Source organism: Silvibacterium bohemicum (assembly GCF_001006305.1).
GTDB lineage: Bacteria > Acidobacteriota > Terriglobia > Terriglobales > Acidobacteriaceae > Silvibacterium > Silvibacterium bohemicum.
The window spans coordinates 609,709-725,051 of record NZ_LBHJ01000003.1 but is presented as its reverse complement, the minus strand read 5'-3'; the positions used below and the strand labels follow the sequence as shown (position 1 = coordinate 725,051).

At 54.8% G+C, this 115,343-nt stretch carries 108 protein-coding genes, 1 other RNA gene and 6 pseudogenes (1 of these 115 running past the window's edge); 50 read left to right on the top strand and 65 right to left on the bottom strand.

The genetic code is table 11. The features are described 5' to 3' along the window. The 3 genes from XX99_RS08600 to XX99_RS08585 all read left to right on the top strand — a co-directional run. Window positions 1-552, top strand: the end of a protein-coding gene (locus XX99_RS08600; protein WP_197081856.1) for an FAD-dependent oxidoreductase. The gene continues 981 nt to the left of window position 1, outside the view; 552 of the gene's 1,533 nt are visible here — the last part of the coding sequence; its start codon lies off the left edge, out of view; it ends in the stop codon at window positions 550-552. Window positions 553-1,024: 472 nt separating this feature from the next. Next, window positions 1,025-1,504, top strand: a complete 480-nt coding sequence (locus tag XX99_RS08590) for a nuclear transport factor 2 family protein (protein ID WP_050058937.1) — start codon at window positions 1,025-1,027, stop codon at window positions 1,502-1,504. Between the two features lie 78 nt (window positions 1,505-1,582). Then, a complete protein-coding gene (locus tag XX99_RS08585; RefSeq protein ID WP_050058936.1) occupies window positions 1,583-2,440 on the top strand; it encodes an alpha/beta fold hydrolase in 858 nt (285 codons plus the stop codon). 459 nt (window positions 2,441-2,899) lie between these two features. Here XX99_RS08585 and XX99_RS08575 read toward each other — a convergent pair whose 3' ends face one another. Beyond that, window positions 2,900-3,706, bottom strand: a complete 807-nt coding sequence (locus tag XX99_RS08575; RefSeq protein WP_197081855.1) for a cysteine hydrolase — start codon at window positions 3,704-3,706, stop codon at window positions 2,900-2,902. A 653-nt stretch (window positions 3,707-4,359) separates the two neighbouring features. On the opposite strand from XX99_RS08575, the gene XX99_RS08570 reads away from it, so the two are divergent. The 4 genes from XX99_RS08570 to tal all read left to right on the top strand — a co-directional run bounded on the left by XX99_RS08570 (window position 4,360) and on the right by tal (window position 9,823). Next, window positions 4,360-4,959, top strand: a complete 600-nt coding sequence (locus tag XX99_RS08570; RefSeq protein WP_050058934.1) for a protoglobin domain-containing protein — start codon at window positions 4,360-4,362, stop codon at window positions 4,957-4,959. A gap of 117 nt (window positions 4,960-5,076) precedes the next feature. Then, window positions 5,077-8,148, top strand: coding sequence for a formate dehydrogenase subunit alpha (fdhF, locus tag XX99_RS08565; RefSeq protein ID WP_082125389.1), 3,072 nt, complete (start codon window positions 5,077-5,079; stop codon window positions 8,146-8,148). A gap of 23 nt (window positions 8,149-8,171) precedes the next feature. After that, window positions 8,172-8,633 carry a DUF1641 domain-containing protein gene (locus XX99_RS08560; RefSeq protein WP_050058933.1) on the top strand — a complete coding sequence of 154 codons (462 nt, stop codon included), beginning with the start codon at window positions 8,172-8,174 and terminating at the stop codon, window positions 8,631-8,633. A 104-nt stretch (window positions 8,634-8,737) separates the two neighbouring features. Continuing rightward, a complete protein-coding gene (gene tal / locus XX99_RS08555) occupies window positions 8,738-9,823 on the top strand; it encodes a transaldolase (protein WP_050058932.1) in 1,086 nt (361 codons plus the stop codon). A gap of 113 nt (window positions 9,824-9,936) precedes the next feature. Here the strand turns inward: tal and XX99_RS28330 are convergent, their stop codons facing one another. From XX99_RS28330 to XX99_RS08525, 6 genes and pseudogenes are all read right to left on the bottom strand, one after another. Beyond that, a complete protein-coding gene (locus XX99_RS28330) occupies window positions 9,937-10,137 on the bottom strand; it encodes a YceI family protein (protein ID WP_269430967.1) in 201 nt (66 codons plus the stop codon). Window positions 10,138-10,165: 28 nt separating this feature from the next. Further along, window positions 10,166-10,393 (bottom strand): YceI family protein, encoded by a 228-nt coding sequence (locus XX99_RS28020; protein ID WP_231581206.1) that lies wholly within the window; start codon window positions 10,391-10,393, stop codon window positions 10,166-10,168. A gap of 609 nt (window positions 10,394-11,002) precedes the next feature. Further along, window positions 11,003-12,508 (bottom strand): DHA2 family efflux MFS transporter permease subunit, encoded by a 1,506-nt coding sequence (locus XX99_RS08540; protein ID WP_050058930.1) that lies wholly within the window; start codon window positions 12,506-12,508, stop codon window positions 11,003-11,005. Between the two features lie 218 nt (window positions 12,509-12,726). Further along, window positions 12,727-14,037 (bottom strand): NAD(P)/FAD-dependent oxidoreductase, encoded by a 1,311-nt coding sequence (locus XX99_RS08530; protein ID WP_231581240.1) that lies wholly within the window; start codon window positions 14,035-14,037, stop codon window positions 12,727-12,729. A gap of 45 nt (window positions 14,038-14,082) precedes the next feature. After that, window positions 14,083-14,415: pseudogene (locus tag XX99_RS28325) on the bottom strand (cyclic nucleotide-binding domain-containing protein); the annotation flags it as partial. Between the two features lie 87 nt (window positions 14,416-14,502). Continuing rightward, a complete protein-coding gene (locus XX99_RS08525; protein WP_197081873.1) occupies window positions 14,503-15,324 on the bottom strand; it encodes an alpha/beta fold hydrolase in 822 nt (273 codons plus the stop codon). 899 nt (window positions 15,325-16,223) lie between these two features. Between XX99_RS08525 and XX99_RS08520 the strand changes: the two genes are divergently transcribed. After that, complete coding sequence (locus XX99_RS08520) at window positions 16,224-17,198, top strand: quinone oxidoreductase family protein (RefSeq protein ID WP_050058927.1); 975 nt, start codon at window positions 16,224-16,226, stop codon at window positions 17,196-17,198. 93 nt (window positions 17,199-17,291) lie between these two features. On the opposite strand, the gene XX99_RS08515 is transcribed toward XX99_RS08520, so the two are convergent. Then, a complete protein-coding gene (locus tag XX99_RS08515; protein WP_050058926.1) occupies window positions 17,292-17,675 on the bottom strand; it encodes a DUF7009 family protein in 384 nt (127 codons plus the stop codon). 10 nt (window positions 17,676-17,685) lie between these two features. Beyond that, window positions 17,686-18,615, bottom strand: a complete 930-nt coding sequence (gene fdhD, locus XX99_RS08510) for a formate dehydrogenase accessory sulfurtransferase FdhD (protein ID WP_082125463.1) — start codon at window positions 18,613-18,615, stop codon at window positions 17,686-17,688. A 611-nt stretch (window positions 18,616-19,226) separates the two neighbouring features. On the opposite strand from fdhD, the gene XX99_RS08505 reads away from it, so the two are divergent. Together XX99_RS08505 and cydB are read left to right on the top strand one after the other, a co-directional pair. Beyond that, window positions 19,227-20,591: a cytochrome ubiquinol oxidase subunit I gene (locus tag XX99_RS08505; protein ID WP_050058924.1), complete on the top strand. Its 1,365-nt coding sequence runs from the start codon at window positions 19,227-19,229 to the stop codon at window positions 20,589-20,591. A gap of 12 nt (window positions 20,592-20,603) precedes the next feature. After that, window positions 20,604-21,650, top strand: a complete 1,047-nt coding sequence (gene cydB, locus XX99_RS08500; RefSeq protein ID WP_050058923.1) for a cytochrome d ubiquinol oxidase subunit II — start codon at window positions 20,604-20,606, stop codon at window positions 21,648-21,650. 342 nt (window positions 21,651-21,992) lie between these two features. Here the strand turns inward: cydB and XX99_RS08495 are convergent, their stop codons facing one another. Together XX99_RS08495 and XX99_RS08490 are read right to left on the bottom strand one after the other, a co-directional pair. Beyond that, the gene (locus XX99_RS08495) at window positions 21,993-23,144 is read right to left on the bottom strand and encodes a cupin domain-containing protein (protein WP_050058922.1); all 1,152 of its coding nucleotides are present in this window, start codon (window positions 23,142-23,144) and stop codon (window positions 21,993-21,995) included. Between the two features lie 248 nt (window positions 23,145-23,392). Continuing rightward, a complete protein-coding gene (locus XX99_RS08490; RefSeq protein WP_050058921.1) occupies window positions 23,393-23,905 on the bottom strand; it encodes a cupin domain-containing protein in 513 nt (170 codons plus the stop codon). A gap of 119 nt (window positions 23,906-24,024) precedes the next feature. Between XX99_RS08490 and XX99_RS08485 the strand changes: the two genes are divergently transcribed. Beyond that, window positions 24,025-24,831, top strand: coding sequence for a helix-turn-helix domain-containing protein (locus XX99_RS08485; protein ID WP_050058920.1), 807 nt, complete (start codon window positions 24,025-24,027; stop codon window positions 24,829-24,831). A gap of 94 nt (window positions 24,832-24,925) precedes the next feature. Here the strand turns inward: XX99_RS08485 and XX99_RS08480 are convergent, their stop codons facing one another. Then, entirely contained in the window at window positions 24,926-25,804 is an 879-nt protein-coding gene (locus XX99_RS08480) for a hypothetical protein (RefSeq protein WP_156185867.1), read from the bottom strand. Window positions 25,805-26,049: 245 nt separating this feature from the next. Here XX99_RS08480 and XX99_RS08475 point away from each other — a divergent pair, with 245 nt between their 5' ends. Together XX99_RS08475 and XX99_RS08470 are read left to right on the top strand one after the other, a co-directional pair. Further along, complete coding sequence (locus XX99_RS08475; RefSeq protein ID WP_050058918.1) at window positions 26,050-26,448, top strand: DUF302 domain-containing protein; 399 nt, start codon at window positions 26,050-26,052, stop codon at window positions 26,446-26,448. Window positions 26,449-26,573: 125 nt separating this feature from the next. Continuing rightward, a complete protein-coding gene (locus XX99_RS08470; RefSeq protein ID WP_050058917.1) occupies window positions 26,574-27,014 on the top strand; it encodes a DsrE family protein in 441 nt (146 codons plus the stop codon). A gap of 189 nt (window positions 27,015-27,203) precedes the next feature. Here the strand turns inward: XX99_RS08470 and XX99_RS08465 are convergent, their stop codons facing one another. After that, complete coding sequence (locus tag XX99_RS08465; RefSeq protein WP_050058916.1) at window positions 27,204-28,724, bottom strand: hypothetical protein; 1,521 nt, start codon at window positions 28,722-28,724, stop codon at window positions 27,204-27,206. 276 nt (window positions 28,725-29,000) lie between these two features. Between XX99_RS08465 and ssrA the strand changes: the two genes are divergently transcribed. Then, window positions 29,001-29,355, top strand: a transfer-messenger RNA (tmRNA) gene (ssrA, locus tag XX99_RS26650). A gap of 74 nt (window positions 29,356-29,429) precedes the next feature. Here the strand turns inward: ssrA and XX99_RS08460 are convergent. Both XX99_RS08460 and XX99_RS08455 read right to left on the bottom strand, forming a co-directional pair. After that, on the bottom strand, window positions 29,430-31,175 hold the full coding sequence (locus tag XX99_RS08460) for an ATP-dependent helicase (protein WP_050058915.1): 1,746 nt from the start codon (window positions 31,173-31,175) through the stop codon (window positions 29,430-29,432). After that, entirely contained in the window at window positions 31,172-33,136 is a 1,965-nt protein-coding gene (locus tag XX99_RS08455; protein ID WP_050058914.1) for an ATP-dependent nuclease, read from the bottom strand. Before XX99_RS08455 ends, XX99_RS08460 begins: the two co-directional genes overlap by 4 nt. Before the next feature lie 549 nt (window positions 33,137-33,685). On the opposite strand from XX99_RS08455, the gene XX99_RS08450 reads away from it, so the two are divergent. Both XX99_RS08450 and XX99_RS27685 read left to right on the top strand, forming a co-directional pair. Further along, window positions 33,686-34,945, top strand: coding sequence for a tyrosine-type recombinase/integrase (locus tag XX99_RS08450; protein ID WP_082125388.1), 1,260 nt, complete (start codon window positions 33,686-33,688; stop codon window positions 34,943-34,945). Between the two features lie 528 nt (window positions 34,946-35,473). Next, window positions 35,474-36,160, top strand: a pseudogene (locus XX99_RS27685) (transposase); the annotation flags it as partial. A gap of 125 nt (window positions 36,161-36,285) precedes the next feature. On the opposite strand, the gene XX99_RS27160 reads toward XX99_RS27685, so the two are convergent. The 10 genes from XX99_RS27160 to XX99_RS08400 all read right to left on the bottom strand — a co-directional run bounded on the left by XX99_RS27160 (window position 36,286) and on the right by XX99_RS08400 (window position 43,235). After that, entirely contained in the window at window positions 36,286-36,453 is a 168-nt protein-coding gene (locus XX99_RS27160) for an aldo/keto reductase (protein ID WP_197081853.1), read from the bottom strand. A 217-nt stretch (window positions 36,454-36,670) separates the two neighbouring features. Then, a complete protein-coding gene (locus tag XX99_RS08435) occupies window positions 36,671-37,540 on the bottom strand; it encodes an SDR family NAD(P)-dependent oxidoreductase (RefSeq protein ID WP_050058911.1) in 870 nt (289 codons plus the stop codon). A 48-nt stretch (window positions 37,541-37,588) separates the two neighbouring features. Beyond that, on the bottom strand, window positions 37,589-38,368 hold the full coding sequence (locus XX99_RS08430) for an SDR family NAD(P)-dependent oxidoreductase (protein ID WP_184084832.1): 780 nt from the start codon (window positions 38,366-38,368) through the stop codon (window positions 37,589-37,591). Window positions 38,369-38,431: 63 nt separating this feature from the next. Next, window positions 38,432-38,995 (bottom strand): TetR/AcrR family transcriptional regulator, encoded by a 564-nt coding sequence (locus tag XX99_RS08425; protein ID WP_050058910.1) that lies wholly within the window; start codon window positions 38,993-38,995, stop codon window positions 38,432-38,434. Between the two features lie 64 nt (window positions 38,996-39,059). Then, window positions 39,060-39,383 (bottom strand): hypothetical protein, encoded by a 324-nt coding sequence (locus tag XX99_RS28010; RefSeq protein ID WP_231581205.1) that lies wholly within the window; start codon window positions 39,381-39,383, stop codon window positions 39,060-39,062. Window positions 39,384-39,643: 260 nt separating this feature from the next. Next, a complete protein-coding gene (locus tag XX99_RS28005) occupies window positions 39,644-40,093 on the bottom strand; it encodes an NAD-dependent epimerase/dehydratase family protein (RefSeq protein WP_231581204.1) in 450 nt (149 codons plus the stop codon). Between the two features lie 40 nt (window positions 40,094-40,133). After that, complete coding sequence (locus XX99_RS08415; protein ID WP_050058909.1) at window positions 40,134-40,700, bottom strand: TetR/AcrR family transcriptional regulator; 567 nt, start codon at window positions 40,698-40,700, stop codon at window positions 40,134-40,136. 544 nt (window positions 40,701-41,244) lie between these two features. Then, window positions 41,245-41,628 (bottom strand): hypothetical protein, encoded by a 384-nt coding sequence (locus tag XX99_RS08410; RefSeq protein WP_050058908.1) that lies wholly within the window; start codon window positions 41,626-41,628, stop codon window positions 41,245-41,247. Between the two features lie 465 nt (window positions 41,629-42,093). Beyond that, window positions 42,094-42,438 (bottom strand): EthD domain-containing protein, encoded by a 345-nt coding sequence (locus XX99_RS08405; protein WP_050058907.1) that lies wholly within the window; start codon window positions 42,436-42,438, stop codon window positions 42,094-42,096. 158 nt (window positions 42,439-42,596) lie between these two features. Beyond that, window positions 42,597-43,235, bottom strand: a complete 639-nt coding sequence (locus tag XX99_RS08400) for an isochorismatase family cysteine hydrolase (RefSeq protein WP_050058906.1) — start codon at window positions 43,233-43,235, stop codon at window positions 42,597-42,599. A 482-nt stretch (window positions 43,236-43,717) separates the two neighbouring features. Here XX99_RS08400 and XX99_RS08395 point away from each other — a divergent pair, with 482 nt between their 5' ends. Beyond that, entirely contained in the window at window positions 43,718-45,109 is a 1,392-nt protein-coding gene (locus tag XX99_RS08395) for a dihydrolipoyl dehydrogenase family protein (RefSeq protein WP_050058905.1), read from the top strand. Between the two features lie 142 nt (window positions 45,110-45,251). On the opposite strand, the gene XX99_RS08390 is transcribed toward XX99_RS08395, so the two are convergent. The 5 genes from XX99_RS08390 to XX99_RS08370 form a co-directional block, all read right to left on the bottom strand. After that, on the bottom strand, window positions 45,252-46,259 hold the full coding sequence (locus XX99_RS08390) for a LysR family transcriptional regulator (protein ID WP_050058904.1): 1,008 nt from the start codon (window positions 46,257-46,259) through the stop codon (window positions 45,252-45,254). A 42-nt stretch (window positions 46,260-46,301) separates the two neighbouring features. Next, on the bottom strand, window positions 46,302-46,934 hold the full coding sequence (locus tag XX99_RS08385) for an RNA polymerase sigma factor (RefSeq protein ID WP_050058903.1): 633 nt from the start codon (window positions 46,932-46,934) through the stop codon (window positions 46,302-46,304). Between the two features lie 4 nt (window positions 46,935-46,938). Then, window positions 46,939-47,319 carry a response regulator gene (locus XX99_RS08380; RefSeq protein ID WP_082125385.1) on the bottom strand — a complete coding sequence of 127 codons (381 nt, stop codon included), beginning with the start codon at window positions 47,317-47,319 and terminating at the stop codon, window positions 46,939-46,941. A gap of 66 nt (window positions 47,320-47,385) precedes the next feature. Further along, window positions 47,386-48,015 carry a response regulator transcription factor gene (locus tag XX99_RS08375; protein WP_050058902.1) on the bottom strand — a complete coding sequence of 210 codons (630 nt, stop codon included), beginning with the start codon at window positions 48,013-48,015 and terminating at the stop codon, window positions 47,386-47,388. Then, window positions 48,012-50,957: a PAS domain-containing protein gene (locus tag XX99_RS08370; protein WP_050058901.1), complete on the bottom strand. Its 2,946-nt coding sequence runs from the start codon at window positions 50,955-50,957 to the stop codon at window positions 48,012-48,014. The genes XX99_RS08375 and XX99_RS08370 overlap by 4 nt, the downstream gene beginning before the upstream one ends. Window positions 50,958-51,279: 322 nt before the next feature. Here XX99_RS08370 and XX99_RS08365 point away from each other — a divergent pair, with 322 nt between their 5' ends. Both XX99_RS08365 and XX99_RS08360 read left to right on the top strand, forming a co-directional pair. Further along, on the top strand, window positions 51,280-51,777 hold the full coding sequence (locus XX99_RS08365) for a tautomerase family protein (protein WP_197081852.1): 498 nt from the start codon (window positions 51,280-51,282) through the stop codon (window positions 51,775-51,777). A 123-nt stretch (window positions 51,778-51,900) separates the two neighbouring features. Then, complete coding sequence (locus XX99_RS08360) at window positions 51,901-52,503, top strand: DUF417 family protein (RefSeq protein WP_050058900.1); 603 nt, start codon at window positions 51,901-51,903, stop codon at window positions 52,501-52,503. Here the strand turns inward: XX99_RS08360 and XX99_RS08355 are convergent. Further along, window positions 52,490-53,362, bottom strand: a complete 873-nt coding sequence (locus XX99_RS08355; RefSeq protein ID WP_082125383.1) for an SDR family NAD(P)-dependent oxidoreductase — start codon at window positions 53,360-53,362, stop codon at window positions 52,490-52,492. The genes XX99_RS08360 and XX99_RS08355 overlap by 14 nt on opposite strands. A 126-nt stretch (window positions 53,363-53,488) precedes the next feature. On the opposite strand from XX99_RS08355, the gene XX99_RS08350 reads away from it, so the two are divergent. From XX99_RS08350 to XX99_RS08340, 3 genes are all read left to right on the top strand, one after another. Next, a complete protein-coding gene (locus XX99_RS08350; protein ID WP_050058899.1) occupies window positions 53,489-53,860 on the top strand; it encodes a winged helix-turn-helix transcriptional regulator in 372 nt (123 codons plus the stop codon). A gap of 166 nt (window positions 53,861-54,026) precedes the next feature. Then, the gene (locus XX99_RS08345) at window positions 54,027-54,407 is read left to right on the top strand and encodes a YybH family protein (protein WP_050058898.1); all 381 of its coding nucleotides are present in this window, start codon (window positions 54,027-54,029) and stop codon (window positions 54,405-54,407) included. A gap of 265 nt (window positions 54,408-54,672) precedes the next feature. Then, on the top strand, window positions 54,673-55,305 hold the full coding sequence (locus XX99_RS08340) for a cysteine hydrolase family protein (RefSeq protein ID WP_050058897.1): 633 nt from the start codon (window positions 54,673-54,675) through the stop codon (window positions 55,303-55,305). 272 nt (window positions 55,306-55,577) lie between these two features. Here the strand turns inward: XX99_RS08340 and XX99_RS08335 are convergent, their stop codons facing one another. Further along, a complete protein-coding gene (locus XX99_RS08335) occupies window positions 55,578-56,402 on the bottom strand; it encodes a fumarylacetoacetate hydrolase family protein (protein ID WP_050058896.1) in 825 nt (274 codons plus the stop codon). Between the two features lie 87 nt (window positions 56,403-56,489). After that, the gene (locus tag XX99_RS08330) at window positions 56,490-57,356 is read right to left on the bottom strand and encodes a LysR substrate-binding domain-containing protein (RefSeq protein WP_050058895.1); all 867 of its coding nucleotides are present in this window, start codon (window positions 57,354-57,356) and stop codon (window positions 56,490-56,492) included. Between the two features lie 646 nt (window positions 57,357-58,002). On the opposite strand from XX99_RS08330, the gene XX99_RS08325 reads away from it, so the two are divergent. From XX99_RS08325 to XX99_RS08275, 11 genes are all read left to right on the top strand, one after another. Further along, the gene (locus XX99_RS08325) at window positions 58,003-58,326 is read left to right on the top strand and encodes a GlcG/HbpS family heme-binding protein (protein WP_269430959.1); all 324 of its coding nucleotides are present in this window, start codon (window positions 58,003-58,005) and stop codon (window positions 58,324-58,326) included. 155 nt (window positions 58,327-58,481) lie between these two features. Further along, the gene (locus XX99_RS08320; protein WP_221302419.1) at window positions 58,482-59,579 is read left to right on the top strand and encodes an L-dopachrome tautomerase-related protein; all 1,098 of its coding nucleotides are present in this window, start codon (window positions 58,482-58,484) and stop codon (window positions 59,577-59,579) included. A 185-nt stretch (window positions 59,580-59,764) separates the two neighbouring features. Then, on the top strand, window positions 59,765-60,859 hold the full coding sequence (locus XX99_RS08315) for an enolase C-terminal domain-like protein (protein ID WP_050058894.1): 1,095 nt from the start codon (window positions 59,765-59,767) through the stop codon (window positions 60,857-60,859). A gap of 79 nt (window positions 60,860-60,938) precedes the next feature. Continuing rightward, on the top strand, window positions 60,939-62,609 hold the full coding sequence (gene mdlC, locus XX99_RS08310) for a benzoylformate decarboxylase (protein ID WP_082125380.1): 1,671 nt from the start codon (window positions 60,939-60,941) through the stop codon (window positions 62,607-62,609). An 18-nt stretch (window positions 62,610-62,627) separates the two neighbouring features. After that, window positions 62,628-64,289, top strand: coding sequence for an FAD-dependent oxidoreductase (locus XX99_RS08305; protein WP_050058893.1), 1,662 nt, complete (start codon window positions 62,628-62,630; stop codon window positions 64,287-64,289). A gap of 120 nt (window positions 64,290-64,409) precedes the next feature. Then, window positions 64,410-65,813, top strand: coding sequence for a glucose-6-phosphate dehydrogenase (gene zwf, locus XX99_RS08300; RefSeq protein WP_050058892.1), 1,404 nt, complete (start codon window positions 64,410-64,412; stop codon window positions 65,811-65,813). A 52-nt stretch (window positions 65,814-65,865) separates the two neighbouring features. Beyond that, window positions 65,866-66,573: a hypothetical protein gene (locus XX99_RS08295; protein ID WP_050058891.1), complete on the top strand. Its 708-nt coding sequence runs from the start codon at window positions 65,866-65,868 to the stop codon at window positions 66,571-66,573. Window positions 66,574-66,693: 120 nt separating this feature from the next. Further along, entirely contained in the window at window positions 66,694-67,152 is a 459-nt protein-coding gene (locus tag XX99_RS27155; RefSeq protein ID WP_156185866.1) for a MarR family winged helix-turn-helix transcriptional regulator, read from the top strand. Between the two features lie 170 nt (window positions 67,153-67,322). Continuing rightward, a complete protein-coding gene (locus tag XX99_RS08285) occupies window positions 67,323-68,105 on the top strand; it encodes an SDR family oxidoreductase (RefSeq protein ID WP_050059344.1) in 783 nt (260 codons plus the stop codon). A gap of 21 nt (window positions 68,106-68,126) precedes the next feature. Beyond that, on the top strand, window positions 68,127-68,474 hold the full coding sequence (locus XX99_RS08280) for a hypothetical protein (RefSeq protein ID WP_050058889.1): 348 nt from the start codon (window positions 68,127-68,129) through the stop codon (window positions 68,472-68,474). Window positions 68,475-68,575: 101 nt separating this feature from the next. Further along, on the top strand, window positions 68,576-69,199 hold the full coding sequence (locus XX99_RS08275; RefSeq protein ID WP_197081849.1) for an FMN-dependent NADH-azoreductase: 624 nt from the start codon (window positions 68,576-68,578) through the stop codon (window positions 69,197-69,199). Between the two features lie 92 nt (window positions 69,200-69,291). On the opposite strand, the gene XX99_RS08270 is transcribed toward XX99_RS08275, so the two are convergent. Together XX99_RS08270 and XX99_RS08265 are read right to left on the bottom strand one after the other, a co-directional pair. Further along, entirely contained in the window at window positions 69,292-70,035 is a 744-nt protein-coding gene (locus tag XX99_RS08270; RefSeq protein ID WP_184084839.1) for an RNA polymerase sigma factor, read from the bottom strand. A 149-nt stretch (window positions 70,036-70,184) separates the two neighbouring features. Then, on the bottom strand, window positions 70,185-71,051 hold the full coding sequence (locus XX99_RS08265; RefSeq protein ID WP_082125379.1) for a LysR family transcriptional regulator: 867 nt from the start codon (window positions 71,049-71,051) through the stop codon (window positions 70,185-70,187). A gap of 182 nt (window positions 71,052-71,233) precedes the next feature. Here XX99_RS08265 and XX99_RS08260 point away from each other — a divergent pair, with 182 nt between their 5' ends. From XX99_RS08260 to XX99_RS08250, 4 genes are all read left to right on the top strand, one after another. Then, window positions 71,234-71,626, top strand: a complete 393-nt coding sequence (locus XX99_RS08260) for a tautomerase family protein (protein WP_050058886.1) — start codon at window positions 71,234-71,236, stop codon at window positions 71,624-71,626. 236 nt (window positions 71,627-71,862) lie between these two features. Continuing rightward, entirely contained in the window at window positions 71,863-72,540 is a 678-nt protein-coding gene (locus XX99_RS08255; RefSeq protein ID WP_197081848.1) for an enoyl-CoA hydratase-related protein, read from the top strand. Between the two features lie 21 nt (window positions 72,541-72,561). Continuing rightward, on the top strand, window positions 72,562-72,822 hold the full coding sequence (locus XX99_RS27680) for a Clp protease/crotonase-like domain-containing protein (RefSeq protein ID WP_197081847.1): 261 nt from the start codon (window positions 72,562-72,564) through the stop codon (window positions 72,820-72,822). A gap of 66 nt (window positions 72,823-72,888) precedes the next feature. Beyond that, window positions 72,889-73,875: a zinc-dependent alcohol dehydrogenase family protein gene (locus XX99_RS08250; RefSeq protein ID WP_050058885.1), complete on the top strand. Its 987-nt coding sequence runs from the start codon at window positions 72,889-72,891 to the stop codon at window positions 73,873-73,875. Window positions 73,876-73,893: 18 nt separating this feature from the next. On the opposite strand, the gene XX99_RS08245 is transcribed toward XX99_RS08250, so the two are convergent. Next, a complete protein-coding gene (locus tag XX99_RS08245) occupies window positions 73,894-74,526 on the bottom strand; it encodes a chorismate mutase (protein WP_269430958.1) in 633 nt (210 codons plus the stop codon). A gap of 121 nt (window positions 74,527-74,647) precedes the next feature. Here XX99_RS08245 and XX99_RS28615 point away from each other — a divergent pair, with 121 nt between their 5' ends. Both XX99_RS28615 and XX99_RS08235 read left to right on the top strand, forming a co-directional pair. Then, window positions 74,648-75,658, top strand: a complete 1,011-nt coding sequence (locus tag XX99_RS28615) for a tyrosine-type recombinase/integrase (protein ID WP_050058883.1) — start codon at window positions 74,648-74,650, stop codon at window positions 75,656-75,658. Then, the gene (locus tag XX99_RS08235) at window positions 75,583-75,900 is read left to right on the top strand and encodes a tyrosine-type recombinase/integrase (RefSeq protein WP_082125378.1); all 318 of its coding nucleotides are present in this window, start codon (window positions 75,583-75,585) and stop codon (window positions 75,898-75,900) included. Before XX99_RS28615 ends, XX99_RS08235 begins: the two co-directional genes overlap by 76 nt. A gap of 574 nt (window positions 75,901-76,474) precedes the next feature. Here the strand turns inward: XX99_RS08235 and XX99_RS08230 are convergent. Both XX99_RS08230 and XX99_RS08225 read right to left on the bottom strand, forming a co-directional pair. After that, window positions 76,475-77,455 carry an alpha/beta fold hydrolase gene (locus tag XX99_RS08230; RefSeq protein WP_050058881.1) on the bottom strand — a complete coding sequence of 327 codons (981 nt, stop codon included), beginning with the start codon at window positions 77,453-77,455 and terminating at the stop codon, window positions 76,475-76,477. A 99-nt stretch (window positions 77,456-77,554) separates the two neighbouring features. Beyond that, on the bottom strand, window positions 77,555-78,115 hold the full coding sequence (locus tag XX99_RS08225) for a hypothetical protein (RefSeq protein WP_156185864.1): 561 nt from the start codon (window positions 78,113-78,115) through the stop codon (window positions 77,555-77,557). 40 nt (window positions 78,116-78,155) lie between these two features. Here XX99_RS08225 and XX99_RS08220 point away from each other — a divergent pair, with 40 nt between their 5' ends. Continuing rightward, the gene (locus XX99_RS08220) at window positions 78,156-79,178 is read left to right on the top strand and encodes a LysR family transcriptional regulator (RefSeq protein WP_082125376.1); all 1,023 of its coding nucleotides are present in this window, start codon (window positions 78,156-78,158) and stop codon (window positions 79,176-79,178) included. Between the two features lie 641 nt (window positions 79,179-79,819). Here XX99_RS08220 and XX99_RS08210 read toward each other — a convergent pair. The 4 genes from XX99_RS08210 to coxB all read right to left on the bottom strand — a co-directional run bounded on the left by XX99_RS08210 (window position 79,820) and on the right by coxB (window position 82,174). Continuing rightward, window positions 79,820-80,455, bottom strand: a complete 636-nt coding sequence (locus XX99_RS08210) for an IS110 family transposase (RefSeq protein ID WP_050058877.1) — start codon at window positions 80,453-80,455, stop codon at window positions 79,820-79,822. Window positions 80,456-80,532: 77 nt separating this feature from the next. Then, on the bottom strand, window positions 80,533-80,691 hold the full coding sequence (locus XX99_RS28610) for an IS110 family transposase (RefSeq protein WP_184084844.1): 159 nt from the start codon (window positions 80,689-80,691) through the stop codon (window positions 80,533-80,535). Continuing rightward, window positions 80,664-81,230, bottom strand: a complete 567-nt coding sequence (locus XX99_RS08205; RefSeq protein WP_050058876.1) for a cbb3-type cytochrome c oxidase subunit I — start codon at window positions 81,228-81,230, stop codon at window positions 80,664-80,666. The genes XX99_RS28610 and XX99_RS08205 overlap by 28 nt, the downstream gene beginning before the upstream one ends. Then, window positions 81,227-82,174: a cytochrome c oxidase subunit II gene (gene coxB, locus XX99_RS08200; protein WP_050058875.1), complete on the bottom strand. Its 948-nt coding sequence runs from the start codon at window positions 82,172-82,174 to the stop codon at window positions 81,227-81,229. Before coxB ends, XX99_RS08205 begins: the two co-directional genes overlap by 4 nt. Window positions 82,175-82,221: 47 nt before the next feature. On the opposite strand from coxB, the pseudogene XX99_RS27145 reads away from it, so the two are divergent. Both XX99_RS27145 and XX99_RS28000 read left to right on the top strand, forming a co-directional pair. Beyond that, a pseudogene (locus XX99_RS27145) lies at window positions 82,222-82,607 on the top strand (integrase core domain-containing protein); the annotation flags it as partial. Window positions 82,608-82,974: 367 nt separating this feature from the next. After that, window positions 82,975-83,082 (top strand): annotated as a pseudogene (locus tag XX99_RS28000) (IS481 family transposase); the annotation flags it as partial. 14 nt (window positions 83,083-83,096) lie between these two features. Here XX99_RS28000 and XX99_RS08190 read toward each other — a convergent pair. From XX99_RS08190 to XX99_RS08160, 7 genes are all read right to left on the bottom strand, one after another. Then, a complete protein-coding gene (locus tag XX99_RS08190; RefSeq protein WP_197081845.1) occupies window positions 83,097-84,347 on the bottom strand; it encodes a TCR/Tet family MFS transporter in 1,251 nt (416 codons plus the stop codon). Then, the gene (locus XX99_RS08185; protein WP_050058873.1) at window positions 84,344-85,552 is read right to left on the bottom strand and encodes a glycosyltransferase; all 1,209 of its coding nucleotides are present in this window, start codon (window positions 85,550-85,552) and stop codon (window positions 84,344-84,346) included. The genes XX99_RS08190 and XX99_RS08185 overlap by 4 nt, the downstream gene beginning before the upstream one ends. After that, a complete protein-coding gene (locus XX99_RS08180; RefSeq protein ID WP_050058872.1) occupies window positions 85,552-86,415 on the bottom strand; it encodes an alpha/beta fold hydrolase in 864 nt (287 codons plus the stop codon). The genes XX99_RS08185 and XX99_RS08180 overlap by 1 nt, the downstream gene beginning before the upstream one ends. Next, on the bottom strand, window positions 86,415-86,699 hold the full coding sequence (locus tag XX99_RS08175; RefSeq protein WP_082125460.1) for an acyl carrier protein: 285 nt from the start codon (window positions 86,697-86,699) through the stop codon (window positions 86,415-86,417). Before XX99_RS08175 ends, XX99_RS08180 begins: the two co-directional genes overlap by 1 nt. A 124-nt stretch (window positions 86,700-86,823) precedes the next feature. After that, window positions 86,824-88,035 carry an acyltransferase domain-containing protein gene (locus tag XX99_RS08170; protein WP_050058871.1) on the bottom strand — a complete coding sequence of 404 codons (1,212 nt, stop codon included), beginning with the start codon at window positions 88,033-88,035 and terminating at the stop codon, window positions 86,824-86,826. Between the two features lie 500 nt (window positions 88,036-88,535). Further along, window positions 88,536-88,733, bottom strand: coding sequence for a hypothetical protein (locus tag XX99_RS27675; RefSeq protein WP_050058870.1), 198 nt, complete (start codon window positions 88,731-88,733; stop codon window positions 88,536-88,538). A 261-nt stretch (window positions 88,734-88,994) separates the two neighbouring features. Continuing rightward, complete coding sequence (locus tag XX99_RS08160) at window positions 88,995-89,672, bottom strand: response regulator transcription factor (RefSeq protein ID WP_050059341.1); 678 nt, start codon at window positions 89,670-89,672, stop codon at window positions 88,995-88,997. Between the two features lie 286 nt (window positions 89,673-89,958). Here XX99_RS08160 and XX99_RS08155 point away from each other — a divergent pair, with 286 nt between their 5' ends. Further along, window positions 89,959-90,588 (top strand): response regulator, encoded by a 630-nt coding sequence (locus XX99_RS08155; RefSeq protein ID WP_050058869.1) that lies wholly within the window; start codon window positions 89,959-89,961, stop codon window positions 90,586-90,588. Window positions 90,589-90,739: 151 nt separating this feature from the next. Beyond that, on the top strand, window positions 90,740-93,874 hold the full coding sequence (locus tag XX99_RS08150; RefSeq protein ID WP_050058868.1) for a sensor histidine kinase: 3,135 nt from the start codon (window positions 90,740-90,742) through the stop codon (window positions 93,872-93,874). Window positions 93,875-93,988: 114 nt separating this feature from the next. Here XX99_RS08150 and XX99_RS08145 read toward each other — a convergent pair whose 3' ends face one another. From XX99_RS08145 to XX99_RS08125, 5 genes are all read right to left on the bottom strand, one after another. Then, window positions 93,989-94,852: an alpha/beta fold hydrolase gene (locus XX99_RS08145; protein WP_050058867.1), complete on the bottom strand. Its 864-nt coding sequence runs from the start codon at window positions 94,850-94,852 to the stop codon at window positions 93,989-93,991. Window positions 94,853-95,122: 270 nt separating this feature from the next. Further along, window positions 95,123-95,845 carry an SDR family NAD(P)-dependent oxidoreductase gene (locus tag XX99_RS08140; RefSeq protein ID WP_050058866.1) on the bottom strand — a complete coding sequence of 241 codons (723 nt, stop codon included), beginning with the start codon at window positions 95,843-95,845 and terminating at the stop codon, window positions 95,123-95,125. A gap of 95 nt (window positions 95,846-95,940) precedes the next feature. Continuing rightward, on the bottom strand, window positions 95,941-96,999 hold the full coding sequence (locus XX99_RS08135; RefSeq protein ID WP_050058865.1) for an alpha/beta fold hydrolase: 1,059 nt from the start codon (window positions 96,997-96,999) through the stop codon (window positions 95,941-95,943). A 324-nt stretch (window positions 97,000-97,323) separates the two neighbouring features. Beyond that, the gene (locus XX99_RS08130) at window positions 97,324-97,899 is read right to left on the bottom strand and encodes a YceI family protein (protein ID WP_050058864.1); all 576 of its coding nucleotides are present in this window, start codon (window positions 97,897-97,899) and stop codon (window positions 97,324-97,326) included. Between the two features lie 55 nt (window positions 97,900-97,954). Further along, on the bottom strand, window positions 97,955-99,328 hold the full coding sequence (locus XX99_RS08125; RefSeq protein ID WP_050058863.1) for an epoxide hydrolase family protein: 1,374 nt from the start codon (window positions 99,326-99,328) through the stop codon (window positions 97,955-97,957). 263 nt (window positions 99,329-99,591) lie between these two features. On the opposite strand from XX99_RS08125, the gene XX99_RS26640 reads away from it, so the two are divergent. Then, entirely contained in the window at window positions 99,592-99,840 is a 249-nt protein-coding gene (locus tag XX99_RS26640) for a tyrosine-type recombinase/integrase (protein ID WP_260315349.1), read from the top strand. Window positions 99,841-100,031: 191 nt separating this feature from the next. Here XX99_RS26640 and XX99_RS08120 read toward each other — a convergent pair whose 3' ends face one another. After that, window positions 100,032-100,619 carry a YciE/YciF ferroxidase family protein gene (locus XX99_RS08120; protein WP_050058862.1) on the bottom strand — a complete coding sequence of 196 codons (588 nt, stop codon included), beginning with the start codon at window positions 100,617-100,619 and terminating at the stop codon, window positions 100,032-100,034. A gap of 394 nt (window positions 100,620-101,013) precedes the next feature. On the opposite strand from XX99_RS08120, the gene XX99_RS08115 reads away from it, so the two are divergent. The 3 genes from XX99_RS08115 to XX99_RS08105 are packed head-to-tail and all read left to right on the top strand — an operon-like array spanning window position 101,014 to window position 104,653. Beyond that, window positions 101,014-102,192: a glycosyltransferase family 1 protein gene (locus tag XX99_RS08115; RefSeq protein WP_050058861.1), complete on the top strand. Its 1,179-nt coding sequence runs from the start codon at window positions 101,014-101,016 to the stop codon at window positions 102,190-102,192. Next, on the top strand, window positions 102,185-103,351 hold the full coding sequence (gene glf, locus XX99_RS08110; protein ID WP_050058860.1) for a UDP-galactopyranose mutase: 1,167 nt from the start codon (window positions 102,185-102,187) through the stop codon (window positions 103,349-103,351). The genes XX99_RS08115 and glf overlap by 8 nt, the downstream gene beginning before the upstream one ends. 3 nt (window positions 103,352-103,354) lie before the next feature. Further along, a complete protein-coding gene (locus XX99_RS08105) occupies window positions 103,355-104,653 on the top strand; it encodes a glycoside hydrolase family 1 protein (protein ID WP_050058859.1) in 1,299 nt (432 codons plus the stop codon). Here XX99_RS08105 and XX99_RS08100 read toward each other — a convergent pair. The 6 genes from XX99_RS08100 to XX99_RS08075 form a co-directional block, all read right to left on the bottom strand. Then, a complete protein-coding gene (locus tag XX99_RS08100; RefSeq protein ID WP_050059340.1) occupies window positions 104,650-106,473 on the bottom strand; it encodes a glycoside hydrolase family 2 protein in 1,824 nt (607 codons plus the stop codon). The two genes, XX99_RS08105 and XX99_RS08100, sit on opposite strands and share 4 nt — an antisense overlap. Window positions 106,474-106,579: 106 nt before the next feature. Beyond that, window positions 106,580-107,614: a VWA domain-containing protein gene (locus XX99_RS08095; protein WP_050058858.1), complete on the bottom strand. Its 1,035-nt coding sequence runs from the start codon at window positions 107,612-107,614 to the stop codon at window positions 106,580-106,582. A gap of 1,133 nt (window positions 107,615-108,747) precedes the next feature. Continuing rightward, window positions 108,748-108,945, bottom strand: a complete 198-nt coding sequence (locus tag XX99_RS28605; protein ID WP_082125372.1) for a YetF domain-containing protein — start codon at window positions 108,943-108,945, stop codon at window positions 108,748-108,750. Window positions 108,946-108,966: 21 nt separating this feature from the next. Continuing rightward, entirely contained in the window at window positions 108,967-109,188 is a 222-nt protein-coding gene (locus XX99_RS08085; RefSeq protein ID WP_050058856.1) for a DUF421 domain-containing protein, read from the bottom strand. An 11-nt stretch (window positions 109,189-109,199) separates the two neighbouring features. Continuing rightward, on the bottom strand, window positions 109,200-109,739 hold the full coding sequence (locus XX99_RS08080) for a hypothetical protein (RefSeq protein WP_050058855.1): 540 nt from the start codon (window positions 109,737-109,739) through the stop codon (window positions 109,200-109,202). A 41-nt stretch (window positions 109,740-109,780) separates the two neighbouring features. Then, complete coding sequence (locus XX99_RS08075; RefSeq protein WP_050058854.1) at window positions 109,781-110,230, bottom strand: DUF421 domain-containing protein; 450 nt, start codon at window positions 110,228-110,230, stop codon at window positions 109,781-109,783. Between the two features lie 143 nt (window positions 110,231-110,373). Here XX99_RS08075 and XX99_RS27995 point away from each other — a divergent pair, with 143 nt between their 5' ends. Next, window positions 110,374-110,514 (top strand): hypothetical protein, encoded by a 141-nt coding sequence (locus XX99_RS27995; protein WP_231581202.1) that lies wholly within the window; start codon window positions 110,374-110,376, stop codon window positions 110,512-110,514. 78 nt (window positions 110,515-110,592) lie between these two features. Here the strand turns inward: XX99_RS27995 and XX99_RS28600 are convergent. The 3 genes and pseudogenes from XX99_RS28600 to XX99_RS08060 all read right to left on the bottom strand — a co-directional run. Next, window positions 110,593-110,712 (bottom strand): annotated as a pseudogene (locus tag XX99_RS28600) (integrase core domain-containing protein); the annotation flags it as partial. 655 nt (window positions 110,713-111,367) lie between these two features. Continuing rightward, window positions 111,368-111,580 (bottom strand): annotated as a pseudogene (locus tag XX99_RS08065) (efflux RND transporter permease subunit); the annotation flags it as partial. Between the two features lie 226 nt (window positions 111,581-111,806). After that, window positions 111,807-113,216, bottom strand: coding sequence for a glutamate decarboxylase (locus XX99_RS08060; protein ID WP_050058851.1), 1,410 nt, complete (start codon window positions 113,214-113,216; stop codon window positions 111,807-111,809). Window positions 113,217-113,863: 647 nt separating this feature from the next. Between XX99_RS08060 and XX99_RS08050 the strand changes: the two genes are divergently transcribed. Further along, window positions 113,864-114,532, top strand: a complete 669-nt coding sequence (locus XX99_RS08050) for a MarC family protein (protein ID WP_050058849.1) — start codon at window positions 113,864-113,866, stop codon at window positions 114,530-114,532. 106 nt (window positions 114,533-114,638) lie between these two features. Here XX99_RS08050 and XX99_RS08045 read toward each other — a convergent pair. Further along, window positions 114,639-115,343 (bottom strand): bestrophin family protein (locus XX99_RS08045; RefSeq protein WP_082125371.1); only part of this gene is annotated, 705 nt, incomplete at its 5' end.

Below are 115,343 nucleotides of genomic sequence, written 5' to 3'. Positions count from 1 at the left end.
CTTCTGAGCCGGGCAGACGGCCGGGTCATCACGCTTAGTGATAACTCCCAGATCGATGACGTCGATCTGATCGTGGCAGGAATTGGAGTGCGTCCATCGCTGGAACTGGCTACACAGGCCGGCCTTCAGGTGGATCGTGGTGTTATCGTTGATCCCTATCTTGCCACCAATGACCCGAACATCTATGCTGCCGGCGATATCGCCCGGTGGCCCGATCCGCACTCCGGCCAATCGATCCGGGTAGAGCACTTCGCTGTGGCACAACGACAGGGACAGACGGCCGCTAAGAACATCCTGGGAATGAAGGTGCCGTTCGATGCCGCCCCGTTCTTTTGGAGCCAGCATTACGACGTCACGGTCAACTACGTTGGTCACGCAGAACCTTATGACGAGATCGTGATCGATGGCTCTCTATCGGGTCGAAACTGCGAGATCCGATTCAGCGCAAATGGCGTGCTCAGAGCCATCGCTACCATCGGCCGAGATAGGGAGAACCTGCTCGCGGAGCTTCAATTTGAGCGCAGAAGAGAGGTCGGTGCCAGCAGAACGTGACGAGAGCTATACGAAGTCGTGTGCGTACTGGTTATGCGAAGGCGGTCGTAGCGCCTCGGGTTCATTGGTCACAGCAGACTGTACGAATTGTGCAGTGGAGCTCATGACATGAGTGATTTTGAAACAGCGAATGAGCTTCGGGAATTGATTCGATCTGACGAGGAGATCCTCGCTCGGATCAGAAAGGAAGAGGCCGAGATTCTCGATCACATTTCCAGCGTTGGTTTTCCCTCGGCGAGCTCGAGGGCCCATCTGCTTTCAGAGATGCGAGAGGTCGAGGAACGGTTACACAAAAACCGTATCAGGCTGGGAAGCACATAACACTCGCATAGATCGTTTCTCTGAGCACTCGGAAGAGGCTGAGACCACGCCCGTTTTTTGATCGTTAGACGATCACACAGTTTATCGACGTCGCGGGATTCATGAACTCGCCGTCATATTTCACCCAAGCATGACATAAAGGAGAAGAAGCATGGAATCGACTCAGGAAATAATTCCACCAGTCCCCCCATTCACTCGTGAAACAGCGCTATTAAAGGTCCGTAAGGCCGAAGATGGCTGGAACTCTCGTGACCCTAAGCGGGTTTGCCTCTCTTACTCTATCGACTGCCATTGGCGTAACCGCGCTGAGTTCCCGGTCGGGCGCGAGCAGATCATCGAGTTCCTCACCCGGAAGTGGGATCGGGAGCTTGACTACAGACTCATCAAGGAGCTCTGGGCGTTTACCGATAACCGCATTGCAGTTCGTTTCGCCTATGAATATCGCGACGACTCTAACCAGTGGTATCGGTCCTACGGCAATGAAAACTGGGACTTCAATCCCCAGGGAATCATGGTCTACCGTTACGCCTCAATCAATGACAAGCGAATTACGCCAGAAGAACGACTCTTTCACTGGCCTCTGGGACGACGCCCAGATGATCACCCCGGATTGAGCGACCTCGGCCTCTAGCTTCAGGCCTGGGCGGGGGCACAATGCCCCCGCCTTATGTTTCATTGCAATTCCCCAAAGAAAGATAGTGTCCGCATTATGAAGATTGAACACCATCGCATTACTGCAAACGGCCTGAACCAGCACTACGTCGATGCCGGTTCGGGGCCAGCGGTCATCCTGCTGCACGGCTTTCCTGAAACGAGCTATGCGTGGCGCCACCAGATTCCCGTTCTCGGTCAGTCATACCGTCTGATCATCCCTGACTTGCGGGGCTATGGTGCAACGGAAAAGCCAGATACAGGTTATGACAAACGCACCATGGCGAATGACATCGTAGCGTTGATGTCAAAGCTTGGGATTGAGAAGGCTGCGATCATCGGGCATGATCGAGGGGTTCGCGTAGCAACCCGCCTTGTGAAGGACCATCCCGAGGTTGTGGCTCGTTTTGGTGCACTCGATAACATCCCCACTCGGGTCATCTTCGAAAACGTGAACGCGAACCTGGCGCAGGGAGCTTGGTTCTTCTTCTTCAATTCCGTTCCTGATCTCCCCGAGGCCCTGATCCATGGGAGAGAAGAGATGTGGCTCCGCTACACCATAAACTCTTGGGCATACCGTCTCGATGCGTTTAACGACGCGGATATTGCCGAGTACGTGAAGGCATATTCCCAGCCAGGGGGGCTTCGCGGCCCATTCGCAGATTATCGCGCATGGCGCCAGGACCTCGAACAAGATCAGGTTGATCGCGACGTCAAAATCACCTGTCCGACACTTGCTCTGTGGGGGAGAGATTTCGTAGGCGCCAAGGTTGTCGATATGGCCGCCGTTTGGAAAGGTATGGCGGATGACCTGTCGACATGTGAGATCCCCTTCTCCGGTCATTTCCCACAGGCGGAGCAGCCGGAGGCCACAAATGCGGCCTTGTTGGATTTCTTAAATCCCTGGCAAGGGTAACCGTAAGCCCGCTCGGATGAGCGGGCTTAACTTTTGCGTTCAACACTGGAGTGTAAACACGGACCCCGCAGATCAAAGGAGAACAAATGGCAGTCGCACAAGTCTCACCGATACCTGCACAGTCCGCAGCGAAGCTTAAATAAGGGGGGCTTCGACGGCCAATTCATTGATGGAGCATGGCGCCCCGGTAAGCATGGATCGAAGCTTTCCGACATCGATCCTTACTCCGGCGAAGTCCTGGCAGAGATCGTTCAGGCCAACAAGGACGGCCTCGATCAAGCCTACCGCGATGCTGCATCTGCCCAAATTGCCTGGGCTGCTGCAACACCGCGGTGACAGCCTCCGCTATCTTGACGGTCGATAGATGCAATGCCGCGGAGCCTGGACCAGGCTCCGCGGCATTACTCCGGAAAGCTGCATAAGGCATTTAATCGCCAGATGGCCGGAACTTGCTGACTACTATGTATTACGCCCCATGATTTCTACTGCTTCGGTCGTCGTTAGAACGGCGTGGGCAAGAAAAGCATAGTTGATCAACGCTGCCGTGTAGCCATACCCCCATTCCGGATGCTTCGGCGCCGCGGTGGCATCTTTCACTACGGCAACTTCAAATCCCTGTTCAAGCAATTCGCGAAGATGAGATTCAACGCACATGTTGGCAAGCATTCCCCCCAGTATGACTTTGCTGATCCGATATTTCCGCAATTGCAGGACAAGATCGTTGGTTTCCGGCCCCCAGACACGGTGTGGCGAAACCACGACGGTTTTTCCGTCCTCGATGTAGGGCTTATACCGCTCCAGCCAGTCCGCGCCGGAACCCTTGAGCCCCTCGAGACTCAATCTGCCCTTCCTTGCGAACATGTTCTCGGTCGCTTCGACCGTTTCAAGCGGTCCATTAAACTTCCAGCCTTTATCCTCGGGGAAAAAGTAGTGCGGAGAGATGAATACCTCGTAGCCATGCGCCTTAGCCGCTTTGAAGATCCTCTCAATGTTTTCGACGGTATTGTTTTCCTTAAGACTTTCGTGAAGCAAAGGCCACGCAAGACCTTTCTCGCTGAGCACATCATTCTGTGGGTCGATGATCACGACTGCCGTATCTGATCTATTGAGGGTCAAGCCGTGGGAAGTTCCCTCATGCTGAGTTTTATCGGCCTGGATCCCAGCGCCTTGCGCGGTGAGAGTCGATGTGAGGAGTGTGGCAGCGGATGCGCTTGCAGTGGTCAAGAAGCGGCGCCGGGTCGTGTTCAACAGATCAATAGATTCCATGTGTTCTCCTTGCATAGTGAGGCCGGTTATGTATCCATAATCTTGTTTGTCTCGCGTTTCGATTTACCAGCCAGCTCTCGCCGTAACTTCTCGTGTTCGGCGTCGAAAGCGGGGACTGTTCCTCGATCGCATACAGGGCCGCGTGAGTCTCTTCAGCGGCGAGCGGGGGATGATGCGCTGCTGACAGTTCCAGCCAAATGCCTCGACCTGGACACGGGAAAACCCGCGTCGACGTGCAATCTGCCGTCCTCACCGATCAGTACGACGGTATTGCCGTCAACCATCGTGAGAATGATGTTTGCTTTGCTTGCTCGTTGCGTGGACATAATCTCTCCCATCTGATTTGTTCCGATCTGCGGTTATCTCGACCGGCGATTTCGATGAGCGCATACGCCGGATAGGTTTCCGAACCAGACGTGTCCGTCAGAATCGTTGATGCATGGAGCTAGGAGACGCCATCCTTCGGATGCGCGTCCATGCTCAATGCTCTAAATGACGTGCTCGTTTCTGCAAAAGATATCTGCTCGAGCGCATTACCTCGATCCGACTGCAATACTTGTACGATTGGTAGCCTATTTTTGCGTGCCGCTATTGCATCCAGAGGCGACCCGTTCTTCCAGAATTAACCGCTCCACGAGGAGAGGCGAAGACACGTGAGCAATGACATTGCAGGATACAGCTACGGAGATCGAGAGATCGGCCATTCCTCTCTCTCCGAAGAAGAGCTTGAAGATTTGAAAGTCGGTGCCCGCTTTACGGAGGAAGATGTTCGCTACCTCCGGATGGCTGGCGAGGTTCTGCAGGGTCAAACGACTGAGATAGTGCATCTGTGGAGATCCGAGATTATTGCCCACATCCCCCACCTGGCGAAGCATTCTCGCTCTCTTGACGGAGGTTCACTTCCAGACTATCTGGCAAGATCAAATCGCCGGTTCGAGCAATGGATCCTCGACACCTGCCTTCGCCCATACGACCGCACGTGGCTTGATTATCAGCATGAGATTGGGTTGAGGCACACCGCCCCCAAGAAGAACCAGGTTGACCACGTATCGTCGACCTCGCATATTCCATTCCGAGATGTGCTTTCATTCATCCCTGTCATCAATGAAACGATGAAGCCATTTCTGGGAAGGAAGGGGCACACTCAGGATGAAGTCGAATGTATGCATCGGGCCTGGTCGAAGTCGATGCTGATTCAAATGGCGATCTGGACAGAGGCATACGAAGAGAGTCAAAAAAACAAAGCGGGTTGAACTCTTCGATGGATGTTTTGGCGTATGGCATGGAATGTAACGGTTCGATTTGTAGCGACACCGGCATGATCCCGAGGGCTAGCGATCGGGTAATGCGGGCTGACTGGGAGGAACATTATGAGCATTCAAGAAACTGAGACGAGCGTCGTACATGATCGGCTAGGACCGAGTCATCACCGGTTTCCGGAGCAAAAATTTTCAGCATTCCGTCCCGCCCCTGCTACTCCTCCGACCGAAGTTAGCATTTCGATTGATGGCAAGCCAGTTCAAGCCCACGAGGGCGAATTGCTGATCGATGCCGTCCTGCGCCTGCAGGATATCCCGCACGTCTGTTACCACTCCCCGCTCATGGGACCTATCCAGACCTGCGACACATGTTTAGTCGAGGTCGATGGGCAACTGGCGCGGTCCTGCGGCACAAAGATTAATGCTGGCATGAAGGTTGTCACGGACTCCGAACGTGCCAAAAGTGCGCGGACAGAGGGCTTCGATAGAATCCTCGGCAATCACATGTTGTATTGCACGGTGTGCGACAACAACAACGAAAACTGCCGTGTCCACAATACGACGAGGATGCTCGGCATCGAGCATCAAACGATACCCTTTACACCCAAGCCTTATGAAGTGGACATGTCCAACCCCTTCTATCGCTACGACCCGAGCCAGTGCATTCTGTGTGGTCAATGTGTCCAGGCCTGCCAGACCGTTCAGGTCAATGAAACGCTCTCGATAGGCTGGGAGCTCGATCGTCCGCGTGTCCTGTGGGATGGTGGTATGCAGATCGGTGGATCGAGCTGTGTCTCCTGTGGGCAATGTGTAACCGTCTGTCCCTGCAATGCTCTCATGGAGAAGTCCATGCTCGGCGAGGCTGGTTTTATGTCGGATCTCCCTCATCAGGCCCTTGAAAAGTTAATCGATGTAGTGAAAGATGTCGAGCCAGAGATGGGCTACGGCGCGATCATGAAGGTCTCTGAAGTCGAGGCGCACATGCGCGAATCACGTACTAAGAAGACTAAGACGGTCTGTACCTATTGCTCGGTGGGCTGCAGCTACGATGTCTGGACGAAGGATCGTAAGATCCTCAAAGTTGTCCCTGGACATGGCGATGCAAACCAGATCTCCACCTGCGTGAAAGGTAAATTCGGTTGGGATTTCGTGAATCACGAAGACCGCCTCCAGAAACCACTCATTCGTGAGGGTAACGGCTTCCGAGAAGCCAGCATGGAGGAAGCTCTCAATCTGATTGCATCCAGGCTGTCTCAGATCAAAGCCGAGTCCGGACCCGACTCCATCGCGGTGATTGCTTCATCGAAGACAACAAACGAAGACGTTTACCTGATGCAAAAGTTTGGGCGCCAAGTCATTGGTACGCAAAACATCGATAACTGTTCCCGTTACTGTCAGTCGCCTGCCACCACGGGCCTCTTCCGTACCGTTGGCTACGGCGGAGATTCGGGCTCTTTTGAAGACCTTGTATTTTCTAAGCTCATCCTCATTGTTGGAGCAAACTCCGCAGAGGCGCACCCGGTACTTGCAGCACGAATGAAGCGGGCACACAAATTCTTTGGGACGAGGTTGGTTGTAGCTGACCCACGCGTGAATGAGTTGGCCCATCGCGCCGATCTTCACTTCCGGCCGCGCCCTGGCACCGACATTGTCTGGCTTTGCGCGATGAGTCGTTACATGTTCGATCAGGGCCACGCAAAGCTCGACTTTATCGATAAGTGGGTGAACAATCTCGACGAATTCAAGAAGAGTCTTGAGCCTTTCACCATGGAGTACGCGTCGAAAGTCTGCGGGATACCGCTTGCGACGCTTGAAAAACTTGCCCAGGAACTTGTGGCAGCCGAAACCATCGCGATCTGCTGGGCCATGGGGGTGACGCAACACATCCGCGGCTCCGACATATCCACCGCGATCTCGAACTTTCTCCTGACGACCGGTAACTACGGTCGCAGAGGAGGTGGCGCGTATCCCCTGCGCGGGCACAACAATGTGCAGGGTGCTGGAGACATGGGAGCTGCGCCGAACTATTATCCCGGCTATCAGCTCGTTAATGATCCCGAAGTGCGAGCCAAGTTCGAGAAGGGCTGGGGAGTAAAACTACCTCCCGAACGAGGCATGGACAATCATCAAATGGTGGAGGCTGCGATCGAAGGCAAACTCCGCGCAATGTACATCGCCGGTGAAGACATGATCGGAGCCGATTCAAACTCCAACCATGTCGCCGCCGCCTTTGAGAAACTTGACTTCATGGTACTGCAGGACATCTTCTTCACGGAGACCTGCCGTTATGCCGATGTTGTTTTGCCTGCCTCCCCTGCTCTCGAGAAGGATGGCACCTTCACCAATACCGAACGCCGTATCCAACGGACATATCAAAGCCTGCCCGAACTTGGTGACTCCATGGCAGACTGGAAGATCACGCAGGAGATCGCCAAACGAATGGGCACGGATTGGAACTACTCGCATCCTTCGGAGATCATGGACGAGATCGCCACCCTAAGTCCGATCCACGCAGGGGCCAGCTATACGCGTCTTGAAGGCTATAGCACCCAGCAGTGGCCGATTTCCGAGGAGGGTGTCGATCAGGCCGTCCTCTACCTCGACGGTTTTCCCTTCCCCGATGGGAAGGCGCGATTCTACCCCGTCTCCTTCACTGAGCCCCTCGAGCCGCTAGACGCCGAGTTCGATCTGTTTCTGAACAACGGCCGCCAACTGGAGCACTTTCACGAAGGCAACATGACGCTTCGCGTCCATGGTATCCAGGAAGAGACTCCGGAGCGTTACATCGAAGTATCACCGGAACTCGCGAAAGAGCGGGGTGTCGAATCGGGTAGCTGGGTGAGAATCACAAGCCGCCACGGCTCAATCAGGATCAAGGTGCTCGTCACCTCCCGCGTTGAAGGCCACCAGGTTTACCTTCCTCTCCTTTCGCAGGAGGGACCGCTCAATGTCCTCACTGGTTCACATGTTGACGATGCCACGAATACGCCGGCATATAAAGAGACCGCTGTAAAGATGATTGTCCTCAACGAAAAAGGCGATAATCCGCTGAAGCCTTTGAACTTCCGCTATAACGCAAAGCCGACTCCGCAAATGGGCGTCGAGGTCGAACGCAAGTGGAAGCGAAAAGACTACTATCTGCCCGGCACGGCAAAGCTAGTCGAGATTGAGACGAGGAAATAGTCGCGATAAAGGAGTCTGGTTCCATGGCTAAAGCTGTAGAGTTTCGTCATTTCAAACCCGCGAATTCACGGGAAGATCTCGTCCGGCGAATTGAAGATTCGCCACAGACGCACGCGGACGCAGTGCTTGAGGCCTTTGATCTCCTCGACAATCTTCACAAGAAGGGGCTTCTCTCTGCTCTGAACGGTGCATTGGGTGCCAGCGAAACACTCATCAACCAAGCTGTCGACATCGTGAGTTCTAAGGAGGCCGTGAGCGCGACTCGTATAGCACTGATGCTCGGCGGCCTGCTCAGTTCGGTGGACGCCAATCAGGTCAGCGCGGCCCTCAAGGGTTCGGAAGAAGAAAAACCACCCTCACTGCTCGCCATCGCCAGACTTGCCACAAGCAAAGATGTTCGACGTGGAATGGCAACTGGCCTGGCTTTATTGGCAGTCTTCGGCTCCGCATTGGCGGGCCAAAAAAAGCCCGATCAAAAGGACTGAGGCAACTTTATTGTCTTATAGACAAGTACTCCAACAGTCAGCCAGCATGGATTACTGAGTATTGGAACAGACCGCCGAGGGAAGAGACATACAGGGAGGAAGCTATGAGAGCAACCCAGGAACTTCACGATCTAGGTCAAAGCCTGTGGCTCGACAACATTACTAGAGATCTGCTCGACAGCGGAACATTAAAGCGCTACATCGACGAGTTTTCGATCACGGGTCTCACGTCGAATCCGACCATCTTTGAGCACGCAATCTCGCGGAGTAGCTCCTACGACGCTGAGATCCTGCGTTTGACAGGAGCGGGCCTCTCAGGTGAGGATCTCTTCTTCAAACTTGCAATAGAAGACCTGAGGAGAGCCGCTGACCTGTTCGCTCCGGTTTATAAGCGCACAGCCACTGTCGATGGTTTTGTGTCGCTCGAGGTATCGCCGTTATTGGCTTATGACACCCAAAGTACGGTTCGCGAGGCTGCAGCTCTACATGGCGGAGCCGAGCGTCCAAATCTGTTCATCAAGATTCCAGGCACGAAGGAGGGAGTGCCTGCGATCGAGGAGTCGATTGCAGTGGGCATTCCAGTGAATGTAACCCTGCTCTTTTCCAGGGAACAGTATTTGGCCTCCGCGGAGGCTTATATGCGGGGTTTGGAGCGGCGTGTCTCCAAAGGCCTGTCTCCAGATGTCCGCTCGGTAGCTTCCTTGTTCGTCAGCCGTTGGGACAAAGCTACACTTGACGACGTACCGGAGCCGCTGCACGACAAACTTGGCATCGCTGTCGGACGGCAGGTCTATAAAGCATACCGGGACCTTCTGGAGTCCGGGCGCTGGCAACGGCTGGCAAATCTCGGTGCCCACCCCCAGCGATTACTGTTCGCCAGTACCGGCACAAAGGACCCCAAGGCGTCGGACGTCCTTTATGTCAGCGCGCTTGCCGCACCAAACACAGTCGATACGATGCCGGAGGAGACCCTCGTCGCTTTTGAGAAACACGGAACGTTGAGTGGGGCAATTCCCCGCAACGGCGGAGATTGCGAGGAGGTCCTGGTTGATTTTGAAAAGGTAGGGATTGACCTAACCAAACTCGCCGCCGACCTCCAAAGTGAAGGCGCTAAGGCATTCAGCGACTCTTGGGCAAAGCTGCTGAATGCTATTCAGCAGAAAAGCAAGGCACTCCAACAGCCAGGGTAGCTCGAATCCAGATGCGGCCACTGGACAGTTACATTCAACGATACGCAACGGAACACAGTGCCGAATTGGCCGTGCTCCGCTGCGCGTCGATTGACTCAACTAGCTCTGATGAACTAAACATCGAGAACGAGTTGTACGTCCTCTCCGATCAAAACGCCCCCTGTTTCCAGCGCAGCATTCCAGGCCAAGCCAAAGTGCCTCCGATTGATCTTCGTCGTAGCCGGTAGGCCGATGCGGGTGTTGCCGAATGGGTCTTTCCCGGGCGCACTGGGACCCTCAACCGCAAAGGTGACTGGCTTCGTGACGCCGTGGATGGTGAGGTCACCGGTGACCGAGTATGCTTCAACGCCCCTTTTTCTCGACCATTGTCGACTTGAAAGTCATCTTCGGATGCTGCTCCTGATGAAAGAAGTCAGCGCTCTTGAGATGAGCATCGCGTTTTCCGTCGCCGGTATCCAACTTATCGATATCTACAGAAGCCTCGATACTGCTCAGGGTCTCATCGGCGGTGTTTACGATGAGCCTGCCGCTCAGGCCGCTGAAACTATCTTTTACGTTCGAGATCATCATGGGTCTGATCTTGAACTCTGCTTGTGAGTGCGCAGGATCAATGGTTCATGTGATCGTTGAGGCTGTTTGCGTTGTTGCGTTCGTGATGCTTATCTTTCCCCTTGATTCTTATGAATTGTCTGCTGCCGCGGCGACTACGTTCAACGCGGTCCAAAGAGAACGCTATCTGTTCCGATACACGGCCTTCATGACTTAAGGCCCTATTTACAGGCCTCGCATTTTGCCCTACAAAGCCTCGAGCGTTTGTCGTAGCTACCGATACGTGAAGATAGAAGACGTTATCCATTGGATAGTCGTCTATGCGCGATGCTCCAAATCGTTTGCATATTGCTACAAAAGATTCCCATGCCACAGTCACCACATGCCTAGTTGAAGCATTTGCAAAATTTGAGATTTAGAGAATCAATAACTTCATTGGAATAGAGGACGAAGTCCGCTCAATCGCCGTCAACATCTCGTCACCTTCCGTCCTAATGACAACTATGAACAACGAGGACCGGGTAAGATCCCGGCTGCATCCCTCGATAGGCTGTTGAACCAAATATCGCGAGATCCACGTTCCCGCGGTCGCGCACTGCGCGTGCGACTGACGCGTGAGCAGTCTGCATCTCAGAGATGCAGGCCATCAGTCTCAAGGGCCGGCTTCCGCAATAGGACAAGCACTGCAAACGCCCCGACCCATGCCCCGGCAGCACAGGCAAACATGACCGAACGAAACCCCGACAGGAAGGCAGCGTCAAGCAGCGATTCAGCCTCGTTCCGTTGGTTCGGTGTGAGGCCTAAAGGTATGGGAGCTGCATGCAGACGAGATCGGTTTGTGAGCATCTCTGCGCGTGCCTCTAGCGGCAATCCGGAATACCCAAGACGGACACTTAGATTCGTAGCGAATCCGTGCGCTAGAACGAGCGAGAGCAAGGACACGGATATCAGTCCTGCGAGTCGAGAGAATGCGTTGTTTACTGCCGACGCGATTCCTGTAGAATTCTCGGGAACCGAAGACATGACGGCGGTCGTGAGAGGCGCGACTACGCAAGTCATTCCAGCGCCAAGAAGCAGCACTCCGGGTAAAATCGCCCGGACGTATCCGTTCTGTCGATCTGATAGTGCGAAAGCGACGAAGCCTGCCCCCGCGAGTGTTGCCCCGACAGATAGCAATACCGATTCGCCTATTCTGGGAATGAGTGCCCCAACGCGGGTCGAAAAGATAAACATGAGAGCGATCAGCGGGAGAAAGACTGCGCCGGCCTTAGCCGGAGCATAATGTCGTATCTGGATCAGATAGAACGGTGTGACATAAAGGGCTCCGACCAGTGCTCCGTATAGCAGGAACGTAAGAAGGTTGGCTGCGAGAAAGCGCGGAATTCGAAAGAGCGACAGCGGCATCATAGCGCTCGCCCGCCCTGACTGAGATCTGAGAAACGCTGCCAAAAGTGCCAAGCCGGTGACGAAAAGCCATAAGACCCTTGGGTCTCTCCAACCGAACTCGGGCGCGAACGATAGCGCATAAATAATGGCGGCAAACGCTGAAGTAGCGAGAGTAGCTCCCAGACGATCTAGTGGCTGCGCCGGTTTACCTTCATAAACCGCGCGACTCTCTGGAATCCGAGGCGCCAGGAGGATCACTATAAGAGCGAGCGGTAGATTCAACAGGAAGATAAGCCGCCAGGACCACGCCTGCATAAGCCAACCCCCAGCGACTGGGCCAAGCGCGGCAAAGACACTCGTCCATGCAGACCAGGTGCCGATGGCCCTACCGCGGCGGTCGGGCTCGAAAGACGCGGATAGGATCGAGAGCCCTTGCGGGATCAACAGTGCTGCGCCAATCCCCTGCACCGCCCGGGCCGTTATGAGTTGGGCAATCGAAATCGAAGCTGCGCAGGCCGCTGAAGCCAGTGCAAAGAGCATCACTCCCCAGAGAAATGCTCGCCGCCGTCCGTATCGGTCACCGATCGCGCCGCCGAGTAGTAGTAACGCTGCACTGAACAAGGCATAGCTCTGGACGACCCACTGGATACCAGCGGAGGTTGCCTTGAAGTTCGCTTGCAAAGTCGGAAGCGCAACATTGACCACCGACCCGTCCATAAAAGCAAGAGAAGACCCCAGAATCGTGGCCACCAGTATCCATTTACGATCAGTGGGCGAACACGGCGAAGTTGCGGTGGAGAAGCCTACCTGCGTACAGGGTGGCGCGACATGCGATTTGGGAACTAATAATGTCTTCACAAGAGTTGGGGCGTTCGCGAACGTGAAAGGGACGGGCCAATCCAATGCTGGCCCTGATCCTCATTTTGGCCTTCACCTGTTTCGTGCGCGGGAGATCGACCGCCATCCGGTCAATTTCCCGTTTGCATGTCACAGGCCGATTCCAAGGCAGGGGTGTGATTGGAAAGGGACAGATACTGGTGGACGAATGAGATCACCATACTCCCTTCGCCGACACCGGAGGCAACGCGCTTGATGGATCCGTGGCGGATATCGCCGACGCAAAATACTCCGGGAACGCTGGTCTCCAACGGATAGGCTAAACGCGAGAGCCGCCACATATCATCGATATCGCGACCGGTGCAGAGATAGCCGTGTTCGTCGTGATGGATCTCGTGAGGCAGCCAGGAGGTATTGGCGGTTGCGCCAATCATGATAAAGAGAGCGCCTGCTGCGCGGGGACTGATTACGCCTGTCTGGCGATTCCGTGTCTGGATCGTTTCAAGGTTGTTGGCGCCATCCACGGAGACGACCTCGGTGTGGGCCTCTACGGCGATATTGGCTTTGTTGCCGATCTCGGTGATAAGGTACTGCGACATGCTTAGCGAGAGACTTTCCCCGCGGACGAGAACAGTAACACGAGCCGCATAGCCCGAAAAGAAGAGAGCCGCCTGCCCTGCCGAGTTTCCTCCACCTACGATGAAGATGTGTTTTCCTACGACTGCCATGGCCTCGGTTCGAGAAGCACCGTAGAGAACACCACGTCCGCTGAGCCTGTCGATTCCTGCTGCATCGAGCAATCGCCACTCGACCCCTATGGCGAGAATGATGGAGCGTGCATCGATCCTTGTTCCGCCGTTCAGCGTCAAAGTCTTTTTTTCGCCGGAGAACACGATCTGCTCTACCTTTCTCGAGACCACGATCTCCGAGCCGAAGCGGCTTGCCTGCTGGAGCGCTCGCTGGCTGAGTTCTTCTCCAGAGATGCCTCCTGGAAAGCCCAGATAATTCTCGATTCGTGAAGAGGTTCCTGCCTGGCCACCGGGCGTGGCTTGTTCGATCATCAGCACTTTAAGTCCTTCGGAGGCTCCGCAGACTGCGGCGGCTAAACCGGCTGGGCCGCCCCCAACGATGACGACATCATAGGCAGGTAAACGTGGTTTGGTTTGTATGCCGAGAGCTTCGGCCAGCTCACGCTCGGTTGGCTCATGGAGTACAGTTTGCCCGTCGATGATAGCGGTCAACCCTGCTAGGGGGATGGACAAATCGCTGGGAAGGCGGTCTCTGTCGAAGATCCTATCGACCCAGGAGTAAGGAATTCGGCTGCGCGAGAGGAAGCTTAAAATGTCCCGGCAACGTGAATGGTTCTCGTCCCCGACGACGACAACGCGGGTAGTTTTTGTTTTGCAGACCATCTCCTGGACACCGCCTACGCGAGTGGCCATAATCTCTAAAATGCGCTCGCTCCACCTCTTCGATTCCGAGATGAGCTCGTAGAAGAGAGGCCCGTCCATCCTCAGGATTCGGGAGTCGACCCTGGCTCGAAGACCGACGAGTACCCTGGCACCGAGCAGGAGAGGGACTTCTCCGAAGCACTCTTCTGACTCATATACGCCTAGTGGGCGCGCTACCCCACCGATCTCTTTTAGGAACTCGACGCCCCCTTCGATGACGACAAAGAAGCAAGGCATATCTCCTTCGCGAGTAAGCCAGTCTCCGGCGCGCACGTGAAGATCGGCCGCCGTGCGACCCACTCTTTCTCGCTGAATTTTTGAAAGGAGAGAGAAAAGCGGCACCTTCGCAAGTTCATCTGCTGTGATCATCTTTGTTCCTTCTTGCAAAGCTTGCCGCGTCGGCCATTCATCGATCACTTTGAGATGCTGGGCGAGCTTCCCCGCCCAGCATCTCGACTACGCCTTCAAGAAAGTCAGAAGTTCCTGATTGACTTGATCTGGAATAGTTGTACACATGCCGTGAGGCGCGCCGGGGATCACCTTCAGCGTCGCGTTCTTGATGATCTTGACGGAGAGCATCCCTGAATCGGAGATCGGAACGATCTGATCCGCGTCACCTTGCAGAATCAAGGTTGGGACCTCGATCTTCTTGAGATCCTCTGTCTGGTCTGTCTCCGAGAATGCTTTGATGCAGTCGTAAGAGGCGATGACAGAAGACTGCATGCCCTGACTGACGAACTGCTGCCGTGCACCCTCGGAGACCTTGGCGTCAGGTTTGTTGTATCCGTAGAAGGGGAGACTTAGATCGAGGAAGAACTGCGCGCGATTTTCGGCGACGCCACTCCGGAGACCGTCGAATACGGATATCGGCAGGCCACCCGGATTCTTGTCGCTTTTGACCATGATCGGAGGAATAGCGCCGATCAGGACAGCTTTCTTCACACGCTTGTTCCCGTGCCGGGCGATGTATCGAACGACCTCACCACCACCCGTCGAGTGACCGACCATCGTAGCTTCCTTGACATTGAGATGATCAAAGAGTTCCGCGAGATCGTCCGCGTACGTGTCGAGGTCATTCCCGCCCCAGGTCTGGGACGAGCGACCATGGCCGCGGCGATCGTGGGCAATCACTCGATATCCTTGCTTGCCGAGGAAGAGCATCTGGGCATCCCAGGCATCCGCCTGCAGAGGCCAGCCGTGTGAGAATGTGACAATCGGACCAGTGCCCCAGTCTTTGAAATAGATGGATACGCCGTCTTTGGTCTTAAAGGTATTCATATCGGAATCTCCGTGATCGTTGTTGGTGGAAGCTGGACTGCTTCCGGGTGCTTCGTACGGCGTCGCCGCGTTTGCCATCGCCGGCAAACTTGCCGCCAAGGCAAACGCTGTACCTCCGAGGATCGCGTGACGGCGGGTAATTTCAAGAGTTGCTTCCTTCATCTTGTCTCCGTGGGGTGTTCCTGGTTAATGGGGTGTGGGCTGTCACTCCACGGCTGTTTAGCCCGGCGAAGACACACCGAGTTGAGCATCACTGTTGCTACGCGCTGATTTCGACGTTTCCTTTGCGCCCATACGGGCACAGGGAATATCGTGAGCAGGCGCGCGACGCGGTGGTACGTGGCGACCCGACTGGTACATCCAGCTTTCATCGGCGAAACTCGCGTTCCTCATGCATGCGAAGTCGAATCGATCGGACTCCCAGAAAACATATGAAACTGCAGAAAACTTCAACTGCTGTACCCAATATTCGATATTTTCGAAGCTCCCTCATCGCAGTTCCTCGCAGTTCGCTAAGAAGTAGAGCCTGTATCTGGACTAGTCAGATGAAGACGCTATCTCAAAAAAGACGAGACATAAGCAATCCAAATAGCAAAGTAACTCCTACCGAACTTGCTAAAACCAGGGTGATGCAGATAGCGCCCCAGCCCCTTTGGTCAGGCGTTGGCAGAGTGATGCCAACCAACGCGATAAACAGTCGGCTAGACCCATCTGAAATGAATCTTGGAAGGAAGCGCCATGCCAACTCGTCTAAAACTCTTGCTCGTTTCTGCATTTCGGCGGACTCATACGCTTCGCGTTGATTCCGGCAACGAAGAACGTAGTTCAATTTATTCTGGCGCTGTTTGACAATCGCGGCAGACGAAACTTTATCTGCAGGCGAATACAAGGAGATTGTTATGAAAGCAGCAGTGATCGCGGCAGCCGGCGAGACACCAGTATTCAGTCATTTCCCTGAGCCCACCGGTACGGAGCGTCTGGAGGTCGTCACGGTCAGCGCATCGGCACTCAGCCCATTCAGCAAGTCGCGCTCCTCAGGTTCCCACTATAGTGCGCAAGGCATCTTCCCGTCCGTAGCTGGTGCCGATGGAGTAGGCCGCACTACAGACGGACGTCGCGTGTACTTCGTCCTCCCGGAAGCTCCTTATGGAGCGCTGGCCGAGAAATCCCTCGTTCGTAAGGAACTGTGCGTTCCGGTACCGGATGGACTCGATGATGTCACAGCGGCCGCTATAGCGAATCCCGGAATGTCAGCCTGGGCGGCGTTAGTGGAACGAGCACAGCTGAGGTCGGGAGAAACAGTACTGATCAACGGCGCGACAGGATCGGCGGGGACTCTGGCAGTACAACTCGCCAAGTACCTCGGAGCGAGCAAAGTAATTGCAACGGGCCGCAGTGAAGCCGACCTTAAAGCTTTGCAGTCTGTGGGTGCGGACGTGGTGATCCCGTTCTCGCTGGACACGTCCAACCCGCAGGGGGCGGATGAATATGAACAGGCGCTCAAAAAAGAGTTCGGTGGCGGAATCGATGTGGTGATCGACTACCTGTGGGGTGAGAGCGCCACAGTGATAATCACCGCCATCGCGAAGTCGGTGGAGGATGCGACGCCCGTCCGTTTCGTCCACGTAGGAGCATCAAGTGGCGAGGATAAGATTGATCTCACCGGGTCTGCTCTCCGGTCTTCCGCCATTCAGCTAATGGGCAGCGGCGTAAAGAGTGTTCCAATGATGAAGCTACTCGACGCCATCAGGCACGTATTCGATGCAGTCGTACCTGCCGGACTGCAGATTGTGACGAGGGTTCTGCCGCTCCAGGAGATTGAAGTGGCTTGGAATGCTCCAGGAAGACCACGCATTGTGGTCACCATACCGTAGGCTTTCCCACGCGTGCAGTGCAGCTCTGGTCGTAGAGAGTCGCGCGGTTTTATGCGCTGCGCCCAGAGTTGCCCCTCATTCAGGGGGCTACGGTCAGCAGACAGCTCCAATTTGAGGGTTAGGAAATGTGTCATGATTGTCTGCGTCACTCAGGTCCAAGCAGGCGAAGTCCTTCTCGACGATGACGTCCAGAGTTCCATGTCCGCCAAGATCGACCGCGGAATAAATGCCGATCTGATTGGTCTCAGCCCATGCGACGGTCTGCTGCGTCGGAAGAATGATTGTGACCTCTGACTGTTCATGGCGAACTTCAACATTCGCCAAACCGGCCTCATGTTCCAATCGGTATATCAAGAAAGCGTCCTCGGCTGAACCGAAATGGATCTTCTCTTCGAGACGACCGGTTTCAATGAGCGTATTCACTTCAGAACGCAACAACCTTAGGCGCACTGAATTCCCTTTGATACGCAGCTTCATGTTGTTCCTCCTATTTTGCGATGGCCCCAGAGATGCGTTCTGTTCCGTTATAGACGTTGAAATGATCGCCTCTCAGGAAGCCGATCAGAGTGATGTCAAACTCCTTCGCTACCTGAACCGCGAGACTCGAAGGTGCTCCAACCGAGACAACCATTGGAATGCCGCCCATGAGTGCTTTTTGCAGCAGTTCGAAACTGGCCCTGCCAGATAGCAAAAGTATGCGGTCGCGAAGTGGGGTCCGGTCGGCAAGGAACTCCGCTCCAATGAGCTTGTCCACCGCGTTATGACGCCCAACATCCTCCCGAATGGCGTGAAGGTCTCCGTCAGAATCAAACAGCCCCGAAGCATGGAGACCGCCCGTTCTTTCGAATACATCCTGGCCCGCTCTAAGTCTGTCAGGGAGCGAATAGAGCAGATTGGCTGCAACCTTGAGACTATTCGCTGCGCGCGGCGGGCAGACCGTACGCAAAGCCAACAGGGATGCTTTTCCGCAAATACCGCAACTGGAGGTTGTGTAGAAGTTGCGTTCGAGGTTCGCCATGCTGACCGCTACATCCGCGGCAAGCTCGACGCGAACGACATTGCGCTCCGGTTGGTAAGGCAACACTATCGCATTCGGAGCCGGCGGAGTGAGGCGGACTTCATTCGCAGAGCCTACGACATAGCTGATCTCGCTTATGTCGGCAGAATCGCCGACGATACCCTCGGTCAGGAGAAATCCCGCGGCCAGCTCGAAGTCGTGGCCGGGAGTCCGCATCGTGACAGAGATCGACTTCACTCGACGTGAGCTGGAGGGCCCGTAAGCAAGCTGCAATTCAAGCGGTTCTTCGACCGCCAGAGTGTCTGTTACCGGATGGACTTGATCCCCAATAAACCGGTTCACCACAGTTTGAGAGGTAGACCTTGCCCCTTGCTCCGTCGATCGATTACTCAATGTCATCAGTTCTTCATTCATTGCCAACTTGCACTCCGCATTCAGTGATGTAACGTTTCTGAACTTGCGGCAACCCACTGCTCGACATAAGCCGACGTTCCATGATCTATAAGAATACTCGGAGCTAATGAGACATAAAGATAGAGGACGCCATCCATCGGATCGTCGTATATACGCAATACTCCAAATCTCTTGCCCGTTTCTGCGAAAGTCATCTGCGGCTCAGTCGACACAAGCCAAAGTGTCGTATCTATAGATAGCTGGTCAGATTAAATTCAGTGCATGCCAGCCGTTTGAGGGGTGCATAATACGGAACGCCTTTGGCGAGGCGGAGCAGCCGTGACATCTCGGTTTCTCAAGGCGAATTGGAAAAATATGGGACCTCCTTGGACCACGTGATCAATCCGCTGCCCCTGCGGCTGGGTGAGGGATTCCGATACGAACGGAGTTCGCTTTTCGGGTTTGTCCCCTAAAAGATTGTTCGTTTATTCCAATGCGCCACAACCGCTTGCCGAATGTCATGCGTGCCTATTGGATAGGCCCTTCGCTTACACCTCGGTTGGAGCGATTGACTAACTGCAGGGCTGGCCTTTGCGCAGGCTAGAAGGAGTAGTGTCATGGACGCCCTCACGCTTCACCGTCTTCACTTCGCGTTCACTATCACGTATCACTATCTATTTCCGCAGCTCACGATGGGATTGTCTCTGCTTATCGTCGTCCTCAAGACACTGGCTTTGCGCACGGCAGATCACGACGATTCGGTTAACTACGACATCTCCTCCCGTTTCTGGGCGAAGATCTTCGCAATCAACTTCCTTCTCGGAGTTGTCACCGGTATCCCGATGGAGTTCCAGTTCGGAACCAACTGGTCAGAGTTCTCGCGCCGGACCGGCGCCGTGATCGGCATGCCCCTCGCCATGGAAGGCATCTTCTCTTTCTTTCTTGAGTCGGCCTTTCTCGGCCTCTTTCTCTTCGGTGAGAAACGCCTATCCCGACGCATGCACTGGCTTTCTGCCGTACTGGTCTTCGTCGGTTCCTGGATCTCCGGCTTCTTCATCATCGTTACCAACGCGTGGATGCAACACCCGGTGGGTTACAAACTTTTGCCGAATGGTGTTTACGAAGTTGGCAGTTTTCGTGAACTCATCTTCAACCCATGGGCTTGGATCGAGTACTCGCACAACATGTGTGCTGCGGTCGTTACAGCCTCCTTCGTTATGGCTGCAGTCGGGGCTCTCTACCTGCTCCAGCGGCGGGATGGCCCCTATGGACGCATCTTCCTCAAACTTGGTGTCATTGCGGGGATCATCTCCTGTGTTCTCCAGGTCTTCCCGACAGGCGACCTGCATGGCAAATACACGGCGAAGCATCAGCCCACCGCTATAGCAGGCATGGAGGGCCTCTTCCATTCGGAGAAGGGTGCGGGGATGATCCTTCTGGGCCAACCCAACTACAAAACGCAAACGATCGACAATCCTCTGATAGTCAACAAAGTCCTGAGCTTCCTTATCTATGGGACGACCGCCGCTGAAGTCGAAGGCCTCGACCACTTCCCCAAGGATCAATGGCCCTCCACGCTCCCGCTCCTGTTCTACAGCTACCACATCATGGCTGGACTCGGAACCTGGTTTGGCGCGCTCATGGCAGTTGCCGCGTTCTTGCTTTGGCGCGGCAAGCTATATTCCGCCCGCTGGATTCTCTGGCCCATTCTCTTAAGTTGGCCTTTGCCATACATTGCCACAGCCGCCGGTTGGATGACCGCGGAAATCGGCCGCCAACCCTGGCTTGTCTACGGACTCATCCGCACCGCGGAAGGTTCTTCGATGCATGTTTCGGCCAGCAACAGCCTCTTCTCCCTGCTTGGCTTCCTTGGTATGTATACCGTCCTTTCACTCCTATGGATCATCATCGTCTACAACCACATCCAGGCCGGACCATCGGCTCCCAAGCATGCCTTGCATACTCAGTCCATCACTGTCTAAGGAGAGGCTCACATGGGAACGCTTTGGTTCTGGATCGTCGCGCTGATGCTCGCCGCCTATATCGTCCTGGATGGCTTTGACCTCGGCGTAGGCGCCATTTATCTCTTTGTTGCCCGAAACGAATCCGAGCGCGTCCAGACCCTTCGTTCGATCGGCCCCGTGTGGGACGGCAACGAAGTATGGCTGCTCGCCGCGGGAGGCACGCTCTTCTTCGCCTTCCCTCTTCTCTATGCCTCGGCCTTCAGTGGCTTCTATCTGCCGCTGATGATGGTCCTCTGGCTCCTTATCCTGCGCGGCATCAGCGTAGAGCTCCGCGGCCACTCCGACGATCCTCTCTGGCGCACCTTCTTTGACGGTCTCTTTAGCTTCTCGAGCATCCTGCTCATCGTCTTCTTCGGCGCAGCTCTCGGCAACGTCGTTCGTGGTGTCCCAATTGGTCCAGACGACTACTTCTTCCTACCGCTCTGGACCAACTGGCGCACTGGTCCAAATCCCGGCATCCTCGACTGGTACACGATCCTCGGCAGCATCTTGGCCCTGGCCGCCCTGTCGCTGCACGGAGCTCTCTACCTGGCTCTCAAGACCGAAGGCCATCTCGAGCGTCGCGCACTCTATTTCTCTCGCCGCATCTGGATCGCCAGCGTTGCCCTTACCGCCATCGGAATCCCCGCCACAGTTTTCGCTCGGCCCGCTTCACTCGATAACTATCGCGGTCACCCGATTGCATTCCTTGTTCCGCTCGCTGTCATCGCCTGCGTGATCACGATGCGTCTCACCATGGCCATCAAGTCTCGTCTCCCATCCTTCCTCGCCTCCTGCGGCTACCTGCTTGCTATGCTCGTCGGGGCCGCCACCGGACTCTTCCCTGTACTGCTTCCTGCCGTAGGAACACGAGGCCGCGATCTTACAGTCGCGCGGGCCATCGCCGGACCCCATACTCTTCGTGTCGGTCTGGCATGGTGGTCTATAGGGGTCTGCCTTGCGCTTCTTTATTTTGGGATTGTGTACTGGCTGTTCCGAGGCAAGGTCCCTACGGATGCCGAAGGATACGGCCACTAGGGCGCAAGCGATATTGGATTTTCACTTTAGCTCGCTTATGTTGTGCGCACTCGCTGATGTGAAGTTCTTTTTGCCGCGGCTTCCATGGCACGAATTCTCACAGAGAAGATGGGCTGGGCTCAGGGATCTCCCCGCTCGCGCCCTTATCTAATCCACAACGATCCGTCTCACTCATTAAGCCTGTGCTGGCCGAATACTATGAATATATCGAGTTGCTTACTATGCGCACAAAACTGCGGACAGACGTCAGAGGAATCTGATGCCTATCCACCGTGAGTCATCAGAGTAACGACCATAACCTGCGCTTGATGAGCACCCGAATTTATCGCACACACCGTTCACTCAGCGAGACGGCCTGCTTAGCACGACCGCGTCACGATCACGCCGCAGCCCTTCGATCACGTCATCATCGAGATTGAGGTGGCCGCGCACAAGTTCTTTCGGTGTTAGAGCCATCCAGTTGGCCAGCGATATGTCTTTGTACACGGGAGTATTGAACACATTGATGATGCGAAGCATCGAATCGCCTGTGTTCTCGATGTAGTGCCCCAGTGTGCGTGGCACAAAGCCAACATCTCCCGCCGTGTAGTTGAAGGTCCGCGCCTTTGATGTAGCGTCGAAGACAGTCATTCTGGCGCTGCCCTCCATGTAGTACTGCCACTCGTCTGCACCCGGATGCCAATGAATCTCACGCATGCCGCCTGGCTCTATTTCCATCACCAGTGCCGAGAGGTTCGTCACCGGAAAATTCTCGGAGTCGATTACCTTGATTGCCCCACCGGAGTAACTTGTAGAGGGCTGCTCCGAAGCGTGGTACACGTAGGAAAACTTGGGAGGACTGTCAGGCAGCTGCTTACGGACAACGTCCAGCGGCGGAGGTACAGGCAGGGTGAAGATGTACTTCTCCGACTTCGGAATGCCTGCGAATTTTTCTGCACTCACGCCGAAGTTTTTAGCAAGAACCTCAGGCGGCAGATGCGCCATGAACTCGGTGATCAACAGAGTCTGGTTCTCGGAAAAATTGCCGTCATCGAATACGAGCAGGAACTCAGTGCCGCCCTCAAGTCCCTGTATGGAGTGCGGTACGCCAGCCGGAACCAGCCAGATGTCGCCAGGTTTCAAATCCTCGATGCAGACATTGCGATCCTGATCGACTACCGTCAGTCGGACGTTCCCCTGAAGGATATAGGCCCATTCCGCCTCTTTGTGCCAGTGGAGCTCGCGTACGACACCGGAGTCGAGACGCATGTCCACACCGGCCATCGACGTGGCAACGGGCAGTTCCCGCACCGTAACCTCTCTGGCCCAGCCGCCATCTTCAAGACGATTGTGCGCCATGGCAAAGGAGAACTTGAGATTGGGAATGGACCCGCTGTCGGTTGCCGGAGGGATGAGGACATCGGGGTTCTGCTCATCAAGCAGCACATTACGGGGACCAGGGTCCGTTGCTCCCTTGTCGCCGCGAATCGGTTGCCTTACTTCTTTCTCGGACATCTGGATCTCCTGAGCCTTGCGAGGTTTCATAATCATAACGTCGCTGATGCAGATCAGTGGTGACCGTGATCACAAGTCCGTTGCGTGAAGCTTGAGTGTTAGTCCGCGATATTGCAGTATTGAGCAAGAGATTTGCAGGAACTAACATAGACGGCTATTCGTTGCATGAGGTCTCCATCTGTGGAGATGGAGACCTCATGTGCTTCGATCCGAGATGATAGCGATGAAGTCCCTAAGAGAAAAGCAACCTACTGAAGATGTATACCGATGGCTGCGTTCTCGTCTGGTGATCCAAGCCAGTAGGAGTATTCCGCTGCGACTGCGAACAGGTGCAACATGTCCTCTGGTGTCGGTGGCGACGGTGGTCCCTGTTTCGCAGGGTTCGCTATCTGCCTGAAGAAATCGTAGAGGCCTTGCTGTGTCACGGCAACCGTCGTGGACGGCGACGATGAGCTGTTGCGCAACGCGTGCTTCACGTGAGGCTTTACTGCCACGGCCTTACCTGAAGGAACAGTCTGCCAGCCTTTGTGTTCGCCACTCTCCTGGTAGAGTTCGAGCGCTCCCTCGAGCACATAGAAGACCTCCGAGTCTGGGTGGCTGTGGAGAGGGATCACGATTCCAGGTGGAAGGGTGCCCTTGTAGATGCTTGCCTGTACGCCTGTCTCCTCGGGAGAGACAAGAAACTCGATTTGAACACCCAACACGTCGAATATCTGATCTGCGGTTTGGGAAGGAATGGGATTTGCGTTGCTGATGGTCATTGTTTCTCCAGAGACGAATCCTCTTCTGATGAAACTCGCATGCCAGGCAAGCTGCGTGTCCGATCCTTTGATTTCGTTCCCAAACCTCCGGAAATATCTTCAGTGACTAAAATATTTCTATGAACGATGTGCTGAGACTTGACCGAGTAATTGCGACGCCTCTTGTTGGAGTTATGTCTCAGACGCTCAGCAAGCAGTGTCTCTTCAAGGTCATCAAGGCGGGGACATTCGACCACGGACTCAAGCCGGACTCCATGACTCGATATCAGTACGGTCCTGGAGATCTAATCCTCGCTCGCAAAGGGACGGAAGAGTGGGTTCATTGGATCAGCGACTCGGACATGTTAATGCTTGAGTTGCCGGACAGTGCATTCCGAGATGTCGCGGACTCTACTGGGACGAGCGAGCTCGAGATCCAGGGAACGGCCAATCTCAGAGACCAGCGCATCTCGGCTCTTGTCGAGGCCCTGGAGGCCGAACAGGTAAGTGGATTCCCTGCTGGCAGGATCTTTCTTGACGGGATTGGAAGGGCTTTGGCGGCAACGCTCATGCAGACACGAGGTGTCCTGCAGCGATCGCTCAGGTCTTACACAACAGCATTATCGACTGCTCAGTTACGAAGGGTCATAGAACAGATCCATGTTCATATCGAGCGAGATTTAACAGTAGCGGAGCTTGCAGAGACGGCGGGACTCAGTGCCGCATACTTCTCAGAAGCGTTTCGAGGCGCTACAGGATATCCTCCTCACCAGTTTGTTGTGCGGGCACGTGTTGAGCGAGCAAAGGAATTGCTGCGAACGACCGATTGGACAATCATCGAGGTGGCAATGGCGTGCGGCTTTCAAAGTCCTCAACAACTCGCAAAGGTCTTTCAAAGACTTCTGAAGGCCACACCGACGGGCTACCGGCGCGAGTTCGCCCGCTGAGGCCATTCGGCTCGGCTGTCGGTGAAGATCACACCTCTAATGCCCGCAGCAGACCAGCCGCGCGAGAGTTTCGGCATCGTGAGTCGGTTTCGCGTCAGCCAGAGAGCTTTTCATCATGGAACTGGGAGAAAACACTGGCCCGATTCCAAACACCTTGCAGCATTGCAGGAATCCAGAGATTAGCGGGGCATCGACTCCAGCTATCCTCCATAAAGACAAGAGACCGCCCTTCGGCGTGTCGTGCCGCCTCTCCGATCGAGAGCACAAACAAAGAATGCCGAGAGTATGGGCAGTCTCCAAGCTGCCCCGCCGCAGTCGCCTGGCGGTAAACGCTGGCAGGTGCAAACAGACATTGCTCCGCAGCCGCCTCAGCCGACAAGCCCGACCTCGTCTGAACGTTCGCGTAAAGAACCCTCATTTGACGAAGACTCTTAACGACATTGTGCACGGCAATGCCGATGGCGTTGACGGCAGAAAGATCCTCATTCACCATGCCGGCAAGAAGACGCTTCGCGCGTCTGACTTTGCCGCTGACGAACCACCACATCATTAGAGGTAAGTTATTCAACCGGGGAGCCGCTACAAGGACCTTCGCAGCATCCCAACTTGCCTCGGTTGCCATGAACTTGCTGGAGAACAATTGGCCCAGCAGCTGCTGTACGAGGATACCCAGTTGAACATCCGGCCCAATGCCTCGAACCCAGTCCGCTAGAGGTTCCAGTTCGTCGGAGCCAGTCTTTATCGAGGCTACTTTCTCACCCAACAGGTTCCATAGGTCTTGCTGGTTGGATGTCCGTTGTGCATCGTCCCGCGGCATCATCGTCGGGAAACGGTGACCGCGGAAAGAAAGCACCTTAAGGGACCGTTTCAGAAGAAGCCAGTTGACAGGGCATGTCGGTGTCTCAAATCTGCGATCGAGATTCGGATCGCGAGCCAGGGCCGCAATCTCATTCGGATCGCTGACTTCAATCAAATCGACAAGCCCTGCAACTTTCCGTCTCTTCATGAACCCCTCCGCGTTTATTTTAGGTCGGGCGCAAGCCGGCTTGGAGCGGAGCTCACCAACCGCGACCATAATTCAAACGCATCGATGTTCCCATGCCATCGCCCATTGAATTGCAGAAATGAGCAAGATATTTAGAGCATCCCTCGTCGACAGATATCCGGACAATGAGGTCTCCTATCTTAGGATGCGCAAGAGGCATAGGAGATACAAAGATGACGCTTGATGCAAGCCAAGGTTTAGTACATCTCAAGAGTCCTCGCTCCGTTCCCGACACGATCTTGCGCCTTGCAGATTTAGTCAGAGCGAAGGGGTTAACGTTGCTGGCGAAAATCGACCACAGCGGCGATGCAGCGAAGGTAGGCCTCCGAATGAATCCAACGGAGTTGCTTATCTTTGGGAGTCCGAAGGCAGGTACTCCCCTCATGATGGCAGCACCAACACTCGCCATAGACCTGCCTCTAAAAGCTCTGGCTTGGCAAGACTCCGACGGCAGTGTCTGGCTCACCTACAACTCCACCAGCTACTTGGCCGAGCGCCACGGTATTCCAGACGAACTTCTTTCCAATATCGCGGGAATACAGGCTCTCTGCGAGAGCGCTGTCCAATCCTAAACACTCCACCAAGACGACGCAGTTTTTGAGTTGAGATCAGGATCGAGACACGGATAGCTTTTCATCTGCCACCGGTCATGGCTTCATAAGCTTCAACCGCTACACCCACACAAAGGATCGAATCAATGTCTACTCAAGCTAAGCCTCTCCATATCGATATTCCTGTCAAACTGAAGGACGTAAAGATTCTGTTCAGCGTCGCTTCTCTTTCCTTCGAGGGAGACCTCCCCGCAGCCGCATTTCATATGGGCTTGATCGTCAAGGACGCAGCAGATTCGAACGCCTCTCTTAAGGCCATTGCAGTTTTTCACACAAATGCGGGACACGTAACTCTTCATGACGAGGCCTACAACAAGGATCGCAATATCAATACTGGGAATCCGTACCGAAAGCTCGTTACCGACCTCATGGATAAGGGCGTCGCGGTGGAACTGTGCGGCGCTACCGCTGCTGCTCACGGATGGGGCAATGAAGACACCATCCCGGGCATCAAGGTAAATACAGATGCCATGGCGAGAGTCACCGAACTCGTACAGCAGGGCTTTGTCCAAATCTCGGAAGTCTAAAACACAGCATTCAGCCTATGTTGTGAAATCAGGTCCCGTTACTTAGCGTGAAGAGATCATTGAGCGCTCTAGCACTCAATGATCTCTTCACGCTTCGGTGTAAATTGAACTCGCAGGAGAGCGTTTCAACATAGAGGCTCTGTCCGGCCAATACGGTTCGAACCCATCTCGCTGATACGTGTGAGCGAGTTATTGGTCGGCCAGGTATTTTGCCAAAGCGTCAGGCAACGCGATTTCCGAGAAGTATTGAAAATGGTTGCATTGCTGCAGAGGCGATGAGCCATCGAGGATAGACGACTCGGCAGCCACGATTAGATCATTTGGCTGGTTCTCAAAAAAATTCTGCGCAGCAGTTGCCAACAACCCTTGGCCAAACGATCCGCTACTGACGGGATCGCAAATCCCGCCCCATGTTCTCGGGGAGATTGGCTCGATTTGGAAGCTATGCATGTCAATGAAGGGTGAGTCTGGGGCCATAGCGGAGATACCAGGCGGCAGAGCATCAAAAGAGTACAGATATGAGGCGGCGCCCTCCGCGGTTGTCACACCAAGGGCATTTCCGTCTTTGCGAGCGCACGTTCGATAGTAGGCGTTCATACCGACCTGAGCAGCGCCTGCAATAAAAGCCGCCCCGGCTCCGAAACCGGCTATGGGCGTCCCCTGATGCGGCGTCCCTGCACTCCAGACTGTTACTTCCAGATCTGGGCACACGAGCTTTAACCGGAGCGCCGCCTGAGACGCGACGAGCCCACCTCGCGAATGGGAGACGAGCAACGCCCGACGCAATCCCTTGCTATGTAGACGCTGAAGTTCAGAAGCGAGAGCATTCACGTTCTCCGAAATCCGGCGGAACGTGTCGTGTTCAAAGCGGACGATGGTAGCGATTGGTGAGGCCACTTTCAGGCGCGAAGCAAGCTCCACGGAACATGAGAATGAGCCATGTACTGCCACAACAAGCGGTACAGCGGGATTCACATCACTAGTCTTGAAGTTAGAAAGTTCTTTGCAACTAGCTCCCAGGGAGTCCCGTGCTTCTTCAGCTCTGAGTCGAGGAATGTACCCGGGGTCGCGAAGAAGGGGTCGTGGACGATCTACGGCTCGGCGAGCGATCTTGCCCACAAACAATCCACTTAGATTTCGTACTCCAATCTTCCATGAATGTGCCCACTCACGAGCTATTGAACCGGCACGGTTCATCCAGGTGTGGGCGGGTGGCTCGTTGACCTCAAGGATGACGCTCTCTGCTCCGCCATAGAGCCTTCCGTCTAAGACAGGCAGAAGTTCACCTACAGCATCGACTCCATAGTCTACAAATGTCGGCTGAAAGCCGGGCAGATTCCAGCGATATTGGAGTATCAGCTCGACAGCCCCCTCTGGAATAACCGTCAAAACGACCGTCGGATGTTGCCACACCAGGTGGCCGGACTCTCGAAGAGACAGAGCAACTGCTCCTTCCGGACCACGCTCGATCCGGATGCTATCAGTCTCAAGGCTCCCCTCTGTTGCCCACAGAGGGATAGGGTCGGACCATGGTGCCGGACCATTCTCGGCGGTAGCTTCCAGCACATGCCAGGGAATGCCTTTGGTTGCTCCCCAGCGCTCACGTGCTATCGGAACAAGATCAGAAAACAGTTGATGCTGATCTTCAAATTGCGTGAAATCGATATATTCCGGGCGGCGATCTTCAAAGACCGCAGTTACTTGCCACATTCGAACTCTCCGATCAAATCATTCTAAGTTGGAGTTCGCGTCGTGCCAGTTAAATTGCCAAATCTTCGACGAAACCTGGATGCGGCCACTGCAAAATGAGGACTCATCGGAAATGATCAACTGCAACGTTTCTGCAGATGAGTTGCTCATTTCTCGCCCCGCGTCCTATTCCTAGTTTTGACTGGTGCGTGAGCATAAGAGTTCAGTAGGCCTTACAATGGAGGAAGTTCTTTGACAGCGCTGCATTGTGCAACGCTCGAAGCTGCTCCATCAAGTGGGGGCGTCACGGTTTCGACGGGGTTGCTTGTGGCAGAGAGGCATGCCGGGGTGTGGACACCCGTAATCGCTCACAAAACTATAAGTGCCGAACCTCAATTCGCGCTTGCTGCTTAATTAATTAGGTAGCCGATTGCTTCCGCTTCGCCTACGGGCGGATACCAATCGTCGCACAGTAGGCTGGTCAAAGCTGTTCCGTCTGGACGGCAATGACGAGATCAATCAGGCTGGTCGGTGTCGCGTCTTCGCCCGTTCTAAGCGCCATTGACGAGACAAAGATGAACCTGGGAAAAGCATGAATGCTCTCTGTTGGAAGTTTCTTCGGACGGGAGTTCAACTCTCCCCGCCTCCACCAATTCCTTTACTTTCAATTACATACGCCTCACGCAAGCCGATTCAGGCTTGGGCCGGCACCACAGGTTCAGAGTCTCAGGTCAGTAACGTCTCCGTCACTGCGGCTCCGGTTTTCCTGATATGTTGAGCTAGCCGATTCCCCTGACTCTTGGGCAACGCAATTACAAGCAAACGTTCTGCCCGTGAGGCAGCTACGTATAGCTTCCTTGCCGCTTCCGCACTGCCTTCGGGCTGCCCACTCAAGAGGTAGTCGACGATATCCTTACAGGTCGTTTTGGTCATGACGACGCAGACGGCCGGAAACTCCATACCTTTTACTGAGTGAATTGTTCGCGCGTTGAGACCGGACATTGGTTTGCAGGTCAGAATTGAGCCAAGCAAAGCGTTGTTCCTAAGTTTCTGTGCGATCGTCACGCCATTGACCGCGAGGTAAGGCAACAGGAGTGTTCTCGCCGTGTTTAGCCATTCGTCTGCACTAGCGTAGCGGCCCCCGTCATACGAAAGCGATTGGCATAATTCCAGCATCAAGGGGCGCCATTCTTCCACCTTGGCTCCGATCGCCACGACGTGTTGATGATAGGTCTTCTCTCCCATTGCACCGCCGAGCTCAAGCGTAATACTGTGCAAAGCCTCGAGTGCCGTCTTTCTGGCGTTGACTTCTGCAGCTGCATAAAAACCAGTGATGGCATACGCCAGACGCAGTGTTCGGTCCTGCGCTTTAGCATCCGCCGATTGTCCAATTGCCTTGCAAGCAGCATCTCTTGTGGAGGAGAGCACTGGGCAATCAAGTAGCGAGAGGCCGAGGCCTTCAACAAGCGCTTTGAACTTCCGTCCGATGGTCGCCGGAGTAGAATTCCCGCCATAGTGCAGGATATGGATCTTGGTGGCATCGCTCGCCAAAGAGCCGAGCGATTGATCTGTGGGCTGTTGTTCCCCTTGTGCTCGAAACGCCGCGATCGCTTTGCATATGTTCGGAGTTGAACGAAAGTTACCAGTCATCACGAGCCTGTCGCTCGCTTCGAATGAATCGCGAAGAGCAAATAGCTCCTCTGAGACGCCGCCACGAAACCCATAGATGGATTGATGAGGATCGCAGATAACCTTGGTGGCAATGCCAGCGGAACGAAACCAGTTGATGATGTCAATGTCAGCTGGGTTGCAGTCTTGAGCTTCATCTACAACTATTTCGCAAAACCGCGCAGCCAGAGCTTTGGAAAGGTTTGCCGACAGAGAAATATTCGCGAGATGGCCCTTTACGAGCGCTCGCACGTCGCTGAAACCAAGTTCTCCTCTCGCAATGAAGCGCCCGCGGCACTCCTTGGCACTTGCCTCGTATTTGGCTGTCCTTCCCGGATTAGCAGCGGGGTCGAAGCCCTCGAGTTTTGATTTGTCCGGAATCATCTTCCCTGTATCACGGTCAAAGCACGAGAGAGAAATTGACTGCGCCCCATCGTAGGGCGCTATCAAACGATCATCCATGTCGAGAATTAGCTGCGGAGCTTTCGCGTGGCCGGGAATACCCAGCGGAGCGATGAAGAACTGCCAGAGGAATGCGTCAAAGGTGCCAACGTAGTGCGGGAAGACAGGATTCGAAAGTACCCCTTCGAATTGCAGCCGGCTCCTCAGCTCTCCAACGGCAGCATTCGTGAAGGAGAGGAATGCCAACCCTTGACCGGTGCGATTAGTTCTGAGTTCCCTCCGAGCACGTTCGATAAGGACCTGCGTTTTGCCGGCTCCAGGGCACGCTGATATAAAGGCGCTGCGCGGGTGGCGCACCACATCCTTTTGCTCATTGGTCGGCAGGAATGGTTTGCGGCTCATTGCACCACGTTCTCTATGGCTGTTTTGAGATATGGCGGGACACTGAAGCTGTCACCTTCCTGGATTGCTTCCGCGAGCAGTTGAGCGAAGTCCCCTTTGGGGGTGTTATCAAAGAGCCCCTGTACGGCCGCTGCCCTCTCGTCCCCACTCAGTGCCACAGCCGCGTCCCACTTTGCTTCTGACCTTGGATGAAGCTCCAGGTAGACGCCTTTCAGCAACGCGCCGTTTCCCGCATTGACCAACTCCGTCTCAAGCGAATACGTGTTGATGGATACATGCAACACGCCCGATGCAAGGAGTGCTTTGGCGATGTTTTCGTAAGCGACTTTTCTTATTTCGCCAGGCGTGGCCACACCGGGAGCATGATCGACTCTGTCGCCGTCGGTGATCACAACCACGCGGTCAGCTATCCGAATATCGTTGTAAGCGGTAAGCAAGAGTCGCAAGTAGCATTCGAAATCAACGCCATCAATCGGCACAAAGACTGCGCTCCGGAATATGCGGAACTTCTCCTGATCTTGGTTCAGGACATACTTTTTCGCGATGACAGGAAGAAGCAAGGCCTCTGCAATTCCTTCCACCAAAAGCACCCTCCCACCGAACAAGAGTGCGGACTTTGTCACGTCAAGATAACGGTCAATCTTTCGGCGCTCAGGGTCTGACAAAGCGAGTTCCTTGAGCGGAATGCAACGCGTCGAACGCCGCGGCACAGGTAAGGGCGAAGTCGCTGCGTTGGCTGTTTCGGCCGGTTCGGCACTTGAATCCTTGAACTCATCGATCGCTGGTTCTGTTTCAGGAGGCATCTCGACGGTAGTCGCCTCCGTCGTCGTCATCATCGGATTGTCACTATTGGAGTCAGCAATGGCCGATGCAACAGCGACTAATTCAGTCTCGCTTGGGGGTTCGATCGGCTCCGCCTTGCCGTCTGAAGCGTGGACGGATCGGAAGAACACGAGATTCTTGCTTGAGACCCAAGCGGACAAGTTTGGCGAGTGCGTTGCCACAACCACCTGCAGTTGTCCTGCCGGTCCCTGGTACCCAGGGCGGATGATCTTCGACTTCTCGGCATGCTCTTCCAGAAAGCACAACACAGCCGCCTGCAGTTGGGGATGAAGATGAGCTTCCGGCTCCTCGACCAGAAACAAAGTTAGGTCGCTGTTCGTTGCTTTTTCGAGTTCAACTGCGATCGTTGCCATATAGAGGAGATTTGCGTAGCCGTGGCCGGTGTACCGCAAGTCTTCCGGCTCAATTCCGTGGTCAGCCAGCTTAAAGCGGAGGTCACGCGCGATGTCGATCAAGGCCTCTTCGCTGTTGAACCCAAGGGAGGATCCCTGGCGCCGCACCCCAGCGGTAAGAGCGGTCAGACCCGCATCTACAGCGATACCGATATCCTTCAGAATTCGCTCATCGGTGTCGCGCTTCAATCGGCCAGCCAACTCTTTGGGGTCTTCCTCCCCCAGGAAATGGCGCAACAGCGTGTAGATACGGGTCGGATTCCCGGACGCAAGCGCGCGCTTAGCGTCACGCAATGGCGGGAGGTATACGTGGCGGATGGTCTCCTGACATCCCGGTTCCGGAGAGGACTTGAGATGGCCGGCCCAGATCGTTGGGCGAGCAGGAAGACGCTTCTTGCTCTCGTCATAGCTGAGCCCGAAGATCGCCTTCTGAAGGGTATGATCGGTTACCGCAGAGATAAGTCTTCCCTGTTGTGGAACGCTGAGATCCGCAAATGTGGCCTCGAGTTCGAACTTTGGTTCGGTGCTCCCGAATCGGATGTCTGCCGTTTCGCAGTAGATTTCGCGCCGGCCGCTCAACGGGGTGGTGATGAGCCTGAGGGCGTCAATGGCGTTACTCTTCCCGCCGTTGTTTTCTCCAACCAGTATCGTGAGATCTTTTTCAAAACAGATTCGCTCGTCTTCAAACGACCGGAACTTCTTCAGGCACAGTGCTTCAAGAAACATGGAGACTCCGCAACAAACTCTGCACGTTAGCAGTTGCGTTCCGCAATCGCCACTGCGGATTAGCCGACGAAAATTGTCCTGTTAAGTTGCTGTACCAGCTTACGGTGTGTTCCCTATCCAGGGACAGATGGATCGTGCGGGGGTGGCTCTACTTCGTAACATTGCGAATGGAATATCGCACCAAGACGTCGAAGGTCCTGGCTCGGCACCTCCCAAAGAAGCTAACGTGTCACGCTGGATTCGTCATGTATAAAGGTTCAAGTGCACTTCAGCGTACTCGGATGGAAAATTCCGGTTGCGAGGTGTGGGAATGCTTCTGGAAGCAGGCAGGTTCCGAGTGCAAGACCATTTTGTGACCGGATTGTGCCAAGATCTGAGAATGATGCGAATCATGACAGATTTGAGCTTCGCAGAATCAATAAGTTGCTTAGAATGATGGGGTGATGTCGGACCGACTCCCGCCGCCTCCACCATATGTAAATAGTTTAATTTGTTTAATTTACAAATTAGCGGCATTTCCGTGTACGATACGCGTACGATAGCTACACTATGTTGACGCTGTATCGACGCCACCTTAAGCGTTGCTCGAAGGGCAATGACCGCTACTGGAAACGCTGCTCCTGCCCCATGTGGGTGGAGGGTACGGTCAACGACACCTATATCCGGCGCAGCCTTCAGACCGCGAGTTGGGAACGAGCACAGGGACTCGCTCAAGAGATCGAATCCGCCGACGATCCCAAAGCTCCTCCCCCAAAGAAAGAGGATCCGGTCACGCTGGAGAAGGCCGTCAAGGAATACCTTGCCGACGCCAAGGCCCGCGACTTGGCCGAATCGACCCTCAGTAAGCTCACCACCATCTTCGAGAAGCAGTTTTTGACTTGGGCGAAAGCCGAGGGCTATACCCTGCTGCGCGAAATGGACCTTCGTGCTGTCCAGTCGTTCCGTACGACCTGGAAAGACGGCGGGATGGCAAAGAAGAAAAAGCAGGAACGTGTGACGGGCTTCTTCTGGTTCTGTATCCGGGCTGGATGGATTGCCACCACTCCGACCCTCAATCTCAAGCGGATTACCGTTCGCCAAAAGCCGACAGACTATTTTCCCCGCGACGAATACGCAAGGATAATCGAGGCGACTTACCAGCTTGATGAAGGAATGGAACGGGCCTATGACATTGAGAAACGCGGACAGCGCCTACGAGCATTGGTGGGGCTACTGCGCTGGAGTGGCCTGCGAATCCGCGATGCCGTTACGCTTGAAAAGGTCAGGCTGCTGGATAACGACGACCTCTTTCTCTATCAGGCAAAGACTGGAGTGCCGGTGTACGTTCCTCTGCCCCACAGTGTCTCTGAGGATCTTCGCAACGTGCCGCCCGGCCCCAAACCGAATCCTCGTTATTTCTTCTGGAGCGGCAATGGAGAGCCAAAATCCGCCGTGGCAGATTGGCAACGCGGCCTGCGGAGGCTGTTTGAAGTTGCTGCGCTGAAGAATGGAGACGAGACGCTGAAACGCTGTTTTCCGCACATGTTCCGCGATACCTTTGCCGTCGAAAATCTGCTGGCCGGAGTTCCTATCGACCAGGTTTCGCTCTTGCTAGGCCATAAGAGCGTAAAGATCACGGAAAAGCACTATGCGCCTTTCGTGAAGGCAAGGCAGGAACAACTGACTGCGAGCGTTCGCAAGGCTTGGGGAGACTTGGCTCCGAAGCCAGAAACGCCGGAACCAGACGAACCGGCGACAGAGAATCGCCTAGTGCGGTCAACTGGCCCGACGCTGGTGTACTCGAATCAGCACGCTCTCAGGAATGCGTAGATTGCAATACCCGCGCTTCCTAAGAGTTTCGGGCGTGCCCCATCTGAGGACGCCGCTTTCTTCCGCAAAGAGCCTACGAACTGACTTCTCGCTCATCCCCCAAAGCTCCGCAACCTCCGGCACGGTGTAGTGACGCTCCAAAGCGATGGATTGCAGCGTTTCCCGCTGCGGCGGCTTTCTCTCGAATCCATTCAGTCCCATACGCTGAATTCCTAAAGCTATCTCGTTTGGTCTTGCTTATCAGCGAGAGTCGCGCTTAAAAGCAGAATCGTCCAATGAAATATAGGGAGAGCGTCATTCCAAATTGGAATGACGACGGATTACCGCCGTATACGTCGTGATCCGAATCGTTGCCATTCCGGATTACAATTACGTGCATTCGGCGTATGGTCGCTCTCATATTGATGTATTTGCTGTCCTTCCCAGAATCGTCATCTCGGAGGATGGTCATGGTCTTACTGGTTGATCGGCCCTGGTATTTTCTGAGCCAGTTGAAATGTTAGTCTTCGGCAAAATCTGAAGGAGATTTTGCATGAAGAGAAGCGCTTTTCTGTAGAACAGATTGTGGCGGTGCTGAAGCAAGCGGAGCTCGGTGTACCAGTGGCGGAGGTGATCCGGAAGGTTGGGATCAGTGAACAGACCTTCTACCGCTGCGAAGGAGCAGTATGTCGGGATGGAGACGGATCAGGCTCGTCAGCTGAAGCAACTCCAGGACGAGAACAGCCGGTTGAAGCAGTTGGTCGCCGATCTGAGCTTGGACAAGACGATGCTCCAGGATGTGCTGAGAAAAAAGTTCTGAGGCCTTCGGGGCGGCATCCGATGGTCGATCATTTACGCGCCAAGTATTGGGCCAGCGAGCGGCATGCCTGCCGGGTTCTGCTGATGGTGCGGGGCACGTATCGCTATCATTGTCATCCAGAACCATGGACGGAGTTACGGATGCGGATGCGCGAGATCGCACAGAGCCGAGTGCGCTACGGTTATCGCAAGATCCGCGTGCTGCTAAACCGCGAAGGCTGGAATGTTGGGAAATATCTGGTGTATCGGCTGTACAAGGAAGAGGGCCTGGCCTTGAAGAAGAGGCCACAGCGCAAGAGGAAAGCAGTACGGCACCGGGAGGAACGCTTCATCGCGACAGCACCGAACCAGGCATGGAGTATCGATTTCGTCGCCGATCAGTTGCAGGATGGGACACGCTTCCGGGCGTTGACGATCGGTAGCCAACTCTTCCGAGACTGCAATCAGCACGTCGAGCACCGTGTCATTGTCAGCATCTGCGTGAGGCACACTCGCCTTGAAGTCCGTGGCTCGTCCCTTCTCGCCCTTCCGATATTTCGCCGTCAGAATGCCGCTGCAAGCGTGGAATAGCCCAAAACGCCGAGCCCGAAGGCATCGGCCATAGGAAGAATCTCTCGCTCTGTGGTGCGTTGCAGGAGGCTGTATTCCACCTCAATCGCTGAGATCGGAACCCAGCCCCGCAGGTCAGCAGTCTTTGCGGCCTTAGCCACGCGCGCAACTCATCGTGGCCAGGAGAGCTGATCTCCACCAAAGGCCGAATACATTTGCGCAGACTTGTCTTCTCGCCCAAACTAACCCTTGCAGTCGCGCGGCGGATCATACATATCGGTACCGATCCGATCGTAGCGCTTCTGCATCCTTCCCCGAGCGGGCATCTCCAATATGCGTCGCAGATGCGGCGGATTTAGCGGGCGTTAGTGTTTCCCCTTAAGCTTGTTCGGGCAGACCAAGCATCTGCGCACTTTCCACCCACAGCCCCCGCATTGCTGTGTCGCTTTGCGCCAGTTCCGAAGGATCCGGCCACGTCAGTTTGCCCTTCACCAGTGAGGCGTATATGCGGCCAGACGGCGGCACAGTCGTTCCGAGCCCCAGATCGGCAATCGCATTCCCTGCCTGCTCGAGCGTATTTGCCGGGCGAAGTTTAGAAGCGACCCCCATCATCAACTTTGCCCACCAGGGCCACGCGCGAAACAACGATGTGCCGGGCGTGAGTCCGGGATTGTAGGCTACGACCCGTATGCCATTCATCTGGGCATCGGTTGAGGCCTCAAAGGCACGTGCAGTAAGGAGATTACAGAGTTTCGAGCTTGCATAAGCCTTGATTCCCGGAATGAAGCCTTTGCCCTTAGCTTTGGGATGAGCCAGCGACTCGGAATCGAGTTCCTTCGGTCCGAATGGAACCATCTTGGGATCGTGGACATCGCTCGTGGTGATGACTATGGTGGCATTCTTCGAGAGGCAGGATAGCAGAAGCCTGAGGAGAAGATAGTGCGCGAGGTGGTTGATTGCGAATGTGGATTCGAATCCGTCACCTGTCCGCTGCTTAGTGTTTCCGAACTGAGCCCCGGCATTCATGATGAGGCTGTCGATCTTTGTGCCGTCCAACTTCTTCACGAGTGACTGAACGAAAGACCGAACATTCGAAAGACGCGCCAGATCCAATGGCAGGGTCTCGATCGGCGAATTCCTACTGTTGCGTGCACCCAGTATCAGTCTCGTGTTTGGAGTGTCGAAGATTCTCATGGCGGCAACTGCTCCGAAACCGGCAGTTCCGCCTGTCATAACAATTGTTTTCATTGAAGCAATCCTCTCTGTGGAACTAAATCGCTAACGTGTATCGACCGCCTAAACGTAGCCGCCCGTTACCTCGATACGCTCCGCATTGATCCAGCGATTGTCTTCAGAAAGCAGAGACGCAATCATCCGACCGACGTCCTCGGGAATACCGGCTCGCCCCAGTGCTGTCCCCTCGGCCACTCTCTTGTTCACGGCAGGATTGTCGCGGACGATCCCACCACTGAAATCTGTCTCTGTTGCGCCCGGCGCCACGACATTGACAGCAATCCTCCGCGGGCCGAGCTCCTTTGCCATGTGCTTCGATAGCACCTCGACCGCGCCCTTCATCGATGCGTAAACGGAACCACCTGGACCGATCATGCGAGTTCGAGCTGTCGATACGTTGACGATCCGGCCACCATCGTTGATGAGAGGAAGAAGCGTCTGTGTGAGGAAGAATACGCCTTTGAAGTGGACGTTGTAGATGCGGTCGAGTTCTTCCTCCGTCGCCGTCTCAAACGGCATGTTGCGATGGCTGTTCCCGGCGTTGTTCACCAGGAAATCAAAGCGCGTCGCTCCGAGCTTAGCGAGAGCGTCTTTCACGTTTTCTACGAAGGCACCCAACGATGCAATGTTGCCGGCGTCCAGTTGCACGGCGATGGCTTCCGCTCCTGCGTCTTTCGCTGCGGCAACGACCGCCTCCGCATCTGTGCCATGCGTGTGATACGTGAAAATCGTTCTGACGCCGCGTCTCGCGAGGCTTTCAACCGTACTGCGGCCAATTCCACGACTGCCACCAGTCACAATCGCAATCTTCGGTGGGATAACTGCATCCGTTGCTATCGACATTTTCTCTCCATTCTGATTCTATGTTGTCTGTCTAGACAGTTGTTCTTAGGGGGCCAAAAAAAATCAACTCAGCATTCGCCATAAAGCATCGAAGCCCTCTTTGCTGTGCTTCTTTGCATTGGCCGGATCCTGCGTCATGAAATCCATCGTTGCCTCCGCCACAGAGTTCATGAGCGCAACCAGGAAACCTTTTGACACTTTCTGCATAGATCCGTGGGCGCGAGCACGCTCCAGCAAGTCGGCGACAGGAGCCATCATCTCGTGTCCCGATGCACGCGTATCCGGAGTGATCTCGTCCGATACGCTGAGCTGTGCGAGCGCTCGCCGCTTATCCGGGTTCGAGATTGCCCAGTTCATCCATTTCCTCCACAGGTGGAAGAACTGCTCACGAACTTCGGCGTTCACCGGAAAGTTCATCGCACCGGCCGCCATTTCCATTTTTATTTCAAGATAGAGCTGATTGAAGAGGTCCGTTTTGGTCGCGAAGTAGGTGAAGAGCGATCCATTCGCGACACCAGCTTCTTTAGCGATGACCATGGTGGGCGCGCTCAGGCCCTGCATCACGATGATGCGAGTCGCCGCCTCCAGAATCGCGGCCCTCTTCTCGTCGCTCTTCGGCCTTGGCATATACCCAGCCTATAGGTAAACGTCTAGCCAGTCAACAACGACTCCGCTGTCTGTACCACTTGTGCTAGGCCTTCAGAAGACCGAGGCGCTGGAGGCTTTCCGCTGTCGCCACGATGCAGTCTTCGTTGGAGCGTGGTGCCCAGTTGAGGATGCGCTTTGCCTTGGCGTTCGTGAGGTTTCGGACGTTGCCGAGTTCGAGTGCGATGAGCCGCAGGTCGGGCATGAATCTGGCCAGAAGACGGACGAGCCAGTCTGGCATCTCGCGGGTCGGTACGCGACGGGCGATGGGGCCGAGGCGCTGCTTCAGAATCATCGCCACGTCGATAAGCTTGATGACATCTCCGGCGACGGCGAGGAAGCGCTCTCCCTTGGCGGCGGGGCTTATCATCGCACGCAGATGAAGGTCAGCTACGTCGCGGACGTCTACCCCACCGAAGGAGATGCGTGGACAGACTGGGACGGCCCCATCGAGAAAACGCTGCACTATCTCAACGGAGGTTGCGTAGTCGGGACCGAGGGCTGGGCCGAAGATCCCAACAGGGTTGATGACAGAGAGTTCGAGGCCGTTGCCCTCGTTTGCGATGAAGTCCCAGGCCGCGCGCTCAGCGATGGTCTTCGACTTTGCGTAAGCCGTGAGGCCTGGACCGTTCAGATCGGTCCAGTCGCGCTCGTCGAAGGGAGCCGTGCGCGGCTTCTGACCGTAGCCGATAGCGACGAAGGAGGAGGTGAGAACGACTCGCTCAACGCGGCGGCGCGGGCGGCACGAAGAACGCGGAGGGTGCCATCGCGCGCGGGAACGATGAGCTCGTCTTCGTGCTTTGGGGCTTTGCCGGGGAAGGGTGACGCGACATGGAGGACGAAGCGGCAGCTTTGGACCGCTTCAGTCCATCCGGCGTCAGCGGAGAGATCGGCTGCGACGAAGGAGAGAGCATCCAGCCGGGGAGAGCCAGCAACGTTCAGCATGGCCCGGACATCGGCTTCACGCTTCAAGGACCGGACGGTGGTGCGTACACGATAGCCTGCGCGGAGAAGCTGGTCGATACAGTGGGCCCCCACAAATCCGGAGCCGCCAGTGACGAGTACGAGATCTTCGTTCATAGGAACGAGCATACACTACAGACCGAACGTTCACTCTGTTTTATTCTGCTTTGACCTGCGCCCACAGACTTTCGGCGATCTCACGCAGAACGGCGGAGGATAGCTTACGGGGCAGTCGGGCGAGGCGCTCGATAAGGCCGATGGTAATTTCCTGGAGGACGTCAGCGGGCCACTCGTTGAGGACGCCGCCTTTGGAGCGGCTGGAGAAACGTTGGAGAAAGGCCGCGACGCGCTGATCGGTGGCATTAAGTTCAGGCTGGCAGGCGAAGCCGGCGTTTTTGTATTGTTCCAGGAAGCGCATTTCCTTCTGGTGCTTGCGATAGAAAAGATACATCCTTTCGCAGCCGTGGACGAAGGCCTGCTGCGGGTCCATTTCCAGGGTGAAGCCATCGAGGAAGCTGGCCATCTTGAGTGTGTGTATGCGCTCGTAGAGCGCCTGGATGATCTCTTCTTTGCTGGCGAAGTGGTGATAGATGAGGCCGGCACTGGTGTTGGAACGCTCGGCGATCAGTGACATGGGAGCCTCGTGAAAGCCACGTTCCACAACGACGTCCAGCATCGCATCGAGGATGGCGTCACGCTTGCTAGGCTTTGTTTTGGATGCCATGCGCCTATTGTTCCATGGCGGGAGCGGTATTAACTGTGACATGGAGGCTTCGTGGTGAGCAGGAGGGACGGATTCAGCGTTGGGAAGGGTAATGGAGTAAGTAAGCCCACGCCGGGTGGTCGGTTCCCCACTTCGGCTAAATCCCCAAAACGCTCTTTTCGTCAGTGAGCTGCTCAGGATTCTCAGTTGACGGTAAATCGCCAAGTCACTCATTGAGATGGACGAATTACTTCCCGAAGGCGACTTCTAGCTGCTGATCCTGCACACTATCGCGATCAGGGAGAGATCTCTTGGCCGCCGCCGGTTATTAAGGTGGTAGATTGTAAAACTGCACTCGTCATCCCATTTTCGATACACTTGCGGCTGTGGCCGCATGGACAAATCCTGATCGCTGGTCGGCACTTTGCTCAGGCGCTCTCTGTCCGATCTGACAGCTTGGCGAGCCGCTGGACATCGTGGCAACGCTGAATGCTTCCTGGGTCACGATGCAGGTAGCGGCTGGTCGCCTGATGACGCGAACTGTATTCACAATGGCTATCAGATGCTATACGAAATATGCGTTAAGCATCGGAACATCTGAGATCAACGTCTCCATACGATGAATTTTGTTCCTGCGGAGAATGAAGATGGTCGTGAGATGCTCGTCAAGAATCTTCCCTCCTTTGCTTCCGGTATTGTGCAAGAGGACACCTATATTCTTGTAGCCGACGACGACATGCTCCACTTTTACGTTTACTTCAAAGGCGTCCAAAATTTCCGCACGCATTAAGATTCCGTCGACACCGTGTACTTCGCCAGACATGAGACTGGTTCCAGGCAAACTCCATATGACATCGTCCATGACTAAAGATTGAAGCGTTTCCGAATTGCAGGTTTTTACTGCCATCGCGAAATCGATTGCCAGTGCCTTCTTTTGTTCGTCTGTCATATGGGCTCTCCCGTCAGTTGTGTGGGGTCCTCATGCTCATTGGCCACAAGGTTCGACATACTACCGGTTGAATTTCAGCGCATTTAGAGGATTTCGATGCAATCGGTCTGCAAGTAACCTGCCCGGCGTCCGGGGAATCTATTGAATCTACGTTCTTCTACTGGGCTTCGAGTCGCGAACATGAATGGCCCCGACATGAAGAGCCGAGCCCCCCATGCTTGTCGTTGATATCGCGCTATGGAATTGAGGCATCGTCCCTCTGCGTTCAACGAACGGGCGAGAAGTGAATTGCGCGTGTATTCCGTTACCCAACCCACTCTGAGCGATATACAGGGGCGGCTGGGCATTCCGCCTAAGCACCTTTAGCATGTGTCGCGGTGCACCGTGAGACCGTGCGGCCCTTCGTCAGAACAACGAGGCGCCGCTGGTCCACATCCGGGCCGCGACTATTGAGATACTGCGTCGCTATGGCATAACGTTGTGTTCATTGGTAAATAAGAGTTCGCAACGCTTGCGATCCATAAACGCTTCTTCGTCTGGGATCACGTTTTGCCTGTAGGTGTCCGATGCGAAGAAGGCTTTCGCGCCTGCGATGTCATCGAACCAGATCTCTGCGATGCCGTCGAACTTGGAGGCTGTTGTTCCCGGCAACGCATCGCCCGTGACGTGATTCTGGATATATTTCCGGACGTACTGCTTCGATGCCGGCTGGGCGGCAAAAAGGGGACCGTGGACATCGCGCCAATGCTCGATGTACTGCTCATATGTCAGGTCGCTTCGACGTACCATAAGAATGCTTAGCTTGATCATTGTTGTTTCCTCTCCGGATAGTAGTAGTTGACTTGGGTGATGCCTGTTAGGGCGAAGCAGTTCTGAAACTGGAGTCCGATGAACCTTGCAGGTCTTCTTGGTGGCTCAGCGTCACGACCTGACAGATCGGTAGCGAGTGTCCCGCAAAGACTCTGAGACTATGCGGCCGTCTGCTTGAGCGCGGCTATCGTATCAGCAGCGCTGATGATATGGCAGGCATAGAGAGGAAGGTTGACCTCGAGCGTCATCTTCATTTCTTCCCACTGATAGCTGGCGGTCGCGTCCTTGACGAGGGTCACGTCATATCCGAGCTCTACAGCGAAACGTACTGTCGAGTCGATACAGGTATTCGCACGGAGGCCGATCACGATCAGCTTGTGTACCCCATGCCGCTTGAGCTGAAGATCCAGATCGGTATTCGCGAAGCCGCTGGAGCACCAGTGCTCTTGGGCAACGATTTCGCCAGGCAGTGGCGTAAATTCGTCACGAAAGGTACCGCCCCACGAACCGGCGGTAAAGAGATGTCGTTCGTGACCCCACGTCTGAATCGGTGCGATGTACTTCCACGTGTTGCTTTCATCCTCAGGTCCCTGGTCCCGGTGGTGCGGGGCGAAGAACACCGGTATACCCGCGGCACGAGCGGCCTGGAGAGTCGTAAGCATGTTAGGTACGCAGTTCACGGTTTCTGCTATTTCCTTAATGAGTGGCCAGAGTATGCCACCCTCGGAGATGAAATCGTTGTACGGGTCAACTACCAGAAGTCCCGTCAGATTCTTTTCAAATGTCGGTGTACTCATCGTAAATTCCTCACTGTATGGCTTAACTGTGATGGCGGTGCTACCCACTGACCGAAGATTAAGAACAAAGACAGATCTGCTTTCGATTCGCAGTGATCATGCGCCGCCGGCTGCGGCTTTGGCCAATACTGTGTTAGGGAGGTTTTGATTGTCTCTACTTATCGTGAAATGTGACCGGCAGAACGGCTGGGACTACAGGGCACCATTAGACGATGGGCGCGAACTTCGCACTGCCTGCCGTCGAAGCCCGCTCTTGGGCTTATCAAAAGTGGTCCTAGATTGTATTACCGATGGAGTCACGATCACTGATCTAATCAATCAGAACGCAGTCTTAGACTTCGAGTTCAGCGACATGCAGCGCCATTCCCGAGACGTTGCATCCGTGTCGCTGACATTACGGAACAGAAGAGTTTCGATTCAAACGATCGGGCGAACGGTGGTTCCTGCGAGCGCCTAGGTTCAGCTGATAAAGGAGTAGTTCTGTGTCCATCCAGGAAGAATATGACGCTATCGTCATCGGTAGCGGTGAAGCAGGCAAATACATGGCCTGGCATCTCGCCTCCAAAGGTCAACGGGTCGCCAATGTCGAGGACAAGCAAGTTGGGGGAGCGTGTCCGAACGTGGCGTGTCTACCCAGCAAGAACATCATCCACTCCGCCAAAGTCGCTTCTTACTTCCGGCGCGGGGCGGAATTTGGAGTGACGCAGGACAATGGGAAAGTCGACATGTCTGCCGTAAGCACCCGCCGGAAACAAATGGTCAACGGACTTCGGCAGGTTCATATCTCAAACTACGAGAAGAGTCACGCCGAGATCATCATGGGCTTCGGTCGATTCGTCGGTGAGAAGACGGTACAGGTTACGCTCAAAGCCGGAGGGACCCGCGCCCTGAAGGCCAACCGCATCTTTCTCGATACTGGCTCGCGTGCAACCATCGACCTCGTTCCCGGGCTTATCGAATCGAGACCTCTTACGCATGTAGAAGTCCTCGAGCTCAACGTTGTTCCAGAGCACCTTTTGATTCTCGGCGGTGGCCCTGTAGGCCTTGAATTCGCGCAAGCCATGCGTCGCTTTGGTGCTCGCGTTACCATCATCGAACGCAGCCAAGCCTTGGCCCATTGGGAAGATCCCGACGTATCCGATGGCATCGCACAGCTTTTTCATGATGAGGGCATCGAAATACTCAGCAGTTCGACAATTACTTGCGTTGAAGGAATCTCAGGCCAGTCCGTCACACTTCACGTCCAGCGAGGTGATGGTGAGACCTCTGTCCAGGGTTCCCATTTATTGATAGCCACCGGACGCACACCCAACACTGAAAATATGGGTCTTGAGGTCGTTGGTATCAAGACGACTCCCTCCGGTCATGTTCAAGTCAATGAGCGACTGGAAACCTCGGTTCCCGGGGTGTGGGCAATGGGCGACTGCGCAGGATCGCCTCATTTCACACATATTTCCTTTGACGACTTCCGTATCGTGCGCGACAACCTTGCCGGTGGGCAGCGCTCCACAACCGGCCGTCAGACACCGTCTTGCATTTTCATTGACCCCGAGCTGGCCCGGGTGGGCCTCAATGAATCGGAAGCCAAACGCAAAGGGATTTCCTATCGGCTGATCAAGATCCCGATGCTCGCGGTTCTTCGCACTCGGACTCTTGGCGAGACACGTGGGTTTCTCAAGGCTCTCATTTCAGATGACGACCGAATCCTGGGATTTATAGGCTTCGGAGTTGGCTCGGGCGATCTTCTGCCGGTTGTCCAACTGGCCATGAGCGCTGGCCTGCCTTATACCGCGATAGGATCGCTGATCATAGCGCATCCCACTTTCTCCGAGGGACTGCAGAGTCTTTTCTCTACAGGGCCACTCAAAAAGTGAGTAGCTCTTGGCACCAAATAAGTCTCTCCATGTGAAGTTAAACAGACTTGATTTCGGTCCGCCCTCACAGCCAACGTTGCTCAAGAGCTGGGAAGGGGGCTGAGCAAGACAGCTGAAGAGGCCATGTCGTCGACGCTTGCCGTTATACCGAGGCCCCGCAGGTGGCCGCGAGGATTTGCGAGGTGCTCACATCGTCGGATATCTCATCTTCAGAGTTGAGAAAACTCGGACGCTCCTCACTCAGCAGCGCGGCCTCTTCCATTCTTTGCAGATACTGCAACACCGCGTCGCGAAGGCATTCAACTGCTTTTTCCTGATGCCCGATATACTTCAACTGCGCAATCCACACATCCTGCGCGGGCGAGAAGTCGCTGATATGAAGTACCTGAAGCTGATCGCGATATGGCGATGTTTGGTACACCTGGGGTGGTATTACCGCTAGTCCCATGCCCCGAGAAGCCATTGAAAGTTGAAAGTCCTTGCCGTCTGCCTCAATTGCTATCCGGAGCTCCATGTTTTTGCGGCTGAACGCATCCTCTAATGATCGGCGTGTACCGCAGTCCTCCGCATTCACAATCCACGAATGCGAGGTAAGCTCCCGGAGTGTCAGGTCATCGGGGTACGACAATGCATTTGAAGCTACAACGATGCCAGACTGTTTCCCGAGATATTCTGTGATGAGACTGGTAGGTGGTTCGGTGCCCTGAGAGAAGAGCAGAGCAGCTGCGTCAATCGTCTTGTTATGAAGACGGTCCAGAAGGGTCTTTGTCCCCTGGACGTAGGCATGAAGCTGCAGTTGCGGGAACTGATCTCGCAGACACTTTACGGGATCCAGAAGTGCGAGATCACCCAGACCGCGAACCATACCGAATCGAAACTCTCCGGATGGTTCGCCGTTGTGCACCATCGTTGACTTGAGATTGATGACATTCGCCAGGATCGGCTTCGCCAGATCATAAGCAGTCTGCCCGGCCCTTGTAGGCTGCAGCGGCCGCATCTGACGATTGAGCAGAGAGACGCCCAGCTCGTCCTCAAGGCTTTGAACACGACGGGAAACCGCGGATTGCGTCAGATGTAGGCGTGACGCCGCTGCCATGACCGAGCCACTATCGACAACTGCAACAAATGATTCCAAATCGAAGAGATTCATCTTTCCCCCCTATTGAGCCATGGTTCTGGCTCTCGACTCCCTTCAGCACCTCGGTGTCGACAAGACGAGCGCCTTGCCCAATGCTGCCCGCGCCCGCACCAACCGGGATTTTGCAGCAGGGACGGAAATGCCGACTGTGTCTGCAAGTTCCTGCATCGAGCAGTTCTCGGAATGTCGTGTCCTGACAACGCAACGAAGCGCCATGGGAAGTCCCCGTATCGCTTTTTGAAGGCGCACGCTTTGCTCGAAGGCCATGTACCGAGCCTCTGGATCCAACGATGTGTCGGGGATGTCCCGGTCTTCCCATGTGTCGCCTCCGTCGAGCGACCGTTCCACGGGGATTTCCAAACTCTTCTTCCTTTTTCGCAGGAGCTGCAGTGCCGAATTGATGCCGATGCGCGTCAGCCAGGTAGCAAAGCTTGAGCGGGCATCGAAGCGACTCAGATGAACGAAGGCCTTCATCAAGGATTCCTGCAGTACGTCTTCGGAATCGTGTTTGTTCCTCGTGATTCGATTGATCGACCTCAGAACCTGTCTTGAACTGCTTCTACACAGTTCAAGGAAAGCACGCTCATCGCCAGCCTGAGCTGCAGAGAGCAGGCGCTGCTCAGTCATATGGCAGTCGTCACTGCGAGCCGCATCAAGATCGTCAAATATCGGGTGGTATGGATTCATCGCACTAATCTCCCGTCATCACGGCCCTATAAATGGTTTCCAGCAGGTTTGCTCCATCGAACGGCTTGAAAAGGAAATCGATGGCGCCCCCATTGAGCGCTCGCTGTCGAGTTTCCTTGTCGTTGTGTGCCGATATGAAGATGACAGGCAGCTTGGGCCTCTCCAGCCTGACGCGGCGCTGCAGCTCGATTCCGTCCATTCCGGGCATCCGGGCGTCGGTGATTAGGCAGCTGGCGCTGGCAAGTATTCCAGACTGAAGAAAGTTTTCTCCTGAAGGAAAGACCTCGGGTGCATACCCGGCTGACTCCATCAGATTTCTAAGGGACTCTCTGACGCCATAGTCGTCGTCTACGCCAACCACGATATGTTGTGACAGTACGCCCATTCAAGAGTCCCCCGACTACCGATCATCGTAGGCAGAAAAGAGAAGGGCGGCCATATATAGGTTTATTTACGAGGGCCTAAGAGCGCGTGCCACACCAAGTTTGTCAGACATTCTGACCAGATCTGCCAAGGACTGAGCCCCCATTTTGCGCATAAGCCTCCCTCGCAGTACGCCTATCGTTATCTCGCTTTTTCCGAGAGCCGAAGCCGTCAGCTTGTTCGCGAACCCCGCGACGACGAAAGGAAGTACCTCTCGTTCGCGAGGTGTGAGACTGTCGTAGTGCTTTTGCAAGTCCGCGACTTTCGTTGCTGTCTCACGTGCCTTTCGATCGATGGCAATACCCAGCTCCACTGCTTCCAGTAGTTCCTGGTCGCCGATCGGTTTCGACAAGAACTCGATCGCGCCGGCCTTCATAGCGCGAACCGAAGATGGGACGTCGCCGTGTCCTGTAATGAAAATAATTGGTGGCGGAACGCAAGCTGCGAGTCTCTGCTGGAGTTCGAGGCCATTGATATTGGGAAGTTCGAGATCCAGGATGAGACAGGTTGGGGCTTCTGGCTTAGGGTATCCCAGAAACTCTTCAGCGGAACCAAATGAAGTCACCCAAAATCCCATCGAGGAGAGGAGATTGGATACTGCCTCCCGGACATTAAGGTCGTCATCGACGAGCAGCACAAATGACTGATCCGTGTTCATGCCGAACCTCCAGACTGGACTGGGAGAGTGAAGAAGAAGGTCGAACCGAGGGTATTACCCGGTACTGCCCATAGCCTGCCTCCATGGGCCTCCACGATGGATCGGCAGATCGCGAGACCCATGCCCATACCGTTCTCTTTTGTAGTGAAAAATGCCTCAAAGATTTTGTTCGGATCGTCGATCCCCATCCCACTGTCCCGTATTTCAACAAGGATGTTGTGAGTGTCATCGAGCTTGGAGGTGACGAAGAGTCTCTTAGGGCGATTCTGCACAGGATCCATTGCTTCCAGCCCATTGATAAACAGGTTCAAGACTAACTGTTGCAGCTGCACGCGATCACCTGAGACGAAAGGCATGTCTGGGCTCAAATCGGCCTCCACGAGGATCTTTCTTCTCGTCGCTTCGCTCTGAATAAGACGAAGAACTTCACCAATGACGTCGTTGACGTCGACATCGATTCTCTCCATCTTTGCGCTGCGAGTGAAAAGAGAGCGTAATCTCTTTACAACGTCTCCAGCCTTCTTGCCGTCCCGCACGAGCATCTCGGCGGTTTCAAAGGCCTTGACTAGATTGGGCGGCTCTGCTGAAAGCCATCGGAGGCAAGCGTGACTGTTGGCGACTAGGGCGGCCAGCGGTTGGTTGATCTCGTGCGCGATCGATGCCGCAAGTTCCCCAATAGTTGCGATCTGAGTGGCCCGCGACAAACGAGATTCAGTGTTGCGTAATATCTCTTCTGACCGCTTTCGGTCGTCGATATCTATAGCTATCCCGTACCACCTAAGGATGTTGCCGGCCGCATCTCGAAACGGGTTGGCACGGAACAGTAGCCACCTGTATTCTCCATCAAATCTACGCAGTCGCGTTTCGCACTCGCCCGGGCTCCCCGAAGCCCTGAGGGACTGCCATACTGCTCCAAGAGTGGGCAAGTCCTCCGGGTAGACATCAGTTCTCCAGTCCAAACCTGGCAACTCTTCGGCGGAGATGCCTAGGTAGTCAAGATAATGCTGGTTATAGAATTCTGGTTCGCCGTTGACGTGAGTCGACCATACAAACCCTGGAATTGCATTAATAGTTTGGTGGAGACTGCTTTCACTGGCAACGAGCACTTCCTCGATCCGCTTCCGATTTTCGATATCCGAGGCAAGATGGTACCAGCGAACTATACGCCCGTTCGGATCCCGCAATGGACTTCCGCGCACTTCAAGCCAGCGGTATACGCCGTCGGCTCGGCGCATTCGGCACTCCGCCTCGAAGGACTCTCCAGTTTCTACCGAACGCCGCCACAGATCTGTGAAATTCACGATGTCGTCCGTATGCAGATATGGTGTCCAGGTTGTAATTGTTTCCAGTGGCTCACCCAGAAATTCTTGCATCTTCTGATTGACGAATTGCATTTCGCCGGCGGCAGTCGTTGTGTATATCAGACCTGGGATGCTATCGGCTACAAGACGATATCGACGTTCCGTTCGTTGGAGAGCTTGCTCCGCTCGTTTTCGATCTTCGATGTCAGTAATGAGACCATAGGAACGCACGATATTGCCTTCAATATCGTAATGTGGAACGACTCGAGCGTGGAGCCAACGGAATACACCGTCCGCACGGAGTAAGCGGAATTCGACGTCGAGAGTTCCACCGGTTTGCACCGAATGACCCCACAGCTTCAGTACTTCATCTCGGTCTTCATGATGGAGGAGCATTGGCCAACTGGTTCTCAATGCCTCCAGAGTGGTACCTGTGTAGTCGAGGAGAGGTTGGTTGACGAACTCAAGTTCGCCGGCAGGGGTATTCGTGCAAACAAGACCTGGAATGCTGTCCACTATCAGGCGAAACGTGTTTTCTCGCGCACGCGCACTTTCTTCTGCTTTGATTCGCTCATCGATGTCAGAGAGCAGGTTGTACCAGCGGAGAACGCCTCCATTCTTGTCGGGTAAAGGAATGCCTCGAACGTGGAACCAACGGTAGACGCCATCGGCACGACGCAGTCGGTGTTCCAGATCGTAGGGCTGTCCTTTTTCGAAGGCGCTGAGCCGAGAGCTAATCACCCGCGCTCGGTCATCTGGATGGACAAGGTCGTTGTGAGCCCATCCTCTCAGCTCCTGGAAGGTCTTGCCGAAATAATCGAGGACCTCTTGATTGACGTGCTCGATTTCTCCAGATGGAGTCAAACTACAGACCTGGCCCGGCAGACTGTCAACGATCAATCGAAAGTTGAACTCACTCGCGCGCAAGGATGCGTCTGAGCGTCTCATCGACGTCACATCCATAACGGTTCCGATGTACTGGAGGTCTCCGGCGTCATCTCGATGAGCATGGGCAACGACATGGACGTACTTAACTGTCCCATCCATTAGCTGGAAGCGGTGTTCGAAATCAAGGTCCGACCCGGTTCGAGAGGCATTCTCTAGGAGTTCTTCGGCCACGCTTCTGTCATCTGGATGGACTCGGTCGTACAACAGATCGAGAGTAGGAACGACCGATACGTCGTAACCGGCGATTCGAAGTGTCTCCGCAGACCAATAGAGTTTGTTGGTGAGCGGGCTCCAACCAAAGCTCCCGACGTGACTGATTCTTTGTGCTTCTTCAAGGAAGGATTGACTCTTATGTAACTCCGCCGCGATTTCTTTTCGACGTTGCTCTATCCTCCGTTTGGAGTCGATCACGATCGCGATAACGATTCCCGCCACGAGGAATGCAAATAATTGCAGGTATGATTCGCGTGCGACGGAGAAGCGGAATCGCGGTGACAAGAAGAAATAATCAAAGGCCAGAGTACTCAGTCCTATGGACAGTAACCCCGGGCCTCGGCCGCCATATAAACAGCTCACCACGATGGCGAGGCTAAAGCAGGATGCAGGCGCATCCAGACCCAACGCCAGCGCTGTGGCCAGTGCACAGAAAATCGTGGCTAGTCCATAGCGTCGAAGTGTGAACGTACTGTTCATCCGGAGACCATCCCGGGCCTTGACACGCACTCGGTGTGTATACATCCTACACCAACGTTAAAGCGAACTGTCAGGTCTATCCAAGCCACCCATGAGCATGCCGCTTGAAGACTGATCCAGGCGCGGATGCTCAAGAGCCTTAGGCAGATGGGGTATGCGTCACTTCGAAGCAACATGGTGACTGCCGACTATCAGGCTCCGTGAGCAATGCTCAATGAATGAGGAGAATTGCGTTTTGGGAATGATAGATATGAAAACTTTTCAGGCGGCGTCGATGCAGAATCGGAATCAAATATTTGAGGCTCCCTAATCGCGACAACCCTTGGAAGTTGTTGCTTACCAAGTCTCCGGAGACATTTTCGTGCCTACATACGTTTGCCAGGTTCCGGCGGGTTCGCTCACCGTCACACAGAAGGCGGCGATCGCAGAGGCGATTTCCCACAGCCACAGTGAAGCGACTGGGGCGCCTCCATTCTTTGTTCAGGTCGTCATTGAAGAAAGGGGCTCCGAGGACAGGTTCCTGGGAGGGAAGCTTACCGTGAATCATATTTGGATCTACGGTCATATCCGCTCCGGAAGGACCAGAGAGCAAAAGACGAAGATGATGCTTGGGATGATGCGGGCTGTAGCCAAAATCGCAAGGCTCAAAGAGGAGTCAATCTGGGTCTATCTCAACAATCTCGAACCAACCGACATGGTCGAGTACGGACACGTGTTGCCGGAACCTGGTGCGGAGCGGGAGTGGTTCAACGGATTGCCCGAATCGCTCAAGGATTATCTTGTCAACCTTGGAACTGACCGGGACAGCTTTGTTTTATAGATTGGGAGCAATTACCCAGCGGCAAAGACAAGGAGCGCCCGAGTGTAGTTCTCCCATTTCAGTCCGGCGAGAAGACCGTCTGCTCCCTTCACGAGAAACGAAAGGAACGCCATAGTGCAACGTATGAGCAGTGAAGGTGGCTATCACGCGGCCAGCGTATTTACACGAGCACTGATTCTCGCTTCAGGAGCGAATGTCGTTGGAATGCGACTCTTGCGTTTCGCGCTTGTTGTCGTGTTGATCTGGATTGGAGGCCTAAAGTTTGCAGATTACGAAGCAGACGGAATCGTACCGCTGGTCGCAAACAGTCCACTAATGAGTTTCTTTTACCACCACCCGGCGCCCGATTATCGCGAGCATATGAATCACGAGGGAGAATTGAAGCCCGGCAATCGGGAGTGGCAAGTCAGCAATGGAACCTACCCATTTGCGCACGTCCTTGGGTGTGTGATCGTGGCAATTGGTCTCATGATCGCCTGTTATGGTTTTGCACCGGGCGTCGCAACCGTGGGCAGTTTTCTTTTGATCCTGATGTCGTTCACGACATTGTCGTTCCTTATTACTACTCCCGAGGCATGGGTTCCAGCCCTTGGTGATTCAGCGCATGGCTTTCCCTATCTATCGATAGCGGGTCGGCTCATCATTAAGGACGTGATCATGTTAGGCGCAGCCGTGGTCACCATGGCGGAAGCAGCCAAGAAGAAGCTGTCACTCACCGGATTGTGATTTGCACGAGGTACGTACCTGCAGAAATGGGAAGAAAAGTTTTGGTAGATAAATCAGCGGAGGATACGTTTCTTGCCTGCCAAACGGCCGGAAACGCATCCTTGCTTCCGTTATCGCATGCCCCCGAAGCGATCAGGGTCTCGCCGGTAAGCCAGCCGGATTGATCTGACGCCAGAAAAACGGCAATCGGCGCAATGTCCGAGGGTTGCCCAAAGCGGCCAAGCGGCGTCTGAGAGACGAGATGCTTTTCGAAATCACTTCCTATGACGCCAATTGCATGAGCGCCTTCGGTCTCCGTGCCGCCTGGATTAATCGAGTTCACCCGAATTTTCTTCGGTCCTAGTTCCTTTGAAAGTACTTGCGTTATGGAGTCGACGGCACCTTTGGTCGCGGTATAGAGCACCGTCCCAGGTGATGTCACCTGGGTTCCCGCGGTCCCAATATTGATGACACTGCCACCGTTTGCCCCGAAGCGCTTGACTGCCTCCTGTGTGCTGAGGAAGATACCGAGCACGTTGGTATTGAACTGCCTATGAAACTCCTGCTCCGTGACGGACTCCAAGGGGCCGAAGGAGTACACGCCCGCATTATTGACAAGCACATCGACTGTCCCGAAGGCCTTCACGGTCTCTTCGAAGAGCCGCTCCACATCCGAAGAGTTGGCGATGCTTCCCTGTACTGCGATCGCTTTGCCGCCCTGGCCGACGATATCCGCGACCACCCTGTCGGCACCTTCTCTGCTTGTGGCGTAGTTGACAACAACCATCGCTCCTGCAGCGGCCAAACCTTTTGCAATGCCGGCCCCGATGCCTTTTGAGGCACCTGTAACAACCGCAACTTTACCGTCCAAAACTCCCATCTTTCTCCTCTCGAGCTCAACGAGTTACCCAACAAAACTGCTCGCTCGTTCCATGCATATGGTATTCCTTAGAAACCTAGTGTCAATTACGCACCTAGGTGACACTAGGTAGCGTTGAGGTAACCGATGAGCAAAACCGTAGCCATGTCGCTTCGCCTGGATAGGGTTCTGTTGGACCAGATAGCTGGCCAATGGACCCTTCTCGTGTTGGGAGCGCTTTGCGACAACGAGGGCCGCGCACGCTTTAATGCAATCAAGCGCGCTGTGCCCGGAATCTCGCAAAAGACGCTGACACAGTGCCTACGGCAATTGGAGAGAAACGGGCTGGTGCAGCGCCGGGTTCTCACCCAATCTCCTCTCGGTGTGGAGTATTCCTTTACGAAGCTGGGCGATACATTGGAAACTCCGGTGGCGGCGCTCTATGAGTGGACCGCCACCTATTCTGCTGCCGTTCGTGCAGCGCAGGCGCGTTACGACGGCAAAACGTGCAAGAAGTGATCGAAGACACCGTCCCTTCCTTCATAAGCAGAAACAATCAAAGTCTTGGGCAAACAGTATTGGGTAATTGGTAAGCTGTGGGCGCATCCTGAGCATGACCATGGGATCTGCAGGGTCCTGTTGGAGGCAGTCCTGTCTGATTGGATTGCTTGATTGAGGGGTGCGTATGGTTCCGTCTGACGACGTTCTCAGAGCGGTGCAGGAGACAAGCCGGCGATTCTGTCTCGGGGTTGTAGGCCAAGGAAACCTTGACGGGATAAACCGTGTGTATACAGCCGACGCTCAAATTCTTCCGCGAAGGGCGTCACTCATGAATGGGCGAGAGGCTATCAGGGGATTCTGGCAGGCTGGATTCACCGCGTTGGGAATCAAGGGGGCTAAGCTGGCCACGCTGAATATCGAGATAACCGGCAACACCGCAGTCGAAGTCGGTGAGGCAGAGTTGAACCTTGGGGAAAATGGATCGGCGACCGCCAAGTACGTCGTGCACTGGAAGCAGGAAGACGGCCAATGGCTGTGGGACAAGGACATCTGGAACATCAGCTGAGACCCAGGTTGTCGAGCTTTGATGACTAGCCCCTTCTGGTGGCAACGAGAGACCTGTAGTGGCGGTAGCGTCATAATTTCCGTCGCTACTCTTCAAATGAGATCCCATCGATTCACCGATCTTCATCATTTCGGAAGGTCGCCAGAATAACCAGACCCAACGGACTCATGTCGAACTGAGCCGCGTCGAGAACGGTCCTTCACGGTGGTAGAAGATGTGTATACATCTACCGCTCGCTCCAGGACGATAGAAAAGGATAAAGCTCATGGCAGAAAACAAACAATTGGTGGATCCGAAGACGGCAGCATTGGTGCTAATTGAGTATCAAAACGACTTTCTATCGCCGAAGGGTGCGATGCACAGCGGAGTCAAGGACGTCGTCGCGAGCAGTAACATGCTAGCGAACACCGCAAAACTCGTCGAAAAGGCGCGTGCATTGGGCACGACCATCATGTTCCTTCCGATTACGTTCGCCGACGGCTTTGGTGAACTCGGACCGAACCCATACGGACTCCTGAAAAAAGTCATTGAGGCAAACGCCTTTCGTAAGGGGACATGGGGGGCGGAGATCGTCGATGCTCTCCCTCGGCAGGCGGGCGATATCATCGTTGAGGGAAAGAGAGGCTTCGACGGTTTTACAACCACGAATCTCGATTTCATCCTTCGGCGCCGTAACATTACGACGATCGCGATAGGCGGCCTGCTGACGAACTGCTGTGTCGAATCAACAGCCCGTACTGGGTACGACAAGGGCTACGATGTCGTCACCCTGACGGACTGCACGGCCACGATCGGCGAAGAGGAGCAGCGAGCGGCGGTAGAGAAGAATTTCTGGATGTTCTCACGTCCACTCACGCATCTTCAATTTATCGCCGAACTTCAGCCGAAAACTGCTTAGCATCCCATACTCCCTAGACTACACAGGGAGGAGGCTTGCTCTCTTGCAGCGGCACCCATTGTGCCTGCAATTGAGCCCCCTCCCTGGGTTATCCTCCGAATTCCAGGTGCCGCCAACGTTATTCGTGAACGTCATTGTTAACGCGCATGCACCAAGAAACCATTCTCACATTGGCTCGAGCGATCCTTCGACAGCGTCCTACAATCAATGCGGCGACAAAAGATTGTCGCCGCGTTGATATCCGAATCAGATCGACTTCCAGAAACGCGCTGCTAGGCGATGATCTCGTGCCGCTGGGCTCCCAGATGGGTGATGCCGCACTCCAGGATATCTCCGACTGCCATGTACCGGTTCTTTCCCATGCCGACTCCTGGCGGTGTGCCAGTCGCCAGAATGTCCCCCGGAAGAAGCCGCATATAGCGAGAAAAGTAAGCAAGCATCTCATGGATGTGGAACAGCATATCGCTGGTATTCCCTTGCTGCTCGTAATTCCCGTTGAGTTTGGTCCAGACGTCGAGGCTCATCGCATCAATACCGGTTGTAAGATACGGACCGATCGGGCCGTAAGTAGGGCGAGATTTCGCACGAACCAGATGCTGTACATGCGCTGCATCGACTTGGGTCGCTCGGTCGGAGATATCGTTAATGCAAGTGTAGCCAAAGATGTATTCTGCGGCGTCGACTGCATCGATGTCCTGCACTTCGCGTCCGACGACGATTGCTAATTCCGTCTCCCAATCCAGCTTCGCGCCCACACTTGGGCCGCGGCGAATAGGGTCGAGAGGGCCAGTTAGGGAAAGCGTTGATTTGAGGAAGACCTCGGGCTCGGTAGGGGCAGGTACCTTCAGTTCTTCAATGTGCTTCTTGTAGTTGAACCCAGTTGCCGCGACCTGCCGAATCCCAGCGATTGGCTCCAAATACGTGACTTCACCTGAAAGCTCCTTGAGTTCGCCAGCCTCGATCTTCGTCAAGCTACCGCTTGCAATCGTCTCGGGCGTGATGTCAGAGACAATCGGCCGAAGATCCAAAAGAGTTTGATTGCGAATGAGTACTGGAATCGTGGTTGCTGCCTGACGGATACGTGCAAATTGTTGCATGAATCTTTCTCCTCTTGTTTTGCGTGGCCAATGAAGGACTTGGTAGGGAGTCATTTGAACGCGGCAGTGTTCAACGACTTGCCCGAATCAGATCGCGGATATTAGATGCTGAGCAACAGAGGAAACATTCCCTCGCTGCCACGAAAGCAGCAGTCGCACTTCGCGACCGGGATTTTTGATTGGACGAGTTACGACATTTTCTCGCGTGTATGCGGACACCGAGACTGGCATAATCGACACTCCGACACCCACGGACACTAGCCCGATCGCTGTTTGCCAAGTAGCCACCTCTTGTATCGACCGTGGCTTAAGGCCATATCCCGCAAATTCAAGCATGACTGCTTCTGAGAGGGTCGCTGCTACATTCTTGGAGGGCAAAATCAACCGATCTTGTCTCAGATCTGCGATATCAATGGAATTTTGCTTCGCAAGGCGATGCTGGTCGTTCAGGAGCACGATCAATGACTCAGGCGGCAGTTCGCGATGATTGAATTCCGCGTTGGGCGTTGTATAGGAGATCGCGATATCGATCTCCCCACTCCGCAATGCAAGAACCTGATCGTCGCTTCCCATTTCCTTGAGCTGAATCGCAACATCCGGGTAGTGGTCCGCAAAGCTCTTTACCAATCGAGGTACCACAACGACGTCGGCAGCCGTTCCGAAGCCGATCGCTATGTGTCCGAGCTCGCCTCGACCTGCGCGCTGAGCAGCGAACTTCGCGCCCTCGAACTTTTCGAGACTACGCTCTGCTTCGAGGAGGAAGACCTCCCCGGCCACCGTTAGAGACAGCTTGCGACCGTTTCGGTGGATCAGGGATATTCCCAATTCTTCTTCAAGCTGTTGAATGTTTTGTGTCAGCGCCGGCTGCGCGATATGCAATTGTTCCGCCGCCCGAGTCATATGGAGTGTGCGAGCCAGAACGCTAAAGTAGCGAAGATGACGATTCTCAATCATGGACCGGCAGCCTGCCTTTCTGTTTTGGTATCCATCCCGATTAGCGCCTCGCGGACGCATCGAAAGTTGAAGAAATCTAATCTGCATTCAGTGCATACTGTGTTCTGCGACTCACCACCAGTTCATTGCTGGGTCGGCACATCTCCACGAACTATCCCTTTGACAGCTCAAGCGTTCCGGTCTGGAGCTCCGAACTTGCGGTGTATAGATATGGAGTCGAATCGTTCACTTAAAGAGCATGAAATGTTCTCATGGCGACTATGTCGATTTCGCAATCGCCCTCAATCTATGCCTCGTAGCGAGAATTGCGGAACGCGAATAGCTAGAATGAGCTGATTTCATGGGCGAGAATGGCCCCTCCCCAGAGAATGTCGGAGCAGCCTGCAAGCGTCATATCTTCGCAATCGCTTGTATAAGCAGAAGCGATCATAAGACATCGCAAACAGTATTGGTCTGTTCGCTCCAATAAGAGCATTCTTATCTCATTCGTGAGATTGCAGAAGCCGCACGCGATCTCTAGATTACGAGGAGATCCTGAGATGTCGAAGACAGCATTTTTCCAAAGCCGCAATCAGTTGACCTATGCCGGTGCCGCGATAGTCATCGCGGCTGCAGTCGCAAAGTCGATGGAAATTTCCGCACCCGAGTGCATTGCAGTCGTAGACGCGGTGGAAATTTATTGGCCTATGCCCGTATCGATGGAGCGGCAGTCCTGGCCGTTCAACCTGCGATCGCCAAGGCTACTACTTCGGCTGCACTCGGAGCTCCCACGGGTGGCATCCCGTTTGAGTTCGGCGCCAACCTCGCCTTCGCCAGCCATGGTGGAATCACAAATCTTGGTGGCGGATTCCCCATTATTTACAAGGGTGAGTTACTCGGCGCCATAGGCGTCGGATCCGGCACCACGGAGCAGGATGTTGCAGTTGCCGAAGCCGGACGCGATGCGTTATTAGCCTCGCTGGAGTCCTGATTATGTCGCACTTTTTCAATGTTTGCGGTACGCACATGAAGATCGTCTGTGCGCCTTTGGCATTCGGATTAGCACTGTCTCTGAGTTTCTGGCAGCTAGCCCATTCTCAGTCACGCGGAGGTGATATGCAAAACTCAGTAAATCCCCAAGAAAGTGTGTCCAACGACAAAATTGCGACTGATCGCAGCATCGGAAGTATCGAGCCGGTCTTTCGCTTTTTTGACGCAATGCCAACGGGGGTAACAGTTGCCGCCGACGGAAGAATCTTCCTGAACTTCCCCCGATGGGGAGATGGGGTCCCCTTCACGGTTGGTGTGATTCAGGATGGCAAAGTCGTGGCCTATCCCGATCAGCACATCAATACATTCGATCCGGCGCACCCTGGGGAGACCCTGGGAAGTGTACAGAGCGTCGTCGTCGATGCGGCAAATCGCTTGTGGATACTGGACACGGCTGCTCCGAAGTTTACGACACCTCTGGTAGGTGCGGCCAAGCTAATCGCTGTGGACCTGGTCACGAATAAAGTCGTGAAGAGTATCGTCCTTCCCGCTACGACGGTTCTACCCACAACCTATCTCAATGATGTGCGCTTCGACCTGCGGAAGGGTAAAGGTGGCGTTGCCTATATCACGGATTCGTCCGCTAATGGCCCAGGCGGCATCATTGTGGTTGATCTCGAAAGCGGAAATAGCTGGCGCAAGCTCACGGGCCATCGGTCTACTTCGCCCGACCTGTCCTTCGTCCCTATCGTCGAAGGGGAGCGGCTCGCGACAAGAGAGAAGGGGAAGGCCCCGGTACCCCTCAGCATTGCATCCGACGGCATAGCCTTGTCCTCCGACGGAAGAACGCTCTACTACTGTCCGCTGTCAAGCAGGCATCTATACTCCGTTCCGACCGAACTTCTCCTGGATACCGCTGACAACAGCAAGACTATCTCTGAGGCTGTAGTCGACCTAGGTGAAAAGGGTGCCTCGGATGGCCTTGAGAGCGACGATAAGGGAAGAGTTTATGCCGGCGACTACGAACACAACAGTATTCGTCAGATGCAAACCAACGGGGAGTGGAAAACAATCGTTCACAATCCAAGGGTTCTCTGGCCGGACACGCTCTCTGTTGCGTCCGATGGCTACCTGTACTTCACAGCGAACCAGTTCCCTCGCCAGCCACAATTCCACGAAGGTCAGGATTTGCGCGAGAAGCCATACATATTGTTTCGCGTGAAGATCGATGCTGGTCCCGTGCTATTGAAATAGCGGACGGCCGTACTCTTATAGGCCCTCACTTTCAGTTGACATGCATCGATCGAGACGTCTTTCTTTGACGCCACAGTCGACGTGTGTCAACGCATGAATTAGCGCCGAAGGCGTCCACGGTGACGCTGTTTGCGTCATGCTCAACACCTTTTCGGTGCCTGGGGGCCCGAAACGAAAGGAACATCATGAGTTCGGTGAGCCGTCTTAAACGCGCGAACGTACGCGCTGTCCTTGTCCCGCTTCGCAGGCCGATCATCGCAGACATTGGTACGTTTGCTCAATGGCCCTTGATCCTTGTTGATCTAGAGTTAGAGGGCGGCATCATCGGGTCGAGTTATATCGCGCCATATCGCGAACACGCTGTAACGGCAATCATTGCAGAGATCCGCGATATCGCTACTCAACTAGCAGGCCGTTCGGAACCCTTCGACGCCTTTCAGGTTGTGCAAAAGGCACTCAACGTCGTGGGGGTGAGCGGTGTTTCTACTCTTGCGACTGCTGCAGTTGATATGGCCCTTTGGGATGCACTCGCTAAAGAAGCTGGACTCCCCTTGGCGTGTCTGCTCGGAGGAAGCATCGGTCCTATCCGTTCCTACAACAGCAATGGCCTGTGGAGGCACAGCGTAGACACTTTGGGCGCTGAAGCAAAGGAGCTCCTGTCGGAAGGCGGGTTCACAGCAGCGAAGCTTCGCCTCGGTAATGAGCGACTGCGCGACGACCTCGCAGCGATTCATGCCGTTCGAGATGCGGTCGGGGCAGAAGTCGACATCATGGTGGACTTTAACCAAGCCTTGGGTCTTGGAGATGCCATTAGGCGGTGTTGCGATCTCGACAATGAAGGACTCTATTGGTTGGAAGAACCGATCCTCTACAACAACATCGCTGGCTATGCAGAGATTGCAAAACGCGTGACGACCCCTCTCCAGATGGGCGAGAACTTTTATGGTGAGCGCGATTTGATGAACTTCCTACAGGCGAAGGCGGTGCACTACGTGATGCCCGACCTCATGCGTATAGGAGGTATCAGCGGATGGATGAGGACGGCGGGGGTTGCCGCGGCTGCCGGGATTCAAATGTCCAATCATGTGTATCCGGAAATCTCTGCCCATCTTCTTCGGGTCACTCCTACGGCGCACTGGTTGGAGTGGGTCGACTGGGCTAATCCAATCCTGTCCGAGCCCACCGTACCCATCAAAGGTCAAATCACCGCGCTCGACAAGCCAGGAACCGGGATCGGCTGGAACGAAAAAGCCATCGCGAAGTACGCGCTGAAAGCCTAGTCAATCGACTACGACCTCCTCCTCGAGTACTGCTGCGAGGGAGTTCTAAGTCCCCAACAGTCTACGAATGAGGAGAGAAATGGCGACGGTCAGGGAAGTTCTATTTGAACTGATGAGGAAGCTCGATATGACAAAGATCTTCGGCAATGTCGGCTCTACAGAAGAGCCGATGCTGAAAGAGTTCCCTTCAGATTTTCAGTATGTGCTCGCATTGCAGGAATCCGTGGCTGTTGCGATGGCGGATGCTTACTCCCAGGCATCCGGCAAGGTGGCGCATGTGAATCTGCATACCGCTGCAGGTAGTGGGAATGGCATGGGCAATATCGAAACTGCCTTTTATAACAGAACGCCCATGATCATCACCGCCGGACAGCATATGCGGGAGATGTTAATCCATGAGCCGTACCTGACAAACAAGAATCCCTACCAACAGGCCCAGCCGTGGGTGAAGTGGAGCTATGAGCCCGCTCGTGCTGAGGATGTTCCTGCGGCATTCTTTCGAGCTTACGCAACCGCAATACAGGCGCCCGCTGGACCTGTGTATCTCTCTCTTCCCATGGACGACATGGACAAGGAGTGTCCGGTATTGCCTCAGCTCCGCATCGTCGAACCTCGCCTCTCCGCTGGAAAAGATGTGTTGCAGCCTGTGGCCGATGCACTGGCAGCAGCGAAAACCCCTGCACTTGTATTCGGTGGTGCGATAGACCAAACCGGGGGATGGTATGACGCGATCGCGTTAGCAGAAAAAGTGAAAGCTGCTGTCTGGGCGGCGCCGTTTGAGGGCCGGCCCGGTTTTCCGGAAAACCATCCCCTCTATCAGGGCGGGCTGCTTAGTGGTATGAGTTCCGTCTGTAAGCAACTCGAAGGATATGACCTGGTCGTAGTTATTGGCGCGCCAGTGTTCCGCTATTATCCTTACGCACCGGGCCATCCGCTGCCGCAGGGCACTAAACTTATACACCTCAGTGACAGTGCAGAAGAGACCGCACGCGCTGTTGTCGGGGATAGCGTTGTTTGTGATCCCGCGCGCGCCTGCGCAACTCTCGTAGAACTGCTTCCTGTAACCTGGCGCAAGGCGCCGCTGCCGTTGCCGCCGAGTCCGGAACCGACGGTTGGCGAAATTATCACGGCCGACTATCTCTACCACACGGTTGAGAAGCTTCGTCCGAAGAATTCGGTCATTGTGCAGGAATCACTGTCTACACTCGGTCCCTTGCATGACCGCATCCGAATCTCTCAACCGAGATCATTCTTTTCGATGTTTAGCGGTGTCCTCGGCTACGGTCTCCCCGCGGCAGGCGGCGTGGCTTTGGCAGAGCGGGATCTTGGCACGAATCGTAAAGTGATTTGCCTGATGGGGGATGGTGCGACGCAGTATGTGATCCAGTCTTTCTGGACCGCGGCGCAGCACAAGCTACCCGTCTTCTACATCATTCTGCGCAACCACGCATACAACATCCTGAAGGCCTTCAGCACCTATCTAGTCGCACCGGAAGTCCCCGGCTTCGACCTTCCCGGTATCGACACCGTGCAACTTGCGAAAGGCTACGGATGTGAAGGCGATTACGTGTCTAAACCGTCAGAGCTGGAAGCAGCAATTTTGAAAGGTCTTGCCTTCCCTGGGCCATATGTCCTGCAGGTGGAGGTCGACGCGACCCTTCTGCCGCTTCTCGGCGAGATCGGTCCCAAGACGCAGTACTCCGATGAACCGATCGCGGATAGCCAAAGCCTGCAAAGGCAAGAGGCATAGAGGAATCGAGGCAATGAAATGATTCAACCTGATGAACTCAAAACAATTCCGTTCTTTGCTTGCCTGTCCGAAGAGTTACGCCACCGCGTAGCCCACAATGCAGCAGATCTCTACGTCCCAAAAGGCGACTGGCTGATAAGAGAAGGGGAGGTGCCCTGGTTTTTCGTTTTACTCCAGGGCTGCGTAGAGATCGAGAAGGAGCATCGCGGAAAGAGCGACGCGAGTTGGCAATACTATCCCGGTGATTTCTTTGGGGAGACCTCGATTCTGCTTGATTCTCCGACGATAGCGTCCTTACGCGCACACGAAGCTTCGAGAGTCGTCAGGCTCGATCGGATGCTGTTCAAAGAACTGATTGACTCTTCGCTGGAGTGTAGCAATCTGGTCGTGCAAGTGATGATGAAGCGGGTCACGGCGATCCGCGACTATACCCGTGACAACAATCCTCTGCGCGCCCTCGTCGTTGGCTCACAATACGACGCCGAGTGTCGTGACATCCGAGTCTTCCTGTCTCTGAACCGAATTCCTTACGAATGGTGTGATAGTGGGCGAGAGACTGATCGTATCCCCGCATATGTGCCCGCAGGCTTGAGTGGGTCGTTCGTGCTAGTGGATAAATCAGTTCTCATCGACGCACCGCTGACTGTGCGCAAAGTTGCGGACGCATTAGGAATCGGGACTGCACCTGCCGACAGTAATTACGACGTAGTTGTAGTGGGGGGCGGACCTGCGGGGCTTGCGGCTGCGGTGTACGGAGCATCTGAGGGTCTGCGAGTTCTCCTGGTGGAGAGAAACGCTGCTGGGGGCCAGGCAGGCACATCGTCCCGGATCGAAAACTATCTCGGCTTTCCCAATGGTATTTCCGGAGACGACTTGAGTTCACGGGCATTGAAACAGGCTTCTCGCTTCGGGGCGGAGATGGTAATGACCCGAGATGTGCAACAGATTGAAACGGTGCCGGGCGGCTATCGCGTCGAACTCGATGGCGGAAGTAAGGTCACGACGAAGGCTGCTGTTCTTGCAACCGGCGTTGATTGGCGCAGGCTGGAAGCTGAGGGCATTGATCGGCTTCAGGGAAAAGGCGTCCTCTACGGTGCTGCTAGAACCGAGGCCGCGACCGTCGTGGGAAAGAAGGTTTTCATTGTTGGCGGGGGGAACTCGGCAGGCCAGGCGGCCATATTTTTCTCCAGCTACGCGGAGTCGGTGACGATCCTTGTTCGCGGGGCAGGGCTCGCATCCACGATGTCACAGTACTTGATTGATCAACTGGCTCAATCCAGAAACATCGCTGTCGAAACTTTCACGAGGGTGGAGTCTGCACATGGAGCAGATTGTTTGGAATCGATATCCACCATTACTCAGGAGAAAGCGCTCGTTCAAAGGCCAGCGGATGCTCTGTTTGTAATGATCGGTGCTCGCGCGCGAACCGAATGGCTGCCAGAAGCGATTCAGCGCGATGTTAACGGATTTGTTTGTACTGGCCGCGATATTGAGAAGTGGCCGAAGGGTCGGGAGCCTTTCATGCTGGAGACGAGTCTGCCTGGGATCTTTTGCGCGGGCGATGTGCGGCACGGCTCTATCAAGCGAGTTTCAAGTGGTGTCGGTGAAGGCAGTATGGCGATTGCCTTCATTCATCAGTTCCTTGCTCTTGAGGAGCATGCTGATCTTGCAATTGCATAGCTGCACGAGTGAGCTGTAGTGCGGGACGACTGTAATGCCGACGGAGCGAGAAACGGCGCGCCTCTGCCGCGGCGAGTTTAGCAAACGATGACCGTTCTACCTGGAAATGACGGAGACCCAATGACTGCTACTACCAATTCGGACGCACTTGTATTTTTCGGGGCAACGGGAGATCTTGCCTATAAAAAGATCTTTCCTGCACTTCAAGTGATGGTACTGCGTGGAACACTCAATGTCCCAGTGATCGGAGTCGGGAGAGCCGGCTGGACTCTCGATCAATTCGTAGCGCGAGCCAAGGACAGCTTGGAAAAGCACGGCGGATTGGACAACACTGCCTTCGTACAGCTCAGTAAATTACTGCGGTACGTGGACGGTGACTATACCGATTCAGCAACGTTCGTAAAGGTTCGGAGGGAGCTTGGAGCGTCACAGCGCCCAGCTCACTACCTGGCGATACCGCCCTTGATGTTTGACACGGTAGTCAAGCAAATCGCCGCAAGCGGATGTTCCCATGGAGCACGCGCGGTCATCGAAAAACCCTTCGGTCATGACCAGGCCTCGGCTCAGGATCTCAATCGAATCCTCCTTTCGGAATTCCCGGAATCTTCTATCTATCGAATTGATCACTACCTGGCCAAGGGGCCCGTTCACAACATGGTTTCCTTCCGCTTCGCCAATTGTTTTCTTGAGCCGCTGTGGAGCAAGGAGCACATCGAGAGCATTCAGATCACCATGGCTGAGGACTTTGGAGTTGAGGGACGCGGCGCGTTTTACGACCAGACAGGAACAATTCGAGATGTAATGCAAAACCATCTCTTTCAAGTACTCTGCAACCTCGCAATGGAGGCGCCCGCGAACGGCGACAGCGAGTCCATTCGTGACGAGAAAGTTCGGGTACTCAAGGCCATTCCAGCTATGCGACAGGAAGATGTCGTGCGCGGGCAGTTCATTGGCTACCTGAATGAGCCGGGTGTGAAGCCCGGCTCAACGGTCGAGACGTTCGGAGCTTTCAAGGTGACTATTGGCACGCCACGCTGGGAAGGTGTTCCCTTCTATCTTCGATCCGGAAAGAATCTGCCGACCACCTGCACGGAGGTGGTCGCACGTTTGCGGAGGACTCCCGCTACGAAATTCAATGAAGCAGCGTGCCCCCACAACTACATACGCTTTCGCGTCAGCCCTGAGATGACTATTGCAATGGCCGTTTCTGTGGCCTCTCCAGGCGAGGAGACAAAGCGGCGTGCAGTAGAGTTGATCGCCACTCGACACGCGGAATCTCGGGAGATGGAAGCCTACGAACGAGTGTTGACGGATGCGATGGCCGGCGATCCGACGCTCTTTGCGCGCCAGGACTATGTCGAGGAGGCGTGGCGAATTGTCGACCCGATCCTTCAAAGCCCAGTACCGGTGGTCCCCTACGAACCCCACACCTGGGGACCGAGCCGTGAGGCAGTCACTCCGCCGGGCGGCTGGCATATTCCCAGACGGGAGATTGCCGATGATTTTCGGCTAGTGGACTTATAGTTCTCGGTCTCACTGAGACCTTCACAAGTTTTGACCAACAAAGGAGGCACTAATGCTGAATGATTTTAAGAACATCACCGATTTAGTCCTCGCAGCCAACGACAAGACCACGACTTCTATTGTCAATACCCGTCTCAAAAACAGCCGCAAACCTAAAGCGACACGATACGCAGCAGTCGTTGCGGTCTTGACGTGCTTTGTGGCCTACGGCGGAGCACAGACTACCAAGACCGGCGCCGCCAACAAAGCTGCGCTCATTGCAAATGCCGAAAGTGCAGGCCCGACGGGGATTGCGAAGAATGCGACGATTCTTGGTTGGCCGGCGAAGGAGGGAGATGAGCCGATTGTTCTTCGAAAGGGAAACAACGGATGGACTTGCTTCCCAGATTGGCCGGTAACGCCAGCGAATGATCCGATGTGTCTCGACGCTGTCTGGTTGGAGTGGATGCATGCCGGTATGGAAAAACGGCCTGCCAAAATCGATCACGTTGGGCTGGCCTATATGCTTCAGGGCGGCGAGGCCTTCGACCAACGAGATCCTTCGTTTACCACTTCTCCTCCAGGCAAAGTGCCGTATTTTGTCGGACCCCACGTGATGGTAATTCTGCCTAATCCCAAAGAGCTTGCCGGCGTCAGTCATGAAGTCTACAACGGCGGGCCATTTGTGGAGGCTCTTGAGCGAGACCACCCAATCATTCTGATGCCGGTGGCTTCGCCCGGATCGAAACTCAAGGTGATCCCGGGCGCCGTTCATCCTTAAGAGCACCGTGGGAATAGGTGTTCAATGAGTCATCGTGAAAATTGGGTTCTGGGTCGTCCCCAGAACCCAACTCCGAATCAATGCTGGACTGTGTCAACTTGAGTAGGTAGTCTAGCAGATGTGTATACATCGAACAAGCCCGGCTCTATTCCTTGCGCCTGCACCACAGTGAAGAAGCTATCCCGAATTCTAGGGCGCCACTATGATGCAGCACTCTCTGATTCAGGTCTCAACATTACCCAGCTGGCGGTAATGCGGTGCATTTCACGTCGGGCCGGGGAACCGCTTATAAGGGTTGCTGATGAACTCGAGCTGGAGAAGACCTCCCTGTACAGGGCTCTCAACCCGATGATTCGCGATGGATGGGTCGTGCTTGCAGATGGGCCATCGACCGGAAGTAAGACGGCGAAGATAACAAAAAAAGGAAATCGGCTTCTGACCAGTGCCGGTTCGGGATGGGATCAGATTCAGAATCGAATTATCAGCAGCTTTGGCTCCAAGGAATACGCCGCATTCATGCAGGAACTCAATCGGCTCGCAGATTGTGTCGAACAAACGTCAGAGTCCGCAGCTGACTAATGTCCATTCGTTCCGCGTATGTAGCTGGATTATCCGTGCAAAACACACGGCCAAACTCGACGATTTGGATCCGGATTCTTTAAGAACTATTGCGATTGTTGTCAACAGGCACATTGGTTAGATAACGCATACGCCGATCGAGAGAGGCGATGCACGGAGAAACTGCGCTCATGAAGCTTTCTGCGAACACGATTCTGATTACGGGAGCGACGTCCGGCATCGGACTTGAATTGGCGCTTCAACTTTTGGCGCTCAAGAACACCGTGATTATTACTGGCCGGGATGCGTCCAAGCTGCAAAAGATCGCAATGGACCATCCGGATTTTCACGGTATCCAAAGTGATGTCAATGATCCGCAAGCAATCGCATCGCTCTATCAGACCGTAGTTCAACGTTTTCCGGGTCTCAATGTGCTGATCAATAACGCAGGCATCATGCGGAAGATCAACCTTCAGGACGCGGGGGGTGATCTGAAAGATATTAGCCTGGAGATCGAGACGAATCTGATGGGTCCGATACGTATGGTGAAGCAGTTTCTACCGTTACTGATCGCCCAGCCTAGCGCCGCCATCGTGAACGTGTCCTCCGGACTAGCCTTCAGTCCCTTTCCAATCTCGCCTATCTACTGCGCAACAAAAGCGGGTATCCATTCGTTTACGCAATCGCTGCGTGTTCAACTCAAGAACACCAAAATCAAGGTGTTCGAGTTAGCTCCCCCCGCAACGGACACCCCGTTGCAGGGAGCATTTACTGCCGCGGACCTGAAGGGTGCCCCGATGATGGGTCTCAAGAAAATGGTGACAGTCGCAATCGGAGGATTGCGGAAGGATAAACCAGAGATCCTTCCTGGCCTGAGCAAGGTTTTGCGGGCCGGATCCAGAATCGCACCCAATATCATGGTCAAAGCGGCGAGTGGCCCCGTCGAAACCATGCTGACGGAGACGAAGGTTTAACTTAAGGAACGAAAGGCTGGCATGGCACTCAGAGTTCTAAGCGCCGCACTGATTCTCCTCACATTCATTCTTTCGGTCAGACATGGTTGGGGAATGTTGAGCTCTTCCCCTCAAGCGAGGGCGATGGCAGAAGAATTGCGGTTGGGGCGAACTGGACAAATAGTTCTCGGGTTTCTCGTGCTGGTCTCTGGTGTCCTGGTTGTTTTCCCTGCCACGTTTGTTGCTGGCAATCTTCTCGGCGCCAGCCTTATTTTCATTGTGACGATATTGCAGTTGCGAGTTCGCCATCTCAAGGGAGCGCTGATCGAAATCCCCTTTTTTCTTCTTCCCTTTCTCATGATCTATTTGCATCATCCATTGAGAAGATGAAATCGGCCTGCTCTTTCTGAAACCAGCCGGCGTGTCGAAAGCTCCCAGACGAAAGATGAAGGAAAGACCTATATCATCGGAGCTGGAAGGGCTTTCGAATTATGAACTTGTTTCACGTCATCTCCTCGCCGCGTAAAGAGCGTTCGGCATCCATCGAAGTAGCAGATGCATTCATTGATGCGTGGCTGGTAAAGAATCCCAACGGTGTCGTCGAAACCCTCAATGTTTGGGAGACTCAGTTTCCTGAATTCGACGGAGAAGCGCTGAGCGCAAAGTATGCTGGCCTCGAAGGGAAGGAATTGACGCGCGACCAAGAGAAGACATGGAGCCAGATCAAGGGCCTGGCCAATCTCTTTATTTGCGCAGACGTGATCCTTTTCAGTGTCCCGATGTGGAACTTCGGTATTCCTTACAAATTGAAGCACCTGATCGACTCTGTCTCTCACAAGGACATTCTCTTCACATTCGACGAGCGGGGATTGCTCGGCCTGCTGTGCGGGAAGAAAGTCGTCGTAATAGCTGCGCGCGGGGCACAGCTCGGTGGCGATTTTCCAGTTCATGACTTCGACCACCAAACCGCGTATCTGAAGACATGGTCCCGTATGGTCGGGATCGAGGATGTTCACACCGTCGTGATCGAGAAGACACTGTTTGGGGCTGAGATGGATAAAGCTGCCCGCGACGCCGGTCGATCGGCGGCTTCAGCTCTTGCACTGTCGCTTTAAACACGCTCGATCCGTCAATCCTGCGGGTGGATGGTATCTGGGCACAAGAGTCAGAGTTCGTTTCGGATCATCGACATTGATGCGCTTCACTGTCAGGCTTTGGAGGCGGGCCTGTATAGCACCCGCTCCATGGAATTTAGAAGTCTTGGCTTGCAACGGGAGAGCCGGGACTTGGTCGCCGAGATCGAAAGATCGTTCGCCAAAGCCACGTCGCGCAGCGAATGGCCGCGGATGAAGTGCATTTCGAAGATCGAGCGCCGGCTCGGCGGCAGGCTGCTAATTGCTTTCCACAGCCGCTGCCCTTGTTCCTCCTTGGCATAGAGTTCTTCCGGGCTCGGAGAGTGATCGGGAACCTCACCGATGGACTCCCCTTCTTTATTGATCCAGAGCTCTTCAAGAGACACCACGGAGTGCCTCTTCTTGTGCCGAAGGACCATGAGAGCCGAATTTATCCCGATTCGGGTGAACCATGTTGTAAAACTTGATCTGCCATCAAAACTTTCCAGGCGTCTGAATGCCCGAAGCGTCGCGTCCTGAAGAGCATCCTCGGCATCCTCCTGGTTTTTGGTGATCCGCAGGATGGTCAAGAGCACGCGTTTTGAGCTGCGCTTGCACAATTGCGTAAACGCCTCATCATCGCCCGATTTCGCTGCGAGCACGAGCATGGTCTCTGTGCAGGTCGGCTCGGAACTTACCAACAACAGCTCTGTATTGGCTCCAGTCGTCCGCATGCGTATGCCTTTTCTTGTGTTTTTCCCAGTGTGATCGACGAGGCTCGCCGCCAGGCCGCCCTTGTTCTTTCTTGAAAGCAGGGACGAGCGCCGTTCAAGTTGCACCCGCTTGTCTCGCGATGGTGCTGAGGCAAAGCGCGCATTTCCCGTTGTCAGAGGTCAGCCTTCAGCAATAGAGCATGGAGCCGAGCTCCGCAAAATGCCAATAGTGTTTGATAGAGGTTTTGATTTCAATTGCTTATAGTTGCGAGGCGCTAGAACAGAGCCAGGAAACGCTCAACAACCGAAGAAATGTCTCCTCGCTTCCACAGCAGCAGCAGCCCAACTTCGCTGTGCGCGTCGGTGAGCCTTCGCATAACAACGCCCGGCCGAGCGAGGATACTGGCGGTAGCTGGTATGAGCAAAACGCCATACCCAAATGCAACAAGTCCAAGTGCCGACGGCCACGTAGTTATCTCTTGTATATAGCGGGGTGTGAATCCCGCGTTCTCGCAAAGTGCGAGGATGGCATTTGAAAGGGTCGCGGCGACATACCTCGCAGGAACGATCAAAACGTCGTCAGTCAGCTCTCCTAACGAGATCACTTCCCGGTCAGCCATTGGATGGTGGGAATTCAGTGCGATCAACAGAGGCTCGGGCGGAAGCTGCCGAGTGCAAAACTCCTCGTCTGGCAGAGCGTAAGTAATCGCCACGTCGATTTCTCCCGAACGCAACGCGGCGAGTTGGGCGTCCATCCCCATCTCCCTCATTCGAATGTCGACATCCGGATATCGGGTACGGAACGTCTTTACGATCTCTGGGATGAGCTGAATTCCGGCGGTGCTGTTGAAGCCCACGGAAATATGACCCAGTTCTCCTCGCCCCGCCCTCTGGGCGGCAAGTTTCGCAAGCTCGAACTGCCGAAGACTGTTCTCGGCTTCATGGAGAAACACTTGCCCTGCGGCGGTGAGCGACAACTTGCGTCCCGTTCTCTGAATGAGAATCGTTCCCAGTTCCTCTTCAAGCTGCTGAATATTCTGACTCAAGGCGGGTTGGGCAAGATACAGTTTTTCGGCTGCTCGCGTCATGTGGAGGGTTCGAGCTAGCACGCTGAAATATCGCAGGTGACGATTTTCAATCATCGATCTTCAAATCCCCGTCCTCGGCGACACCTCATCTGCTTGTAGGGATGTATACACATCTACAAGATATCATGGGGTGTGTTCCGTCGATAATTCAGGCCTATCAAAACCCACTGGATTTTCTATCGAACCGAAAGAAAAATGGGACGATCCAATCAAGCAGCAGGCTCCGAGGAGGAAAAATGCCTTTAGTTCGGATTGATTTGATTGAAGGAAAGTCAGAGGAATATCGCACTAAGGTGGGCGGTATCGTGTACCAGACCCTGGTGGATGTATTCAATGTTCCGGAACATGACAAGTTCTACGTTATAACGGAACATCCAAAAAGCGGGCAGCCTTTTGACCGTGATTATCTCGGGATTCATCGATCAGACGCGTGCATTTTCTTTCAGATAACGCTGAATAGCGGCAGGTCTGTTGAACTCAAGCAGCTCTTCTACAAGGCACTCGCGGACCGTCTACACGAAGGGATTGAACTTCGCAAAGAAGATGTCTTCATCAACCTCATCGAAGTGCCAAAGGAGAACTGGTCGTTCGGCAACGGACTCGCTCAATATGTCACCACAGCTCAGTAGCTGAGGGGTGGGATCACGCCTCATAAGCCGCGACTATCAAAACCTCTCGTAAACGATATTGGATTGTTCCGAAAGGTTGGACTCATTCTTTATCTGATCTAGTGTGAGCGCGCTTAATGCACAAACGGTACGGGGATAACTCGCTGAAGTGTGAGTGACCGATTAGGTATGAGGATCGCCTCGCGGGGGTCACATACCCACTACTGACAAGCAGTTCGGCAGGGAGTTCCAACAGTATGTCACTTTCGAGAATTTTTCAGCGCAGGAGCTTATTGAAAGGCGCGGCAGCGTTCGGCGGTTTATTCACGTTCTCCGCTTTTACCTCTGTCGCTAGTGGCGAGGAGCAGACTTCCGATAGGGGACAACAACCCGATCGTGACGTAGTCCGTATGGGAGATATACCCCTTAGCTCCGCCGCTAAAGTCACGGTCGAGCGTCGTGGAGAGATCGTCCTGATCGGTATAAACCGTCCGTATATCCAAAACCGGCTCGATCCTGAAGCCTTCGTGGGGCTGGCGAAAGCCTATTACCAATACGATCACGATCCCTCTCTTCGTGCCGCTGTGCTGTTCGGACATGGAGAGAACTTTTCCCGCGGTATCGATGTCAACGCGTTTCAGGCGCTCGCAACGACCGGGCGTCCTCTGATCAGCGAACGTGGAACGATAGACCCATTGGCGAAAGGTAGCTCGAAGCTCACAAAGCCGCTGGTCGAGGTGGTTCATGGGGACACATGGAATATGGCCGACGAACTCTATCTGGTGGCAGATATCCGAGTTGCGTCCGCAGACACACGATTCGGTCAGGACGAGAATACCCACGGAAGGTTTCCCGGTGGCGGCTCTACCATTCGCTTCGTTCGGGAAGCCGGATGGGGAAATGCCATGCGCTACATGCTGACCGGGGATCATTGAGGCGCCGAGGATGCTTATCGTATGGGGCTGGTGCAACAGATTGCTCCTACGCCCGAAACAGCTTTGCAGGCCGGGGTCGATATAGCTACGAAAATCGCCGCCTGCGGACCACTTGGAATCAAGACCACGCTTCTGTCCGCGCATCTGGCAATTGACTCGTCTGAATCCGCAGCTCTGTCCAGGCTGGATGCGCAGTATGGTGCCCTCTATCGGACAGAAGACTTCAAGGAAGGTCGTAAAGCGGAGGCCGAGGGCAGGAAGCCGGTTTATCAGGGTAAGTGACGTCGCGCGGTAGATTGGTTGACGTCACGCTGAACCGGATGGATCAGCAAAGGAGAAATACCCAAGATGAAAGCTCAACTCTTAACCGCGTTTGGCGGTCCGGAGAACTTCAGGCTCACCGAAGTCCCAAAGCCCGTCGTAGAGGACGGAACACTATTGATTCATCTTAGGGCGACGTCCGTAAACTCGCTCGATATCAAAATCCGGGAGGGAGGCATTTCGGCTGCGCCGGCGCTGCCGGGCATTCTAGGCTCGGATATCGCTGGGACCGTGGAAGAGGTAGGGGATGGCGTTATCGGCTTTACCAAGGGAGATGAAGTCTACGGTTGCGCCGGCGGAGTCAAAGGCTTCGGCGGCACATTGGCCGAGTACATCGTCGCCGACGCAAGACTCGTCGCCCTGAAGCCAAAGTGCTTATTGATGCGCGAGGCCGCGGCTTTACCTCTGGTGTCAATTACTGCATGGCAAGGTTTGGAACGCGCAAAAATAGCTCCATCTGATCATGTTCTGGTGCATGGGGGCACCGGTGGAGTCGGTCATGTAGCACTGCAACTGGCAAGGGCAGTCGGTGCCCGAATCGCGACAACAGTAGCTGAGAACGAGGATTCCGAAATCGCACGAAGTCTCGGAGCCGACGAGATCATCAATTATCGCCAGGAAAAGGTTAGCCAGTATGTCGACCGTCTCACCGCTGGACGCGGTTTTGACGTTGTGTTCGATACGATCGGCGGCAAGAATCTGGAGCTATCTCTGGCCGCAGCAGCCTCGAACGGCCGCATTTCAACCACGAACGGCCGCACTACACTGGACCTAAGCGAAGCACACTCAAAGGGCCTCTCGCTTCACGTCATTTTCATGATGCTTCCCCTACTCGAGAATCAAGGCCGGGAGGGGCATGGAAAAATCCTGAGGGAAATCGCGAAACTCGTCGACGATGGGAAGCTACGGCCGCTCCTGGACGAAGGAAAGTTTACTCTTGATACCGCCCCCGACGCACACCGCCGCTTGCAGTCCGGCAAAGCAAAAGGCAAAATCGTCATCGATATTGGCTGATCTCTCCCTCAACGCGAACTACTTAGAGGTTTGGGATACCGAATCAGCGCAACTCTCGCTGAGCGCACGATCCAATCCGATTTCAGTGAGCGTTGATCTCTCGTTAAGGTGGGCAGCAACATATTTTCCAACTGCGGTGGCCACCTCGATCCGGCAACGCGCCCCGGATCGTATCTCCTTCGTGTCAACCAACTCTGCAACGAGTTCTGCCTGCAACTGATCCAGTTCGGGCCGTATTACACCGGCAAGGTTAATCGGGGCGTGGGACGGTGCACTGCCTTGCCTCCTCCATTCGGCCAGCAGAGAGTATTGGACGACCTTGTTCGCCTCGATCTGCGCCCTAAAGAATTTTGTGACGGATGCCGCATCGATGCCCCTGGCTTCGCCGGCCGTAACCGCGCCCTGAATTACCTGCGCTTCGCGTGTCGCATCCTCCACAGCAGCGCCGCTATCCCATTTGGAAAGTGCCACCTGTTCCGCAATAGCAAGCCTGCGAGCAGAGGTTCTAACCAAAGGATCGAACTGACCGACTCCACTTTGGCCCGATGCCGCTCCCCACGCCATAGTCCCTACGACGATTGCCACCGCTACATTGAAACGGACTTTCTGCCTGGTACAAGAAGCCGCGTTGTGCTGATGAGATGTATACACATCTTAATGATAGCAGCGGCTGCTTTATTTACCAACGGCAAGACAATCGAGATCGTCCCGCGAGGTGCCGCGTCTATTCGAGCATTTTAAGCATGCGCTGAGTGGATACAAAGGAGGTCAAATGAACAGGTATCAGCAAGGGAGTCTCTTCAAGGCGAAGAGGAAAGGCTGCTCCGATGTTTGGGTGTTTCGCTGGTATGACTATTCTTCTGGGAAACGAATCTACAAGAAGAAGATCATCGGCAGCGTAGCTCAAATTCGGAGTAAACGCGAAGCGGAGAAGGCTGTCGCTGCACTTCGCAGTTCCATCAACTTTGACATTGGAACGCCACACACAGTATGCGAGCTTCCGGCGCACTATCGAGTGCACGAACTGACTCAGGAGAAGAAGTCCTTCTCAACCATCGATAACCATCGCAATCTGTTCAAGCGGTACATTGAGCCAAGATGGGGGAGCCTTCGACTTGGTTCCATTCGGACACTAGAAGTCGAAGAATGGCTACACTCTCTTCCATTGGCGCCCGCGTCAAAGGCGAAACTCAAGTGTGTTTTGTCCGTACTGTACAACCACGCGATCCGTTATCAATGGCTCACGTTCAACCCGATCAGCCGAGTGCGAACCTCACAGCGTCGCCTCCGCGATAAGGACGTTCTCACTCCAGAGGAGTTCCAGAAGTTAGTCCAGCAGCTTTCTGTACGTGACCGGGCCATGGTCTTGCTGATTGGCAGCACGGGGCTTCGTCGATCGGAAATGATCGTGCTCACATGGTTAGACCTCAACACCAGAACGATGGAGGTCAATATCTTGCGGTCCTGCGTGCGCAACCGCTTCGGGAAGATGAAGACCGAGGCGTCTTGCCGCCCTGTCCCGTTTCACCCGGTCGTCCTGAATGCTCCGTTAGTGTGGCGCGCACAATCGCCTTATGCAATGGATCTGGATTTCTTGTTCCCTTCGCCACGGCTCAAGGGCGCCCGACCTCTCAGTCCCGACAGCATTTTGGAGAAGAGCATTCGGCCCGCGCTAGCTAGGATTGGAGTCGTTGGCAAGCAGATTGGGTGGCACACTTCCCTCATTCGCTGGCGACGAATTTGCGCTCACTCGGTGTCGACATTAAGGTCGCACAGGAGTTGATGCGCCATTCCAGCAGTCGCACGACGCTCGATGTTTACACCCGCGCGATCGATCAGCAAGAACGCGAAGCGAGCCTGAAAGTGATGGAATTAATGCTGCCACTGGAGATAAAAAAACTTCAGCACCCTCGGAGAAGCTGCAAGAAAAATGGCGGTGCCGTAAGTTCAAGTCAGAAAGGATTTGTTGGTGGACCTGATCGGGATCGAACCGATGACCTCATCCATGCCATCCCTATCTTATAGACGGAACAGGGGTTAGAAACCGGCAAAACCGGTCGAATCGGTAGGAATCGCCGCGATTTGACACAAAAACTCTGAACCAACTGGGGATTTGGGCTGAACGTGGCGGTCAGCCCAACCACATTCTGTGCTCGACTCTCGACCACGCATCACGAGTCTCCATGGCAAGCAAGTCTACAACTTCAGATAATTTTCTCACGGTCTGCTTCCGTCTCATGCACCGGGTCTAAGGGCACCACTCTGAGTGGTTTCTGCTTCCGGAAACATTGAACAGGTTGCGACGCCAGACCGAATCCGCTCCTACCAGACTCTGGGGAGAGAGCGTGACTGTTCGTTCAGGGCAGCCACTACGTCCAAATCAAGTGTGAAGTCGAAGACCATCTGAAGTGCCCCACCGGTATACGACAACTTGCAGAGACACAGATCGATCTGAATAGGTCAATGAGCGCATCGCCCTGAAGTCGACAGGTGACGGCGGCGGCGAATCGGCCTGTCTTGTTTCTACGGTCGATTTTCTTTCTAGACGCTGACGCGTCTCAATCGGCAATAGCAAAGTCGTCTGACCCTATCTCACGAACTACACCGCTTTGTTGAGCTTCCGTCCCAGAAACTCATGTATGAGCGATGCGATCTCCTCGCAGTGGTCCTCCAAGGCGAAGTGACCGGTATCCAGAAGGTGAAGCTCTGCGTCCGGTAGATCGTTCAGATAGCTCTTCATGCTGTCTCCGGGGAAGATTTCATCATCGGCTCCGGTGACGATGAGCGTTGGGGGACGATGGGACCGGAAGTATTCATGGACATCCTTGAACAGGGGAACGTTCTTTCGTATGTCGTAAAGCATGTCGAGATGAATCTCATCCAGGCCGGGCCTGTTTATGAGGGAGGTGTCGATGAGCCAGTTATCGGGATCGATGCGGGAGACGTCGCGAACCCCGTATACGTACTGTTGCCTGATGGCTTCGGGAGTGAAGTACTCTCGAACTTTCTGGCGGCTCTCGGGCGTCCCGTCTTTCCAGTATTGGATCAGATCCTGCCACCACTCGCCATGGTCTGGATAGGCCGGCCCGTTTTGCGTGATGAGCGCAGTGACGCGAGCAGGCTGCTTCAGCATCAGGCGGAAGCCAATAGGTCCGCCAAAATCCATAATGTACATAGCGAAACGTTCGATTTGAAGCTTATGCAGCAAAGCGTCGACGATCTCTCCCATGCGATCGAAGCTGTAGTCGTACTGATCGCGCGATGGAACGCCGCTATGGCCGAAGCCTGGGTAGTCGGGAGCGATGACATGATATCGGTCGGCCAGCAGCGGGATAAGGTTCCGGTACATGTGCGACGAGGACGGCCATCCGTGCAACAGCAGAATCACCGGCGCTCCTTCAGGGCCTGCCTCGCGGTAGAAGATGGGAATGTTATCGATCGTCACTGCGCGGTGGTAGGTGGGTGGCAAAGGCGCTGGATGCGTTGCGGTTTGTTTGGGTTTGGGCTGCTCAGCGGCGAGGGGAATCGCTGCTGCGAGACTCGAGATGATTCCTGATTTGAGAAAACTTCGGCGTTCCATTGGATCGCTCCTCATAGGTTTGAAGATTTGAGATGGGTGGCTACGTCATGCAAGCGAGCGGCCCGTTACGAGATAGGCCGCACCTGGCAGACGAGTGTGCTACTTTGCCGCTACCAGCGGGATGGGCAGGGCTATGATGGTTGCGATCTTCCAGCCGTCATCGGTGCTGACCCAATCGACAATTTGCAGGAGTGACCTCGGCGCTGGATCGAGACCCGCAAATGAGACAGTCAACTCAATCGGAGCGTACGTTTCAGCGACATCTTTGGCCAAGAACACTGTCTTGACGCGGGAATAGTCTGGAGTAATGTGAAGGTTGCTTCGAACGATACCTTCAAGTTCCGCGATTGCGTCGTCTCCCCAAAAGCCCGCCCAGTTTCCCAGCTTCGCTACCTGCGCGGAGGGAGTCTTACCGATAAACACAGCGGATGGCGACTTCCAGAAGATCTGCCGGATCGACGTCAGGTCGCCCTTATTTTCTATTTCGATGAGTCGGCGGTATTCGCGATCGGGATCAAAGGATGGCTTCCCATTCTGTGTATTTGTCTGCTCCGGATTGACGGCGGCCGAGGGGATGAAATTTGTTTGAGCACACGCAATCATTCCCATATTTGCAATCGCCGCTAACGCTGCTCCAGCTAGTAGATGTCTGATCTTCATGGTGTCTCCAGTGGTGCGAGGTGAGTGAAAGCGGGTAGCAATGTTTGCATTCATTTTGTTGTTCCGTGACAAGCGCCGACTTCCCTTTACTCAAGTAGATGTTGCGTATGTGACCAGCGTTACAGTAATTATGGACATACTAGTTATGCGCAAAACGCCAGGCGCCGTAGGAACAGACATGGAATTTTCAGATCTGGAAGCATTCGTTGTTGTAGCGGAGAGCAAGTCGGTGAAGGTTGCGGGAGCCAGGATGAAACTGAGTCAGTCTGCTGTGACTCGCAGGCTGCAGAATCTGGAGCAATCTGTAGGCGCGGTGCTCATTCACCGCGAGGCACGTCCACTGGTACTCACGCCCGAAGGAGCGGAGGCCTATAAGCATTCCAAAAATGTTCTGGCGGCGATCGACTCCATGCGCGCCGCCATGGTGCCGGATGCAGAGATGAAGGGAGAGTTTCGTCTCGGGATCAGCATGTCGATCGGAGATATGTTGCTTGCACGATCGATTGAGAGCCTTTGCCGCGAATTCCAGAACCTACAGATACAGGTTGTTGTCGATGAGTCGCACAGCTTGATGAAGAAGGTGGAGAGACGGGACCTTGATGCCGTCGTGATCCTTCTGATTGATGATGCCCGAGTGCCGGAAGGCCTCTCGGGCGATTTACTAAGTCACGACGCAATGGGCGTCGTGGCTGCGAAATCTCTTGCGATTCCATCTTCTGTGCGTCTGGCAGATCTGATGGAGTATGCATGGGCGCTGAATCCGCCGGGCTGTAGCGCGAGAGATGAACTGATTCGCGGCTGCAACAAGCTCGGTGAACCGCCGCGCATTCTGGTGGAATCGTCAGGGGCTGCGCTGAAGCTGGAGTTGATCGAAAAGGGATTGGGGATTGGCCTCGCACGGAAGAAAGATGTGGCCGCATCAAGACGTGCCAATCGTTTGCGTTTTATCGTGCCAACCGATTTTAAACATCGCATCGGCACGTGGCTTGTATGTTCACCAAACATTGGAAGGCTCAGGGCACCGGTGGAGTGTCTGAAAAGGACGCTGCAGGCAAGCGATTGATACGACATCGCCGTAAACGGCCTGGGGGACGATGACATCACTCAATTTCCTCACATTGCTCCGGGAGGATGTTCAGCTTCCTATGTGACTCGGTGATTTCGTCCAGGGAAACGCGCTTCCCCTCATCTTTCCTTGAAAGATGGCATCTGGTGGTCATCTGCTTGCCCTCTCGGTGAGTGCATCATCGCCAATGCGCTCACCGACGACAGCCCTTGAGTCACATGGCCGAAAAGCCGTTCTTCGGTCACTTGCCGAGAACACTGATCGATCTGAATGGCTCAATGAGTTCATCGGCCTGATATGGAGTGACCGTGTCAACACGGCGAAATCTGTGGGATTTGTTTTTGTCGTTGTCGTTGCTTTTGTCTTTTCCCGAAGACAGAGCGAGCAGCAGTCGGAGCAGTTGTGAGCGACGATTGATCAGTCTGATATTCGCGGGTCGGAACCACATAATCATGATCCGTCGGGAGCTGCCTCTGACTGTTATCGCGAGTCGGGTTGAGCCTGTCGCATAGGCCGAGCGAGGGTTCTCCTTCGTGCTTGCCCTGGCTGCTGCCGGCTCAGTGTTCGAGATGGATGTCAACGTTCATCGATTCGGTACTCTTCTTTTTAGGAAGTTTTTGCCTTAGCTGTGGTTGTTATCAGGCAGCAACTTGCTGCCATGAAATCGTCTCGGCCCTGGTTCCAATAGCCCAGATAAAGCCCAGCAGCTCTCGGGCTACTGCCGTGACAATCTTCCTCTGGTCCTTGCCGGCCGCGCCCAGTTTTATATATCGCTTGTGCAGCCTGTGTTGCGCCTTCCACGCAATCTCCTTGGCCTCTTCTGAAATGGTCTCCTGTCGTCTGCGCAGTCCGTACCAGATACCTGGTGGACGACGATAGCTCCATGCATCTTCGACAACGATGCGTCGCAAGAGAGCGTTGCCGGTCTTCGTGATGCCTCCGCGTCTCGTTCTCTTGCCGCTGGAGTCTTCGCTGGGAACAACCCCGCAATAACCCATGAGTTGCCGAGCACTGTCGAAACGGGATACCTGGCCAAACTCGGCAGCAATGGTCACTGCAGAGATATCAGCGATACCACGCAGTGCCTGTAAATCGTTGATGACTTGTTGCAGCTCGGGCGAGGCCAGTTTTATAGCTTCCGTGATGGTTTGCTCCAGGCGCGCTACTCGCTCCCGCATGTGCTCGACCTCGTGCAGATAGTCCTGGCGCGTGACTCTTGAGCTATCTGTGTGAAACGCAGCTGCGCGACCCAGATCAGATAGGGTCGTGTCCACGGCCTGACTCCAGTCGGTGGACGCTGACCGGAGCGCAGAAGGAACTTGCTCAGGCGATGCCGCGCTCGTGTCTGATCCTACTTGGCTGCTTCGCGGGCTCGCACCAGATCGCGCAATGCTTCGGAACCCTCATCCGGAACCCATACCGCCGTCAGATCTCCGGATCGATAGCAACGTGCCAGCTTCTCTGCATCCCGCCGATCCGTCTTTACCCGATCACCTGCCTTAACAGGCAAGCCCAGAAGTCGGAACGCTTTCCAGGCGCGAAATCCGGTCCCGCGAGCGGCACATAGCTGAACCAGCCGTTATCTGAGCCGGTGTTGGTCAGGAATGCGGCATAGAACATCAGGCCACCGAATAGATAAAGGTAGTAACTGTAGGCATTAAGCCGCGGAAATGCGATGTTCCGTGTGCCGACCATCAGTGGCACCAGATACACGCTCAAAGCTTCGAACATCATCGGAACGGCGAACAGGAACATCATCGTGGTCCCGTGCACGGTGAAGAACTGGTTGTACTTATCGGGAGACAGGAAATGCGCTTCCGGAAAGGCAAGCTGCAATCGCATCACACCAGCGAGCAAACCCGCCAGCAGGAAGAAGCCGAATGCGGTGACCGCATAACGCTTGCCAATTGTCGTATGGTGAACGGCCTGAAACCAACCCCAGAAGCCATGCGGCTCTCTCCAGACGCGTTCAAGCTGAGTGGCCTGCAGAACTTCGGCCTCCGTGAGTTCGTCTGCCCTTCCCGACGTGGTAATCACTACGTTGCTCATCGCAGAGTCTCCATATAGGCAAGAAGGTCCTGCAGGTCGGAGCCCGACAGCTGATTGGGAGGCATGCGGCAGCCTGGTTTGATGCTTTGTGCATTCAAAATCCATCCCGCAAGATTTCCGATCGTGTTCGGCAGAGTTCCCGCCGCGATCGTGGAGCGAGTCGCCAGATGAGTGAGGTCCGGACCCACATGAGAGCCAGCCGTCGTGCCTCCGATCGCATGGCAGAGAACACAGCTATGTGTGAGGAAAACTTGTTGGCCATGTCGCGTCTGTTCCGTCTTAGGATCGGCTGCGCTTTGACGCTGCGCTTCCATCCAGCGATTAAAGTTTTCCTTCGACTCGGCAATCGTGAAGAAGCTCATATGAGCATGCTGTAAACCGCAGAATTCGGCGCACTGCCCTCTCCATATCCCGGGCTTGTCGACCAGAAACATCAGGTCATTCGTATAGCCGGGTAACAGATCGCGTTTGCCGTTGAGGTTCGGCGCCCAGAAGCTATGAATCACGTCGTTGGAAGTGCCCTCGATACGGATGAGGGTTCCTACCGGCACATGAAGCTCATTCGCAGTGATCACCTCGCGATAGGGTTCCTTGGGGTAGGGATAGTGGATCTCCCACCACCACTGATGACCGTAGACTTCAATCGTCATCGCGTCCTGATCGTGCATATGGCCCAGCCGGCGACTTGTGATGAAGCTGCTGATCAACATGACGAAGAGAAGCAGGATCGTGACAATAACGGCGCCGGTCACCGCCCGAGTCGCTAGCCTATCGCTGGCTGCCGTAGTGGTCTGGGGCAATGGATCGCCAAGGATGGAATGACGCCGCTTTGCTACGAAATAAAGCAGGGTGGCGAGTACCAAGCAGGTGACGATGCCCGTGATCCAGAAGATTGTCACGAAGGTGTGCTCCACGCGCAGCGCGGCCGGTCCCGCCGGGTTCAACGAAGTCTGGTTGCCAGGGAAACCGGCAACGCTTTGGATCGCTAAGTCTGAGAGGAGAAGATGTGGTGCATGTGCTGAACCGGTGGCAACAACAACGCGGTGTGCCGAAGGTGCCGTTCTGTGACAATGGGCCGGAGTTCACCGGCCAACTGATGGATCTGTGGGCTTACCGCAATGGAGTGAAGATCGACTTCTCTCGTCCAGGCAAGCCGACTGATAATGCATTCTGCGAATCGTTCAACGGACCTTCCGCTCGGAGTGCCTCGACACCAACTGGTTCAGCAATCTCGAAGATGCCAGACAGCTCATCGAAGCCTGGCGGCGGGAATACAATGTGAGTCGTCCTCACAGGGCTCTCGCCAACAGGACACCGGAGGAATTCGCCTGTCATATCGCGGCTAGCCGCGATATCACCACAACTCAAAACAGCTGAAAACTAACCCTCAACCTGGTACAGATTTTTCAGGCCCTTCACCAGAGAGCAAAGAGCAAAAGACGCTGGACGGCAGCGTTAGGGATTTGCTTGAACAACACGGGATGGTCGTCGAACGTGACCATCACTGAAAATGTCGGCAATGGCTCTTAGCGTACATAAATTTCCCATTCTTGAGGTGTCCCCCCAAACGCCGTCAGTCGGGCATGCTGGTGATAGTCCATCGGCTCTCCTGGAAATACTGAGTCTTCGCAAACCCCGCTTTACAGTTCTTGACCCGATGGACAACCTATTGAAACCTCACAACTAGATGTTTAGTCCCGGCATTTGATGGTGCATACTTTTCTGAACACGAGAAGGAGTCACCATGGGACAGGGTCTTTACCGGAGCGCCACAACCACAGAGGCGGTCCGTCAAGCGATACAACGTAGTCAAGAGAGCCTGAGGTTCTTGGCGCGGCATCATAGGATCAACCCCGTTCCTTCATTCTAAGGATTCTCAACAATGTTCAAGCCCTCCAGTCTTTCCCTCTCAACTGTTGAGGGCGAAGTCCGGGTTACGCGCAGCATCAAGAGAGCCGCGCTGAACAAGATCAGCCCGGCGAGCAGCCATGCGATGCCGGGCAGGTTCCATTGGTCTGTTTTGTGGAAGGACCGCGCGTAAATCGATGTGAAGATCTCTGGGCCGAGTAGGGCGGCGATGCTGGAGAGGCTCATGAGCGCTCCTTGTAGCTGTCCCTGCTCGGACGCGCCCACCTGTCCAGTAAGCACGCTTTGGGCGGCCGCGGGCGCCAGTCCCCAGGCCGCAATGCAGGGGATGCCGCAGACAAAGAGCAGGCTGGTATTGGCTGTTCCGAAAATCATCATGCCTGTTGCGCCGCACAGCAGTCCGAGGAGCATGGTTTTTCGCTCTCCGAGAACAGCGACCACTGGTTTCACGAGTGCGGCCTGTGTAAGTCCGGAGCACAGTCCCAGGAGCATGAGCGAGAAGCCGATCGACCGTGAGTTCCAACCGTAGCGCTCTTCGACATAGAGCACGTAGATGCTGGGCAGCACGACGCCGGCGAGCGTGTTGAGAAACGACACCGAAGCGAGCCCCATGAGTTGCGGGTGCGATCGCAGCAGTTGCAGCGAGCCGAAGGGATTGGCTCGTCGCCAGACCATGGCGTTGCGCCGCTCGCGGGGCAGCGATTCCGGCAGCAGGAAAAAACTGTAGGTAGCGTTAACCAGACTCAGAGCGGCTGCAAACCAGAAGGGCAGCCGGAGGGAGACTCCACCGAGCAAGCCGCCAATGGCCGGACCGGCGATGAAGCCGAGGCCAAAGGCTACTCCCAGCAGTCCAAAGGATCGGGCGCGCTCCTGCGGCTCGGTTACATCGGCCACATAGGCGCTTGCGGTCGCCATGCTTGCGGAGGTGATTCCGGCGATCACTCGGCCTGCAAAGAGCCAACCCACCGTTGGAGACACCGCCATGAGGACGTAGTCGAGCGAGAGGCCGAGATTCGAGAGCACCAGCACCGGCTTTCGTCCCAAGCGATCGGATAACACGCCAAGCAGCGGCGAGCAGAGGAACTGCATGAGTGCGAAGGTTGCGCCGAAGACTCCGAAGACCGACGCCGTCCGTGCGACGTTGTTGCCGGTGAGGTGAAGAAGAAGCTGGGGCAGGACGGGAGCGATAAGCCCCACGCCCAGCATGTCCACCATCACCGTCGCAAAGACGAAAAGGGTGCCGCGCTTCACCTGCTCCTCGCCGCGAGGGGAATAGGAACGGAGGCCAGCGATTCCAGCCCATCCGCTGCCGCGGAAGAGCCGCCGGAAGCCTGGAATGCGGCCTGAATGCGTTTTGCGGCGGCGCGATATTCAGGAGCTTCGAAGAGCAACGTCAGCGCATCGATGATTTCGTCAGGCTTCACGCGTCCATACTTGAGGCGAATGCCCGCGCCGGCATCGACTACCTGCTGCGCAATGATCGGCTGGTCATCGCGGATGGGAGCAACCGCGAGCGGAATACCGTGCGCCAGAGCTTCGCAAACCGTGTTATGGCCGGCGTGGCAGACGACGATATCGATTTGCGGCAGCAGCAGAAGCTGGGGAACTCGGGGAAGGATGAGCACATTGGCAGTTGAAGGCTGAAGCATGCCATCAGGCGCGACCACGATCATCTGCAGACGCTCTTCAAGATGTGCTGCCGCCGTGAGAGCCGCCTCGAAGAAGTGACGGCCGCTCGCCGCATTCACTGTGCCGAGCGTCACCAATACGTGGCGACGTTGGGGATCTAGCCACTGCCAGGGAAACTCGCCCGCACTCGGTCTTCTCTGCAATGCAGGCCCAACGAAGAGCCACTCCGCGGGGAACGGGCCGTCTCCAACCAGCTCACGGGTACTGAAGGCCAGCACCAGGTGCTCGGAGAAGCGCAGGTCGCCTTTCGCCACAACTTCGGGAGCGATCTTCGCGCGATGCTGAAAGGCGTGCAGCTCATCGCGAAGCCACTCGCCGAACATGGGGAAGAGAGCGAAGGAGTCGACCAGCTCGGAAGACGTGGTGGCCGAGGTGGCCCAAGGCAGGTCACGCTGTCGTGCGATCACCGCTCCGGCGATCGCTTGCTGATCGACGATGAGCACGTCCGGAGAAAGTCGTTTTACGGCCCTTGCTACTTCCGGAAGCATGGCCTCGCCCAGCGGCAGGATGACATCCTTCCAGAGAAAACGAAAAGCCTCTGCACCACGCAGGCCCTGGCTGCGTGCCGCAATCGCATGCAGGACTTCGGCAGAGAGAATTCCATCCGTCGGGAAAAGCGTGGCCCCTGGAGGCAAAAGAGAAGCCGCGACGGAAGGATGACCCGCCCACGCGACCTCATGTCCACGAGCCGCAAGCTCTGCTCCGACGGCTGCCGTGGGATTGATGTGGCCGGTAAATGGGGGAACCACAAACAAGAAGCGGCTCATTACACGGCCGGCAGGAGCGCGCGGGTCAAAGGAGCCGATTCGAGCGCGATCACTGGAGCCACCCAAAGTGGAGGTGCTCCGTGACGGCCGTTGAGCCACCAGAGCAGGACCTGGCACAAGTATGGCCCTGCATGCAGCAGGACGCGATGATCGAGCCCCGGCAGTACAAAGAGCTGTACTTCAGACGCCAGGTCCTTCAACTTGTGTGCCCGATACAGGATCTCCGAGGCTTCTCCGTAAATGGCTAGAATCGATTTCCGCAGAGCCCGAAAGTCCGCGGCAGCGTGGGGCGTTGTCGAGAGCAGATCCTGCTGGATGGTGGTGTTTTCAATCAGAGAAACACCGCGATGCGCCATCTTTACCGTTTTCTTTCCGCGCTCCGCGATCCATGCGCGCCACTTTTCCTCGTACACGCACTTAGTCAGGAAGCCGAGAGTCTCGGCCATCTCTTCTCCGAAGCCTTCATCTGCATATAGCCCCTCGATCAGGGTGATGTCGGCAACGCGATGCGGATGCGTGAGCGCCATGCCCATGGCGATTGCTCCGCCATAACTATTGCCCACCAGATGCACGGGGTGAGTAATGTCGAGTGCGGTGAGCAATCCATGGAGATCGGCGATGCCGTCCTCCATGGAGTAGCCCGTCTCAGGGCGGTCGGAGTGCCCATGCCCTCGCAGGTCGTACATTATGACATCATGACCGGCGGCGGAAAGAGGATTCGCGAGGGTGAAGTAATAGCTGGAAAGATCGTCGATGATCAGGCCGTGCAGCAGCACGACCGTCTTTCCGCTGGGCCGTACTCCTGGAGGCGGGACAAGACGTTGAACGTGCAAGCGTACTCCGTTGGCGAATACCTCTGTCATCACGCGGCTCCTTCCTGCATGGCCTCATCGCGCAGGCAGATTTCGACGTAACGAACCACGTCGCCCACGGTGAGAGAAACTACTTCGTCTACATTTTTCGTTGCCAGAAACTCTACAAAATTCACACGGTCGCCGAACTTGCTGCGCAGCCTGCTGGCGAGCGCCACGAACTCAATGCTCTCCAGTTCAAGATCCCGATTGAAGGTTGTATCCATGGTTATTTCTGTGGAAAGCAGTTCAGGGTCGCCGATGACAGCGCCAAGCTGTTGCTTCACATAAGTCATAACTTCCGCTTCCGAAGTATCATTTCGCTCGTCCTTCAAGATAGGGCCTCCCCATTTCAACGATTGGTTGAGATAACAACGTGGTTTGTCGTGAAACAGATGTACGAATCGCTTGCCCGTTTTGCTAGGCAACAACTTGATCGGGTACGGCTGCGGCGAACATTTCCCTGGTCGCCAACTGGTCGAAGCGCAGCGGCGCGCCTTCTACCCACAACGCGGCTGCCGTTCGCAGCAGCTGCCGCATGCCAGGCTGACCGGCGGCATTTGCGGAGATCGCGAGATACTCGCGGCCGGCTAAAGTGTCGTCGATGAAAGCCGTGACGCTGCCGACGCCTGCCTGGATGAAGACACGAATCCCCGAAGCGTACATGTTATCGATCAACTCACGGAAGCGCACCGGCTCCAGCAGATGCCGCACCGTGAGTTCGCGGATTGTCTGTTCATCGGCGGGAAATGGCTGGGCGATAGTAGCCGACCAGACCGGAGTGCTAGCAGCTTCGATGGGAAGGTCCGCTACTTTGCGCACCCAATCTAGATAGGGAATGAGAAACGGCGAGTGAAAGCCGGATTGAAAACTGAGCACGCGTGCGGAGATACCGCGTTCGCTCAGCCGGGATACAGCAATGGTTATTGCATCGCGCTCACCGCAGAGAATGGATTGATGCGGGCAGTTGTCATGCGAGATGACGATGCCATCAAGATCGGCGATGATGGCTGCCGCGACATCCACGCCACACCCCAATGCCGCATACATGCAATTGGGCAGCTCGAAGACTCCCGGACCCGCACCCTCGATATACCGGTCGATGCCTTCTGGAGTGAAAATCCCGGCAGACATCATGGCGTTCCACTCGCCGATGCTGTGACCGGCGACCGCAGCGGGCCGCACACCGATCCGCCGTAAGGCTGCGTCGAGTAGCTTGCCCGCGGAAAGAAGGGCGATCGAGTGTTGACGAACGGAGCGCTGCTCGTCGATAGACTCAGGCTGTGAAAGATCAAAATGGGCCGCGACATCGTCCAGAACCGGCTCAAAGCGCTGCTCGAGCCCCGGAAAGACCACGGCCACGCGTCCTTCCTGGCCATCGATCAGAGGAGATGGCGTAAACCAGATATCCTTGCGGCCGCGCCAGGCCGTTCCGCCGTCAAGAATGCGCTTGGCGAGAGCTAGCCGCTGTGCGTCGGCATTCACAAGAGCTAACCGGCATCGGCCCGTTGGCTGTGGACTGAGCAGGTCATTGCGCGCGAGAAGATCGCTTGGATCAGCCGCGATCCGATGACGCAGTTCCTCGGAACTATCGCCGGCAAGCAGGAGCAATCGATCAGGGGAGGTGATCATCCGTTCCTCTTAGTTCTTGAATGAATATCTAGTGTTAAAGCTCGGAAATCGGGACGGACATCCCCGTATCCGCATCATCTGCAGACAGTCTCTCCAATTCTTGGCGCAATACCTTAGCCAACTCTCCTTCAAGGGCTGGATGTACCGCCAAATGTTAAAGCCATGTTGCCTAAGCACTAGCTTCGACTAACTTTAGATATAACTATGGCTCCACCGACGGCTATCGCGAGATAGTATCTTTGGTAAGTAATTTTGAGGTCGTGCTTTACGCAGAAAGGAAAGTTGCAAGTAAGGCTTTAATGAAGCAGACGATGGTGAATCTGGCTGTTTTGAGCGTACCGCCCGTCGTGAGGAGATAATAACCCGAAACGTGGCCCAAAGAAGCATTTTTCTTTGCGAGCCTGAAAAAAATCCCGAACTTATTCCGAACTTATAGTAACTTGCGTTCCGGCGCCAATCGTGCCGCTAGGGGTCACGACACCAAACGTCAAAAATTGACGCTAACGTCCGGCCGGAGACGCCAACTCCCCTACGTGCGCGCCGGGGCTGATAGATACAAGGACCAGGGTCTGGTCGTAGTTGGCGTGCATTCGCCGGAGTTCTCTTTCGGCCTGCGCCGCCACAATGTCGGAGACGATCAGGTAGGAGCCTTGCGCCGAGCCCGGCGCGGCCGAAGTGATGTTCGTGCCAAATTGCACCGAACACTCTGAACCATGTGGCGTGAACTGGACAACCCGGAAACCATTATCGAAAGCAAAGCCGGCGTCGAGCCTCTACCCCAGGTTCGCGTAGAACTGCTTCGCGCGGTATTCAGCATTCACGGGCAGCGACCCGACCCAGATTACTTACAGTAGACGGCGCGTTCGTATGGCAGCTTCTGTGTGGTGCTGTCGATCGAGAGGTTCGTGAACTCCAGTGGGCTGAGACAGCTCAACGTCGAGTACATGCGCGTTCGATCATCACGCTGAGATGGCGCCTGGTGTCATGGACCTCGTCATGCGAAGTTTCGACGCCATATTCATTAAGTGAGCGAAAGACGCTGCCTTCATCTTTTGCATGACCTGTCCACGGTGAGCTTTGACTGTGATTTCGCTGATGCCTAGCTCTGCACCGACCTGCTTGTTCAGCAAACCGGAGACTACCAAAACCATGACTTGTTGTTCCCGCGGGGTAAGCGAAGCGTGGCGATTCCGAAGATCGCGCATTTCCATCCCGCGATCAAAACTGGCACGGCTACGCACGAAGCTTTGACAAATTGCGGCCACCAATAGTTCTTCGCTCAATGGCTTCACGAGAAAGTCAACGGCCCCGGCCTTCATGGCTTGCACAGTTGTTGGAATATCTCCGTAGTCGGCAATAACGATAATAGATATCTCAGCGCATTCTCTGGCGATCCGCTTTTGAACTTCGAGGCAGCTCGAATCCGTGGAAGAAAAGGCCAGGATCAGGCAGCTAGGAACAAACGGGCGCCCTCGGGCGAGAAATTCCTGAGCTGAGCCGCAGGTCTGGGGTTGCCAGCCCTGCGAGCAGATCAACAGTTCCAACGATTGCCGAGTATCGATGTCGTCGTCAACTACGAAAACTGTGCGTGGGTCATGTGTGCTTCGCGGGTCGGAGCCCCCTCTGAATGCACGTATTGGCCCCGGTATATTTGCTGTAGGAACTGCGGTAATAGCGGCTGAACTCATATCCCCTCCTGCAACCAGGCAGCACCTGGGAATCGGCAACGGTGCGAGGTACACAGGCTCGTCACCGAGGCTCACCACAAGAGTGAATGGGATCGTTGTTTTGCGCGACACCAGTTGTGGTAGCGATCGCACTACAAATTTCAGTGGGTAGCGAGGCGGCGGAATTGTTAGAGAAAGAAGAACAGCGGCTACAATTTAAATTGTCCTCAAAGCTCTCCGAATAGAGGTAATAGCCATGCCCGCTTCCGGTTCGATCCGCATCCTCTGCGTAGAAGATCATCCGGTCTTCCGTGAAGGACTGAGGGCGATGATCGATTGTGAGCCGGATATGATCCTGGTGGCGCATGCTGTCAACGGAGTGCAGGCTATAGCGGAGTTTCGCAATCACCGGCCCGACGTCACTTTGATGGATCTCCGCCTTCCTGGAGCCAATGGCACTGATGTCCTGATCTCTATCCGTGGAGAGTTTCCGCAGGCTCGTGTCATCATGCTGACGACCTCCGACGGCGATGCTGACATTCAGCGGGCCATGCGCGCTGGCGCCTCGGCTTACATCCTCAAGAGCATGCCGATGGAGGAACTGCTGGACATCATACGGTCCGTTCACTCTGGCCGGCGGCACATCCCACCAGAGGTGGCCGCTCGCCTCGCCGAGTATATGGGGGACGACGATCTGACGGCCCGGGAATTGGAAGTTCTTCGTCTGATTCGAGACGGTTATCGCAACAAACAGATTGCCGATCAACTCACCATTTCGGAAAATACGGTCAATTTTCACATCAAGAATCTGATGGGAAAACTTCGGGCCAATGACCGAACCCATGCAGTCACGATCGCGTTGCGACGTGGTCTGCTGCAAATCTGATGACGCTCCTACCCACTAAGAACTGTAGGGCCACAGCTCCAGTTTGTGGTGTGTTGAAGACCAAGGCAACACGATATCGTGAATAGGGCCAACAACCAATGCGTTCAAGCCTTTGCTGGATCTCTATGGTGTTGTGACCGAAGGAATACCGATGAAGGTCGTTCGTACACTTTCGATCTGCTCCTTCCTTCTATGGCTCGTAGCGACTGCAAATGCGCTCAATCCGGACCGTGACATCCACCAGCTTGCGCACCGGTCATGGAGCCAAACACAAGGTTATCCTGGCCACACGCGGGCTCTGGCACAAACCCGAGATGGATTTCTGTGGTTAGGCTCTGACACCGGGCTCTTTCGATTCGATGGCGTTCACTTTGAACGGTATGTGCCGAGATCGGGAGACAAACCCTCAGAAGACATAGTGCGTAGCCTGCTTGCACTCCCAGATGGCAGTTTGTGGATCGCTTATGCACACAACGGCAAGATCTGTGTCCTGCGGAACGGCAACGTCAAGTGCTACGGCAAGACTGACGGCGTAACATGGAACCCCACCGACATCGTTCAGGACCACGAAGGCACCATTTGGGCAAACACCGAGAGTGGCGTCATACGCTTCAACGGTACGCGATGGGAACATGTCGGCAAGAATTGGGACTTCCCGGAAGACGTACCGCACATGACTTCACGAGTATTGTTTGTGGATAGCCGAGGAACTCTTTGGGTCGGCGTCAACTCAACCATCCTTTATCTCAAGCAGGGATCAAAGCGATTTGAACCGACGGGTGCATTTGCAGGTTTTTCTCTATCGATTGCTGAGGCCCCGGACGGCACAATATGGCTGTCAGACAATGCGGGCTATGTCCGGGCCATTGGGACGTCCGTGAGCACGAAATCCGCCACGATCGCTAAATGCGAGGCGGATACGCTTAGAGGGGCTCATTCAAAATGTCCCAGCGAACGTTCACTCGTGATTGAGATTAGCGGCACAGTACGCATCATGTTTGACCACAACGGAAGTCTTTGGACGACCACGGATAGTTTGGGAGTCGTCCGCGTTCCGCATCCTGACGGGCTGAGGGACCGACCGATTTCGAAGACCAGTGACGCTCTGCAGCGGTTCACTTCAAAGGACGGTTTGAGCGCCGACAACTGCACTCCCATACTCGAAGACCGGGAGGGAAATATCTGGGTCGCAACGCGGGATGGACTGGACCAGTTCCGCGATACCGCACTGGTTCCAGTTGTCCTGCCGAAATCGATCGTTCAAACGGCAATCGCGCCGGCTGACAACGGAGATATCTGGGCTGCCGTCAGTTCTAATTATGTTGGTCGAATACATAGCCGCTCGAAGAATCTGTCCCTTGTCCCAGCCGACGCCTTCAAACCTTATAGAGATTTTGCCGGCGTCACCTGGCTGATGGGGAATTCCCTTGCACAGTGGAAGGAGGGCAGATTCCGACAAATGGCGAAGTCTCCAGAGGGTCTCTCTGGCAGCTTCGGCACCTGGGAAGTAGCGGGTGATCGGTTCGGAACACTGTGGGCCTTTGCCAGCGGTTATGGTTTCTTCTCTTTGGATCATCACCGATGGAAAGTATGGCCAACTCCACCGGAAGTGGCAAAGCAGCACGTTCTCAACATGTTTTCCGATAGCACGGGGCGTATCTGGGTATCCACCTACCAGGGTGACATTATCACGATGGACAAAGGAAGCATTGTGGACTATCTCGCCAAGGATAGCCGTCTAAATAACGTCAAGGCCTTCGCCGAGCACGCTCCGCAAGAGATTTGGGCAGGTGGTGCAGGTGGTTTACTTCTGATAGACAGGGGTCACTTCCGCCTCATCAAGTCGGCTGGTTTGGGTGCTTTAGAGGATGTTACGGGAATTGTCGATGCCGGGAGCGAGGGACTTTGGCTCAATACGGCGGGCGGGGTGATTCACGTCTCCAAGCATGAGGCAGAACATGCATTACGGGATCCCTCCTATCGCTTTCAATGGAAGCGGTTCGATTCCTCCGATGGCCTTCCCGGGCAAGCCGAGGCTACAGGCCCATATCCAAAGGCGATCGAGGGAACGGACGGGCGGATCTGGTTCACTTCAACAACAGGCCTCGCCTGGGTCGACCCAAATTGGATTCCTAAAAATACCCTTCCGCCGCCCATCTCGATCACCTCCGTGTCAGCGGATGATTTGCCTCAGGTGCAAAAGGACGATCTGCGACTCCCTGCGCACACGGCAAACGTTCAAGTCAGTTACACCGCACTAAGCTTGTCCCTGCCGGAGCGAGTTCTTTTCAAATACAAGCTGGAAGGTTCAGATAAGGACTGGAAGGATGCCGGAACGCGCCGCGAGGCCTTTTATACCAACCTTAGCCCTCGTCATTATCGTTTCCGCGTCATCGCCTGTAATAATGACGGAATTTGGAACAATGTGGGTGCCAATGTGGAGTTCACAATCGCGCCTGCCTGGTATCAGACCACCTGGTTCTACGCGCTCTGCGCCACTATTGGTTTCTTAATCTTGTGGATTCTCTACCGGCTGCGCATGCGGCAGATTGCAAAGTCCATGTCTGACCGCTTCGACGAGCGTTTGTCAGAACGCACTCGCATCGCCCGGGATTTTCATGACACACTTCTACAGACCATCCAGGGGACCAAACTGGTGGCGGATTCCGCGCTAAAACAGTCAGCCGATTCCGTCCGAATGCGTGGCGCCATGGAACAGGTATCGGTCTGGATGGGACAGGCAACGGAGGAAGGCCGGGCAGCCCTGAACTCGTTGCGCACATCGACCACAGAGACGAACGATCTTGCAGAAGCCTTCCGACGTTCGATTGAAGAGTGTCGGATACACGGCTCTATGGAAGCCAAGTTTTCCGTGGTTGGTGAGGTCAGCGAAATGCACCCCATCGTTCGCGATGAGGTCTACCGGATCGGGTATGAGGCGATCCGCAACGCGTGCGTCCACTCAAAAGCCGCTAATCTTCAAGTCGAGCTCACATACGCGGAGAATCTCATCCTGGGCGTACATGACGATGGCGTCGGCATTGACCCTGCCATCGTGGATGAGGGTAAGGAAGGACATTTTGGGCTGCAGGGGATGCGGGAACGGGCAGGCCGCATCATGGCCAAACTAACATTCGAAACTTCTGCGGTCTCCGGGACGGAGATCAAACTGGTTGTTCCCGGCAGCATCATCTACCTTAGGGCAACTTCCAGCCGCCGAAAGTTGCCCGCGATCAAATCCATCTTGAAATGGATGGGTCTGACGTCCAACTCGACTGACTCCTGAAAACGAGCCGACTGCCTGGATGACTGCACGTCAGGCTGGCGCAATCTAAATGCGACAGCGAAAAACACCCCAGGCCAACATGCCAGTGTTCATGCCTGATGCTTGAGAAACCGATCAATTCCTGGCGCTCATGAACCTGAGTACAAGTTCAGCAATCTCATCCGCCTTTGTATCGAGTGCGAAGTGACCAGCATCCAGTACATGCACTTCCGCGCTCGGTACATCTTTCCTGTAGCGCTCGGGTTCGCCGGAATCAAAGGAGAGGTCGTGCTTTCCCCAAAGTACAAGAAGTTTCGGCTGGGTTTTCTGCATCCAGGCTTGCCACTTGGGATATGCGTCGACGTTGGTGCGATAGTCGTAGAACAAATCACTTTGGATCTGCGCCTGGCCTGGGCTATTCAGAAACGCGTATTCGTCCGTCCAGAGATCAGGGTCGTAGAGTTCCACATTCAGATCGTCTCCGACGTGGCGGGTTTTCGTGGCAGCGATGGAAAGCAGATTCTTTCGCAACGCCTCTTCATGCGCCGGACGATCGGCCCAGAAGGCACGGCGCGTTGCCCAGTTGGCCCCCAGTCCTTCGTTATGCCCCACAGCGTCCTGAACGATCAAGGCCTCGGCACGTTCCGGATGTGCCAACACCATGCGAAAGCCCACCGGCCCCCCGTAATCCTGCATATAAAGCGTGTAGCTGGTCAGGCCGAGAGCCTGCGTGAAATCATCCATAACGCGGGCGATGTGGTCAAAGGTATAGTCGAACTGCTTCGGGTCGGGCCAATCGCTGTGACCGAAGCCTGGGTAGTCAGGCGCGATTAGACGGTATTTGTCCGTGAGCCTGATCAATAGCGGTTGAAACATGCGTGACGATGAAGGTAATCCATGCAGGAGTAGAAGAACCGGGGCATCTTTCGGTCCCGCCTCGCGATAAAAGATGTTGAGTCCATCTACCTGTACAGTGCGGTAAAGTATCTGGATATTCATAGCCCTTTCCCTTGTTTGTGCGTTCAGTCCTGGGATGATCGCGAGGAGAATCGCGAAAGCTGGCAGAGTAAAAGGGACTAGTCTCATCTTGCGCATGCTTCCTCCTACTTATTGAGTTCGAAGATAATCTCCAGTTCGATCGGGACACTCAAAGGTTTCCCGTTTGTATCGCTTCCACGTATGAACCGAAGGGAGTCAGCGCGGTGGGAAGCCGGACGCCGAGATCCTGAAGTCGACCTTCAGGACTGCGGGGCTGTGCGGTGATTCGGTCTACCATCGGCCTGCGTGTGCACCGCCGTCCACATGCAGCACCTCCCCGGTCACGTACCGTGCTTCTATCAGATAAACGACTGCGTCCGCGACATCCTGCGCAGCGGCAATCGTGCCCATCGGCGAAAGGGTTTTCAGGAGCTCTTGTGGATGATCCTCATGCATGGGCGTATCGACCACACCGGGCGCGACAGCGTTAAAGCGGATACGCGGCTTCGCGTATTCGTTCGCCAGACTTAGAGTGACCGTGTTGAGGCCGCCCTTCGTGATCATTGGGATGGAGCCCGAAGCACCGGTCTGCGGGTTGTCGGCAAGAGCGGCGGTTATAGTGGTTACGCTACCTCCGGCGCCTTGCGCAAGCATCTCCTTTACTGCGAATTGAGTAATAAAGACGAAGCCGTAGAGGTTAGTAGATACAAACCTGCGGAGATCGTCAGCACTGTACTCCGTAAAGGGCTTCGAAGTATAGATACCGGCACTGTTGACCAGGTGATCGATCGAGCCGAAGCTGGATAACGCAGTCTTTGTCACTCTCTCAGCTGTCGCGACATCGCCAATGTCGCCATCCACGAGAGTCAGGTTCGCGGTCGGCGAGATGCCGCTCTTCGAGATGCTGCGGGAGTTCGCAACTACGTTGTAACCTCGATCTAACAAGGCCCGGACAATGGCTGCTCCGATACCTTGTGAGGCTCCCGTAACAATTACTGTCTTCTTCTTATCCATAGTGTGCTGTTCCTTCCTTTTCAACAATCGTCAGATTCATTCTGCGTACAAGCGCTAGCGCAGAGAATGCCCGGATAGCAGGGCGATTGGCAGCGTCAGTACGCGTCAACGTCGATTACAGCTTTGGCAAACTCTTGTGGGGCTTCCTGGGGCAAGTTGTGTCCGATGCCACCGCTAATGAGTCTGTATTCATATCTGCCCACGAATTTGCTGCGATAAGATGCGTCGCCCGGGTGGGGAGCACCATTGGCATCGCCTTCCATGGTGATGGTAGGAACGGTGATGACTGGACCGCCCGCAAGTCGCTTTTCCAAATCGTCATATCGCGACTCGCCCTTAGCCAAGCCAATTCTCCATCTGTAGTTGTGAATCACGATATCGACGTGGTCCGGATTGTCTAAGGCCGCCGCAGAGCGATTGAAGGTGGCATCGTCGAAGTTCCACTTCGGCGATGCGAGCTGCCAAATGAGCTTCGCAAAGTCGTGCCGGTACTTGTCGTAGCCGGCGCGACCGCGATCTGTAGCGAAATAGAACTGATACCACCAGGCGAGTTCGGCCTTTGGCGGCAATGGGGCCTCGTTGGCCGCCGGGCTCCCGATCAGGTAGCCGCTGACGGAGACCAGGGCCTTGCAGCGTTCTGGCCACAGCACTGCCATGATGTCGGCTGTACGCGCCCCCCAGTCAAAGCCAGCGACGATGGCTTTCTGGATCTTCAGTGTATCCATCAGAGCGATGATGTCGACGGCGACGACCGATTGCTGGCCGTTCCGCATCGTTTCGCTGGAGAGGAAGGTCGTAGTTCCATAGCCGCGTAGATACGGGACGATCACTCGGTAGCCGTGCGACGCCAACAGGGCAGTGACGTCGACGAAGCTGTAGATGTCGTAGGGCCAGCCATGTAGAAGAATCACGGCAGGGCCATCGGAGGGACCGGCCTCCGCGTAGCCGACATTCAGCAGACCTGCAGTGATTTGCTTCAGAGAGCTGAACGACGTGTGAGGAGCGGTATAAGTAGCAGTCGCTGTGACCTTACCCGGCTGCGCGTCGGCGGAACTGCCTATACCGAAGTTCGCTGCGGCAACTGTCATGGCGGCAGCACCCAAAAAACGGCGGCGATCATAATCAATTTCTTTTGACGTTCTAATCGTATTCATTGGCAACCTCCTGGAACTGTTGGTTTGTTGCTGGTTCTAATAACTCCGGGAGCTGTTGATTCATGATGAGAAGCTCGCATATATACTGCTGCAGCTTCCTCAAGCGGGCCTCGTATTTTTCTTCTTGTCTCTGTCCCACTTTTCCTGTTGCCATCCCACGGCAGAAGCATGAGTCAGGCCCTGCACCTGCTCAATGCAGCTGGGGAACGATTGTGTCGGGGACTCTTCACGTTGCTGTTTGGACATGAAACCCTCATGGCCAAGCGCCACCGAGGTAGTGATCGAATGACTCCCAAAGACCGCAGGCTGCCGACGCCTCACCCACTATTCCTTGATGAACTGCACATCCAGCGTGATAGTCACTTCGTCGCCCACCAGCACGCCGCCGAGCTCCAGCGGTGTATTCCATGTGAGCCCAAAATCCTTGCGATTGACCTTAGCGGAGCCGGAAATGCCGATGCGCCGATTGCCCCAGGGGTCAATGGAAGGCTCGCTCACGTCGTCCACACTCAGAGTCACGGATTTAGCGACACCGCGGATCGTCAGATCGCCCGTAACTGCGTAGTTGCGACCGCCCGTGGATCGGATGTTCGTAGATTTGAACGTCAGCGTTGGAAAGTTCTCGACATCGAAGAAGTCCGCGTTCTTCAGATGGGCATTGAGGTTTTCATCGACGGTTCTTGCGCTGGCAGCGGGGATCGACGCCTCCACAGTGGAATGCGTGTAATCTGTTTCGTCCAGCCTCAGCACGCCGGAAAGTCCGGAGAACGCGCCCCTCACATACGAGATCATCATATGCCTTACCTTGAACTCAGCTACCGAGTGGGCAGGATCGATCTTCCAGGTGCTGGAAGCGGTAGTTGTGCCGGTGAGAATAGCGGTTGCGGTTATTGAAGTCATGTGGTGAATCTCCTTTTCAAAATTGTTGACCTGGCCGAGAAGTAATATCTCGCGATTAGCGCAACGAGCTGAAAGAGGCGCGGAGCTCCTCTGTAAAGAGTGTCGGCTGCTCCCACGCTGCAAAATGGCCGCCCTTGGGGAGGCGGTTGTAATGGATGAGCTTGGGATACGCCTTCTCGGTCCAGCTCTTCGGGGCTGCGTAGATCTCGTCGGGGAAGACGCTCACGGCAACCGGAATGGCGACGCCCTTTGGGGCGAAAAAGCTGAGCTTGCTTTCCCAATACAGACGAGCGGAAGAGACCGCCGTCTTCGTCAACCAGTAGAGAGTAATGTTTTCGAGGATATCGTCTCGCGTAAGCCCCTCAGACTGCCCGTCAAAGACGCGTGCGATGAGCGCCTCGCTGGCTGCATCGTGGTCGAGCATCCAGGCCGCTAGGCCGACAGGCGAATCTTCAAGTCCGTACAGCGTCTGCGGACGGTGACTCATCTCCTGGGCGTAGCCAAGGCCATGCTTGTAGAAGGTGTCGAGCTGATGGTAGGCGAGCTCCTCGTCGGCTGAGAGGCCAGACGGTGCCGGATCGCCGGCCGACAAGGCCGTCGCAATGTCGTCCGGCACTGTGGCAGGCATGTTGGTATGAATGCCAAGCAGTCCTGGGGGCGTCAGCAGAGCCATCTGCTCTGTGACCGCGTTGCCCCAATCCCCGCCTTGCGCCACGTAACGCTTGTATCCAAGGCGTTGCATCAGGACGACCCAGGCGCGCGCTATGCGCTGTGGGTTCCAGCCCGTTGCAGTGGGCTTTCCGGAAAACCCATGACCAGGCAGCGACGGAATCACGACATTGAATGAGTCTTCGGCCTTCGCGCCGTATGCGGTTGGATCGGTTAGAGGACCTACGATCTTCATCTGCTCGATAATTGATCCCGGCCACCCGTGCGTGATGATCATCGGAAGCGCATTCGCATTTTTCGAGCGAACATGGATGAAGTGAATCTCGAGCCCGTCGATGTTCGTCGTGAATTCTGGCAGGGCGTTCAGCCGCGCTTCGACCTTGCGCCAGTCGTACTCCTTCTGCCAATAACTCGCGAGTTCGCGCATCGTCGCGAGTTGCACGCCTTGGGATGCATCTGCCACCGTTTCCCTCTCCGGCCAGTTTGTCGCGGCGATGCGCCGGCGGAGGTCGACGATTGCTGCTTCCGGAAAGTCAATGTGAAATGGGCGGATTGACTCGTCACTGTCCACCCCGGCATCCGTACCATGCAGGCTATCGAACGAGGCCTCTGCGCCAGTGCCAGGACCTGTTTCGCCCATACTCAGGGAGCTAAAGAAGAAACGGCTAAAGGCACCGGCGGCTGCCAGGGCGCGAAGAAAACTGCGTCGGTTGGGTGATATGGATAACGTGGTGCGGGATGTCGCTTCAAGTGCGATCATGACCTGTCTCCTAAGCAAACCGCTTGGATACGTGTCTCCGATAAATGGAGATACGTTCCATTGCTGCGATTAAGCCAGAAGCGTGGAGGCGGGTCCATTAGACGATGGTGTCGTCTGTCGCCAATACCTTGGTATAAGCCGCCCTACCAACGGCCTTATGTGGCATTCGCCGGGTCAAGGGGCCAAACAGCTTGGAGCGCGCATGGAAATTAGCCGACGCAAGACCAGGCTAGGCTCTTACTGGAGAAAGCCGACGGGATGATCTGCACAATACTCGCGATCTCGCAATGATTTCTGTGCTCGTGGGCTGCGGATTGCGCCGGGCCGAGCTTTATACGTTGACAGTTGAGGATTTACAGATCAGACAGGGCCATTGGGCCATTGTGGACCTCGTCGGCAAATGCGGTCATGTCGTACCGTTCAGTAGACGCGTAAGTGGCCGCGGTCACATTGACGAAATCGAATGCCCAGAAATTTCGCAGCGCCCAATCCGGGCATGCTCTAGAGACTGATCCGGCGTCAGACTGATCCGGCGTCAATTCACGCTCATCGCGATCCTAAATCAACAATCTCGCCCCTTCCCGCTGATTGGCGCAAGTTTTCGACGTGAGGCGGCAAGTCTTGATAACACGCTGAACTCGATCGTCCGCATCTGTACCCTGATTTGCACGCCACTCGTGATCTCAACTGATCGGCCTGCCGTTTAGGCAGACCGCTTCTTTAGGTCGGGTGCCGCTTTTTTCTCGTCTTCTTTGCTCTTTTTCGCGGAACTCTTCTCTTTGCTGCTTTTTGGGCCCTTTTCCGTTTCAGGCTCGCCGCTCGCTTCCTCGAGGATCGTCTGCCCAACGGTCAAAATCTTGTTGGATGCCGACTGCTCTTCTTTCAGGTTTTCATTCAGAAGTGCGGCGACATCCGAAAGACCCAAGACCTTTGCAATCGCGATTGTCGCCGTATATCCAGCAATTTCGTAATGCTCCGTTCGCAGTGCGGCGCCAATGATGCCTGAGTCGAAAGAAGCTCCTTCTTCATCTTTCTCCAAGGCATCCGCTCCTTCTTCAATGACACCTTCCATGCCATTGCAGTGCTCGCCGGTCGGCTTTTCTTCCAGAATCTCGAAGACCTGCTTGAGGCGGTTGACCTGTTCTTTGGTCTCATCGAGATGGGAAGTGAAGAGAGTTTTGAGTGCGGGATCTTTAGCGCCCTTGGCAAGTTTCGGAAGAGCCTTCACCAGTTGGTTTTCCGCCGAGTACATATCGCGCAATTCATCAATCAGAACTTCTTTGAGTGCCATGTGTCGTCATCTCCGGGTAACAAAAAGTTTGAATCTAAGCAGTGAGAAGCGCGCTGCTACGAATTTGTTGTCGAAGCGCCGGAATATTCCCGCTTGATTACGACTGGGATGCGAGGCACGCAGGGCACCTGCAGGATCGGGTACTTCGCCGAACCCGGCCGCCGCGTACGTAACTGCTGGCTACGGGCAACCCTGCGCTTGGTACATCGGTGAGGCGAGCCCGGAACTCTTTGAAGCATGCTTACATGGGCCCGTCCGTACGTTGCCAGAAGCGATCTTCGAAGGAAGCTGATCCTAGCGCGAACGTGAATATTAAGTGCGACGTTAGATGCTTCATCCTGGACGACGGGAGGGCTGGAATGCTTTTCAACTATAAAGCGCATCTTACAAAAAGATGATTGAGACCAATGTAAATGACCAGCCGGGCACCGAAATACTCTGTTTCTCCCATTTGCGTTGGGACTTCGTCTATCAGCGACCGCAGCATCTCCTCAGCAGAGCGGGGAGAAAGGGGTTAGTGCATTATTGGGAGGAGCCGGTTTGGACGGCGGTTTCCCGTCCCGAGCTTTCGGTGCATTCAGGGGGCGACGGAGTTCGGGTGCTGACCCCTCAGATTCCTCACGGGTCCACTGCGGGAGAGGCGCATGCTGCGCTGCGAAGCCTTCTCGATCATTATTTGGCTACGAACGGGACGAGGGACTTTATCAGTTGGTATTACACCCCAATGGCGTTGCTGTTCTCAGAGCATCTCAATCCCGCCGTCACCGTATATGACTGCATGGACGAACTGTCGGCCTTCCAGGGAGCCCCGCCCGGGTTGATCGAACAAGAACGACGGCTTTTTGAACTTGCCGACGTGGTGTTTGCAGGTGGCGCTAGTCTATTTGCCTCAAAGCGAACACAACATAGTAACGTTCACCTTTTTCCGAGTAGCATCGACCAAAACCATTTCGCGACCGCCAGGCAATTCCAGGCGGAGCCAGAAGATCAAAAGGCCATCCCCCGTCCGAGAGTTGGATTTTACGGAGTGCTGGATGAGCGGCTCGACCAGGAATTATTGCGAAGTCTCGCGGCCGCGCGGCGGGATTGGCATTTTGTATTGATCGGACCGGTTGTGAAAATTGCTGAAGAGCATTTGCCTAAAGCGACAAATATTCACTACCTTGGGCAAAAAACGTATGCGTCGTTGCCTCGGTATCTATCAGGTTGGGAAGTGGCGATGCAGCCCTTCGCGATCAATGATTCAACAAAATTTATAAGCCCTACGAAAACGCCAGAATTTCTTGCGGCAGGAAAGCCTGTTGTGTCAACCGCAATCAGCGATGTCGTCCGACCTTACGGGGAGCTTGGCCTCGTCGAGATTGCCGAGGACTTAGAATCGTTTCTCGATGGCATTTCCAGGTGCCTGATCTCGGATGTGCAAGCGCACAATACTCGCGTCGACAAATTTTTATGCGGTCGATCCTGGGACAAGACATTTGACGAAATGTGGATGTGTATTGATCAAAGCATTCGGCACGACTCGAAACCAGCGAAGGAAAGCGTTGGGGAATTGAGTGTGCTCCGTGTTTGACTACCTGATTGTGGGGGCAGGCTTTGCCGGCAGTGTTCTGGCGGAACGGGTGGCTTCTGAGCAAAATGCTCGCGTTCTGGTGGTCGATAGCCGCAACCACATCGCAGGCAATGCCTTCGATTTCTACGATGACGCAGGGATTTTGGTCCACAAATACGGCCCCCACATTTTTCATACAAACTCGGAAAAAGTATTCCAGTATCTGTCGCGTTTTACGGCGTGGCGGCCTTATGAGCACCGTGTGAAGGCAAGTGTTGACGGTCAGCTCGTTCCAATGCCGATCAACGCGGACACGATAAATAAGCTATATGGGCTCAGACTCACGTGTCACGAAGTAGATGCCTATCTCACTTCGATCGCAGAGACGCGGGATTCGATCACGACCTCAGAAGATGTCGTCGTCAGCCGGGTCGGACGAGAGCTTTATGAGAAATTTTTTCGCAACTACACGCGCAAGCAATGGGGCCTTGACCCGTCTGAACTCGACGCGGCGGTGACCGCGCGAGTTCCGGTTCGAACAAGTCGCGATGATCGATATTTTACGGACAAGTTTCAGGCGATGCCGCTTCATGGATATACCCGGATGTTCGATCGAATGCTTGCACATCCAAAAATCAGCGTCATGCTGAACACGCACTACAAAGACGTCAAGAACGAAGTGCGGTTCCGCGAACTGATTTTCACCGGACCTGTGGATGAATATTTTGACTATTGCTATGGTAAGTTGCCTTACCGTTCCCTGCGTTTCGATCATCAGACGCACGATCAAGATCGGTATCAGACCGCACCTGTTGTCAATTATCCAAATGAACATGCCTATACACGTATCACTGAGTTCAAAGATCTGACAGGGCAGAAACACCGCAAGACCAGCATCGTCTTCGAATATCCCTGTGCGGACGGAGCCCCGTATTATCCCATTCCGCAACCGCAAAATGCGGCACTGTACCAGCGCTACAAGGCATTAGCGGACACACTGCCGCATGTGCATTTCGTAGGGCGTCTTGCCACCTATAAGTACTACAACATGGACCAGGTCGTCGCACAGGCATTGCGAACCTTCGAAAAGATAAAGGAGACATCGCCCGCAAAAGCTGAGAGGCATGACGAAACTGTGGAACCCATAGTCCTCAATGGTCATGGCATTGAGGCGGCCTAATTCATGCAAATGGAACTCGAAGCGTTGCAGATTTGGGGAGGCGCCGAATATACCTGTAACCGCGTGGGCGACAGGTACATCGATCAAATGGAGCTATCTGGTCACGCCCATCGACCGCAGGATTATTCGAGGTTCGCGGACTTGGGATTGACCTCCCTTCGGATCGGCCTGTTGTGGGAGCGTTATGAAAGCGCGTCCTCGTGGAAATGGACCGATGAACACGTGCGGGGCGCCAGCAAAGCACAATTAGAAGTGATAGCGGGACTGGTTCATCATGGCAGTGGGCCGGCCCATACAGACCTCTTGGATAGTCGATTCCCTCAAATGCTGGCCGCATACGCCGGATCTCTAGCGCGCCGATACCCGGACATCGCCAAGTACACCCCGGTGAATGAACCCTACACGACGGCACGGTTCAGCGGAATGTACGGCCTCTGGTACCCGCATCAGATGTCGCGGTCAAGTCTCTTCCGAGCTCTGATCCACCAACTGAAGGCAACCGTCCTATGCATGGAAGCCATTCGCCAAGTGCGAAACGATGCGCAACTCATCCAGACCGATGATTTCGGAAGAGTCAGCGGGACCGAGATGCTGAGACCTGTATGGGAGAATCTCAACCAGCGTCGTTGGCTGGCCATCGATCTGCTGTGTGGCAAAGTGGACTCTGGACATTCGCTATTTCGCGAACTGCTGTCTGCTGGCATCTCCGAGAATGAGATAGGGTGGTTTGCGGAGCATCCATGCCCTCCCGACGTTATCGGTATCAACTTTTATCCTACGAGCGACCGATACCTCGATCATCAAGTAGATAGTTATCCTGAAGAATGTAGATCAGCCGAAGGCACTTTTGTGGATGTTGAGGCAGTTCGATCTGAGAACGCACCGGTTCTCGGATTGGGGGATCTCATCGTGGAAGCGTGGGACCGATATCGAATTCCCGTAGCCATTACAGAGGTCCATATTGGGGGAGAGGTAAATGAGCAAATTCGCTGGGCGGCATCGATATACGAGAGCGTCTTGAGCGCAAGAAGCCAGGGCGCACAGTGTATCGCGATGACCTTCTGGGCACTACTCGGCTCGTTTTATTGGAATCAGCTCGTTACCCGCGAGAATGGCTATTACGAACCGGGTGTCTTTGATACACGCTCTGGAATCCCGGTCGAATCGGAATTGGGAATTGTTGTACGACAGATTGCAAAGGGCCTGGCTCCATCTCACCAGGCGCTGCAACGCAGCGGCTGGTGGCTTCATAAGGATCGTATCTGCTATCCGCCCATGGCGAATGAAAGAGTCCCATCTTAACTGCCATGGTTCATCAAATGTTTTCGCCAAAGCATAGCCGTGTGGATATCTTGATCCGGTAGGGATCCGGTAGTGGCGAGCGCAATTTTTTCCAAGGGTACTTTAGGAGTACGATCCGCATGTAGTAGGCCGTTGGCTTCCTGGTAGGTATCGGCGAATTGCGTGTAACAGAAACCCGCGAGAGCTGGAAGATTACGAACTACCGCAAGCAGCGCCGCATATTGGTTCGCAAACTCTTCTGCCGTGGACGTTTTTGAATAGCCCCACGTATCTACTTCGTTCGTTAAGGCGATCCCACCGAATTCGGTGAGAACGATCGGATGTTTCCATGCCCGATCCTCACCGAGAAGTAACATGCGGCCGCCAGGGCGCTCACGCTCGAAGAGATGCTCCTCGATATCATTGATGCCGTATCGCTTTCCTATGCGCTCGGGCTGGCCGTCGTAGTCGTGAATGCCGATGATGTCGGTTGCGACACTCTCCCATCCGTCATTTCCTATTACCAGACGCGTCGGATCCAATGCTTTCGTCAGGTGATAGAGAGCTTGAACATAATGACGTTGAGCCGGACTCTCTGGTAAATCAGGCACTCCCCACGATTCGTTAAACGGTACCCACGCTACGATGCAGGGGTGACTGCGATCGCGCTCAATTACCTGCATCCACTCTCGTGTCAGCCGCTGAATGGATTGGGTGGTGTAACGGTAGGCGCTCGGCATCTCCTCCCACACAAGTAGGCCGAGTTTGTCAGCCCAATGCAAATAGCGGGCGCACTCAACCTTCTGATGTTTGCGAACCCCATTGAATCCCAGCCGCTTGGCCAGAAGGACATCCTGCTCAAGCGCCTCATCCGAAGGAGGTGTGAGGCCGCTGTCCGGCCAATAACCCTGGTCCAAAACCATTCTTAGGTTGAGGGGACGCCCGTTAAGAAGGAATCGATCTCCCTGAGCAGAGATGGAACGCAACGCGGTATAGCTGGTTACAGCATCGAGCAGCTGTCCAGCCTCGTCGCGCAACTCCACCACCGCGTCGATGAGAGTGGGCGACGAAGGGCTCCACAAGAGCGCATTTCGGTAGTCGTCGATTCCGGGATCGGAGAGGGCAATACGGCGGTGCACCTCGCCGCAGATAACCTCGTAGCGGTCGTCGGCGAGGACCTGGTCTCCACAGCGAAGTCCCACATGCAACATCAGCTTGCCTTTGGCGGGTGCATTGATAATCGCGTCCAACCCAATCTCCCACCTCTCGAGGTTGGACGACCATTGCAACGATCCAATTCGTATCGTTGATACCGTCTCTAACCACACCGTTTGCCAGATACCTGTCGTCCGGGGATACCAGATGGAGTGAGGGTCTAGTTTCCAATCCTGCTTACCTCGTGGTTTCGCCAGATCTGCTGGGTCGTCTTCTGCCCGAACTACCAGTTCCTGAGCGCCTTCCGTTTGCAGCGCGTCAGTGATATCGATGACGAAGGGAGTGTAGCCCCCTTCGTGTTCGCATACCTTAGCCCCGTTCAACCAAATGGTGGCGCGGTAGTCGACAGCCTCAAAGTGAAGCAACAACCTCTGGTCATCTGAAAGTACAGGGGAAGCAAATCTTCTTCGATACCAGACAGCGGAATAGAATTTGGTGTCGCCGATGCCGCTTGACGCCGTTTCCGGGCTAAACGGTACCAAAATCGCCCGAGTCCAAGAGATTTCATGGGGGACCTTTGCTTCCGCTCTTTCATCAATGCAGAAGTCCCAGATACCGTTGAGGAGTTCGAAAGACGTGCGCCTAAACTGAGGCCGCGGATGAAGACGAGCAGGGTCGATGGCCATATGGCTTTTGGATGCCGATGCAGCGGGGCCGGGCTCATTCGAGAATTTAAGTTTTCTTACCCCATAATCGAGTGCGATTTCAGCCCCGGAGACCACTCACAGGCTTTCATGGTTGGGCATAATAACCGTCTCGGGTTCGAGCGGTGAGGCCCGGCTTATCTACCGTAATCTGGATGTGATGGTATTCATCTCGTTGCTCAGCAACAGACGTGGCGAAAGTGACTTCGTACCAGGATTCTGTATCACTCAAGCACTTCTCGAGATTTCCGGCAACGTCGCTCTGGCCATTCAAGGAAAGGCCGCCGCTTTGGACGGCAAGAACCTGTAGGCTTAAATCCGCGAGATCGGTCTGACCCGCTTTGCTCACTCCTTTTAAAAAATCCTGATAATAATCTTCCCGAAAGAGGCTCTCCTCCGGGCCAAGCGGATTGATATTGTAAAGCGTGAGGTTCGCTTGTTGCAACTCTTTAGAGAAAGCGACCACGTTGGCAAAGATCTGCCGCTGCTGCTTAGAGTCAAGATCAAACCGATTGCCTGAAAGAAGAGGCCAGCCTGGCGAGACCCAAAGAACGATCTTGCGACCAGGAATCGTCAACGCGTAAGCCGCCAGCTGTTGTACGGCCGTCAGAGATATCTGCACGCGATCATTCGCTCCCCAGATACCGGTTGAACGGGTAAGCTGACGCAGCCCGATGGTGTAGTGTTCTAGAGATGCATTGAGCGCATTGCCATCTTGAGTGAATCCCTTCTGCATCTGCGTCCCGTCGTCGGTGAGCACCGCGATCGTGGTGGGATTTGCAAGCTTGCCGTCATTTGCCTTTAAAAATTTCTGCACCTCGTTGCGCACGTAGGCAACTCTGTCGAAGTTGGTGTTGACGGCATCGATGAGCAAAATGACCTTCACTGGCTCTTGGCTTGAACTGACCACTTTGAAGGACTGGATGCTTCTCGGTGCCTTGTTGTCCAACAAGCTAAAGTCCTGCTCCCCAAGACCAGAGACTGGCGTCCCAGATTTTGCAGATACGATCACATTCAGACGGACTGTTCGAGACGTGGCAGCGGAATTCTCTTGTGGGAACGCTGCCACGCCGGCATGAAGCAGGATGACCGTAATAAGGCAGATACGCATACGAATATTCATAAGAGTTTTCTCAGTCTGATGGGGGTGGTTGCGTTTGCATGGCGTCAGTACTTCCATAGATGAGTTTTGCCATTTGCCGTCTCTTATATTTCATGTGTGACGTAGCTTGCCTCATCATACGATGCAAATATTCCCTAGCAATTCCAATCGCGATGCTATAGAGATTCAATTCACGAGATGCCTACTTTTTGGAACGTACAAAGAACGACAGGGTTGCTTTTTTACGAAAGGGGCTGCGGATGAGTCCCGATATTTTCCTAGGGGAATGCCTAGTTACGCCGCACCTGCCGAGTCATCTTCCTTCAGAGCGACATCACTTCCTGCTCAACACGAATAAAGGGGCTATGTTACGAAACTAAATCAGTTTCTAAGCTAAATAAGCTTATGGGAACCATCGATCAACGCGGGAGTTTATTCTCAGCGGCGGAGTTCGCCTGCTCGGCGGTCGAAAGTTTCTCAGCTTTGATTTCAAGCCGTAATCGATTGAAGGCACTCATATACGCGTTGGCAATCCACACTAGCGCGAACCCCGAAATTAGGAAGCCCCGCCATCCCTGATACAGCAGTTGGAATTGAGTCAGGAGAAGGAATAATGCCGTCACATAATGGCTGAAGCAGTACTCACAGGTAAAGAGGTAGAAGAACTTGCGTTGGTATAAGGGCTTACAGTTTTGGCTCTTGGCTTTACAGTATTCCCTCGATTCCCGGAATATTTCCTCGTGTGTAATAGTCCATGAGACGCAGGCGATGGCAAGCCCAAGCAACAGGAGATAGCCGAATTGCCGTGAGAGCGGCTCTTGAAGAACACTTGGATACACAGCTTTTGCCTCCTATCCTCAGCCCTGAAGGCTTCGAGATCGATTTGAGCGACTTTGCCGGCTGCTTATATACCGATGGCCCATTCGCAAGTCGCGGCCCAGCCATAAAAGAGACACGCACGCGAAACCCGACGTTAACGGGCCTGCGAGAACCGGAAGTGATGGGTGCGCCAAAGGCGAACGACGCGCCCACATCCGACGGGTGTGCCTGTGGCATAGAAAAGTGGCAATCGCGAATGCGCAAATCTCAAAAAAGATATATTTGCCCACCTTGTGGCAATGACATCCCTCCATGCTCATCCGGACTCGTGTCCGTCAGCCCTTCTTGATGATCGAAATCGTCCCGTTTCTTTCGAGGATTGCGTACTTGATTTGAGATAGGTCTCTTAGGCCCTTTGTTCGGGCTGCAGCCATGATGTCATTCGCATCAAGCCGCATTCCTTTCATAATCTCGTCCTGCCATTGATCGTCTTTTAGCGCCACCAAGGGAGTTCCATCAACGATTCTTCCCAGGCGGGGAGACTTAGTCTTGCCCTAGGAAACGAGACCATGCATAAGCCCAATGACGATGACGGCGCCGACGCAATTTGTAACCGAACGGTCGTCTCCAACAGTGGACAGGATGATAACGCCACCGATCAAGAAGACGATGACGAATTCAAAGAGCGTCATCTGCCCACCGGGTCGCCGGCTCAGCACCCGCACCGTAAAAAGTAAAAAGAAGTAGCCAAGGATGGCATGAATGATGGTGTACACAAGCTAGAACCTCAGGGCATAACTAGAATCTTGAAGTGAAAAGCGGGAAAATCGTCAACACCAAGCGAAAGGTCATAGAGGCCAGGGGACGGCGGTTGCAGAGAGAAGACAATCTCCGCAGGCTCCGTCGTGGCCGGAAACGTGTAATGCAATCCTCCATCTCCGACGGCGGAGGTGGCGGGTTGCGGAGCGATTTGCTTATTACCGAGCTTGGACACAAGATCCTCACCGGCCCACAAGCGAATTTGCTTATTCCGAATAGCCCTATCTCTGAATTCGACCTTCAGGGTGGAAGGCGTCCCGGTCCGCTGGACGCGTTCATAGCTGACGTTTACTGTTCCGTCGGCGGTGGCCAAATGTGCTTTCGATAAAGGCCCGCGCCCGAAGACGCCTGCAAGGTCAAGCAGGACAAAGCAGATGAAAGCAGCCCACACCAACTTCTCGAACTTCCACCACTTGCGTTGAAACTCTACATCTTCTCCGACTGCGATCTCATTGTTGACCTTCGGGACCGTGTCCTCGACTGCTTTTCTATAAATTGGTTGAGCCATATCTGACGTCTCGATTTCTAATTAGGATGCAGGCGTTTTGTTTAGAGCATTTCCGATGCTTTGATAATGCTGATCTCGCCGTTTCGTTCGAGAATGGCGTATTCAATTTCGTCGAAGCTTTTAAGCTCTTTATCGCGTGCGCTTGCCATCACATCGTCGTCCGCAATTCGCATTCCTTTCATCGCGAGAGGACGCCATTGTCCCTTCTCGAGCAGCACCAAAGGAGTGCCATCCGTGAGACGCGCAAATGCCGAAGACTTGGTTCTTGCCCAAGCGATCAGGTAGTGCAAGATAGCAATCGTCATGATCTGCCCGATGGCGTTGGTGAAGGAAGCTTCGTCACCCACAACGAAGGTGAGGGTCAAACCACCGATGAAGAAGATCAGCACAAATTCAAATGGAGTCATCTGCTTGCCGGGACGCCGCCCCACGACCCGCACCATGAAAACGAGAAATGCATATCCGAAAACTGCTCGAAGAACTGACGCCATGGAGTGCTCCGGATCTAAAGAGTGAAGAGTGTATTGCGTGGGCGAATCAACTGATCCTGGCGTCGACTCAACGAAGGCATAAAAGCGTATGGAGCATTCTGTTAGAACTTGTAGCACTCAAAGCAGAGACACGAAGGCTTCTTATGGAAGAGATTGTTGAGCCATTGGTACGCCAGCCAGCTTCTAAGCAGGCTGGCTTTCAATATGGACAGCTGTCGCCCAATACAAATGGGATGCAGATTCTCGAATATATGAAGCAATTCGGTGCCTGCGATGCTCTCTGAGGCTTCACCCAACCAGCTCCGAGAGAACCGTAACCCTCGATAGTTCGCCGGACGGCCACTTTTTCCAGCCTGGATCTTTACTCTTGCGTCGAAGAGGTTGCGGAACCAACTCGCCCGCAGGCACTCCTCGCGCAGCTTGCCATGAAAGCTTTCCACGTGACCGTTCTGCATCGGCCGGCCAGGCTGGATGTGGCGAATCTCAATCTTCCACTCCAGGCCCTAGGCGAGGAAGTGGCGACTGGTTAGTTTCGGTCCGTGTTCCAGCGGATCGCCTGCGGCATCCAGCGTCTGGCGATCATCTCGTCGAGCACACGCGTGACCCGGCATCTGGCGAAGCCCGTGTCCACTTCGGGCGCAAGGCTCACGCCTGAAGGCATCGACCACACTCAACACGCGGATCGTGCGACCTGCCGCGACCACGTCTTGAGTGAAGTCTAGCGCCCACTCCTGGTCAGCGCCTGTCAACAGCACGGGCGGAGAACCGCTGTGGACGCAGTGTTTTCGCTTCTTCTGTTCCAGGCAGAGTCCCGCCTCGCGATAGCAGCGATAGAGACGCTAGCGGCTCACGCATTCGCCTTCACGCTCGACCAGCACCTGCAACCTCCGATAACCGTAGCACGGCTTCTCTCTGGATAACCGAACCAGCTTCTCCTTCAGCGTCTCATCCAACCGTCTTGAGCAGTTGCGACAACTGCTCGCGGCAATCGACATCAGCCCGCAAACCCGGCACTTACTGGCTTGGAACTGTTCTTGGAGCAGCGAGCATCCGTCCTCCGGTTCACGAGCTCAGGCCGTTTTTTGCGATCGCCGCCTTCAGCATCTCACGGTCCAGACTCAAGTCTGGCCACCAATCGCGATGGATATTTTCGATGGTGACCGTTGCGTCATCTACCAGGATGCCGATGGCCAGGGCCAGACCGCCGAGGGTCATGGTATTCATGGTCTCGCCCATTGCGCTTAAGACAATGATGGAGCTGAGAATGGAGAGCGGGATGGAGACGGCGATGATCATCGTGCTGCGCCAGCTTCCCAGGAACAGCAGGATGATGAGCGCGGTAGTGAGAGCTGGATGATCGGCACGGTGGAGGCGCTGAAGCGCAGAATCCACGGTGGATTTACTCCAGGAGGCATTTGGAATCGAATCGAGTTAACCGCCGCTCCTACCTGGGACATAGCAGCATCGATGCGTACCTGAGGCTGGAACGAAATCTTGATGACACTGCGACAAACCCAGGAGAGAGGAGACCTGATTGCGCCATCGTCATCCGTGAGAGGACGCAATAACCTGGCGTCTATCGGCCGGAGTGGTCGTGCGAACTCGATCCTGCTCCGACAGGCGTCGGGGCCGATGGCTGTTCTGGTTGACGCTCGGCGAAGTGGTTTAGGGCTCCTTGTATTTCGCCGAGAAGCTGGAGGGCCATGGTTCTTGTAAACCCGTGGCGAACAAGAATGCGCTGAATGACGAGATCCTCGCGGTTGGGTGGCATGGAGTATGCCGGAACGAGCCAGCCGCGCTCACGCAGCCGATCTGCAAACTCGTATAGCGTGAAGCTCGAAGACGCAGGATCTTTCAACTTCCAGCACAGACCGGGGATTCCGCCCTGACCGTCGTAAATGATTTTGAAGGGTCCGAACTCCGCGATTTTTTCAGCGAGGTAACGGCCCAGCGCGTAGCATTCGGTTTGAATTTCTCGATAACCCTCTTTGCCGAGGCGCATGAAGTTGTAGTACTGGCAGATGATTTCGCCGCCAGGCCGCGAGAAGTTGAGCGCGAAAGTAGGCATGTTGCCGCCGAGATAGTTGACGTCGAAGATCAACTCTTCCGGAAGGTCGTGCTTTTCGCGCCAAAGAGCCCAGCCGACACCGAGCGGAGCGAGACCAAACTTGTGTCCGGAGGCGTTGATCGATTTCACGCGGGGAATGCGGAAATCCCAGAGCAACTCAGGCTGACTAAAAGGCGCGAGAAAGGCGCCGCTCGCTCCATCGACGTGTATCGGGATGTCGAGTTCGGTTTCGCTTTGTAACTTATCGAGTGCAATGCTGATTCCGTGCACCGGCTCGAATTGGAGAGTGAAAGTGACGCCGAGGGTGACAACAACACCGATGGTGTTTTCGTCACAACGCTTGATGACTTCTTCCGGAGTGAGCAGGAGCCGATCGCCTTCCATCGGCACTTCGCGAATTTCGACGTCGAAATAGCGGCAGAACTTGTGCCAGCAGACTTGGACAGGCCCCATGATGAGGTTCGGAGTTTCAGTGGACTTCCCCTTGGCGTGTTGACGTTTGCGCCAGTTCCACTTGAGTGCCAGGGCGCCAAGCATGGCGGCCTCGCTCGAGCCAGTAGTGGAGCAGCCGATCGTACCGGCAGCTTCCGGAGAATTCCAAAGATCGGCGAGCATGTGGACGCAACGCTCTTCGATGGCCGCCGTCTGTGGATACTCATCCTTATCGATCATATTTTTATCGGCAGACTCATCCATGAGCTGCCTGACCTCAGGTTCCATCCAAGTGGTGCAGAAGGTGGCGAGATTCTGCTGCGAGTTCCCGTCGAGGATGAGCTGATCGTGGATCGTCTGATAGACAGTCTGCGGATCCTGCATCGCTGCGGGGAACTCATAGGTGCTGGTCTTGTCATTCAGGACTTCGGCCTCTATTTCGCTCGTCGGTCCAGCTTTGAGTTCGGCGGTGTTGTGCAGGGGCATAAATTCTCCTGTTTCTCTGAATACAAAGTGTAGTTCGCGTCGTGCGCGCCGTTGGGAAAAAAGACGGTGAATGAATTGAGAATCGATACCAATAAGTTGCCGGGAACGAAGCTGAGTTAGTCGAGGATCAGATTTTGTCTGTTTAATCCTTTTTGAGAGACCATAGAGATCATGCCTCGCCCTGACAAACCCAAACAGAAGGCTCCGCACGCGTTCGTTTTGGAGGCGCTCACGCCCCTGCGCCCCGAAGTGCGTCGCTTGTTTTCTGGTTTTGCCGTCTACCTGGGCGATCGCATTGTCTGTATGCTCCGGGATCATCCCAAATCTCCGAGAGACAACGGCGTTTGGCTCGTTCTTTCGGACAGCACGAAGCCCACAGATCCAGAACTTCGCCGTGAATTTCCTTCTATCCGTTCGATCGAGCTCCTGAGAAATAAGATCGGCCATTGGCTCGTCATCCCCAGTGACAGCCCCGGATTCGAGGTGGAGGCGCTTCATGCGTGCGATCTTCTGCTGCGCCATGACCCTCGCTTCGGTCGAATTCCTAAGTCGAGAAGATAATCCTCAATGGCAAGCACGACTTTTCGGCAACTCTCACGCCGGCTAAAGAGCAATCGAGATCCATTACACTGGGGATATACAACCCTATGCAAGAAGCGGCCCAAACTGTACTCTTGGTTCTAGTCACACTCTTCCCTATCGTAGATCCGCTCGGAGGCAGTCCGTTCTTTCTGGCGATGACCAGGGACTACTCACCGGAAGGGCGAAGAGCGCTGTCCTGGCGCATTGCCATGAACAGTTTTTTTCTGTTGGTTGCGACGTATTTCGTCGGAACTTACGTGCTCGCCTTCTTTGGAATCTCTCTGCCCGTGGTGCAGATTGGTGGCGGTCTGATTGTCATTGCCACAGGATGGTCGCTGCTCAAGCAGCGAGACGATGACAAAGACGAGAAACAGGATGTACATAAAACCGTCCAGCCGCAGGATACAAATCGCCGGGCGTTCTACCCTTTGACATTGCCATTAACCGTAGGTCCCGCTTCCATCTCAGCCGCCATCACGCTGGGCGCGAACGCCGCTCACCATCACATGTACCATCCTTTGACAATCCTGGCAGCTCTCATTGGATTGGTGCTGATCGCGGTCAGCATTTTGCTCTGCTATGGATTTGCCGACCGACTGGCGCGAATCCTGGGTCCGACGGGGATGACGGTGATCACCCAATTGTCGTCCTTTCTCCTGGTTTGTATCGGCGTGCAAATTGCTTGGAACGGAATGAAAGCTTTGTTGGAGTCTTTGGCACTGCATATTCGCTGACCAATGGGCACTCCTATTGCGATGAGGCCAACTTCGCTCACGATGTGCTGTCCGCTTGAAAAAGCTACGACTATTCGTGCCTGAAGGCACTGCGTTCTATTTTTCTTTATGTAAGCAAGGAATCTACTGGACGAAGGAATTCCGGGACCTCTTGCGCTTCGATCGCTTCCAACAGATTGATTTCGATCGTCCTTGCAAGCGACAGCAATGGCAGCGCGTTAGGATGATCACCGAAGGGATCTTCTAACTCGTCTCCCAGTGCGTCCAATCCAAAAAAGGCATAGGCTACCAGAACCGTGAACAGAGGGGTCGCCCACCCCATCGTGCTGACCAATCCGAATGGCAGGAGAAAACAGTAGGCGTATGCCGTTCGATGAATCAGAAGAGTGTAGGTGAAGGGCGTCGGTGTTGAACCAATACGTTCGCACGCCACCTGGACGGCGGTGAACGCAGTCAGTCGTTCCTCGAGCAGCTTATAAATCTGTTCACCGATCACGGCCTTCTCAAACTGCCCAGCTACCCTGAGACCCAGCCGGCGCAGAATGTGGTCGGGAATATTGCTTGTCGAGGAATACTCCGCAGGCACTGGGGTCGGCCTTTGCGACTTTCGTAGAGCATGCATCAGTTCGTAGGTATACGTGATCGCATCCCGCACCATTGCGTCTCGATCCGCTCGGTCAATTTTGGACAAACTTATACAGATGCGAGCGAAGGAGCGCATCTCGCCAACCATCGAGCCGAGCTGACGTCGCGCCTCCCACCAACGGTCGTAACACGCGCTATTGCGGAAGCCGAGAAAGATGGAGAGGGC

Excerpts from the sequence above, each read along its gene's own strand:
- XX99_RS08115 (WP_050058861.1), top strand. The coding sequence starts at position 101,014 with ATGATTGAGACCAATGTAAATGACCAGCCGGGCACCGAAATACTCTGT.
- XX99_RS08470 (WP_050058917.1), top strand. The coding sequence starts at position 26,574 with ATGTCTACTCAAGCTAAGCCTCTCCATATCGATATTCCTGTCAAACTG.
- XX99_RS08475 (WP_050058918.1), top strand. The coding sequence starts at position 26,050 with ATGACGCTTGATGCAAGCCAAGGTTTAGTACATCTCAAGAGTCCTCGC.
- XX99_RS08140 (WP_050058866.1), bottom strand. The coding sequence starts at position 95,845 with ATGGATAAGAAGAAGACAGTAATTGTTACGGGAGCCTCACAAGGTATC.
- XX99_RS08205 (WP_050058876.1), bottom strand. The coding sequence starts at position 81,230 with ATGAGCAACGTAGTGATTACCACGTCGGGAAGGGCAGACGAACTCACG.
- XX99_RS08525 (WP_197081873.1), bottom strand. The coding sequence starts at position 15,324 with ATGAATACCTTTAAGACCAAAGACGGCGTATCCATCTATTTCAAAGAC.
- XX99_RS08125 (WP_050058863.1), bottom strand. The coding sequence starts at position 99,328 with ATGATCGCACTTGAAGCGACATCCCGCACCACGTTATCCATATCACCC.
- XX99_RS08460 (WP_050058915.1), bottom strand. The coding sequence starts at position 31,175 with ATGAGCCGCAAACCATTCCTGCCGACCAATGAGCAAAAGGATGTGGTG.
- XX99_RS08455 (WP_050058914.1), bottom strand. The coding sequence starts at position 33,136 with ATGTTTCTTGAAGCACTGTGCCTGAAGAAGTTCCGGTCGTTTGAAGAC.
- XX99_RS08530 (WP_231581240.1), bottom strand. The coding sequence starts at position 14,037 with ATGGCCACTCGCGTAGGCGGTGTCCAGGAGATGGTCTGCAAAACAAAA.
- XX99_RS08225 (WP_156185864.1), bottom strand. The coding sequence starts at position 78,115 with ATGAAGATCAGACATCTACTAGCTGGAGCAGCGTTAGCGGCGATTGCA.
- XX99_RS08230 (WP_050058881.1), bottom strand. The coding sequence starts at position 77,455 with ATGGAACGCCGAAGTTTTCTCAAATCAGGAATCATCTCGAGTCTCGCA.
- XX99_RS08220 (WP_082125376.1), top strand. The coding sequence starts at position 78,156 with ATGTTTGCATTCATTTTGTTGTTCCGTGACAAGCGCCGACTTCCCTTT.
- XX99_RS28005 (WP_231581204.1), bottom strand. The coding sequence starts at position 40,093 with ATGAACGAAGATCTCGTACTCGTCACTGGCGGCTCCGGATTTGTGGGG.
- XX99_RS08275 (WP_197081849.1), top strand. The coding sequence starts at position 68,576 with ATGAACTTGTTTCACGTCATCTCCTCGCCGCGTAAAGAGCGTTCGGCA.
- XX99_RS08170 (WP_050058871.1), bottom strand. The coding sequence starts at position 88,035 with ATGATCACCTCCCCTGATCGATTGCTCCTGCTTGCCGGCGATAGTTCC.
- XX99_RS08305 (WP_050058893.1), top strand. The coding sequence starts at position 62,628 with ATGATTCAACCTGATGAACTCAAAACAATTCCGTTCTTTGCTTGCCTG.
- XX99_RS08150 (WP_050058868.1), top strand. The coding sequence starts at position 90,740 with ATGAAGGTCGTTCGTACACTTTCGATCTGCTCCTTCCTTCTATGGCTC.
- XX99_RS08490 (WP_050058921.1), bottom strand. The coding sequence starts at position 23,905 with ATGACCATCAGCAACGCAAATCCCATTCCTTCCCAAACCGCAGATCAG.
- XX99_RS08285 (WP_050059344.1), top strand. The coding sequence starts at position 67,323 with ATGAAGCTTTCTGCGAACACGATTCTGATTACGGGAGCGACGTCCGGC.
- XX99_RS08385 (WP_050058903.1), bottom strand. The coding sequence starts at position 46,934 with ATGAATCCATACCACCCGATATTTGACGATCTTGATGCGGCTCGCAGT.
- XX99_RS08335 (WP_050058896.1), bottom strand. The coding sequence starts at position 56,402 with ATGCAACAATTTGCACGTATCCGTCAGGCAGCAACCACGATTCCAGTA.
- XX99_RS08435 (WP_050058911.1), bottom strand. The coding sequence starts at position 37,540 with ATGAAAACAATTGTTATGACAGGCGGAACTGCCGGTTTCGGAGCAGTT.
- XX99_RS08505 (WP_050058924.1), top strand. The coding sequence starts at position 19,227 with ATGGACGCCCTCACGCTTCACCGTCTTCACTTCGCGTTCACTATCACG.
- XX99_RS08410 (WP_050058908.1), bottom strand. The coding sequence starts at position 41,628 with ATGACAGACGAACAAAAGAAGGCACTGGCAATCGATTTCGCGATGGCA.
- fdhD (WP_082125463.1), bottom strand. The coding sequence starts at position 18,615 with ATGACATTGAGTAATCGATCGACGGAGCAAGGGGCAAGGTCTACCTCT.
- fdhF (WP_082125389.1), top strand. The coding sequence starts at position 5,077 with ATGAGCATTCAAGAAACTGAGACGAGCGTCGTACATGATCGGCTAGGA.
- XX99_RS08575 (WP_197081855.1), bottom strand. The coding sequence starts at position 3,706 with ATGGAATCTATTGATCTGTTGAACACGACCCGGCGCCGCTTCTTGACC.
- XX99_RS08465 (WP_050058916.1), bottom strand. The coding sequence starts at position 28,724 with ATGTGGCAAGTAACTGCGGTCTTTGAAGATCGCCGCCCGGAATATATC.
- XX99_RS08175 (WP_082125460.1), bottom strand. The coding sequence starts at position 86,699 with ATGACTTATGTGAAGCAACAGCTTGGCGCTGTCATCGGCGACCCTGAA.
- XX99_RS08375 (WP_050058902.1), bottom strand. The coding sequence starts at position 48,015 with ATGAACACGGATCAGTCATTTGTGCTGCTCGTCGATGACGACCTTAAT.
- XX99_RS08265 (WP_082125379.1), bottom strand. The coding sequence starts at position 71,051 with ATGATTGAAAATCGTCACCTGCGATATTTCAGCGTGCTAGCTCGAACC.
- XX99_RS08485 (WP_050058920.1), top strand. The coding sequence starts at position 24,025 with ATGAACGATGTGCTGAGACTTGACCGAGTAATTGCGACGCCTCTTGTT.
- XX99_RS28010 (WP_231581205.1), bottom strand. The coding sequence starts at position 39,383 with ATGATAAGCCCCGCCGCCAAGGGAGAGCGCTTCCTCGCCGTCGCCGGA.
- XX99_RS08145 (WP_050058867.1), bottom strand. The coding sequence starts at position 94,852 with ATGAATATCCAGATACTTTACCGCACTGTACAGGTAGATGGACTCAAC.
- XX99_RS08590 (WP_050058937.1), top strand. The coding sequence starts at position 1,025 with ATGGAATCGACTCAGGAAATAATTCCACCAGTCCCCCCATTCACTCGT.
- cydB (WP_050058923.1), top strand. The coding sequence starts at position 20,604 with ATGGGAACGCTTTGGTTCTGGATCGTCGCGCTGATGCTCGCCGCCTAT.
- XX99_RS08515 (WP_050058926.1), bottom strand. The coding sequence starts at position 17,675 with ATGAAGCTGCGTATCAAAGGGAATTCAGTGCGCCTAAGGTTGTTGCGT.
- XX99_RS08430 (WP_184084832.1), bottom strand. The coding sequence starts at position 38,368 with ATGTCGATAGCAACGGATGCAGTTATCCCACCGAAGATTGCGATTGTG.
- XX99_RS08350 (WP_050058899.1), top strand. The coding sequence starts at position 53,489 with ATGAGCAAAACCGTAGCCATGTCGCTTCGCCTGGATAGGGTTCTGTTG.
- XX99_RS08390 (WP_050058904.1), bottom strand. The coding sequence starts at position 46,259 with ATGAATCTCTTCGATTTGGAATCATTTGTTGCAGTTGTCGATAGTGGC.
- XX99_RS08370 (WP_050058901.1), bottom strand. The coding sequence starts at position 50,957 with ATGAACAGTACGTTCACACTTCGACGCTATGGACTAGCCACGATTTTC.
- XX99_RS08345 (WP_050058898.1), top strand. The coding sequence starts at position 54,027 with ATGGTTCCGTCTGACGACGTTCTCAGAGCGGTGCAGGAGACAAGCCGG.
- XX99_RS08380 (WP_082125385.1), bottom strand. The coding sequence starts at position 47,319 with ATGGGCGTACTGTCACAACATATCGTGGTTGGCGTAGACGACGACTAT.
- XX99_RS08080 (WP_050058855.1), bottom strand. The coding sequence starts at position 109,739 with ATGGCTCAACCAATTTATAGAAAAGCAGTCGAGGACACGGTCCCGAAG.
- XX99_RS08400 (WP_050058906.1), bottom strand. The coding sequence starts at position 43,235 with ATGAGTACACCGACATTTGAAAAGAATCTGACGGGACTTCTGGTAGTT.
- XX99_RS08250 (WP_050058885.1), top strand. The coding sequence starts at position 72,889 with ATGAAAGCTCAACTCTTAACCGCGTTTGGCGGTCCGGAGAACTTCAGG.
- XX99_RS08060 (WP_050058851.1), bottom strand. The coding sequence starts at position 113,216 with ATGCCCCTGCACAACACCGCCGAACTCAAAGCTGGACCGACGAGCGAA.
- XX99_RS08050 (WP_050058849.1), top strand. The coding sequence starts at position 113,864 with ATGCAAGAAGCGGCCCAAACTGTACTCTTGGTTCTAGTCACACTCTTC.
- XX99_RS08330 (WP_050058895.1), bottom strand. The coding sequence starts at position 57,356 with ATGATTGAGAATCGTCATCTTCGCTACTTTAGCGTTCTGGCTCGCACA.
- XX99_RS08105 (WP_050058859.1), top strand. The coding sequence starts at position 103,355 with ATGCAAATGGAACTCGAAGCGTTGCAGATTTGGGGAGGCGCCGAATAT.
- XX99_RS08450 (WP_082125388.1), top strand. The coding sequence starts at position 33,686 with ATGTTGACGCTGTATCGACGCCACCTTAAGCGTTGCTCGAAGGGCAAT.
- XX99_RS08280 (WP_050058889.1), top strand. The coding sequence starts at position 68,127 with ATGGCACTCAGAGTTCTAAGCGCCGCACTGATTCTCCTCACATTCATT.
- tal (WP_050058932.1), top strand. The coding sequence starts at position 8,738 with ATGAGAGCAACCCAGGAACTTCACGATCTAGGTCAAAGCCTGTGGCTC.
- XX99_RS08405 (WP_050058907.1), bottom strand. The coding sequence starts at position 42,438 with ATGATCAAGCTAAGCATTCTTATGGTACGTCGAAGCGACCTGACATAT.
- XX99_RS28020 (WP_231581206.1), bottom strand. The coding sequence starts at position 10,393 with ATGATGATCTCGAACGTAAAAGATAGTTTCAGCGGCCTGAGCGGCAGG.
- XX99_RS08295 (WP_050058891.1), top strand. The coding sequence starts at position 65,866 with ATGCTGAATGATTTTAAGAACATCACCGATTTAGTCCTCGCAGCCAAC.
- XX99_RS08135 (WP_050058865.1), bottom strand. The coding sequence starts at position 96,999 with ATGAATACGATTAGAACGTCAAAAGAAATTGATTATGATCGCCGCCGT.
- XX99_RS08130 (WP_050058864.1), bottom strand. The coding sequence starts at position 97,899 with ATGACTTCAATAACCGCAACCGCTATTCTCACCGGCACAACTACCGCT.
- XX99_RS08425 (WP_050058910.1), bottom strand. The coding sequence starts at position 38,995 with ATGCCAAGGCCGAAGAGCGACGAGAAGAGGGCCGCGATTCTGGAGGCG.
- XX99_RS08120 (WP_050058862.1), bottom strand. The coding sequence starts at position 100,619 with ATGGCACTCAAAGAAGTTCTGATTGATGAATTGCGCGATATGTACTCG.
- XX99_RS08260 (WP_050058886.1), top strand. The coding sequence starts at position 71,234 with ATGCCTTTAGTTCGGATTGATTTGATTGAAGGAAAGTCAGAGGAATAT.
- XX99_RS27680 (WP_197081847.1), top strand. The coding sequence starts at position 72,562 with ATGGGGCTGGTGCAACAGATTGCTCCTACGCCCGAAACAGCTTTGCAG.
- XX99_RS27995 (WP_231581202.1), top strand. The coding sequence starts at position 110,374 with ATGGAAGAGATTGTTGAGCCATTGGTACGCCAGCCAGCTTCTAAGCAG.
- XX99_RS08185 (WP_050058873.1), bottom strand. The coding sequence starts at position 85,552 with ATGAGCCGCTTCTTGTTTGTGGTTCCCCCATTTACCGGCCACATCAAT.
- XX99_RS08155 (WP_050058869.1), top strand. The coding sequence starts at position 89,959 with ATGCCCGCTTCCGGTTCGATCCGCATCCTCTGCGTAGAAGATCATCCG.
- zwf (WP_050058892.1), top strand. The coding sequence starts at position 64,410 with ATGACTGCTACTACCAATTCGGACGCACTTGTATTTTTCGGGGCAACG.
- XX99_RS08315 (WP_050058894.1), top strand. The coding sequence starts at position 59,765 with ATGAGTTCGGTGAGCCGTCTTAAACGCGCGAACGTACGCGCTGTCCTT.
- XX99_RS08075 (WP_050058854.1), bottom strand. The coding sequence starts at position 110,230 with ATGGCGTCAGTTCTTCGAGCAGTTTTCGGATATGCATTTCTCGTTTTC.
- XX99_RS08340 (WP_050058897.1), top strand. The coding sequence starts at position 54,673 with ATGGCAGAAAACAAACAATTGGTGGATCCGAAGACGGCAGCATTGGTG.
- XX99_RS08095 (WP_050058858.1), bottom strand. The coding sequence starts at position 107,614 with ATGAATATTCGTATGCGTATCTGCCTTATTACGGTCATCCTGCTTCAT.
- XX99_RS08355 (WP_082125383.1), bottom strand. The coding sequence starts at position 53,362 with ATGGGAGTTTTGGACGGTAAAGTTGCGGTTGTTACAGGTGCCTCAAAA.
- XX99_RS08255 (WP_197081848.1), top strand. The coding sequence starts at position 71,863 with ATGTCACTTTCGAGAATTTTTCAGCGCAGGAGCTTATTGAAAGGCGCG.
- XX99_RS08360 (WP_050058900.1), top strand. The coding sequence starts at position 51,901 with ATGAGCAGTGAAGGTGGCTATCACGCGGCCAGCGTATTTACACGAGCA.
- XX99_RS28615 (WP_050058883.1), top strand. The coding sequence starts at position 74,648 with ATGAACAGGTATCAGCAAGGGAGTCTCTTCAAGGCGAAGAGGAAAGGC.
- XX99_RS08180 (WP_050058872.1), bottom strand. The coding sequence starts at position 86,415 with ATGACAGAGGTATTCGCCAACGGAGTACGCTTGCACGTTCAACGTCTT.
- XX99_RS08100 (WP_050059340.1), bottom strand. The coding sequence starts at position 106,473 with ATGGCCATCGACCCTGCTCGTCTTCATCCGCGGCCTCAGTTTAGGCGC.
- XX99_RS08495 (WP_050058922.1), bottom strand. The coding sequence starts at position 23,144 with ATGTCCGAGAAAGAAGTAAGGCAACCGATTCGCGGCGACAAGGGAGCA.
- XX99_RS08585 (WP_050058936.1), top strand. The coding sequence starts at position 1,583 with ATGAAGATTGAACACCATCGCATTACTGCAAACGGCCTGAACCAGCAC.
- XX99_RS08560 (WP_050058933.1), top strand. The coding sequence starts at position 8,172 with ATGGCTAAAGCTGTAGAGTTTCGTCATTTCAAACCCGCGAATTCACGG.
- mdlC (WP_082125380.1), top strand. The coding sequence starts at position 60,939 with ATGGCGACGGTCAGGGAAGTTCTATTTGAACTGATGAGGAAGCTCGAT.
- XX99_RS08520 (WP_050058927.1), top strand. The coding sequence starts at position 16,224 with ATGAAAGCAGCAGTGATCGCGGCAGCCGGCGAGACACCAGTATTCAGT.
- XX99_RS08415 (WP_050058909.1), bottom strand. The coding sequence starts at position 40,700 with ATGGCATCCAAAACAAAGCCTAGCAAGCGTGACGCCATCCTCGATGCG.